The sequence below is a fragment of the Streptomyces sp. NPDC002896 genome, from assembly GCF_040295225.1.
Lineage (GTDB): Bacteria > Actinomycetota > Actinomycetes > Streptomycetales > Streptomycetaceae > Streptomyces.
Window position 1 is genome coordinate 1 of sequence record NZ_JBEOVA010000005.1, and the last position, 115,343, is coordinate 115,343.

At 68.9% G+C, this 115,343-nt stretch carries 102 protein-coding genes and 3 tRNA genes (1 of these 105 running past the window's edge); 64 read left to right on the top strand and 41 right to left on the bottom strand.

Features of this window, described 5'->3' with window-relative positions; all coding sequences use genetic code 11:
* From ABT009_RS09470 to ABT009_RS09480, 3 genes are all read left to right on the top strand, one after another.
* A partial coding sequence (locus ABT009_RS09470) for a substrate-binding domain-containing protein (protein ID WP_351291364.1) occupies positions 1–387 on the top strand: 387 nt, incomplete at its 5' end.
* Positions 388–628: 241 nt separating this feature from the next.
* Complete coding sequence (locus ABT009_RS09475) at positions 629–1,711, top strand: metallophosphoesterase (protein ID WP_351291366.1); 1,083 nt, start codon at positions 629–631, stop codon at positions 1,709–1,711.
* 181 nt (positions 1,712–1,892) lie between these two features.
* Positions 1,893–2,759: a hypothetical protein gene (locus ABT009_RS09480; RefSeq protein ID WP_351291368.1), complete on the top strand. Its 867-nt coding sequence runs from the start codon at positions 1,893–1,895 to the stop codon at positions 2,757–2,759.
* Positions 2,760–2,885: 126 nt separating this feature from the next.
* On the opposite strand, the gene thiC is transcribed toward ABT009_RS09480, so the two are convergent.
* Entirely contained in the window at positions 2,886–4,670 is a 1,785-nt protein-coding gene (gene thiC, locus ABT009_RS09485) for a phosphomethylpyrimidine synthase ThiC (RefSeq protein WP_351291370.1), read from the bottom strand.
* Between the two features lie 229 nt (positions 4,671–4,899).
* Here thiC and ABT009_RS09490 point away from each other — a divergent pair, with 229 nt between their 5' ends.
* Positions 4,900–6,531: a YibE/F family protein gene (locus ABT009_RS09490; protein WP_502989849.1), complete on the top strand. Its 1,632-nt coding sequence runs from the start codon at positions 4,900–4,902 to the stop codon at positions 6,529–6,531.
* A 78-nt stretch (positions 6,532–6,609) separates the two neighbouring features.
* On the opposite strand, the gene ABT009_RS09495 is transcribed toward ABT009_RS09490, so the two are convergent.
* The 4 genes from ABT009_RS09495 to ABT009_RS09510 all read right to left on the bottom strand — a co-directional run bounded on the left by ABT009_RS09495 (position 6,610) and on the right by ABT009_RS09510 (position 8,993).
* Positions 6,610–7,047, bottom strand: a complete 438-nt coding sequence (locus ABT009_RS09495; RefSeq protein ID WP_351291374.1) for an SsgA family sporulation/cell division regulator — start codon at positions 7,045–7,047, stop codon at positions 6,610–6,612.
* Positions 7,048–7,131: 84 nt separating this feature from the next.
* Positions 7,132–7,881, bottom strand: a complete 750-nt coding sequence (locus ABT009_RS09500; protein ID WP_351292149.1) for an IclR family transcriptional regulator — start codon at positions 7,879–7,881, stop codon at positions 7,132–7,134.
* Between the two features lie 402 nt (positions 7,882–8,283).
* Entirely contained in the window at positions 8,284–8,499 is a 216-nt protein-coding gene (locus tag ABT009_RS09505; protein WP_351292151.1) for a DUF5326 family protein, read from the bottom strand.
* A 176-nt stretch (positions 8,500–8,675) separates the two neighbouring features.
* Entirely contained in the window at positions 8,676–8,993 is a 318-nt protein-coding gene (locus ABT009_RS09510) for a cupin domain-containing protein (RefSeq protein WP_351291376.1), read from the bottom strand.
* A 58-nt stretch (positions 8,994–9,051) separates the two neighbouring features.
* Here ABT009_RS09510 and ABT009_RS09515 point away from each other — a divergent pair, with 58 nt between their 5' ends.
* The 5 genes from ABT009_RS09515 to ABT009_RS09535 all read left to right on the top strand — a co-directional run bounded on the left by ABT009_RS09515 (position 9,052) and on the right by ABT009_RS09535 (position 12,872).
* Positions 9,052–9,429: a phage holin family protein gene (locus ABT009_RS09515; RefSeq protein WP_351291378.1), complete on the top strand. Its 378-nt coding sequence runs from the start codon at positions 9,052–9,054 to the stop codon at positions 9,427–9,429.
* Positions 9,430–9,474: 45 nt separating this feature from the next.
* Positions 9,475–9,966 (top strand): low molecular weight protein-tyrosine-phosphatase, encoded by a 492-nt coding sequence (locus ABT009_RS09520; protein ID WP_351292153.1) that lies wholly within the window; start codon positions 9,475–9,477, stop codon positions 9,964–9,966.
* Positions 9,963–11,156: a cystathionine gamma-lyase gene (locus tag ABT009_RS09525; protein ID WP_351291380.1), complete on the top strand. Its 1,194-nt coding sequence runs from the start codon at positions 9,963–9,965 to the stop codon at positions 11,154–11,156. Before ABT009_RS09520 ends, ABT009_RS09525 begins: the two co-directional genes overlap by 4 nt.
* Positions 11,157–11,392: 236 nt before the next feature.
* Positions 11,393–12,298 (top strand): LysR family transcriptional regulator, encoded by a 906-nt coding sequence (locus tag ABT009_RS09530; RefSeq protein ID WP_351291382.1) that lies wholly within the window; start codon positions 11,393–11,395, stop codon positions 12,296–12,298.
* Positions 12,299–12,389: 91 nt separating this feature from the next.
* A complete protein-coding gene (locus ABT009_RS09535) occupies positions 12,390–12,872 on the top strand; it encodes an NUDIX domain-containing protein (protein WP_351291384.1) in 483 nt (160 codons plus the stop codon).
* 15 nt (positions 12,873–12,887) lie between these two features.
* Here the strand turns inward: ABT009_RS09535 and ABT009_RS09540 are convergent, their stop codons facing one another.
* A complete protein-coding gene (locus tag ABT009_RS09540; protein ID WP_351291386.1) occupies positions 12,888–14,558 on the bottom strand; it encodes a globin domain-containing protein in 1,671 nt (556 codons plus the stop codon).
* 633 nt (positions 14,559–15,191) lie between these two features.
* Here ABT009_RS09540 and ABT009_RS09545 point away from each other — a divergent pair.
* Positions 15,192–16,061, top strand: a complete 870-nt coding sequence (locus tag ABT009_RS09545; protein ID WP_351291388.1) for a GNAT family N-acetyltransferase — start codon at positions 15,192–15,194, stop codon at positions 16,059–16,061.
* Positions 16,062–16,154: 93 nt separating this feature from the next.
* On the opposite strand, the gene ABT009_RS09550 is transcribed toward ABT009_RS09545, so the two are convergent.
* A complete protein-coding gene (locus ABT009_RS09550) occupies positions 16,155–17,366 on the bottom strand; it encodes an MFS transporter (RefSeq protein WP_351291390.1) in 1,212 nt (403 codons plus the stop codon).
* A gap of 141 nt (positions 17,367–17,507) precedes the next feature.
* On the opposite strand from ABT009_RS09550, the gene ABT009_RS09555 reads away from it, so the two are divergent.
* Together ABT009_RS09555 and ABT009_RS09560 are read left to right on the top strand one after the other, a co-directional pair.
* A complete protein-coding gene (locus ABT009_RS09555; RefSeq protein ID WP_351291392.1) occupies positions 17,508–18,029 on the top strand; it encodes a MarR family winged helix-turn-helix transcriptional regulator in 522 nt (173 codons plus the stop codon).
* Positions 18,030–18,071: 42 nt separating this feature from the next.
* The gene (locus tag ABT009_RS09560; RefSeq protein ID WP_351291394.1) at positions 18,072–18,524 is read left to right on the top strand and encodes a GNAT family N-acetyltransferase; all 453 of its coding nucleotides are present in this window, start codon (positions 18,072–18,074) and stop codon (positions 18,522–18,524) included.
* 101 nt (positions 18,525–18,625) lie between these two features.
* On the opposite strand, the gene ABT009_RS09565 is transcribed toward ABT009_RS09560, so the two are convergent.
* Positions 18,626–20,014 (bottom strand): serine hydrolase domain-containing protein, encoded by a 1,389-nt coding sequence (locus ABT009_RS09565; RefSeq protein ID WP_351291396.1) that lies wholly within the window; start codon positions 20,012–20,014, stop codon positions 18,626–18,628.
* 87 nt (positions 20,015–20,101) lie between these two features.
* On the bottom strand, positions 20,102–21,580 hold the full coding sequence (gene dnaB, locus ABT009_RS09570) for a replicative DNA helicase (protein ID WP_351291398.1): 1,479 nt from the start codon (positions 21,578–21,580) through the stop codon (positions 20,102–20,104).
* A 459-nt stretch (positions 21,581–22,039) separates the two neighbouring features.
* Here dnaB and ABT009_RS09575 point away from each other — a divergent pair, with 459 nt between their 5' ends.
* The gene (locus ABT009_RS09575) at positions 22,040–23,377 is read left to right on the top strand and encodes an MATE family efflux transporter (protein WP_351291400.1); all 1,338 of its coding nucleotides are present in this window, start codon (positions 22,040–22,042) and stop codon (positions 23,375–23,377) included.
* Positions 23,378–23,534: 157 nt separating this feature from the next.
* Here the strand turns inward: ABT009_RS09575 and rplI are convergent, their stop codons facing one another.
* From rplI to rpsF, 4 genes are all read right to left on the bottom strand, one after another.
* Positions 23,535–23,981, bottom strand: a complete 447-nt coding sequence (gene rplI / locus ABT009_RS09580) for a 50S ribosomal protein L9 (RefSeq protein WP_351291402.1) — start codon at positions 23,979–23,981, stop codon at positions 23,535–23,537.
* An 18-nt stretch (positions 23,982–23,999) separates the two neighbouring features.
* A complete protein-coding gene (gene rpsR / locus ABT009_RS09585) occupies positions 24,000–24,236 on the bottom strand; it encodes a 30S ribosomal protein S18 (RefSeq protein ID WP_003949403.1) in 237 nt (78 codons plus the stop codon).
* A gap of 57 nt (positions 24,237–24,293) precedes the next feature.
* A complete protein-coding gene (locus tag ABT009_RS09590) occupies positions 24,294–24,872 on the bottom strand; it encodes a single-stranded DNA-binding protein (RefSeq protein ID WP_351291404.1) in 579 nt (192 codons plus the stop codon).
* Positions 24,873–24,944: 72 nt separating this feature from the next.
* Positions 24,945–25,235, bottom strand: coding sequence for a 30S ribosomal protein S6 (gene rpsF, locus ABT009_RS09595; protein WP_351221260.1), 291 nt, complete (start codon positions 25,233–25,235; stop codon positions 24,945–24,947).
* 309 nt (positions 25,236–25,544) lie between these two features.
* Between rpsF and ABT009_RS09600 the strand changes: the two genes are divergently transcribed.
* The 3 genes from ABT009_RS09600 to ABT009_RS09610 all read left to right on the top strand — a co-directional run bounded on the left by ABT009_RS09600 (position 25,545) and on the right by ABT009_RS09610 (position 28,394).
* Positions 25,545–25,859, top strand: a complete 315-nt coding sequence (locus ABT009_RS09600; protein ID WP_351291406.1) for a hypothetical protein — start codon at positions 25,545–25,547, stop codon at positions 25,857–25,859.
* A 293-nt stretch (positions 25,860–26,152) separates the two neighbouring features.
* On the top strand, positions 26,153–27,274 hold the full coding sequence (gene femX / locus ABT009_RS09605) for a peptidoglycan bridge formation glycyltransferase FemX (protein ID WP_351291408.1): 1,122 nt from the start codon (positions 26,153–26,155) through the stop codon (positions 27,272–27,274).
* An 88-nt stretch (positions 27,275–27,362) separates the two neighbouring features.
* Positions 27,363–28,394, top strand: a complete 1,032-nt coding sequence (locus ABT009_RS09610; RefSeq protein WP_351291410.1) for an alanine racemase — start codon at positions 27,363–27,365, stop codon at positions 28,392–28,394.
* 92 nt (positions 28,395–28,486) lie between these two features.
* Here ABT009_RS09610 and ABT009_RS09615 read toward each other — a convergent pair whose 3' ends face one another.
* Positions 28,487–29,998: a glycosyltransferase family 87 protein gene (locus tag ABT009_RS09615; RefSeq protein ID WP_351291411.1), complete on the bottom strand. Its 1,512-nt coding sequence runs from the start codon at positions 29,996–29,998 to the stop codon at positions 28,487–28,489.
* A gap of 108 nt (positions 29,999–30,106) precedes the next feature.
* Positions 30,107–32,758 (bottom strand): transglycosylase domain-containing protein, encoded by a 2,652-nt coding sequence (locus ABT009_RS09620; protein ID WP_351291413.1) that lies wholly within the window; start codon positions 32,756–32,758, stop codon positions 30,107–30,109.
* Between the two features lie 371 nt (positions 32,759–33,129).
* Here ABT009_RS09620 and ABT009_RS09625 point away from each other — a divergent pair, with 371 nt between their 5' ends.
* The 4 genes from ABT009_RS09625 (at position 33,130) to ABT009_RS09640 (ending at position 37,025) form a co-directional block, all read left to right on the top strand.
* Positions 33,130–33,825 (top strand): PadR family transcriptional regulator, encoded by a 696-nt coding sequence (locus ABT009_RS09625; RefSeq protein ID WP_351291415.1) that lies wholly within the window; start codon positions 33,130–33,132, stop codon positions 33,823–33,825.
* Positions 33,826–33,883: 58 nt separating this feature from the next.
* A complete protein-coding gene (locus ABT009_RS09630; protein WP_351291417.1) occupies positions 33,884–34,966 on the top strand; it encodes an inositol-3-phosphate synthase in 1,083 nt (360 codons plus the stop codon).
* A 116-nt stretch (positions 34,967–35,082) separates the two neighbouring features.
* Positions 35,083–36,381 (top strand): MFS transporter, encoded by a 1,299-nt coding sequence (locus ABT009_RS09635; protein WP_351291419.1) that lies wholly within the window; start codon positions 35,083–35,085, stop codon positions 36,379–36,381.
* A gap of 137 nt (positions 36,382–36,518) precedes the next feature.
* Positions 36,519–37,025, top strand: coding sequence for an LppU/SCO3897 family protein (locus ABT009_RS09640; RefSeq protein WP_351291421.1), 507 nt, complete (start codon positions 36,519–36,521; stop codon positions 37,023–37,025).
* Between the two features lie 142 nt (positions 37,026–37,167).
* Here ABT009_RS09640 and ABT009_RS09645 read toward each other — a convergent pair whose 3' ends face one another.
* On the bottom strand, positions 37,168–38,640 hold the full coding sequence (locus ABT009_RS09645) for a CCA tRNA nucleotidyltransferase (RefSeq protein WP_351291423.1): 1,473 nt from the start codon (positions 38,638–38,640) through the stop codon (positions 37,168–37,170).
* A gap of 224 nt (positions 38,641–38,864) precedes the next feature.
* Here ABT009_RS09645 and ABT009_RS09650 point away from each other — a divergent pair, with 224 nt between their 5' ends.
* The 7 genes from ABT009_RS09650 to trxA all read left to right on the top strand — a co-directional run bounded on the left by ABT009_RS09650 (position 38,865) and on the right by trxA (position 48,460).
* A complete protein-coding gene (locus ABT009_RS09650) occupies positions 38,865–41,201 on the top strand; it encodes a DUF6049 family protein (RefSeq protein ID WP_351292155.1) in 2,337 nt (778 codons plus the stop codon).
* Positions 41,202–41,248: 47 nt separating this feature from the next.
* Positions 41,249–43,480, top strand: a complete 2,232-nt coding sequence (gene murJ / locus ABT009_RS09655) for a murein biosynthesis integral membrane protein MurJ (protein ID WP_351291425.1) — start codon at positions 41,249–41,251, stop codon at positions 43,478–43,480.
* Between the two features lie 119 nt (positions 43,481–43,599).
* Complete coding sequence (locus ABT009_RS09660; RefSeq protein WP_351291427.1) at positions 43,600–45,330, top strand: protein kinase family protein; 1,731 nt, start codon at positions 43,600–43,602, stop codon at positions 45,328–45,330.
* Between the two features lie 24 nt (positions 45,331–45,354).
* On the top strand, positions 45,355–46,059 hold the full coding sequence (gene sigM, locus ABT009_RS09665; RefSeq protein ID WP_351291429.1) for an RNA polymerase sigma factor SigM: 705 nt from the start codon (positions 45,355–45,357) through the stop codon (positions 46,057–46,059).
* Entirely contained in the window at positions 46,056–46,964 is a 909-nt protein-coding gene (locus ABT009_RS09670; RefSeq protein WP_351291431.1) for an anti-sigma factor family protein, read from the top strand. Before sigM ends, ABT009_RS09670 begins: the two co-directional genes overlap by 4 nt.
* Positions 46,965–47,127: 163 nt before the next feature.
* A complete protein-coding gene (trxB, locus tag ABT009_RS09675; protein WP_351291433.1) occupies positions 47,128–48,087 on the top strand; it encodes a thioredoxin-disulfide reductase in 960 nt (319 codons plus the stop codon).
* A 40-nt stretch (positions 48,088–48,127) separates the two neighbouring features.
* A complete protein-coding gene (trxA, locus tag ABT009_RS09680) occupies positions 48,128–48,460 on the top strand; it encodes a thioredoxin (protein ID WP_067281759.1) in 333 nt (110 codons plus the stop codon).
* A 76-nt stretch (positions 48,461–48,536) separates the two neighbouring features.
* On the opposite strand, the gene ABT009_RS09685 is transcribed toward trxA, so the two are convergent.
* From ABT009_RS09685 to rpmH, 9 genes are all read right to left on the bottom strand, one after another.
* Entirely contained in the window at positions 48,537–49,154 is a 618-nt protein-coding gene (locus ABT009_RS09685; RefSeq protein ID WP_351291435.1) for a GNAT family N-acetyltransferase, read from the bottom strand.
* Positions 49,155–49,498: 344 nt separating this feature from the next.
* Positions 49,499–50,593, bottom strand: coding sequence for a ParB/RepB/Spo0J family partition protein (locus ABT009_RS09690; RefSeq protein WP_351291437.1), 1,095 nt, complete (start codon positions 50,591–50,593; stop codon positions 49,499–49,501).
* Positions 50,590–51,666 carry a ParA family protein gene (locus tag ABT009_RS09695; protein WP_351292157.1) on the bottom strand — a complete coding sequence of 359 codons (1,077 nt, stop codon included), beginning with the start codon at positions 51,664–51,666 and terminating at the stop codon, positions 50,590–50,592. The genes ABT009_RS09690 and ABT009_RS09695 overlap by 4 nt, the downstream gene beginning before the upstream one ends.
* A gap of 266 nt (positions 51,667–51,932) precedes the next feature.
* On the bottom strand, positions 51,933–52,649 hold the full coding sequence (gene rsmG / locus ABT009_RS09700; RefSeq protein ID WP_351291440.1) for a 16S rRNA (guanine(527)-N(7))-methyltransferase RsmG: 717 nt from the start codon (positions 52,647–52,649) through the stop codon (positions 51,933–51,935).
* A gap of 106 nt (positions 52,650–52,755) precedes the next feature.
* Positions 52,756–53,268 (bottom strand): Jag family protein, encoded by a 513-nt coding sequence (locus ABT009_RS09705; RefSeq protein ID WP_351291442.1) that lies wholly within the window; start codon positions 53,266–53,268, stop codon positions 52,756–52,758.
* Positions 53,269–53,280: 12 nt separating this feature from the next.
* On the bottom strand, positions 53,281–54,573 hold the full coding sequence (gene yidC / locus ABT009_RS09710) for a membrane protein insertase YidC (protein WP_351291444.1): 1,293 nt from the start codon (positions 54,571–54,573) through the stop codon (positions 53,281–53,283).
* Positions 54,574–54,576: 3 nt separating this feature from the next.
* A complete protein-coding gene (gene yidD / locus ABT009_RS09715) occupies positions 54,577–54,936 on the bottom strand; it encodes a membrane protein insertion efficiency factor YidD (protein ID WP_351291446.1) in 360 nt (119 codons plus the stop codon).
* Positions 54,933–55,304: a ribonuclease P protein component gene (rnpA, locus tag ABT009_RS09720; RefSeq protein ID WP_351291448.1), complete on the bottom strand. Its 372-nt coding sequence runs from the start codon at positions 55,302–55,304 to the stop codon at positions 54,933–54,935. Before rnpA ends, yidD begins: the two co-directional genes overlap by 4 nt.
* Positions 55,305–55,323: 19 nt before the next feature.
* Positions 55,324–55,461, bottom strand: coding sequence for a 50S ribosomal protein L34 (rpmH, locus tag ABT009_RS09725; protein ID WP_005482975.1), 138 nt, complete (start codon positions 55,459–55,461; stop codon positions 55,324–55,326).
* A 376-nt stretch (positions 55,462–55,837) separates the two neighbouring features.
* Between rpmH and dnaA the strand changes: the two genes are divergently transcribed.
* The 9 genes from dnaA to ABT009_RS09770 all read left to right on the top strand — a co-directional run bounded on the left by dnaA (position 55,838) and on the right by ABT009_RS09770 (position 68,671).
* Positions 55,838–57,835, top strand: a complete 1,998-nt coding sequence (gene dnaA / locus ABT009_RS09730; protein ID WP_351291450.1) for a chromosomal replication initiator protein DnaA — start codon at positions 55,838–55,840, stop codon at positions 57,833–57,835.
* Between the two features lie 1,002 nt (positions 57,836–58,837).
* The gene (gene dnaN / locus ABT009_RS09735; RefSeq protein WP_351291452.1) at positions 58,838–59,968 is read left to right on the top strand and encodes a DNA polymerase III subunit beta; all 1,131 of its coding nucleotides are present in this window, start codon (positions 58,838–58,840) and stop codon (positions 59,966–59,968) included.
* 137 nt (positions 59,969–60,105) lie between these two features.
* Positions 60,106–60,981, top strand: a complete 876-nt coding sequence (gene gnd / locus ABT009_RS09740; protein ID WP_351291454.1) for a phosphogluconate dehydrogenase (NAD(+)-dependent, decarboxylating) — start codon at positions 60,106–60,108, stop codon at positions 60,979–60,981.
* 50 nt (positions 60,982–61,031) lie between these two features.
* On the top strand, positions 61,032–62,153 hold the full coding sequence (gene recF / locus ABT009_RS09745) for a DNA replication/repair protein RecF (RefSeq protein ID WP_351291456.1): 1,122 nt from the start codon (positions 61,032–61,034) through the stop codon (positions 62,151–62,153).
* Positions 62,150–62,722, top strand: a complete 573-nt coding sequence (locus tag ABT009_RS09750) for a DciA family protein (protein ID WP_351291458.1) — start codon at positions 62,150–62,152, stop codon at positions 62,720–62,722. Before recF ends, ABT009_RS09750 begins: the two co-directional genes overlap by 4 nt.
* Positions 62,723–63,008: 286 nt before the next feature.
* Positions 63,009–65,108 carry a DNA topoisomerase (ATP-hydrolyzing) subunit B gene (gyrB, locus tag ABT009_RS09755; RefSeq protein WP_351291460.1) on the top strand — a complete coding sequence of 700 codons (2,100 nt, stop codon included), beginning with the start codon at positions 63,009–63,011 and terminating at the stop codon, positions 65,106–65,108.
* Positions 65,109–65,150: 42 nt separating this feature from the next.
* Entirely contained in the window at positions 65,151–67,742 is a 2,592-nt protein-coding gene (gene gyrA / locus ABT009_RS09760; RefSeq protein WP_351291462.1) for a DNA gyrase subunit A, read from the top strand.
* An 18-nt stretch (positions 67,743–67,760) separates the two neighbouring features.
* A complete protein-coding gene (locus ABT009_RS09765) occupies positions 67,761–68,522 on the top strand; it encodes a DUF3566 domain-containing protein (protein ID WP_351291464.1) in 762 nt (253 codons plus the stop codon).
* A 72-nt stretch (positions 68,523–68,594) separates the two neighbouring features.
* Positions 68,595–68,671, top strand: a tRNA-Ile gene (locus ABT009_RS09770).
* Positions 68,672–69,076: 405 nt separating this feature from the next.
* On the opposite strand, the gene ABT009_RS09775 is transcribed toward ABT009_RS09770, so the two are convergent.
* On the bottom strand, positions 69,077–69,415 hold the full coding sequence (locus tag ABT009_RS09775) for a DUF6344 domain-containing protein (RefSeq protein ID WP_351291466.1): 339 nt from the start codon (positions 69,413–69,415) through the stop codon (positions 69,077–69,079).
* A gap of 315 nt (positions 69,416–69,730) precedes the next feature.
* Here ABT009_RS09775 and ABT009_RS09780 point away from each other — a divergent pair, with 315 nt between their 5' ends.
* Together ABT009_RS09780 and ABT009_RS09785 are read left to right on the top strand one after the other, a co-directional pair.
* On the top strand, positions 69,731–69,859 hold the full coding sequence (locus tag ABT009_RS09780; RefSeq protein ID WP_003999697.1) for a DLW-39 family protein: 129 nt from the start codon (positions 69,731–69,733) through the stop codon (positions 69,857–69,859).
* Between the two features lie 134 nt (positions 69,860–69,993).
* Positions 69,994–71,331, top strand: a complete 1,338-nt coding sequence (locus ABT009_RS09785) for a hypothetical protein (protein WP_351292159.1) — start codon at positions 69,994–69,996, stop codon at positions 71,329–71,331.
* Positions 71,332–71,359: 28 nt separating this feature from the next.
* Here ABT009_RS09785 and ABT009_RS09790 read toward each other — a convergent pair whose 3' ends face one another.
* Together ABT009_RS09790 and ABT009_RS09795 are read right to left on the bottom strand one after the other, a co-directional pair.
* Positions 71,360–72,793: a serine/threonine-protein kinase gene (locus ABT009_RS09790; RefSeq protein ID WP_351291468.1), complete on the bottom strand. Its 1,434-nt coding sequence runs from the start codon at positions 72,791–72,793 to the stop codon at positions 71,360–71,362.
* A gap of 48 nt (positions 72,794–72,841) precedes the next feature.
* Positions 72,842–73,393, bottom strand: coding sequence for a DNA-binding protein (locus ABT009_RS09795; RefSeq protein ID WP_351291470.1), 552 nt, complete (start codon positions 73,391–73,393; stop codon positions 72,842–72,844).
* A gap of 184 nt (positions 73,394–73,577) precedes the next feature.
* On the opposite strand from ABT009_RS09795, the gene ABT009_RS09800 reads away from it, so the two are divergent.
* Positions 73,578–73,650, top strand: a tRNA-Ala gene (locus tag ABT009_RS09800).
* A gap of 314 nt (positions 73,651–73,964) precedes the next feature.
* Here ABT009_RS09800 and ABT009_RS09805 read toward each other — a convergent pair.
* Positions 73,965–74,669, bottom strand: coding sequence for a DUF5324 family protein (locus tag ABT009_RS09805; protein WP_351292161.1), 705 nt, complete (start codon positions 74,667–74,669; stop codon positions 73,965–73,967).
* Positions 74,670–75,022: 353 nt separating this feature from the next.
* Here ABT009_RS09805 and ABT009_RS09810 point away from each other — a divergent pair, with 353 nt between their 5' ends.
* Both ABT009_RS09810 and ABT009_RS09815 read left to right on the top strand, forming a co-directional pair.
* Positions 75,023–75,556, top strand: a complete 534-nt coding sequence (locus ABT009_RS09810; protein WP_351291472.1) for a peptidylprolyl isomerase — start codon at positions 75,023–75,025, stop codon at positions 75,554–75,556.
* A 114-nt stretch (positions 75,557–75,670) separates the two neighbouring features.
* Positions 75,671–76,567, top strand: coding sequence for a rhomboid family intramembrane serine protease (locus ABT009_RS09815; RefSeq protein ID WP_351291474.1), 897 nt, complete (start codon positions 75,671–75,673; stop codon positions 76,565–76,567).
* Positions 76,568–76,810: 243 nt separating this feature from the next.
* Here the strand turns inward: ABT009_RS09815 and crgA are convergent, their stop codons facing one another.
* Entirely contained in the window at positions 76,811–77,065 is a 255-nt protein-coding gene (gene crgA, locus ABT009_RS09820; RefSeq protein ID WP_351291476.1) for a cell division protein CrgA, read from the bottom strand.
* 141 nt (positions 77,066–77,206) lie between these two features.
* Between crgA and ABT009_RS09825 the strand changes: the two genes are divergently transcribed.
* The 5 genes from ABT009_RS09825 to ABT009_RS09845 all read left to right on the top strand — a co-directional run bounded on the left by ABT009_RS09825 (position 77,207) and on the right by ABT009_RS09845 (position 81,841).
* On the top strand, positions 77,207–77,986 hold the full coding sequence (locus tag ABT009_RS09825) for a DUF881 domain-containing protein (protein ID WP_351291478.1): 780 nt from the start codon (positions 77,207–77,209) through the stop codon (positions 77,984–77,986).
* A 23-nt stretch (positions 77,987–78,009) separates the two neighbouring features.
* Positions 78,010–78,762, top strand: a complete 753-nt coding sequence (locus ABT009_RS09830) for a class E sortase (RefSeq protein WP_351292163.1) — start codon at positions 78,010–78,012, stop codon at positions 78,760–78,762.
* Positions 78,763–78,973: 211 nt separating this feature from the next.
* Positions 78,974–79,612, top strand: coding sequence for an aminodeoxychorismate/anthranilate synthase component II (locus ABT009_RS09835; RefSeq protein ID WP_351291480.1), 639 nt, complete (start codon positions 78,974–78,976; stop codon positions 79,610–79,612).
* Positions 79,609–80,976 (top strand): class E sortase, encoded by a 1,368-nt coding sequence (locus ABT009_RS09840; protein ID WP_351291482.1) that lies wholly within the window; start codon positions 79,609–79,611, stop codon positions 80,974–80,976. Before ABT009_RS09835 ends, ABT009_RS09840 begins: the two co-directional genes overlap by 4 nt.
* Before the next feature lie 127 nt (positions 80,977–81,103).
* Complete coding sequence (locus tag ABT009_RS09845; RefSeq protein WP_351291484.1) at positions 81,104–81,841, top strand: class E sortase; 738 nt, start codon at positions 81,104–81,106, stop codon at positions 81,839–81,841.
* 53 nt (positions 81,842–81,894) lie between these two features.
* Here the strand turns inward: ABT009_RS09845 and pknB are convergent, their stop codons facing one another.
* The 6 genes from pknB to ABT009_RS09875 form a co-directional block, all read right to left on the bottom strand.
* Positions 81,895–83,892, bottom strand: coding sequence for a Stk1 family PASTA domain-containing Ser/Thr kinase (gene pknB, locus ABT009_RS09850; protein ID WP_351291486.1), 1,998 nt, complete (start codon positions 83,890–83,892; stop codon positions 81,895–81,897).
* Positions 83,893–84,062: 170 nt separating this feature from the next.
* Positions 84,063–85,511 (bottom strand): peptidoglycan D,D-transpeptidase FtsI family protein, encoded by a 1,449-nt coding sequence (locus ABT009_RS09855; protein WP_351291488.1) that lies wholly within the window; start codon positions 85,509–85,511, stop codon positions 84,063–84,065.
* Positions 85,508–86,923: an FtsW/RodA/SpoVE family cell cycle protein gene (locus tag ABT009_RS09860; RefSeq protein WP_351291490.1), complete on the bottom strand. Its 1,416-nt coding sequence runs from the start codon at positions 86,921–86,923 to the stop codon at positions 85,508–85,510. Before ABT009_RS09860 ends, ABT009_RS09855 begins: the two co-directional genes overlap by 4 nt.
* Before the next feature lie 26 nt (positions 86,924–86,949).
* Entirely contained in the window at positions 86,950–88,491 is a 1,542-nt protein-coding gene (locus ABT009_RS09865) for a Stp1/IreP family PP2C-type Ser/Thr phosphatase (protein ID WP_351291492.1), read from the bottom strand.
* A gap of 123 nt (positions 88,492–88,614) precedes the next feature.
* Positions 88,615–89,130, bottom strand: a complete 516-nt coding sequence (locus ABT009_RS09870; protein ID WP_351291494.1) for an FHA domain-containing protein FhaB/FipA — start codon at positions 89,128–89,130, stop codon at positions 88,615–88,617.
* 10 nt (positions 89,131–89,140) lie between these two features.
* Positions 89,141–90,010, bottom strand: a complete 870-nt coding sequence (locus ABT009_RS09875) for an FHA domain-containing protein (RefSeq protein WP_351291496.1) — start codon at positions 90,008–90,010, stop codon at positions 89,141–89,143.
* A gap of 924 nt (positions 90,011–90,934) precedes the next feature.
* Between ABT009_RS09875 and ABT009_RS09880 the strand changes: the two genes are divergently transcribed.
* The 4 genes from ABT009_RS09880 (at position 90,935) to ABT009_RS09895 (ending at position 94,311) form a co-directional block, all read left to right on the top strand.
* Positions 90,935–91,021, top strand: a tRNA-Leu gene (locus ABT009_RS09880).
* Positions 91,022–91,342: 321 nt separating this feature from the next.
* The gene (locus ABT009_RS09885; RefSeq protein ID WP_351291498.1) at positions 91,343–92,875 is read left to right on the top strand and encodes a DUF2252 domain-containing protein; all 1,533 of its coding nucleotides are present in this window, start codon (positions 91,343–91,345) and stop codon (positions 92,873–92,875) included.
* Positions 92,876–93,001: 126 nt separating this feature from the next.
* Positions 93,002–93,886, top strand: a complete 885-nt coding sequence (locus ABT009_RS09890) for a J domain-containing protein (RefSeq protein WP_351291499.1) — start codon at positions 93,002–93,004, stop codon at positions 93,884–93,886.
* A gap of 95 nt (positions 93,887–93,981) precedes the next feature.
* Positions 93,982–94,311, top strand: a complete 330-nt coding sequence (locus tag ABT009_RS09895) for a rhodanese-like domain-containing protein (protein WP_351292165.1) — start codon at positions 93,982–93,984, stop codon at positions 94,309–94,311.
* Between the two features lie 19 nt (positions 94,312–94,330).
* Here the strand turns inward: ABT009_RS09895 and ABT009_RS09900 are convergent, their stop codons facing one another.
* The gene (locus ABT009_RS09900) at positions 94,331–95,464 is read right to left on the bottom strand and encodes an acyl-CoA dehydrogenase family protein (protein ID WP_351291501.1); all 1,134 of its coding nucleotides are present in this window, start codon (positions 95,462–95,464) and stop codon (positions 94,331–94,333) included.
* Positions 95,465–95,802: 338 nt separating this feature from the next.
* On the opposite strand from ABT009_RS09900, the gene ABT009_RS09905 reads away from it, so the two are divergent.
* The 3 genes from ABT009_RS09905 to ABT009_RS09915 are packed head-to-tail and all read left to right on the top strand — an operon-like array spanning position 95,803 to position 98,746.
* Complete coding sequence (locus ABT009_RS09905; protein ID WP_351291503.1) at positions 95,803–96,609, top strand: DUF5819 family protein; 807 nt, start codon at positions 95,803–95,805, stop codon at positions 96,607–96,609.
* Entirely contained in the window at positions 96,606–97,976 is a 1,371-nt protein-coding gene (locus ABT009_RS09910) for an HTTM domain-containing protein (protein WP_351291505.1), read from the top strand. Before ABT009_RS09905 ends, ABT009_RS09910 begins: the two co-directional genes overlap by 4 nt.
* Complete coding sequence (locus ABT009_RS09915; protein WP_351291507.1) at positions 97,973–98,746, top strand: TrmH family RNA methyltransferase; 774 nt, start codon at positions 97,973–97,975, stop codon at positions 98,744–98,746. Before ABT009_RS09910 ends, ABT009_RS09915 begins: the two co-directional genes overlap by 4 nt.
* Before the next feature lie 91 nt (positions 98,747–98,837).
* Here ABT009_RS09915 and paaN read toward each other — a convergent pair whose 3' ends face one another.
* Positions 98,838–100,529, bottom strand: a complete 1,692-nt coding sequence (gene paaN / locus ABT009_RS09920; RefSeq protein WP_351291509.1) for a phenylacetic acid degradation protein PaaN — start codon at positions 100,527–100,529, stop codon at positions 98,838–98,840.
* Positions 100,530–100,736: 207 nt separating this feature from the next.
* Between paaN and ABT009_RS09925 the strand changes: the two genes are divergently transcribed.
* Together ABT009_RS09925 and ABT009_RS09930 are read left to right on the top strand one after the other, a co-directional pair.
* Positions 100,737–102,302, top strand: a complete 1,566-nt coding sequence (locus ABT009_RS09925) for a 3-hydroxyacyl-CoA dehydrogenase (protein WP_351291511.1) — start codon at positions 100,737–100,739, stop codon at positions 102,300–102,302.
* On the top strand, positions 102,299–102,889 hold the full coding sequence (locus tag ABT009_RS09930) for a TetR/AcrR family transcriptional regulator (RefSeq protein ID WP_351291513.1): 591 nt from the start codon (positions 102,299–102,301) through the stop codon (positions 102,887–102,889). Before ABT009_RS09925 ends, ABT009_RS09930 begins: the two co-directional genes overlap by 4 nt.
* Before the next feature lie 25 nt (positions 102,890–102,914).
* Here the strand turns inward: ABT009_RS09930 and ABT009_RS09935 are convergent, their stop codons facing one another.
* Positions 102,915–103,433 (bottom strand): Lrp/AsnC family transcriptional regulator, encoded by a 519-nt coding sequence (locus tag ABT009_RS09935; RefSeq protein WP_502989850.1) that lies wholly within the window; start codon positions 103,431–103,433, stop codon positions 102,915–102,917.
* 244 nt (positions 103,434–103,677) lie between these two features.
* On the opposite strand from ABT009_RS09935, the gene pdhA reads away from it, so the two are divergent.
* The 7 genes from pdhA (at position 103,678) to ABT009_RS09970 (ending at position 112,362) form a co-directional block, all read left to right on the top strand.
* On the top strand, positions 103,678–104,874 hold the full coding sequence (gene pdhA / locus ABT009_RS09940) for a pyruvate dehydrogenase (acetyl-transferring) E1 component subunit alpha (protein ID WP_351292167.1): 1,197 nt from the start codon (positions 103,678–103,680) through the stop codon (positions 104,872–104,874).
* On the top strand, positions 104,871–105,896 hold the full coding sequence (locus tag ABT009_RS09945) for an alpha-ketoacid dehydrogenase subunit beta (protein ID WP_351291518.1): 1,026 nt from the start codon (positions 104,871–104,873) through the stop codon (positions 105,894–105,896). Before pdhA ends, ABT009_RS09945 begins: the two co-directional genes overlap by 4 nt.
* Complete coding sequence (locus tag ABT009_RS09950) at positions 105,896–107,545, top strand: dihydrolipoamide acetyltransferase family protein (protein WP_351291520.1); 1,650 nt, start codon at positions 105,896–105,898, stop codon at positions 107,543–107,545. The genes ABT009_RS09945 and ABT009_RS09950 overlap by 1 nt, the downstream gene beginning before the upstream one ends.
* A gap of 90 nt (positions 107,546–107,635) precedes the next feature.
* Positions 107,636–108,541: an NTP transferase domain-containing protein gene (locus tag ABT009_RS09955; RefSeq protein ID WP_351291522.1), complete on the top strand. Its 906-nt coding sequence runs from the start codon at positions 107,636–107,638 to the stop codon at positions 108,539–108,541.
* Complete coding sequence (locus tag ABT009_RS09960; protein ID WP_351291524.1) at positions 108,538–110,127, top strand: molybdopterin molybdotransferase MoeA; 1,590 nt, start codon at positions 108,538–108,540, stop codon at positions 110,125–110,127. The genes ABT009_RS09955 and ABT009_RS09960 overlap by 4 nt, the downstream gene beginning before the upstream one ends.
* Positions 110,124–111,221, top strand: coding sequence for a potassium channel family protein (locus tag ABT009_RS09965; RefSeq protein ID WP_351291526.1), 1,098 nt, complete (start codon positions 110,124–110,126; stop codon positions 111,219–111,221). The genes ABT009_RS09960 and ABT009_RS09965 overlap by 4 nt, the downstream gene beginning before the upstream one ends.
* A gap of 163 nt (positions 111,222–111,384) precedes the next feature.
* Positions 111,385–112,362 carry an NAD(P)H-quinone oxidoreductase gene (locus ABT009_RS09970; RefSeq protein ID WP_351291528.1) on the top strand — a complete coding sequence of 326 codons (978 nt, stop codon included), beginning with the start codon at positions 111,385–111,387 and terminating at the stop codon, positions 112,360–112,362.
* Between the two features lie 274 nt (positions 112,363–112,636).
* Here the strand turns inward: ABT009_RS09970 and ABT009_RS09975 are convergent, their stop codons facing one another.
* Positions 112,637–112,855: a hypothetical protein gene (locus tag ABT009_RS09975; RefSeq protein WP_351291530.1), complete on the bottom strand. Its 219-nt coding sequence runs from the start codon at positions 112,853–112,855 to the stop codon at positions 112,637–112,639.
* An 82-nt stretch (positions 112,856–112,937) separates the two neighbouring features.
* Here ABT009_RS09975 and ABT009_RS09980 point away from each other — a divergent pair, with 82 nt between their 5' ends.
* Together ABT009_RS09980 and ABT009_RS09985 are read left to right on the top strand one after the other, a co-directional pair.
* Positions 112,938–113,123: a hypothetical protein gene (locus ABT009_RS09980; protein WP_351291532.1), complete on the top strand. Its 186-nt coding sequence runs from the start codon at positions 112,938–112,940 to the stop codon at positions 113,121–113,123.
* A 380-nt stretch (positions 113,124–113,503) separates the two neighbouring features.
* Positions 113,504–114,046, top strand: coding sequence for a bacterial proteasome activator family protein (locus tag ABT009_RS09985; protein WP_351291534.1), 543 nt, complete (start codon positions 113,504–113,506; stop codon positions 114,044–114,046).
* A gap of 159 nt (positions 114,047–114,205) precedes the next feature.
* On the opposite strand, the gene ABT009_RS09990 is transcribed toward ABT009_RS09985, so the two are convergent.
* Positions 114,206–115,343 carry the 3' portion of a protein kinase domain-containing protein gene (locus ABT009_RS09990; RefSeq protein ID WP_351291536.1) on the bottom strand. Its footprint extends 515 nt past the window's final position, so 1,138 of the gene's 1,653 nt are visible here — the last part of the coding sequence; its start codon lies off the right edge, out of view — the gene reads right to left on this strand; the stop codon is at positions 114,206–114,208.

The window sequence follows — 115,343 nt, forward strand, 5'->3', positions numbered from 1 at the left end:
CCCTGCGCCGGGGCAGTAGCCGCCGACCGACTGCTCGCCCGCCCCGACCGCCCAGACGCCGTCTACGGACTCTTCGACCCCAACGGCACCGACCTACTGGCGGCGGCACGCCGGTACGGACTTCGCGTACCCGACGACCTGCTGCTGGTGTGCTGCAGCGAGTCGACCGTCTACGCCAACACCGAACCCCCCATCACCACGCTCTCCCTCAAGCCCCGCCGCATCGGCACCGCAGTAGTGCAACTCCTCATCGACGCCATCGAAGGCCTCGATTCCGACCAACCGGTCGAGCAGGTGATACCGACAGAACTCATCATCCGGTCCTCCTCCCAGCGGCGGCAGCCGCGCCCCATGGTCAACCCACCCCGCTCCCCCGGCCCGGGATAGACCGAGCCGAGAAGGGCAGGGGCGGGAGAGCGGGAAACACCGAGCTGCCATGGCCTGCAGGGAAACCCCTGCCCAATTCGGGAGAAAACTTCGGTGAACCGGGGTACGAAGCCGATTCACCACCCCTGGGTCATCACACAGAACGAGCCGCATTCCTATGATGGGCGGACGACACCGCGGGCCGCTGCGACCAGGCAGTCCGATCCGGTGCAGATGCGGCGCAATGGTGGTGGAGGGGTCGATGACTCAGGGGGCCGGTCAGGGACCCGAGGTGCTGACGGCGGCGCTGCGCGACTTCCGCGTTCCGGCGTACGTCCACGAGACCGGTCCGTACGCGCACAGTGCCGCCCCCGCAGGGCAGAGCGTCGGCATGCCCGAGGGCATCGCGGAGCCCGAGGGCTACACACCGACCCAGCGCGATCTACCGGTCGTCAACCGCGGAGACACCCTCCAGGTGCCGCTCGCACCGGAGCCCGCGCCCGACCCCGCCACCCCCGAAGGCCTCGGCCCCCTCTACGTCGTGGGTGATGTCCACGGCTACCTCGACCAGCTGGTCGAGGCGCTCCAGGAAAAGGGCCTCATCGACGCCGAGGGCAACTGGTCGGCGGGCAACACGCGGCTGTGGTTCCTCGGCGACTTCACCGACCGCGGGCCCGACGGTGTCGGCGTCATCGACCTCGTGATGCGGCTGTCCGCCGAGGCAGCGGCCGCCGGCGGCTACTGCAAGGCCCTCATGGGCAACCACGAACTGCTGCTGCTCGGCGCCAAGCGCTTCGGCGACACGCCGGTCAACTCCGGTGCGGGGACTGCCACTTTCCAGGCCGCCTGGCTGCTCAACGGCGGCCAGAAGACCGACATGGAACGCCTCCAGGACCACCATCTGCAGTGGATGGCCCGCCTCGACGCGATGGAGGAGGCGGACGGCCATCTCCTGGTGCACTCCGACACCACCGCCTACCTCGAGTACGGCGACTCCATTGAAGCGGTCAACGACACGGTCCGCGAGACCCTCACCCGCAACGACGCCGACGAATGCTGGGACCTCTTCCGGAAGTTCACCAAGCGGTTCGCCTTCCGCGACGACCAGACGGGCCCCGGCGCCGTGCGTGAACTCCTCGACACCTACGGCGGCACCCGCATCGTGCACGGCCACAGCCCCATCCCGTACCTCCTCGGCGAGGTCGGCTCGGAGGACGGAGAGAGCGGCGCGGGCCCCGCGGTCGAGGGACCGCACATCTACGCCGGCGGTCTGGCCGTCGCCATGGACGGCGGTGTGACCATGGCCGGAAAACTGCTGGTCTGCCAACTCCCCCTGGATAAATGACGGTTCGCGGGGCAGGCGCCCGGCAACGACGGCAGCTCTGGCCAGGGGCCCAATTTCCGGAAACCCCCTGTCACCACCAGCCGTGACCGCTCTACCATCGGTTTATCCGTAGCAGGCTCCCCTCCGTTTCTGCCACGGCTCGCAAGCCTGCGAGCTCCCAAGCCCTACGGAGCATCGGGGGATGCACATGAACAGCGCTCCGCACCTGCTGAATGAGGACCGCCAGGAGTACGAGCGGGTCCTCGATGAGGCGCTGCGCTCCGCACCACACCATGCTGATCTGGCCGCGATAGGCCGGCAGCTCAACGCCGAGCAGCTGCGCACCATGGCGCTCAATGCCACGGCACTGATCACGGCAGCCGCCGCAACCGAGTACCAGCACTATGTGAAGGTCCGCGACGAACTCCGCGAACCCGCACAGCCCGGCAGGGCCGTACTGGACGGGGCGAGCCGCACGGATTCCGGCTCGGGCGCCGTGGGGCTCGCCACCGCCACGGGCGAGGTCACCGAGCCCGTCGGCGCCGGCGCGATCGCCGTTGTCGCGGTGCTCACCCCGGTCCTCGCCGGCACCGCAGCCGCGATCTTCCTGCTCGTCGGCTACGTCCTGAAGGCTCTCGACCCCCGGGAGGCGTTCGCGCACACCCTCCTGACAACCGGCTGGGTGTTCACCGCGATCACGGCCGCAGCCATCCTGGTCGCCGCGGTCGGCCTGCTGCTCACCGCCCTGCGCAACGGCTCCACGTCACTTCAGGCCGACGAGTACAACGAACACAGCGAGGCGGTGGACCAGGCCCGGGAGGCCTGGCACCAGGCGCTCCTGGAGCGCGGCATACTGCCGTTCCTCAGGGAGGCCCTGGCCGACCCCGACCTGGCACCGCCGAGCCGCCCCACGCCGGCCGCCCCGACCAGCCGTATCCCTCACCTCGGGTACAACAGGCCGGGCTTCAGCAGCCCGGAAGGCGGACCCGCAGCCGGCCCGCGCCCCAGCTACTCCAGCCCGGACTTCACGAGCCCGGACTTCGGAGGCCCGGAGCACAAGCCGGAGTGAGCCAGGATGTGCCGGGCCGGGCTCAGCCGGGCCTGCAGAGCCAGGCGGCCGCCGCCCCGCGACGGCCGAGCCGCATGGGCCTCTCGACGCACGCGAGGGAGACCCATGCGGCGACCGCTCAATCGGTCAGTCGGCGATCGGCAGATACACCCGGTTGCCCGCTGCCGCGAACTCCTTGGACTTCTGCTCCATGCCCGCCTCGATCTCGCCCTTCGTGCTGCCGTGTTCGCGGCGGATGTCCTGCGAGATCTTCATCGAGCAGAACTTCGGGCCGCACATCGAGCAGAAGTGCGCGGTCTTCGCCGGCTCGGCCGGGAGCGTCTCGTCGTGGAACTCACGTGCCGTGTCCGGGTCGAGGGCCAGGTTGAACTGGTCCTCCCAGCGGAACTCGAAACGGGCGTCCGACAGTGCGTCGTCCCATTCCTGGGCGCCCGGGTGCCCCTTCGCGAGGTCGGCTGCGTGGGCTGCGATCTTGTAGGTGATGACGCCGGTCTTGACGTCGTCACGGTTGGGCAGGCCCAAGTGCTCCTTGGGCGTGACATAGCAGAGCATCGCCGTGCCCCACCAGGCGATCATCGCGGCACCGATGCCGGAGGTGATGTGGTCGTACGCCGGCGCGACGTCCGTCGTCAGCGGGCCGAGCGTATAGAACGGAGCTTCATCGCAGATCTCCTGCTGAAGGTCGATGTTCTCCTTGATCTTGTGCATCGGGACGTGTCCCGGGCCCTCGATCATGGTCTGCACGTTGAAACGCTTCGCGATCCGGTTGAGTTCCCCGAGCGTGCGCAACTCCGCGAACTGCGCCTCGTCGTTGGCGTCCGCGATCGAGCCGGGCCGCAGGCCGTCGCCGAGGGAGTAGGTCACGTCGTAGGCCGCGAGGATCTCGCAGAGCTCCTCGAAGTTCTCGTAGAGGAAGCTCTCCTTGTGGTGCGCGAGGCACCAGGCGGCCATGATCGAGCCGCCGCGGGAGACGATGCCGGTCTTGCGGTTGGCGGTCAGCGGTACGAAGGGCAGGCGCACGCCCGCGTGGACGGTCATGTAGTCCACGCCCTGCTCGGCCTGCTCGATGACCGTGTCCTTGTAGGTCTCCCAGGTCAGCTCCTCGGCCTTGCCGTCGACCTTCTCGAGGGCCTGGTAGAGGGGCACGGTCCCGATAGGTACGGGAGAGTTGCGGAGCACCCACTCGCGAGTGGTGTGGATGTTGCGGCCGGTGGAGAGGTCCATGACCGTGTCCGCGCCCCAGCGGGTCGCCCAGGTCATCTTCTCCACCTCCTCCTCGATGGAGGACGTCACGGCGGAGTTGCCGATGTTGGCGTTGACCTTCACCAGGAAACGCTTGCCGATGATCATCGGCTCGATCTCCGGGTGGTTGACGTTCGCGGGCAGCACCGCGCGGCCGGCGGCGATCTCCTCGCGTACGACCTCGGGGTCGACGTTCTCGCGGATCGCCACGAACTCCATCTCGGGCGTGATCTCGCCACGTCGCGCGTACGCGAGTTGTGTCACCGCCTGACCGGTGCGGCTCCTGCGCGGCTGGCGCGGACGGCCGGGGAACACGGCGTCCAGGTTGCGCAGTCCACCGCGGGGCGAGGTGTGCTTGATTCCGTCGTCCTCGGGGCGGACGGGCCGGCCCGCGTACTCCTCGGTGTCGCCGCGGGCGGTGATCCAGTTCTCGCGGAGGGGCGGCAGGCCCCTGCGGACGTCGGTGGTGGTGGACGGGTCGGTGTACGGTCCGGACGTGTCGTACAGCGTGACGGACTGCCCGTTGGTGAGGTGCACCTGACGGACCGGCACGCGCAGGTCGGAGCGTGAACCCTCGACGTACGCCTTGTGCCAGCCGATGGACTTCCCGGCCTCCCCGTCGCTGGAGTTCTGCGTGGAGGCAGGCGTGCGTGCGTCCTTGATGGTCATGAGACCTTCTCCCTACGCCGGCATTACCCGGTAACAGGTTCGGCGGTCGACGCAGCGGTTTCCGTCTGCCGATGTTTCATGTGAAACATCGCGATGACGAAGGTCAGCGCCCTCTCAGCCCGGTGCTCCGAGCTCCCGCGATTGCAAAAGTGCCTCCACGCTAGCGTCATATCTGGCGAGCTGAACAGAGGACCCCTGTCGTTCTTGCGATGATCTGCCCGTGAGCCCCATGCAGCAGCCCCCGCAGCCGCCCGAACCGCCACACGGACAGGGCCCGCCCAGACCTCCGTACGAGGGCGGCCCGCCCGGCCCTCCGTACGGGGGCGGCCCGCCCGGCCCTCCGTACGGACAGGGACGCCCCGGATCCCCGTACGGCCCAGCACCGTCCGGAGACCACCCCACCGGCCCGGAGAACGGACACGGGCACGGTCAGGGGCATGGGCCCGGACACGGGCACGGCGGCGGACCCGGCAACGGCGGCGGCAACGGCAACGGCAACGGCGACAACCACGGTCCTGGACCCGGGCATGGCCACTCGCACGCCCACGGCCCGGCCGCGCCCGTCTCGAAGCATCTGCGCAAGGTCATCGCCGCCGTGCTGATCCCCTTCGCGGCCGCGGTCGTCGTGGGTCTCGCCGTGCTCTGGCCCGGCGGCGCGCCGCCGCACGAGCGCACCGGAGTCGGCTTCGACCGGCAGACCGAGCAGGCCGTGGTCACCAAGGTCGAGAAGGTGGACTGCAAGGACGTGAACGCATCGGGGGACACCCCCACGGGCGACACGTCGACCGCGGAGGGTCAGTCCGCCGAGCAGCAGGCGAACGGGATTTGCGGGAAGGCCACGGTCGAGGTCGCGACCGGCAAGAACAAGGGCCGCACGTTCACGGAGATCGTGCAGCCGGACGCACCGCGGCAGCTGCACGAGGGCCAGGAAGTGGTGGTCGCGTACGCGCCCGACGCGCCCAAGGAGCTGCAGTACTCGGTCACCGATGTGAACCGCAGGGTCCCCATGGCTGTGCTCGCCGGGATCTTCGCGCTGGCCGTGGTCGTGGTGGGGCGGATGCGCGGTCTGATGGCGCTGATCGCGCTCGCGATCAGTTTCATGGTGCTGACGCTGTTCATCCTGCCCGCGATTCTGCAGGGCTCGAATCCGCTGGCCGTCGCGGTGGTCGGGGCGAGCGCCATCATGCTGATCGCGCTCTATCTCTGCCATGGACTCACAGCCCGTACCTCGGTCGCGGTGCTGGGCACACTCATCTCGCTGCTGCTGATCGGTCTATTGGGCTCGGTGTTCATCGACTGGGCCGCGCTGACCGGGAACACGGACGACAACACCGGCCTGATTCACGGCCTTTACCCGCATATCGACATGAGCGGTCTGCTGCTTGCGGGCGTGCTCATCGGTTCGCTCGGTGTGCTCGACGATGTGACGGTGACGCAGACCTCGGCGGTGTGGGAGCTGCACCAGGCAGACCCGACGGTGGGCTGGCGGAAGTTGTACCGGGCGGGAATCAGGATCGGCCGCGACCACATCGCATCGGTCGTGAACACTCTCGTCTTGGCGTATGCGGGCGCGGCCCTGCCGCTGCTGTTGCTGTTCTCGATCGCCCAGAGCAGCGTGGGCGCGGTGGCCAACAGTGAGCTGGTGGCGGAGGAGATCGTGCGGACCCTGGTGGGCTCGATCGGCCTCGTGGCGTCGGTGCCGGTGACGACCGCCCTCGCCGCGCTGGTGGTCTCCGCCGACAGGCCGGGCCCGGCTCCGGGACAGGCCCCGGACGCGACGGGGGCGGCGGATGCCCGGTCGGCAACGGGCACCCGGCCGCCGGCGCCACGCGGCGGACGAGGACGGCGCCGCAAGCGCTGACGCCGTAACCGACGTGCCTGGTTGCCTCAGCAGACGAAGCGTTACGGCAACTGCAGGTGCACGCGCAGTTTCGTTCCGTCAGCCCGCGCTCTGTTCCTCGGCGAGGATCCGGTCCAGGGTCTCGTCGAGACTGGCGTCGAAGTCGGCGAGGGCACGTTCCTGCCCAAGCGGCACAAGCTTGTCGGTGCGGTCGAGGAAGGCCACGAGGGGTGCGACTCCCGCCCTGAACATCGCTTGGTCGGTGCTCACCTGAAGCGTGATGAGCACCTCGTCGAACACCTTGTCCCCGGTTGGAGCGATGCGCACATCGCCGTCGCCGCACGGCGCGACCACCCCATCGACCAGGAGCTCCCGTCCGAAGGCCCAGGTCACGGGAGCATCACCGGGCAGATGAAAGGTCAGCCGCACGGCATAGGGATCGCGGGTCTCATAACTCAGCTCCACCGGGATACGGAAGGAGAGCTCCTCGGAAACGAGGAAGCTCATCATGACCTCAGCCTGTACGGACTCGCGCATCGCCGCCCCGTCAAATTCGCCGTCGTCTGGCCAGGGATGAGCCCCTGGCACGCATGTGGAATCTTGCTCAACGTACACAACAGATCACAAGGAGTGATTTTTCAGATCCTGATAGAGCCCGAGAGTCCCTGACAGCCTGCCTATCTCGCTCTGCAACCGCCGAGTCACCGGAAGCAGCCGTTCCTCCTGATGGGCAGGGAGGGAGACGGCGATCGCGGCGGCCGTGGTGCCGAACGTGAGGGGAATCGCCGAGCACACGGTCCCGAGGGCGTACTCCTGCCGTTCGATGACGGGCCGCATGCGGCGCATCGCCTCGAGCCGACGCAGGAAGGTTCTTTCATCGCGGACCGAGTACGGGGTGATCGACTGCACCGGATAGCGGTCCAGATGGTCCCGGCGCGCTTCGTCATCCAGCTGGGACAGCAGGCACTGGCCGATCGCATGGGTGTGCCCGGTCTCGCGGAAGTCCGCCCATTCCGGCACGGCGGGGGCGGCCGGGCTTTCCGCCACGGCCAGGACGTCGATCTCACCGTTTCGGTACACCGCGTAGTACACAGGTACGCCAAGGGAGTCGCGCCAGTGTGCGAGTGCGTCGCCCATACTGCTGCGACGTTTCTGCTGAGCGCCTTTGCTGCTCAGCCGTTCGGTGGCGTCGCCGAGGACGAACCGGCCGTCCTCCCGGTCGAGATAGCCCTCGTGCGCCAGTGTGCGCAGCAGGTGGTACGCGGTGGGGAGCGCGAGCCCGGTCTCGCGGGCCAGCTGTTTGGCAGGCGCGCCGTGATCGTGTGCGGCGACGGCCTCCAGCAGGCGTATGGCCCGCTGGACCGATCCGATGAGGGTCGGCGCCTGGACCCGGGCATCGCTTGAGCGAGGACCGGGCTGGGCCGGGAGACAGTTGGGAGGTTTGTCAGCGGGTGTGGTGTCAACCTTGGCCAAGGGTCGCTCCCGAAGCGCGTAGGTCCCGCCCGTGCCGGGGGACACGGGGACGGGGCTGAGAGCCTGCTCGCGGGGGCCACCCCGCGTCGGATTACCGGACTCTAGCCCTTGGCCGCCGGCTGCCGGCGGCCTCGGCCGGAAACTTCCCCCTGCCGAGGGAACCGCGCCGGAATACGCGTACTGCCACGCCGATTTCGGGTCACCCTGGGACCTGTCAGTCGTTACTCCGCGATCTGTCGGTCGCTGGCGCGAGGGCCGTCGGCCGGTGTCGCACAATCCACCCGGCCCCCGCTGCACGGCCTACCAGTCGCTGTTGCGCGATGACGAGGTCGAGATGAACTTCCGTACGACGTAGATGAGTCCACCGACGAGCGCGACGAACAGCAACACCTTGAAGAGCAGGCCGATCAGGAAGCCGACAACGCTCGCAATCATCCCGCCGAACACCACCAGGGCGATGACCGGCACCGCGATCCACTTCACCCACCAGGGCATGCCCGCGAAGATCTCTCGCACTGCCATCGTCCTTACCTCTTTCCACACGCCTGAGTCCGTGTTCTCGATGCTAGGGGCGCAGTGGGGGGTCGTGGGGGCCTCGGGCCCCCTGTCCTTCCCTGATCGTCCCCCTAGGGAACCCCGAGACGGATTCCCCAGGCGGAGCGCCGGACCGGATCTCTGAGGGTCCGGGCGGCTCAGCCCTCCGGCGGGGAGAAGACCACGAGGACCCGCAGGCCCTCCGAGATGTGGTGGAACTTGTGTGCGACTCCGGCCGGGACATAGACGACGCTGCCCCGCGCCACCTGTGTGGTCTCCATGCCGACGGTGATCGCTGCGCGCCCGCTGACGACGAAGTACACCTCGTCCTGGTTGTGCGGCTTCTGCGGGTCGTGCTCGCCCGCGTTGAGCGCATACAGGCCGACCGACATGTTCCGCTCACGCAGAAACTGCAGATACGCACCGTCATTGGCGGCGCGCTCCGCCTCCAGTTCGTCCAGCCGGAATGCCTTCATCGCTTCTTTGCCCCTTGGCCGTACTCGTGATCCGATCGGGTCTGCCACGATCAGACACATGATGAATTTCCTAGTCAAGACACTCGCCAACGCCGGGGCTCTGGCCGTGGCCGTATGGCTGCTCGACAAGATCACCCTGACCGGTGACAACACCGGCAGCAAGGTGCTGACACTGATCATCGTGGCTCTGCTCTTCGGCCTGGTGAACTTCCTGGTCAAGCCGGTGGTGAAGGTGCTCACCTTCCCGCTGTTCATTCTGACGCTCGGGCTGATAACGCTCGTGGTCAACGCCCTGATGCTGCTGCTGACCTCGTGGCTGGCGGGCAAGCTCGACGTGAGCTTCCATGTCGAGGGGTTCTGGACCGCCGTGCTGGGCGGCCTGATCATTTCGATCGTGTCCTGGGCCCTGAACGTCGTGCTCCCGGACAAGGACTGAGCGCATTCGATGTCTTCTCTCTCTTCCCGGTCGTCGGCGCCTTCCGTGCCGTATCGCGTGTGCTTCGTCTGCACGGGCAACATCTGCCGCTCGCCCATGGCCCAGTCCGTCTTCAGGGAGCGTGTCCGTGAGGCCGGTCTCGACGATCTCATCGAGGTCGACAGCGCGGGCACGGGCGCATGGCACGAAGGGGACTGCGCCGACCCGCGCACCGTCTCCGTGCTCGAGGCGAACGGATACGCGAGCGAACATGTGGCGCGGGAGTTCCAGGCCTCCTGGTTCTCCCGGCTCGACCTGGTGATCGCCCTCGACTCCGGCCATCTGCAGGCCCTGCGCCGGCTGGCGCCGACCCCGGAGGAGGCGGAGAAGATCCGGCTGCTGCGTTCCTTCGACCCCTCCGCGTCCGGCGATCTGGACGTGCCCGATCCTTATTACGGGGGCCTGGCCGGGTTCGAGGAGTGCCTGGACATGGTGGAGGCGGCGAGCGAAGGACTGCTCGCCGCCGTACGTAAGGCAGTGGAAGGACAGGCGGCATGACGGACACCCCGGAGAAGGCGGACACCCCCGAGAAGGCGGAGAGTGCGGAGAAGGCGTCGGCTGAGGCGCGCGCGGCCGGAGACGGCACGCGCGCGGTGCGGGCCGGTCTGCCGGAGGCCGTGAAGTACGAGCCGAGCCTGCCGGGGCCGGTGTTCGCGGCGCACTTCCACCTGCCCGGCGATCCCACAGGCCCGTACACCTACGCCCGTGACGAGAACCCGACCTGGACGCATCTGGAGCGGGCCATCGGCGAGCTCGAGGCGCCGGGGCAGGACGTGGAGACGCTCGTCTTCGCGTCCGGCATGGCCGCGATCTCGGCCGTCCTGTTCTCGCAGCTGCGGGCCGGCGACGCGGTGGTCCTGCCGAGCGACGGCTATCAGGTCCTGCCGCTGGTGCGCGAGCAGCTGACCGCGTACGGCATCGAGGTGCGCACCGCGCCGACAGGCGGCGATGCCCAACTCGACGTCCTGGACGGGGCCCGGCTGCTGTGGATCGAGACGCCGTCGAACCCGGGGCTCGACGTGTGCGACGTGCGACGGCTCGTCGAGGCGGCACACGCGCGTGGCGCTCTGGTCGCCGTCGACAACACCCTCGCCACCCCGCTCGGCCAGCGCCCGCTGGAACTCGGCGCCGACTTCGCCGTGGCCAGCGGCACCAAGCAGCTCACCGGACACGGCGACATCCTGCTGGGGTACGTCGCGTGCCGGGACGCCGAGCTGGCGGCATCGGTGAGGCGCTGGCGCAAGATCGTCGGGGCCATCCTGGGCCCGATGGAGGCCTGGCTCGCCCATCGCGCCATCGCCACGCTCCAGCTGCGGGCCGACCGGCAGAACGCCAACGCGCTGGCCGTCGCCGAGGCGCTGCGCGACCGGGAGGAGGTGACCGGCCTGCGCTACCCGGGCCTGCCGGACGACCCCTCGCACAAGATCGCGTCCCAGCAGATGCGCCGTTTCGGGTGCGTGGTCTCGTTCACGCTGCCCACACGCGCGCGTGCCGATCGTTTTCTGGAGGCGCTGCGACTCGTGGACGATGCGACGAGCTTCGGCGGTGTGCGTTCTACGGCCGAGCGACGCGGCCGGTGGGGCGGTGACGCGGTTCCGGAAGGATTCATCCGCTTCTCGGCCGGAGCAGAGGACACCGACGATCTGGTGGCGGATGTGCTGCGCGCGCTCGACGAGTCCGCGGACTGACGGCTTCCGGAACGCCACGCCGCGGGTCCCATGTGCCCGCGGCTCACACGGCTGCGTACAGCGGACGGTCCGAGCCTCCCCCCTCGTGGCTCGGACCGTCCCGGTTCTGCGCGCGAAGAACCGCGAAAACAAGGCTAGTTGACTCTCTGTCAGTGTCCAATCACAGTAGCGACAGAGACCTATCGACTTATTTATAGTTGGGCGCGCTGGGGGCTTTGGGAGGGGAGGAGCTACCGATGGATCTGGCCCTGCTGCGCACTTTTGTGACCGTGCACCGGGCTGGTTCCTTCACCAGGGCCGCCGCACTGCTCGGTCTCTCGCAGCCTGCGGTGACCTCTCAGATCCGCACTCTGGAGCGGCAGCTGGGCCGCCCGCTCTTTCTGCGTCAGGCGCGTGGCGTGACTCCCACGACGATCGGCGACGAGCTGGCCCACAAGGCCGCCCCGCATCTCGACGCCCTGGTGGAGATCACCGAGGCCGGCCTCGACGAGGATTCCTCTTTACGCACTCTGCATCTCGCGGGTCCCCCGGAGTTCACCGCCGAGCGCGCTCTGCCGGCGCTTGCGGCGCTGACTCGCGAGAACGGCCAGTCGTTCGCGCTGCGTGCTTCGTTCGGCAATGCCGAGGAGACACTCGAAGGCCTGGCGGCCGGGCATCACGATCTGGCCATTACGACGACCCGTCCGCGGGGTGCTCTGCTCACGGCGACTCCGCTCTGCGACGAAGAGCACGTCCTCGTCACCGCTCCCCGCTGGGCCGCCCATGTCAGCTCCGGCAAGCTGCACCGCAATGACCCGCCGGCCCTGGAGAACCTGCCGGTAGTGGAGGTGCATGAGTCGCTGCCGCTCGTGGCCCGCTACTGGGCCGCCGTCTTCGACTGCCGTCCGGCGATCTCCGGCACGGTCATCGTTCCTGATCTACGCGCGGTGTTGGCCTGTGCAGTCGCGGGCGCCGGGCTGGCCGTGCTCCCTCGCTATCTGTGCGCTCCGGCCCTGGAACGCGGAGACATCGTCGCGCTCCTCGACCCCGCTGTGCCACCGCTGCGGACGTACTTCCTGGCGGTGCGCACCGGCACACTCGCCATGCCGCATATCGCGCGAGCACACGAGTGGCTACTGCGTGCTGCCGCCGACTGGGCATGATCGGGCACCAGAGAGTCCGCCAGGACGCGCGAGGACGTACCGGGGGCATTCGCGAGGTTTCACGTGGAACCGACCGGGCCACATTTCTCCCATGACCGTCCGACCCGTGGTCAAGCGCACCGCACGTGCCGTCCTGCTGGACGGCGAAGACCTGATCCTGATCAAGCGGACCAAGCCTGGCGTCGACCCCTACTGGGTCACCCCCGGTGGCGGGGTCGAGCCCGAGGACGCAACCGTCGTCGACGCGCTCCATCGCGAAGTGCACGAGGAACTCGGCGCCAAGATCATCGATGTGGTCCCATGCTTTGTGGACACCGTGGAGCACATCGGCGAAGACGGTGGCGCGACCGGTGTGAAAGTGCAGCACTTCTTCGTCTGCCGGCTGGAATCCATGGACGAGGCCCATCGGCACGGACCGGAGATGGAGGACCCGTGCGGCGAGTACGAGATCGTGCGTGTGCCCTTCACCCGTGTGGGCATCGCATCCGTGCATCTCGTCCCGCTGTCGCTGCGGCACTACCTCGACGGCAACATCGAGGGAGTACGGGCGATGCATGCGCCTGACCTCGGCTGACCGGAACCGAGCAGATCAGTCGCCGATCGTGACGAGCTCCTCTATGGCATCGTGGCGGATCCGGTCCGAAGGGATGCCGATGTCCCTCAGGGCGTCCACGCCACGGCGGATCATGCCGGGAGGACCCGACAGATAGGCGTCGTACTCGTTCCACGGGCCGTATGCGCGTATGGCGTCAGGCAGCTGGAGATGGGCCTGCTGATCGATGACCGGCCGCACCTCGAGCCAGGGGTGGGACTGCTGCAGGCGCAGCATCGTGTCGATGTCGTACAGGTCGTGATCGGTACGCGCGCCGTAGAAGACCTCGACCGGGCGCCGCTCACCGTGTTCGGCGACATCCTCTATGAGCGCCTTGATGGGCGCGATGCCGGTGCCTCCGCCGAGGCAGAGAAGGCCGGTGTCGGTGCCGTGGTCGACCGTCATCGAACCTGCCGGGGGCCCGAGCCGGATCACGTCGCCCGGGCGCGCACGGTGGACCAGAGCGTTGGAGACCCAGCCGGCCGGCACCGCCTTGACGTGAAAGGACAGCAGCCCGTCGGGCCGTGGCGCGGAGGCGAAGGAATAGTGCCGCCATACCCGCGGCCACCACGGCGTCTCCAGACTCGTGTACTGACCGGCAAGGAAGGGATACGGCTGGTCCGGGCGGACCGTGATGACAGCGATGTCGGGTGTCCTGAGATCGTGCGAGACGACCTCGGCGTACCACCACGCGGGGGCACGCAGCTCGTCCTCCGCCGCAGCATCGATCATGACCTGGGAGATCGTCGTGTACGTACGGACCCAGGCGGCCTCGGTCTCGTCGTCCCAGGTGCTCGTGGCGTACCTGGTGAGCGCCGCGATGAGGCACTCGCCGACAGCCGGATAGTGCTCGGGCCGGGTCCCGTACTTGCGGTGGCCGCGGCCGAGATTCTGCAGATAGGCGACGAGGACGGCGGTGTTGTCGATGTGCTCTGCGGCCGTCAGCAGCGCCTTGAGGAGACGGTCGCGCTGAGTGTCCATGGCCGCGGGGAACAGGGGCCGCAGTTCCGGGTGACGGACGAAGAGCAGCGCGTAGAAGTAGGAGGTCACCTTGTCGGCGACGGGGCCGACCTCGGCCATGGTGCGCCGGACGAGAACCGCGTCCGGCGATGCGCCGTCCGATACGTGATGGCGGGCAGGGGCGGGGTCGAGGGCTGGCCCTTGTGGAGACGCATCAGCGGGAGCGTGGGCTGCTGCGGGGGCAGTCGCTTCGGAAGCACGCGACTCGAAGTGCGCCGGGTGAGGGGTTGTTGGTCCGGCAGCAGGATCCGGTCGGGTCAGTAGCGTTCCGGCGAGTGCGGAGGCCGTCTGTGCGTCCGTTCCCGGGCTCGGCTGCGACGGGGCGGCCGTCTGGATGGCCGTTTCTGCTGGGCGCCCGGCTGTGGGCATCGAGGCCGACATCGGAGCCGGGGCCGGCGTCACATCTGGCGATGTCGGCGTCGGGCGTGGTGATGGTGCCGGCGCAGAGGATGGTTCCGATGGGGGAACGGGTCCCGACGCGGGCCTGCCGACAGGGCGTATGGGCGATATACGTCGGCCCTCGGCCCCCTCCGGCTCCTCGCCGGCGGGCCTGGCGGGCTGCTTGCGCGGCGTGAACCAGCCGCCACCGCCGCTGCTGTCGTCGCCGGAAGTGCCGTTGTCGGCCGACTTCGTGGTCGGAGCGTCCATGCTGTGCCTCGCCTCGAACATCTTTCGGTCGGTCTGCGCACTTCCCCTGTCGGAAGTTGCTTGATTCCCCCGCTGACACTTGCGCTTTTCTCTGCACTACCCGGCTGCAATGCGGTCCACATTGAACCGTGGACTCCCGCCCTCCAAGGACAAGTGGGGCGGGATTGTGACATTGGCCGCAGCCTTGTGACGGCAGCATCCCATGGTGCGCCATGAGGCCCGCCATGTAACGGAAAGTCCGAGTCTTCGATCTCTCCGTCCCATTAGGCTGCGATGGCTTACGCTCGGCCCCGCCGGTTACCCAGGCGTACAGGGGGCCGAACCGGACTCGACCATACCGGCAGATGCCCCACACACAAGTCCTTCCTTCCTTCACGAGGAATTCAGCGGACTCCACCGGGAATTGCGGCAATTAGCGGATGGCCCCACCAATTCGCAGGTCGCGTCAGGTTCTGCGAGCCTGGTACGCACGCGTGCCCCCCTGGTCAGACGCCGTCCACGCCCCTCACCCAGCACCCTGTTTCACGTGAAACCGAGTGGCCGGCATGCCAGGATCGCCGACCTGGCCGAAGTGCGTGTGGCGGCCGGCAAACCGGTGGACACCACGGCTCTGCATCAGCCAGCCTGACCTGCGTGTCGACCACCCCCTCCCTCGCCGCCCTGCCGATCCGTCAGCTCACCCCGCGAGATCTCAAGTCCTGCGCCGATCTGTCCCAGGACCGCGGCTGGCCTCGCGAAGAACACAAGTGGCGCCTTCTCCTGACGGCCGGTACCGGCTATGGCATCGACGATCCTGACGGCGGCCTTGTCAGCGCCTGTGTCGTGACCGAGTACGGTCCGCGGGAGCGCGCTGATCTGGCGGCGGTCGGCATGGTGCTGGTCGCGGAGCGGCACTCCCGCAAGGGCGTCGGCCGCCGGCTGATGCGGCATGTCATCGCCCGAGCCGGCGCGACGCCGCTCACACTGCACGCAACGTCTGCCGGCCGGCCTCTCTACGAGGAGCTGGGATTCAAGGCCGTGGGACAGGCGGAGATGGTTCGGGGCCACTTCCGTCCCGGCGGTCCCCCGCCCGCTGTCCCCACCCGCCCCGCCACGGCCGAGGATCTGCCCGCCATTCTCCGTCTGGACGGGGAGGTGTTCGGTCCCGACCGCACCCACATGATCACGCGACTGCCCGCGTTTGCCGACCAGTTGAGGGTGGCGGAGGAGAACGGCGAGATCGTCGGCTACGCGGCCGCCTGGCCCAACATGGCGACCCATGCCGTCGGCCCGCTGATCGCCCGCGACACGGAGACGGCCAAGGCACTCGTCACCTCGCTCGCCGCCGGCACGGACCGCCTTCTGCGCACAGACATCGACGTACGCCACGAAGAGCTGCTCGCCTGGATCAAGGAACGAGGAGTGGAGTCGCAGGGGCTCAACTCCGTGATGACGTATGGCATTCCGGATCTGCCGGGCGACTGGACGCGGCGCTTCGCGCCACTGACGGTCGCCGCAGGATGACACAGACGCCATGAGGCACACAGACGCCGTGAGGCCCGGTCCCCTTGGGACACGGGCCTCACGGCGGCTGTGGCGGAGCTGTGGAGCCGCTGGTCAGTGATGTACGGGGCTGGTGTGCTCGGCACCCGCCACGGCGCCCGCGACAACGCGGCTGGGCCGGTCGCTCCGGCGCTCGAGTGTGGCGGACAGGACGGCCAGGATGAGCGCTGCGGCCGCCAGTAGCGCGCCTACCCAGTTGGGTGCGGTATAGCCGAGGCCGGCGTCGATGACGAGACCACCGAGCCAAGCAGCCAGCGCGTTGCCGAGGTTGAAGGCGCCGATGTTCACCGCCGAGGCCAGGGTGGGCGCCCCATGCGCCTGGTCGAGGACGCGCTTCTGCAGCGGGGGCACGGTGGCGAAGCCCAGAGCGCCGACCAGAGCGATGGTGATGCCCGCAAGGACCTTGGTGTGGGCCGTGACGGTGAACAGGCCGAGGACGACCGCGAGCGCTCCCAGGGCCACGTACAGCATGGGCATCAGGGCGCGGTCGGCATACCGGCCGCCGACGAGGTTGCCGACGACCATGCCGAGACCGAACAGGACCAGCAACCAGGTGACGGAGCCGTCGGCGAAGCCGGCGACACGGGTCATCATCGGCGCGATGTAGGTGATGGCGGCGAAGACACCGCCGAAGCCGAGAACGGTCATCGCCATGGCGAGAAGCACCTGGACGTTGCGGAAGGCGGCCAGCTCGTCGCGTAGGTGGACGCCTTCGGGCTTCGGCATGTCCGGGACGAGCTTGGCGATGCCTGCCAGACCGATGACACCGAGGGCGGCGACGAGGGCGAAGGTGATCCGCCAGCCGAGGCTCTGGCCTATGAGGGTGCCGAGCGGGACACCGACGACATTGGCGACGGTGAGACCGGTGAACATCATGGCGATGGCGCCGGCCTTCCTCGCCGGGGCCACCAGTTCCGCGGCGACCACCGAGCCGATGCCGAAGAAAGCTCCGTGGGCAAGGGAGGCGACGACTCGGCCGGCGAGCATCACACCGAAGGCGGGAGCCAGGGCGGACAGCAGGTTCCCGGCGATGAAGAGGCCCATGAGCAGCATCAACATGCGCTTGCGGGCGATCCTGGTGCCCAGCACGGTCATGAGCGGGGCCCCGATCATGACGCCGAGGGCATAGCCGGTCACCAGAAAACCGGCCGTGGGGATGGACACTCCGAAGTCACCCGCAACCTCGGGCAGCAATCCCATGATCACGAATTCCGTGGTTCCGATGCCGAAGGCCCCGATGGCGAGGGCCACAAGCGCGAGAGGCATGGATGTACCTTCCCAGGTGATTGCAGGTGCGCTTAACGTGCGCCCACAATAGTTGCAGACGCGGGATATACGCAAACGCCGACTATTGCATCGGTGTCATATCCTTGGGTTCAGCCGCTCCGCGACGGAGGACCAAGAGCCATGACCGCTACCGACCCCGCACTCACTGCTCTCGCCCAGGGCTGGTGCGCACTGTCGCTGCTTCACGGAAAGATCGAGGCGCACATCGAACGCGCCCTTCAGGCCGAGCACGGCCTCAGCGTCAGGGAGTACTCACTGCTCAACACCCTCAGCCGTCAGCACGACGGCGAGGGCGGTCATCTGCAGATGAAGCAGGTCGCCGATGCTGTCGTGCTCAGCCAGAGCGCCACCACCCGACTGGTCACCCGGCTCGAGGACCGCGGCCTGCTCAAGCGCTACCTGTGCCCCACGGACCGACGCGGCATCTACACGGACGTCAGCGAAGCGGGAGCCCAGCTCCTCGTGGAAGCCCGTCCTACCAACGACGCCGCGCTCCGTGAAGCTCTCGATGAAGCCGCAAAGAACCCGGAACTGGCCCCGCTGGTCAGGGTCGTGGAGTCGGCGGGCATGTCCGGCAAACCCTCGGGTGGGACCGATGAACCATCGGATACCCCAGCCGAGCACGTGATCGTGCCGGTCTAGGGGCACGGACACTTCTAGACGGACACTTCTAGGCTGCCCTTTATGGAAGATCTCGAGATAAGGGCCGCCACCGTCTACGACATCCCGGCCATCGTGGCCATGCTGGCCGACGATCCCCTGGGTGCCCAGCGGGAGTCGCCGGATGATCTCCAGCCGTACGCGGCCGCGTTTGCGCGGCTGGCCGACGACCCGCACCAGCACCTGGTCGTCGCCGTGCGGAACGGCCGGGTGGTCGGAACTCTTCAGCTCACGATCATCCCGGGACTGTCCCGGCGAGGCTCCACCCGCTCGATCATCGAAGGCGTACGGATCCATGCCGAGGAACGCGGAAGCGGCCTCGGCAGCCGGCTCATCGAGTGGGCGATCGAGGAATCCAAGCGCCAGGACTGTCAGTTGGTGCAGCTGACCTCCGATGCCACCCGCACGGACGCCCACCGCTTCTATGAGCGGCTCGGCTTCACCGCCTCACACGTGGGCTTCAAACTTCAGCTCTGAAAGCGCAGGGACAGCCCGGACGCAGGAAAGCTGCCTGTTTCACGTGAAACAGGCAGCTTTCCGCGGTCTCCTCCCGCGGATCCGCTCACCGCGGACATCGGTTACTGAGGCAACGCGCGCCAGCCCTCCGGATCCACTCCGCCCGGCACCGCAGCCCCCTCCTCGTACGGCTCGCGCGTAAAGATGAACGACCCCAGGTCCAAGTGGCTCACGGATCCGTCCGGCCTCCGCGCGGCCTGCAGGACCTCTCCCGCGTAATAACCGTCCAGACCCGTCCAGGTCCCGTCCCCGTTCGCCCGGAACCGAGAACGTCGGCCCACCCCCGACAAGGGCCCGAGCTCAACATCCCCACCAGTTGTCAGTCGCAACACTGCGGCCTGTGTCCCCCAGTACCAGGGGCCGGCCAACTCCAGGACGGCAGTATCGACTTCGGCCAGCGGCCGCCACGGCTCGGGAATGCGCGGCTCGGCCTCCGCAACGATCCGTACGAGGTCACCGGCGACCGTCGTCACGAGCGGCCCTGATGTGGAGTTGGCCAGTACGACCGCCGCCAGGTCGTCGTCCACGCTGATGGAGAGGCCCGCAAGAAAGCCGGGCAGGGAGCCGGAGTGCCCCGCCAGCGTCCGTCCGTCCCTGTGCTGGATCTGCATGCCGAGGCCGTAGGCACGGCCGTCCGCCACCTCGGCGGCTTCGGGTGGAGCCGCGGGCGTACGCATCGCCAGAACGGAGTCCGCGCACAGTACCCGCTCATCGCCCTTGGCCAGAAAGACCGCGAAACGCGCCAGGTCCCCGGTGGTCGACCAGAGCTGCCCGGCCGGCGCCATGCGACCCAAGTCCTCCGCAGGCTCGGGCATCATCACATCAGCCCATGGATGCACCGCCCAGCCACCCGCATGTGGAGCCATGGGCTGACCGCTCGTCCGGCGCAGACCGAGCGGCTCGAGGACCTCTCGGCGCAGCACGTCCTCCCACGGTGCTCCCCGGACCTCCTCGACGAGTGAACCGAGCAGCGCATAGCCGGGGTTGGAGTAGTGATGGCGCCGGCCGGACGGGTGCCTGAAGGGCTGCTCGCCGAGTACATCCGAGAGCTCGGGCCTCAGGGAGCCAGGGGTGCGCTCCCACCAGGGGCCGGGCGTCTCGGCGGCCAACCCGCCTGTGTGCGCGAGCAGTTCGCGAACGGTTACATCCCCTGCGCCCGTGCCGGGCAGATGCTTCTCCAGGGGATCCCCGAGATCGAGCACACCCTCGTCACGCAACCGCATGACCAGCACGGCCGTGAACGTCTTGGTGATCGAACCGATGCGGTACTGGACGTTGTCGTCCGGGGCGTGCCCGTCCACGCAGGAGCGAGCCCCACTCCACACCATCCCGTCACCACGGACGACCGCTGCCACCAGCGAGGGCGTCCGCCCCTCAGCCTGAGCCGTGGCAATACGGTGCAGCAGCGCGCGACGCGTGGTCGGCAGAAGTTCTCCATGGAGTGTTGTCATGACCCCAAGTCCACCCCCACGGCCACGACACGTCGACCCATTTCCCGAGGAGCAACGCGGACATGCCGCTGGAGCGATCAGGGCTGATCAGGTCTGAGCCATATCCACGAACCGCGAATAGTGGCCCTGGAAGGCGACTGTGATCGTCGCCGTCGGGCCGTTACGGTGCTTCGCCACGATCAGATCGGCCTCGCCCGCCCGGGGCGACTCCTTCTCGTAGGCGTCCTCGCGGTGGAGCAGGATGACCATGTCGGCGTCCTGCTCGATGGAGCCGGACTCGCGCAGGTCCGAGACCATCGGCTTCTTGTCGGTGCGCTGTTCGGGACCGCGGTTCAGCTGGGAGAGCGCGATGACCGGGATCTCGAGCTCCTTGGCCAGCAGCTTGAGGTTTCGGGACATGTCCGAGACCTCCTGCTGGCGGCTCTCCGCTCGCTTCGAGCCCCCGGACTGCATCAGCTGCAGATAGTCGATGACGACGAGCTTCAGATCATTGCGCTGCTTGAGCCGGCGGCACTTGGCGCGGATCTCCATCATCGACAGGTTCGGCGAGTCGTCGATGTAGAGCGGCGCCGCCGACACATCCGGCATCCGGCGCGCCAGCCGCGTCCAGTCCTCGTCCGTCATCGTGCCCGACCGCATGTGGTGCAGTGCCACCCGCGCCTCCGCGGACAGCAGACGCATCGCGATCTCGTTCCGCCCCATTTCCAGGGAGAAGATCACGCTGGGCAGGTTGTGCTTGATGGAGGCGGCGCGGGCGAAGTCCAGAGCGAGCGTCGACTTTCCCATGGCGGGACGGGCGGCGATGACGATCATCTGACCCGGGTGCAGGCCGTTCGTCAGGGAGTCGAAGTCGGTGAAGCCCGTCGGCACACCGGTCATCTCGCCGCTGCGCGACCCGATCGCCTCGATCTCGTCGAGCGCGCCCTCCATGATGTCGCCGAGCGGCAGGTAGTCCTCACTGGTGCGCTGCTCGGTGACGGCATAGATCTCGGCCTGGGCGCTGTTGACGATCTCGTCGACGTCGCCGTCGGCCGCGTATCCCATCTGGGTGATGCGCGTGCCCGCCTCCACGAGGCGGCGCAGGACCGCCCGCTCGTGGACGATCTCCGCGTAGTACTCGGCGTTCGCAGCGGTCGGGACGGTCTGGACGAGGGAGTGGAGATACGGGGCGCCGCCGACCCGGGTGATCTCACCGCGCTTGGTGAGCTCCGCAGCCACCGTGATGGGGTCGGCCGGCTCGCCCTTCGCATACAGGTCGAGGATCGCCTGATAGATCGTCTCGTGCGCGGGCCGGTAGAAGTCGTGGCCCTTGAGCACCTCGATGACATCGGCGATGGCGTCCTTCGACAGCAACATGCCGCCGAGGACCGACTGTTCGGCGTCGAGATCCTGCGGCGGTACGCGTTCGAACGAGGAACCGCCGCCGTCCCAGGAGCCGCCCTCGCGGCCGCGGTCGTGCTGCTCGTCGCGGCTTCGGCCGGCCTCGCGGCGCGGGCGCGAGACAGGCAGACGGTCCCCTGGCCCGCTGTCGGCCCAGGGTTCGTCCAAGGGCTCGGAAATACTCACCGGGCCACCTCCTGCCGTGCTCCGCGCGGACATGCCGCGCCCCTCTTTCTACGGCACGGCACTGACAAAACGAGAGGCCCTCATCCGCTTCTGACGGGTCGGTGTCTGCGACGTTGACGAGGCCGCGGAACGGGTCGGGCGCCGGACCACCGTAGGCCCCTCGGCACCGTCAGCCAATCTGGTTATCCACAGGCGCTGTGGACGACGGCGCCGATGCTGTGGAGAACCTCGCCAAACCTGTGCACGACCCGGTGGACAGGACTGTGAACAAGCCCTCAACGCTACGAGAAAACAGCTCGTGACCTGCAACTTTCCCGTCCACCGGCTGTGCAGAAGAAAAACTTCCCCCATCGGCCCAAGAACTCTGCGGCCGGTGCATGACCGAGCGTCAAGCAGACCCCTAAGTAAGGGACACAATACCTTTGCGTCTCTTACCTGTGGACGATTACATTGGTGCCCATGACACAGGCTTCCGCGGCGACCAGGGTCGCCCGACGCCGGCACGACCGAGAGATCATCGCGCTGGCTGTCCCGGCCTTCGGTGCACTCGTCGCCGAGCCCCTCTTCGTGATGGCCGACAGCGCGATCGTCGGCCATCTCGGCACCGCCCAGCTGGCCGGTCTCGGCGTCGCATCGGCCCTCCTGATGACGGCCGTGAGCGTCTTCGTATTCCTCGCCTACGCCACCACGGCCGCCGTCGCCCGCAGGGTCGGCGCCGGAGATCTGCAGGCAGCCATCCGCCAAGGCATGGACGGCATCTGGCTGGCCCTGCTGCTCGGCGCCGCTGTCATCACCGTCGTCCTGCCCACGGCCCCGGCCCTCGTGGAAGTCTTCGGCGCCTCGGATACCGCGGCTCCCCACGCGACCACCTATCTGCGGATCTCGGCGCTCGGCATCCCGGCCATGCTCGTCGTGCTCGCCGCCACCGGCGTGCTGCGCGGACTGCAGGACACGCGGACACCGCTCTACGTGGCGATCGCGGGGTTCGTCGCCAACGCCGGCCTCAACGCGGGTCTCGTCTACGGTGCCGGGCTCGGCATTGCCGGTTCCGCATGGGGCACGGTCATCGCCCAGTGCGGGATGGCCGCTGCGTATCTCTTCGTCGTCGTCCGTGGCGCCAGGCGGCACGGTGCCTCTCTGAGGCCGGACGCCGCCGGTATACGAGCCTGTGCACAGGCCGGTGCGCCGCTGCTGGTCCGCACGCTCTCGCTGCGGGCCATTCTCATGATCGCCACCGCGGTGGCTGCCCGCCTCGGAGATGCCGACGTGGCCGCCCACCAGATCATTCTGTCGTTGTGGAGTCTGCTGGCCTTCGCGCTCGACGCGATCGCCATCGCGGGTCAGGCCATCATCGGACGCTACCTCGGGGCCGGAGACGCCCAGGGAGCACGTGAGGCCTGCCGCAGGATGGTGCAGTGGGGCATCGCCGCCGGGATCGTGCTCGGCTTCCTGGTGATCGTCGCCAGGCCGCTGTTCATCCCGCTCTTCACCGGTGACTCGGTCGTCCAGAACACGGCACTGCCCGCCCTCATCGTGGTGGCCGTGTCCCAGCCGATCTCGGGCATCGTCTTCATCCTCGACGGAGTGCTGATGGGCGCCGGGGACGGACCGTATCTGGCATGGGCCATGCTGGCCACCCTCGCGGTCTTCACTCCCGTGGCGCTGCTCGTACCCGTCTTCGGAGGGGGACTCACCGCGCTGTGGGGAGCCATGACGCTGATGATGACCGTGCGGATGCTGACCTTGTGGCTGCGCTCCCGCTCGGGGCGTTGGATCGTCACGGGCGCCACGCGCTGACACGGCGCGCCGCACACCGCGACCCGAGCCGAACGCGCCGTTTCACGTGAAACGCACGGAAACCGCAAGCTGCGGGCCCGCGCGAGAACGTGACGCAATAAGAAGGGCCGCACCCCTCGGGGTGCGGCCCTTCTCTCAGCTCTGCCGAGCGCACCGCTTACGCGGCGACAACCTCGATGTTGACCTTGGCGGCAACCTCGGGGTGCAGACGCACGGACGTCGCGTGGGCGCCCAGGGTCTTGATCGGCGCGCCCAGCTCGATGCGGCGCTTGTCGACCTCGGGGCCACCGGCGGCCTTGATCGCCGAGGCGATGTCGGCCGGGGTGACGGAGCCGAAGAGACGACCGGCGTCGCCGGAGCGGACGGCCAGGCGGACCTTCACGCCCTCGAGCCGGGCCTTGATCTCGTTGGCCTGCTCGATGGTCGCGATCTCGTGGATCTTGCGAGCACGACGGATCTGCTCGACGTCCTTCTCGCCGCCCTTGGTCCAGCGGATCGCGAAGTTCCGCGGGATCAGGTAGTTGCGAGCGTAACCGTCCTTGACGTCGACGACGTCGCCCGCGGCACCGAGGCCGGAGACCTCGTGGGTGAGGATGATCTTCATGTGTCGGTCACCCTTCCCTTATCGCGCGGTGGAGGTGTAGGGCAGCAGCGCCATCTCACGGCTGTTCTTCACGGCCGTGGCGACGTCACGCTGGTGCTGCGTGCAGTTGCCGGTCACGCGGCGGGCACGGATCTTGCCGCGGTCGGAAATGAACTTCCGCAGCATGTTCGTGTCCTTGTAGTCCACGTACGTGACCTTGTCCTTGCAAAAAGCGCAGACCTTCTTCTTCGGCTTGCGCACAGGCGGCTTCGCCATGGTGTTTCTCCTGTGTGATCAAGAAGTTTGGGTACGGCCCGCCCCCGGCCCGAAGGCCTAGAAGGGGGGCTCGTCCGAGTAGCCGCCGCCGGAGCCTCCGCCCCAGCTACCGCCGCCCTGCTGGCCGCCGCCGGCCGGCGCACCGGTCGCCCAGGGATCGTCGGCGGGAGCGCCGCCACCCTGCTGCTGACCGCCGCCGGGGCCACCGCCCCAGCCGCCGCCCTGCTGGCCGCCACCGCCGTAGCCACCCTGGCCGCCCTGGCCGCCTCGACCGGAGGTCTTGGTGACCTTGGCCGTGGCGTTGCGCAGGCTCGCGCCGACCTCGTCGACGTCGAGTTCGTAGACCGTGCGCTTGACGCCCTCACGGTCCTCGTAGGACCGCTGCTTCAGCCGGCCCTGCACGATGACGCGCATGCCTCGCTGGAGCGACTCGGCGACGTTCTCCGCCGCCTGACGCCAGACCGAGCAGGTCAGGAAGAGGCTCTCGCCGTCCTTCCACTCGTTCGTCTGGCGGTCGAAGGTGCGGGGAGTGGACGCGACACGGAACTTCGCGACGGCCGCACCGGAAGGGGTGAAGCGCAGCTCGGGGTCATCGACAAGATTGCCGATGACCGTGATGACGGTCTCGCCTGCCATGGGGGAACCTCTCGGCGGGTTTGCTGGCTGCTTACTGCTACTCGAATCCCGGTTACCGCTGAGCTAGGAAGCTCAGTGGGTCTCGGGACGGAGGACCTTGGTCCGGAGGACCGACTCGTTCAGGTTCATCTGGCGGTCGAGCTCCTTGACGACCACAGGCTCGGCCTGCAGGTCGATGACCGAGTAGATGCCCTCGGGCTTCTTCTTGATCTCGTACGCGAGACGACGACGGCCCCAGGTGTCGACCTTCTCGACCTTTCCGCCGCCGTCACGGACGACAGAGAGGAAGTTCTCGATCAGCGGGGAGACAGCGCGCTCCTCGAGATCGGGGTCGAGGATGACCATCACCTCGTAGTGACGCATGTGGAACCCACCTCCTTTGGACTCAGCGGCCACGGTCGTTCCGTGGCAGGAGGGTTGTGATGCGTACGCAACGGTATCGGCCACCACTGACAACGCCCCCGACAGATCACCGACAGATCACTGCCGCGCGGGCGCCGCTCGTGGAGTTCCCGGCCATGATTTGGGCAGGGCTGGGCAGACACCGGTGCAGAGGGTACAGACTACCCGCACACCGGCTTCCGGTTGAAATCCGGCGGTGGAGCCCGGCAATCTGTACACATCGGGTGTGTATGGCGCTACGATGCGCCGCCTTCCGCAGGAGGTGCCCCTATGGCACAGGCAGTACGACCCAACTCCGCGACCTCCCTCTTCGCCACGGACGGCAAGCCTCATCCTCGCCAGGACGCCCTGGCCGCCGTGACGCTGGTCCTCGGCGCGATCGCCTTCATCACGGCGATGTTCCACAGCCTCCATCTGATCAGCTCGTGGGCCGGGCTGGTGGGGATCATCACGGGCGCCTACGGCCAGTTCATCTCGGAGACGACGCGCGAGCGCTTCGGTCTCATCCTGGGCCTGGGTGCCTCGGGGATCGGGTTCTTCCTGGGCATGGCCCACGGAGGCCTGTTCGGTGGCGTTTTCGGCTGAGTGCGGCCTCTCGGCTGCGGCCGGTCAAAACTGAATCCAATCGGCAGCCGATCTCGATCGGTGCCCGACTGAGACCGATCGGTTTCTCTCCTGATCTCGAACGGTCTCCGGCTGAGCCCGATCGAGTTCTCGGGCTGAGAGCCGATTGACGGTCCGACACACCCCGGTCGAGTGCCTGGCCGGGGCCAAGTCCCGTACGCCCAGACAGGGCGCTCGAACGGCGCAGTAGGCTTCGGCGCGAGAGCCGGAGCCCCTGTACCCATGGGGACACACCAGCCCGAGGAGCGCCCCGAATGAGCCTGACCCTGAGGACCATCAGCCGAGAGCAGCATCTGGCGTACATCCAGAGCCTGCCCGCGGCGAGCCACATGCAGGTCCCGGCGTGGGCCGATGTCAAGGCGGAGTGGCGGTCCGAGAACCTGGGCTGGTTCGACGAGCGTACGGGTGAGCTCGTGGGCGCCGGCCTCGTCCTGTACCGGCAGCTGCCCAAGATCAAGCGCTATCTGGCGTATCTGCCCGAGGGCCCGGTCATCAACTGGTTCGCGCCGAACCTCGACGACTGGCTGCAGCCGATGCTGGCGCACCTCAAGCAGCAGGGCGCGTTCTCGGTGAAGATGGGCCCGCCGGTGATCATCCGGCGCTGGGAGGCCACGTCCATCAAGAAGGGCATCCAGGACCCGGACGTGAAGCGCCTGCGCGACATCGAGGCGGACCACATCGAGCCGCGTGCCTTCGAGGTCGCGGACCGGCTGCGCCGTATGGGCTGGCAGCAGGGCGAGGACGGCGGCGCGGGCTTCGGCGACGTGCAGCCCCGCTATGTCTTCCAGGTGCCGCTGGCGGGCCGTTCCCTCGAGGACGTCCACAAGGGCTTCAACCAGCTGTGGCGCCGCAATATCAAGAAGGCCGAGAAGGCCGGCGTTGAGGTGGTCCAGGGCGGTTACCAGGACCTCGCCGAATGGCAGCGCCTGTACGAGATCACGGCCGTGCGCGACCACTTCCGGCCGCGTCCGCTGTCGTACTTCCAGCGCATGTGGACGGCCCTCAACACCGAGGACCCCAACCGCATGCGGCTGTACTTCGCCCGGCACAACGGCGTGAACCTGTCCGCGGCGACGATGCTGGTCGTCGGCGGCCACGTCTGGTACTCCTACGGCGCCTCGGACAACATCGGCCGAGAGTTCCGGCCCTCGAACGCGATGCAGTGGCGGATGCTGCGCGATGCCTACGCTCTGGGCGCCACCGTCTACGACCTGCGCGGTATCAGCGACTCGCTGGACGAGTCCGACCACCTCTTCGGCCTGATCCAGTTCAAGGTGGGCACGGGCGGGCAGGCCGCCGAATACCTCGGCGAGTGGGACTTCCCGCTCAACAAGCTGCTCCACAAGGCGCTCGACCTCTATATGTCGCGCCGCTGACCTCTCACGGTTTCCCCCTCGTTCTCCTGACTCACCCCAGCTCATACCCTGATACACCGCAATCACGAGAAAGGTCCGGGGACCGGCCATGGCGCTCACGCTCTACGTCGACACCGCGCGCTGGCGGGCGCACCACAAGCACGTGCACGAGCAGTTCCCGGGGCTGGTCCCCGTCTGCAAGGGCAACGGCTACGGCTTCGGTCATGAACGGCTGGCCGAGGAGGCCACGCGCTTCGGCTCCGACATGCTCGCCGTCGGCACCACCTACGAAGCCGCGCGGATCAAGGACTGGTTCAGCGGTGACCTGCTGGTACTGACGCCGTTCCGCCGGGGCGAGGAGCCCGTACCGCTGCCCGACCGTGTCGTCCGCTCGGTCTCCTCGATCGACGGGGTGCACGGTCTGGTCGGCGCCCGCGTCGTCATAGAGGTCATGTCCTCGATGAAGCGGCACGGCGTGAGCGAGCAGGACCTGCCCCAGCTGCATGCTGCCATCGAGGACGTACGCCTCGAAGGGTTCGCGATCCATCTGCCGCTGGACCGCACCGACGGCTCGGACGCCGTCGAGGAGGTCATAGGCTGGATGGACCGCCTGCGCGCGGCCCGGCTGCCGCTGCACACGATGTTCGTCAGCCATCTCAAGGCCGATGAACTCGCGCGTCTGCAGCAGCAGTTCCCGCAGACCCGGTTCCGCGCACGCATCGGCACCCGGCTGTGGCTGGGCGACCACGAGGCAACCGAGTACCGCGGCGCCGTCCTCGACGTCACGCGCGTCGCCAAGGGCGACCGTTTCGGGTACCGGCAGCAGAAGGCCGCCTCCGACGGCTATCTGGTCGTGGTGGCGGGTGGTACGTCGCACGGTGTGGGCCTTGAGGCCCCGAAGGCGCTGCACGGCGTCATGCCGCGCGCCAAGGGCGTGGCCCGCGCGGGTCTCGCCACCGTCAACCGCAATCTTTCGCCCTTCGTGTGGGCGGGCAAGCAGCGCTGGTTCGCGGAGCCGCCGCACATGCAGGTGTCGATCCTGTTCGTGCCGTCGGATGCGCCGGAACCCAAGGTGGGCGAGGAGCTGGTGGCTCATCTGCGGCATACGACGACGCAGTTCGACCGGCTCGTCGACCGGTAGGGACCGCCCCGTACACAGGGCCTCACGCAGCACCTCACTGAGCCGGAAGGGCCTGTCCCTTCCGGCTCAGTTGTGCGCTCGTCCGAAGCCGTTCACTCGTGGGTGACGATCGGCGGGATCCCGTCCGCCTCCCTGCCCCACTGGACGTAGTGACCTTCGGAATGCGCGGCATGTCGTGGCGGATGAGCCGCATAGCCGAGCACGAAGACGTCCTTGGCCCCGTCCAGAACACCGCCCGAGGGATCGTCGTCGCCGGACCGCCGCACCACGTCGCGCTCGGGCATGAGGATGTCGCGGACGATGACGGCACACAGATACAGCGTCCCCAGCAGGTGGGCGGCGATGGCCAGGTGATAGCCGTCCTGCGGCAGTCCCTTGTGGGCGTCGCCACTGGTCGTGTAGGCGAGGTACATCCAGATGCCCAGGTAGTACGCGACCTCGCAGGCCTGCCAGATGAGGAAGTCCCGCCAGCGCGGGCGGGCCAGGGCGGCGAGCGGGATGAGCCACAGCACGTACTGCGGTGAGTAGACCTTGTTGGTGAGGATGAAGGCGGCCACCACCAGGAAGGCGAGCTGGGCGAAGCGCGGGCGGCGCGGCGCGGTCAGTGTGAGGGCACCGATGCCCGCACAGGCCAGGATCATGAGCACCATGGCGAGCGTGTTGACCGAGTCGGTGCTCAGCGGGCTGTCCGACCGCTGGGAGAGGATCAGCCAGAAGGACCCGAAGTCGACGCCTCGCTCCTGGCTGAACGTGTAGAACTTCGACCAGCCTTCCGTGGCGAGGATCATCACCGGAAGATTCACGACGAGCCAGGCGCCCGCCGCACCGAGCACGGCGGTCCCGTACTCACGCCACTTGCCGGCGCGCCAGCACAGGACGAGCAGCGGGCCCAGCAGCAGAACGGGGTAGAGCTTGGCGGCCGTGGCCAGTCCGAGCAGCACGCCGAAGGCCAGCGCTCGGCCCCGCGACCACATGAGCATCGCGGCGGCAGTGAGCGCCACAGCGAGCAGATCCCAGTTGATGGTGGCCGTCAGGGCGAGGGCGGGTGCCAGCGCGACGAGGAGGCCATCCCAGGGGCGGCGCCGGTGGGTGCGAGCCGCGCATACGGCGATGACCGCGGCGCACACCATCAGCATCCCGGCGTTGACGAACCAGTAGATCTGCTCCTGGCGCTGGATGGTTCCGCTGCCGGGGGTCAGCCAGGCCGCGACCTCCATGAAGACGCCGGTCAGCACGGGGTACTCGAGGTACTCCATGTCGCCGGAGAGCTTGTCGAAGTACGGCACGAGGCCGTCTGCGAAGCCGCGTCCCTGGTAGAGGTGCGGAATGTCGGAGTAGCAGGCGTGCGTGTACTGCGAGCCGGCTCCGTAGAACCAGGCGCCGTCGTAGCACGGCAGTTTCTGCACCATGCCGAGCGCGAACATGCCGATCATGACGAGCGCGATGACGCGCACGGGAGTCCACCAGCTGGTCCCGGTCAACGCCCGTCGTCCGAGGGGGCCGCCGATCAGCTCACTGCCGGCCGCGGCGACCTCGTCTTCCCTGGTCGGCCGCACCGGTTCCGGCTCGTGCACGCTCGAGCGCGCCGTGTCTGCACTGGGCATGCCGCACATACTGCCGTACGCGCCTGAGAATGCGGCGAGGGCCGCCACACCGGTCAGGTGCGGCGGCCCTCGTTTCACGTGAAACACGCACGGTCAGGGCGAGGCGCGCTACCCCGCCGGGCCTCCGAAGAAGCCTCCATTGCCGTTGCCATTGCCGTTGCCATTGCCGCCGCTGTCCGAACTGGTTGTTGGCGACGGTGACGCACTTCCGGTGCTTCCACCGGTCGTCCCACCGTCCGTTGTTCCGCCGTTGTTGGTGCACGACAGATCCCACGGGCTGCAGGTATTGCCGTTGCCGTTCGTCTTCGACGGGCTTGCAGTGGGTGCGGACATCGAGGGGGTCGGCGTCGCGCTCGCGCTGGGGTCCGTGGTGGGAGAGGCGCTGGCGGTCGGGGAGGGGCTGGCGCCAATGATCTCGCCGATCTTCTCGGCCTCCGGGAAGGGCTCGTGTGGGGAGTTCTTGAGGGCCTCCGCCATGTAGTCCTTCCAGACCTGGGCCGGGATGTCACCACCGTGGATGGACGCCACACCGCCGGTGCCGTTCATGGACAGCAGCTTGCCCTTGTCCGGCTCGGTCCTGAACAGGGTGACGGACGTGGACAGCTCCCTGGTGTATCCGACAAACCACGCCGACTTGTTCTTGTCGGTTGTACCCGTCTTGCCGGCCACCGGGAACCCTATGTCCGCGACCTTCTTACCGGTGCCGTTCTGGACCACGTTCTCCAGGACGTTGGTCACGTTGTCGGCGACGTCGGCGTCCAGGGCCTGCTTCTGCTTCGGGGGCTCGAACCCTTCCTTCGGCTCACCGTTCTTGATCACCTTGGTTACCGAGTACGGCTCGTAGTGCTTGCCCGAGGCCGCGAAGGTCGCATACGCGTCCGCCATGCGGATGGCGCTGGGGGTCGACGTACCGAGCGAGAAGGACACGTTGCGGAGGTTCGCTTTGTCGAAAGACTCCGGCAGGATGCCGATGTCCTTTGCGACCTCCCGCGTCTTGGAAAGGCCCACGTCGACACCCAGCTGGGCGAAGGGTGAGTTGATCGACTGCTCCATGGCCTTCTTGAGGGTCACCATGCCCCAGTTCGTGGTGCCCTCGTTCTTCTGACGGAACGGCTTGCCGTTGGATCCCATGATCGGATCACCGTTCTGATCCTTGATCACGAGGAGATCGTTGCCGTTGTACCGGGCCATCGGCGAGAGAGGCTTCCCGTCGGTCTGGTAAGTCCCGTCCTTCATCGCGGCGGCCAGCACGATCGGCTTCCAGGTCGAGCCGACCGGCACACCCGTCGTGTTGGCGTTGTTGGAGTAGTGGCCCTTGTCGTAGCCCTCTCCGCCGTACAGCGCGACGATTGCGCCGCTCGTCGGATCGACCGATGCCGCACCGAACTGGACGTACTTGTCCTTGGCTCGATTGGGCTTGAGGAAGCTCTTCCGCGTCTTCTTGACGGCTGCCTCGAGCTCCTCGACCCTCTTCTTGTCGAAGGTGGTGTAGATGCGGTAGCCGCCCCGGTCCAGTTCCTCGGTCGACAGTCCGAGCTTCTTCGCGACGTACTCCTTGGCGATGTCGACGAGATAGCCGGTCTGTCCGGACAGTGACGAGGTCCGCTTCTTGAGCTCGGGGAAGCTGCCGACGGAGTCGCGCTCGGACTTCGTCATGTTCCCCAACTCGACCTCACGGTCCAGGATCCAGTTCCACCGCTCCTCGGCACGCTGTTTGTTGGCCTCGGGCGTGGCGTTCGCCCCGACACCCCCGTCGGGGTTGTACAGGTTCGGCCCCTTGAGCACGGCCGCGAGGAAGACGCACTGCTCGGTGTTGAGGTCCTTGGCGTCCTTGCCGAAGTAGGCCTGGGCCGCCGCCTGGATCCCATAGGAGTCACGGCCGTAGTAGGCAGTGTTCAGGTAGCCCGCAAGGATCTCGTCCTTGGTCATCTTGGAGCCCACCTTGATGGAGATGAAGAGCTCCTTGAACTTCCGCGTGACGGTCTGGTCCTGGCTTAGGTAGGTGTTCTTCACGAACTGCTGCGTGATGGTCGAACCACCCTGCGTGTCCCCGCCCTTGGCCATGTTGAACAGGGCACGGGCGATACCCATCGGATCGACGCCCTTGTCCTTGCGGAAGGAGGCGTTCTCGGCGGAGATCACCGCTTCCTGCATGTCCTTGGGAATGTCCTCGATCTCCACGTTCTGCCGGTTCGTGTCACCGGTGGCGGCCATCTGGGTCTTGTCGGACCAGTAGAAGACGTTGTTCTCGGCCGTGGCCGCCGCGTTCTCCTCGCTCGGGATCCCCACCATGGCGTACCCGATCCCGGCCGCGACCAGCAGACCGCCGAAGAAAGAGACGAACAGCCCCGTCACCAGCCGCCACGACGGCACCCAGCGCGCCGCGCCGTACTTCCCCGCGCGCGGATAGTCGATGAACCGCTTCTTCGCCGGTACGGCGCGGCCCCTGCCGCGCCCGGGAGGCCCGCCCGGTCCGCCGGGACCGCCTCGTCGGCCTCCACCACCGCGGCCCGCCCCGTCGGGGGCCGCTCTGCGGCGGCCACCGCCGGCGGCCCGCTGTGCCGCACGGCGGGCTTCGGCGCGGCCTCCGTACGGACGTTCCTCGCCTCCGGTATCCCCGGAGCCGTATCCATCGGAGGGAGATCCGGTGGCGCCTCGCGGTGCTGCGCGGCGGCCGGATGACGGGCCGGGCTGGCCGCGTCGGGCCGCGGCACGTCCGCCGCCCTGTGGCTGCGGCGGTTTGCGACGGTGCTCGCTCATCGAACGACTACTCCTCGGGCAGGCGCTCTCGCGCCTGGAAACGGCGGCTGGTTTCCGGTTCCCCCCGACATACGGACGAGGCCATGACAGCACTCACCCGCACTACACCAAGGACTGAGGACGTCTACTGGCGTCACTTGGTTCCCGGTGGACTGCATGGCGCACAGACTACGCACCGCCAAAACCCACCTAGGCCGAAGTTCATCCCAAATCAGGCAACTTGCTTCCCGCGAATCGGTGATGTGACGCCGCTCACCATGACCCCACTTGTCGCAGCCGGAGGGCCGTTCTATCGTCGTGATGTATCGAGTCGATACATCAGCTCGGCATAAAGACCCGTGCCCGCGCACCGATGCAGTCAGGAGGCGACGATGAGCCGGCGTTCCGGCATCCTCGAGTTCGCCGTACTCGGCCTGCTTCGCGAGTCGCCCATGCACGGCTATGAGCTGCGCAAACGGCTCAACACGTCGCTGGGGGTGTTCCGCGCCTTCAGCTACGGGTCGCTCTATCCCTGCCTTAAGACTCTGGTTGCCAACGGATGGTTGATCGAGGAGCCGGGCAGTACCCCCGAGGACGTCCTCGCCGCTCCCCTGGCAGGGCGCCGCGCCAAGATCGTCTACCGGTTGACGGCGAAAGGTAAGGAGCACTTCGAGGAACTGCTCTCGCAGACGGGCCCCGATGCGTACGAGGACGAGCACTTCGCTGCCCGCTTCGCGTTCTTCGGGCAGACGTCGCGGGACGTGCGCATGCGCGTACTCGAAGGCCGCCGAAGCCGGCTGGAAGAGCGTCTGGAGAAGATGCGCGCCTCCCTGGCCCGCACCAGGGAGCGCCTGGACGACTACACGCTTGAGCTCCAGCGCCACGGGATGGAGTCCGTGGAGCGCGAAGTGCGCTGGCTGAACGAGCTCATCGAGAGCGAGCGAGCGGGGCGGGACCAGCGACGGTCCACCGACGCCTCCTCCCCCTCGGGGGACGCGGCTCGACACGACACATCAGGGACGTCGGGCGGCCTGCCCCGGCACCGGGACACCACCGGGCCGGATCCGTCCGACGGCACCGCCACATGAGGCCGGCATCTCCGCAGGCCTCATCCGGAACACCGAGAACACACAGGGAGCAACCGGAATGGGTTCGGTTCGCGTAGCCGTCGTCGGCGTGGGCAACTGCGCCGCGTCGCTGGTACAGGGCGTTGAGTACTACAAGGACGCCGACCCGGACAGCAAGGTCCCGGGTCTGATGCACGTCCAGTTCGGCGATTACCACGTGCGGGACATCGAGTTCGTCGCCGCCTTCGACGTGGACGCCAAGAAGGTGGGTCTGGACCTCGCCGACGCCATCGGCGCCAGCGAGAACAACACCATCAAGATCTGCGACGTGCCGAACTCCGGCGTGACCGTCCAGCGCGGCCACACCCTGGACGGCCTCGGCAAGTACTACCGCGAGACCATCGAGGAGTCCTCCGAGGCCCCGGTCGACGTCGTCCAGATCCTCAAGGACAAGCAGGTCGACGTCCTCGTCTGCTACCTGCCGGTCGGTTCCGAGGACGCGGCGAAGTTCTACGCCCAGTGCGCCATCGACGCCAAGGTCGCCTTCGTCAACGCCCTTCCGGTCTTCATCGCCGGTACCAAGGAGTGGGCGGACAAGTTCACCGAGGCGGGCGTGCCGATCGTCGGTGACGACATCAAGTCGCAGGTCGGCGCCACCATCACGCACCGCGTCATGGCGAAGCTGTTCGAGGACCGGGGCGTCGTCCTGGACCGCACGATGCAGCTGAACGTCGGCGGCAACATGGACTTCAAGAACATGCTCGAGCGCGACCGCCTCGAGTCGAAGAAGATCTCCAAGACGCAGGCCGTCACCTCGCAGATCCCCGACCGGGACCTCGGCGAGAAGAACGTCCACATCGGCCCGTCGGACTACGTGGCCTGGCTCGACGACCGCAAGTGGGCGTACGTCCGCCTCGAGGGCCGTGCCTTCGGCGACGTCCCGCTGAACCTCGAGTACAAGCTCGAGGTGTGGGACTCCCCGAACTCCGCGGGTGTCATCATCGACGCCCTGCGCGCCGCGAAGATCGCCAAGGACCGCGGCATCGGCGGCCCCATCCTCTCCGCGTCCTCGTACTTCATGAAGTCCCCGCCGGTCCAGTACTTCGACGACCAGGCCCGCGAGAACGTCGAGAAGTTCATCAAGGGCGAGGTCGAGCGCTAAGCACGACCAAGCACTGGCGAGACCGGCGCTGCGCGTCGAGGCTCGTCCGTCGTACGACCATCGAGGGTCCCCGGGCAATTGGCCCAGGGACCCTCGACGTATGTGAGGCTGTGCCCATGGCTGTGGTGCGTGACCTGCGCGTACTCCTGCGCTTCAGGAACTTCCGGCGACTGCTCGCCGTTCGGCTGCTGTCACAGGGTGCCGACGGCGTGTACCAGGTCGCGCTCGCCACATATGTCGTCTTCTCGCCGGAGAAGCAGACATCCCCGGCGGCGATCGCCTCAGCCATGGCGGTGCTGCTCCTGCCGTACTCGCTCGTCGGCCCCTTCGCCGGCGTGCTGCTGGACCGCTGGCAGCGTCGCCAGGTCTTCCTCTACGGAAATCTGCTGCGGGCGTTCCTGGCCGCTGTGACGGCCGTGCTGATGGTGAGCAGCGTTCCGGAGTGGCTCTTCTACGCTTCCGCCCTGTGCGTCACCGCCGTCAACCGCTTTGTCCTGGCGGGGCTTTCGGCCGCGCTGCCGCGCGTCGTCGACGCCGACCGCCTGGTGATGGCCAACTCCCTCTCGCCCACGGCCGGGACGCTCGCCGCGACCGCGGGCGGTGGCCTCGCCTTCGGTGTGCGTCTGGCGGTCTCGGACTCCGACGCGGCGGTCGTGCTGTCCGGGGCGGCGCTCTACATGTGCGCTGCGCTTGCATCCCTGCGGATCGCGCGTGAATTGCTCGGCCCGGATCTGGAGTTGGTGCAGCCGCGACTGTGGCCGGCGGTGGCAGGCACAGCACGGGGGCTGGCGGCTGGGGTACGGCATCTGGTCAAACGGCCGGTGGCTGCACGCGCCCTGGCGGCGATGACGCTGATGCGGTTCTGCTACGGCGCGCTGACCGTCATGGTGCTGATGCTGTGCCGGTATGCGTGGTCGTCTGGTGGGGCCAATGAGGCTGATGGGGCTGGCGGCGGTTCCGGCGGGGCGCAAGACGGGCTGGCGCTGCTGGGTCTCGCTGTCTTGATCTCGGGGGTCGGGTTCTTCGCGGCGGCCGTGGTGACGCCTTATGCGGCCGGGCGGTTGGGCCCGGGCGGCTGGATCACCGCGTGCGCGGGTGCCGCTGCGGTGCTGGAGCCCGCGCTCGCGCTGCCGTTCGCTCCCGCTCCCATGATGGTCGCGGCGTTCGTGCTGGGTCTGACGACCCAGGGCGCGAAGATCGCCACGGACACGCTTGTGCAGTCCTCGGTCGACGACGGCTTCCGAGGCCGCATCTTCTCCTTGTACGACGTGCTGTTCAACGTCGCGTTCGTCGGAGCGGCAGGAGTAGCCGCTCTGATGCTGCCTCCTGACGGACGGTCTGTTCCGCTCGTGGTGACCGTGGCCGTGATCTACGCGGCAATTGCTGCTGTTATGGCCCGCTTTGAGCGCCAGTAAGTGTCACATCAATGCCACAGTGCCTCTCTGGACTTCAGAGTTGTCAGTGGGGCCCGGTAGCTTACGTGCGTCTTATCGACGCCCGCACGGGCGTCTTTTACGCGCCAGTGTGCGCCTAGTTCGAGGGGGACCCCCAAGTGACCACTCCGCCGCCCCAGGGCCAGAACCCGTTCGCTCAGGGTCAGCAGCAGCCCTATGGCCAGCCCCAGGGCGGGAACCCTTACGCCCAGCAGGCCGCGCCGGGCCAGCCGGGGGTTCCGCAGCAGCCCAGCCCGTACATCGGCGCACCCGCTCCGGCGCCGCAGCCGCCGCGTCGCAGCATCAAGCAGTACTTCCGGATCGCCGGCTTCGTCGTCGCCGCCCTCGTGGTCGCCGGCGGCTGGTGGGCCAGCCGGGACGACGCGCAGGCGGCCGCCGTGGGCGACTGCATGCACCGCGGCAGCACCAACGACAACAACCCGGACCTCGAGGTCGTCGAGTGCAGCGACGCCAAGGCCCAGTACAAGGTGCTGGCCAAGATCGACGGCTCTTTCACCAGCCTGACGGCAGACAAGAAGTGCTCGGATGAGGCCCCCGACTTCCAGTACGCGTACACGGAGACCGGCGACGGCAACAACTTCCTGCTCTGCCTGAAGGACAAGTAGGGCTCGTTCCGCGTATAGACCTGCTATCGCGCGAGGGGCGGTGTTTCACGTGAAACACCGCCCCCCCGCGCGTCGCTGGGACCGGGACGCTCGGGGTCATGTTTCACGTGAAACATGACCCCGAGCGCATGCCCGCTTCCCCTCAGCCCTGCGGCTGCGTCGCCCACCACTCCTTGAGTGCCGACACCGCCGCGTCGTACTCCATCGGCCCGTTCTCCAGCCGCAGCTCCAGCAGGAACTTGTACGCCTGGCCGACCACCGGGCCGGGGCCGACGCCCAGGATCTCCATGATCTGGTTGCCGTCGAGGTCCGGCCTGATCGCGTCCAGCTCCTCCTGCTCCTGCAGCTGGGCGATGCGCTCCTCCAAGCCGTCGTAGGCACGCGACAGGGCGCCCGCCTTGCGCTTGTTGCGCGTCGTGCAGTCGGAGCGGGTCAACTTGTGCAGCCGGTCCAGCATGGGACCGGCGTCGCGTACGTAACGCCGTACCGCGGAGTCCGTCCATTCACCGGTGCCGTATCCGTGGAAGCGCAGGTGCAGCTCGACCAGACGCGAGACGTCCTTCACGAGCTCGTTGGAGTACTTGAGCGCGGCCATGCGCTTCTTGGTCATCTTGGCGCCCACCACCTCGTGGTGGTGGAAGGAGACCCGGCCGTCCTTCTCGAAGCGACGGGTCCTGGGCTTGCCGATGTCGTGCAGCAGGGCGGCGAGCCTGAGCGTCAGGTCGGGACCGCTCTCCTCCAGCGCCATCGCCTGCTCCAGCACGATGAGCGTGTGCTCGTACACATCCTTGTGCCGGTGGTGCTCGTCACGCTCCAGTCGCAGCGCCGGGAGTTCGGGCAGCACGTGATCAGCCAGACCCGTGTCCACGAGGAGTGCCAGCCCCTTGCGGGGATACGCGGAGAGGATCAGCTTGTTGAGTTCGTCCCTTACCCGCTCGGCCGAGACGATCTCGATGCGCTCAGCCATCGCCTTCATCGCGGCGACCACCTCGGGCGCGACCTCGAAGTCGAGCTGCGCGGCAAATCGCACCGCGCGCATGATCCGCAGCGGGTCGTCGGAGAAGGACTCCTCCGGTGTGCTCGGGGTGCGCAGCACACGCTCGGCGAGATCCTGCAGACCCCCGTGCGGGTCGATGAAGTCCTTCTGCGGCAGTGCCACGGCCATCGCGTTGACGGTGAAGTCGCGCCGGACGAGATCGTCCTCGATGGAGTCTCCGTAGGAGACCTCGGGCTTGCGTGAGGTCCGGTCGTAGGCCTCCGAGCGGTAGGTCGTCACCTCGATCTGGAAGTTCTGATCGGTGTCTCCGACGTGGGCGCTCTTCTGGCAGCCCACCGTGCCGAAGGCGATCCCGACGTCCCATACGGCGTCCGCCCACGGCCGTACGATCTTCAGTACGTCCTCGGGACGGGCGTCCGTCGTGAAGTCCAGGTCATTGCCGAGCCGGCCCAGCAGTGCATCCCTGACCGAGCCCCCGACCAGGGCGAGAGTGAACCCGGCCTCCTGGAACCGACGGGCAAGATCGTCTGCGACAGGTGACACCCGCAACAGTTCGCTGACCGCGCGGCGCTGCACCTGACTCAGGGCACTGGAGTTGTCTTCGTTGGCGTTCGGCACAACAGAAAAGGGTACGTGCCCCGGACGGCCGCAGGCGCACTCCTTTTTGCCTCCACTGACATGAGGTACCCGGCCTGCGGCTCTCGGTGAGCACCGGTAGTCTGCCCGGTCCCGGTCGTCCGATCTTGCGGAGCGCTCCGCGGCACTTCACCGGAGCGCACATCGTTACCATGCGGGGACGCACATTCCGACGACCACTGACGATGACGAGGACGGACGAGCGCGTGGCCGAGGTGGCAGACTTCCCGGGGACAAGTCCCTCACCTGCCCGCCGCTGGCTGCGGCGTGCAGGGGCCATGCTCGTCGCGGTGCCGCTCCTGGCGGGTCTCGTCCAGCTGCCCCAGGCGCCTGCTTCTCACGCCGCCACGAAGGCCTCCGTGGCCGAGGCCACCGGTTCGCGCACCGTCGATGTCTCCGTGAACTCGCTCACTCCCACCGCCCCGGGCGAGGACGACACGCTCACCGTCTCGGGCACGGTCACCAACAGCAGTAAGCAGACGGTGACCGCCGCCGAGGTCGCCCTGCGGGTGGGACCTCTCCTGAACAGCCGTAGCGCGATCGACAACGCCGAACAGCGCACCGGCTACCTCCCGGGAGCGGACGGCAACCAGATCAGCGACAAGTACGCCACGGAGTTCGCCAAGCTGGCGCCCGGCATCCCGCAGAACTTCAGCATCTCGGTCCCCGTCAAGGACCTGGACCTCGGTGCCGACGGTGTCTACCAGCTCTCCGTCGCGCTGACGGGACAGACCGCGGCTCAGCCCTGGCAGCAGGTGCTCGGCGTGCAGCGGACCTTCCTGCCGTGGCAGCCCGGCGAGACGGACACCAAGACGAAGACGACCTATCTGTGGCCGTTGATCTCGTCCACGCACGTCACCGCGGAGACCGGCTCGGACGAGCAGCAGACGCCGGTCTTCGAGGACGACAGCCTGGCAGAGGAGATCTCCCCGGGCGGCCGCCTGGAGCGGATGGTCGCTCTCGGCGCCGACCTGGACATCACCTGGGTCATCGACCCGGATCTGCTGGCCTCCGTCGACGCCATGACCAGGAGCTACCGGATCCGGACAGCCGACGGCACCACCGCCGGCAAGAACCAGGCGGTCGCCAAGCAGTGGCTCGACGATCTCGAGAAGGCGGTGGCGGACAAGAAGGTCGTCGCGCTGCCCTTCGCCGACCCCGACCTGGCCTCGCTCGCGCACAACGGCAAGAACGTCTCGGGCTCCCTGAGCCACCTCCAGGACGCCACAGACGTGGCCGCCAGCACCGTGGAGACGGTGCTCCACGTGGAACCGAGCACGGACTTCGCCTGGCCCGTGGAGGGAGCGGTCGACCCGTCCATCGTCGAGGTGGCCACCTCAGCGGGCGCCGACATGGTGATCGCCCGCAGCGACAGCCTGCAGGAGACCGGCGGGCTGACGTACACGCCCAGCGCGGCGCGGCCGATCGGCGGCGGCACCACGGCCGTGGTCGCCGACGCCCGCCTGTCCACCGCCTTCGAGGGCGACATGACGAACGCGGAGAAGTCCACGCTCGCCGTGCAGGAGTTCCTCGCGCAGAACCTGATGATCACGCTGCAGGACCCGCAGAAGCAGCGCAGCATCGTCGTCGCCCCGCAGCGCATGCCGTCCGCGAGCCAGGCGCAGACCATGGCCACGGCACTGACCGCCCTCGGTGAGAGTCGCTGGTCCGAGGCCCAGGATCTGTCCGAGGCCGTGAAGGCGAAGCCCGACCCGAACGCCACGACCCGCGTCCCCTCCGCCAAGCAGTACCCGTCGGCGCTGCGCAAGCAGGAACTGCCGCAGTCCGCCTTCGAGGAGATCCGGAAGACGCAGGACGCGCTCGACAGCTTCACGGTGATCCTCACCGACTCGTCCCGCGTGGTCACCCCCTTCGGCCGCGCCATCGACCGGCAGATGTCGACGTCCTGGAGAGGGCGCGCGGCCGAGGCTCAGCAGTTCCGGGACGGCGTGCAGTCGTATCTCGAGGGCCTCACCCAGCGGGTGAAGCTGATCGACAAGTCCCCGGCGAAGCTCTCGGGCCGTAGTGCGACGATCCCGGTGACGGTGCAGAACAACCTCGTGCAGGGCGTCGACCGTCTGTGGCTGCGCCTCACCTCGACGAAGCCCAAGCGCCTCCAGATCGGCGACGGCAACTATGAGGAGCAGCCGGTCAAGGTAGCGGGCGGGCACATCCAGACGGTGAAGTTCACCACAACGACCAACGCCAATGGCCCCGTCCCGGTGATCGCCCAGCTGTATACGGAGGACGGGCAGCCGTACGGCCCCGAGGTGCGCTTCGATCTGGAGGTCACCGAGGTCCCGCCCTCCGTGATGCTGGTCATCGCCGGCGGTCTGCTGCTGCTCGTGCTCGCGGGCTTCCGGATGTACACGCAGCGCAAGCGCGCGGCCGCCCTGCGGGCGGACACTCCGGAGGCCGGCTCCGAGCAGGAGTCCGGCACGGAGAGCGGGTCCGGGGATCCCGGGCAGCCGAGTGACCCGACACCGGACACCGCACCGGAAAGCACCGACCCGTCCGGCACGGGTGAGAGAGTGGACCGTTGAGCGATGTCGTGGCCCGTGGGCCCGGGGACGATGAGGTGGGGTAGACCATGAACGCGCCGTACGACGGTGACCGTGGCCAAGGCGCGGGCGGTTCCGCATCGTCCGAGGGCATGCCACCCGGCCCTCCCGAGGGGGGCCAGGTGCCGCCGGGGCCTGCCGCCGACATGTACCTCCAGGACGCCTACGACCAGGATCCGTACCGCGATCAGGACCTCACCGCCCAGGACCCGGTGACGGAGGCGCTGTACGACCGCTCCGCGCACCCTCCGCCGCCTCCCGGCACCTACCAGGAGACACAGGCGCTCTACGCACAGCCGCCCGCCCCGCAGTACGCCCCCGACCCGCGTATCTGGGCGCAGACGCCGCCGCCCGAGCCCGAGGGCCCGAGCCGGCAGCTGCCGTACGGCGACGATGCCCGTACGACCCAGTTCGTCGGCGTCGACGACCTTGTCACCGGGGCCGCCGAAGAGAGCCACGAGCCGGACGCCTTCGCGCATCTCTTCCGGGACCAGAGCGGCCCGGGCGGGCGTCCCGCTGGTGGGCCCACGGCCGTCTCGGCACCGGCCGCTGGGCCGTCCTCTGAGCCCACCACGCCCACCGTGCCCGCGCCCGCCCCGGCTCCTGCTCCCGTCTCGTCAGCAAAGAAGACCGGCCGGGCGGCCGGCCTCCTGAAGTCGAGCGCCGTGATGGCGGCGGGCACGATGGTGTCCCGGCTCACCGGTTTCATCCGCTCCGCAATGATCGTCGCGGCCCTGGGCCTCGGCCTCCTCGGCGACTCGTTCCAGGTCGCATACCAGCTGCCGACGATGATCTACATTCTGACCGTCGGCGGCGGCCTCAATTCGGTCTTCGTGCCGCAGCTCGTGCGGGCCATGAAGGACGACGAGGACGGCGGCGAGGCCTACGCCAACCGCCTGCTGACCCTCGTCATGGTGGCGCTCGGCGCCCTCACCGTGCTCGCGATGTTCGCCGCGCCGCTCCTGGTCCGCATGCTGTCGGTGCCGGTCGCGAGTGATCCTGCGGCAAACGAGGTCGCCGTCACCTTCACCCGTTACTTCTTGCCCTCGATCTTCTTCATGGGCGTCCACGTGGTGATGGGGCAGATCCTCAACGCCCGCGGCAAGTTCGGCGCGATGATGTGGACCCCGGTCCTCAACAACATCGTCATCATCGTGACGCTCGGCATGTTCCTCTGGGTCTACGGCACAGCCGCGAACTCCCACATGGCAGTCGAGACCATCCCGCCGGAGGGCCAGCGGCTGCTCGGCGTCGGTGTCCTCCTCGGCCTCGTCGTCCAGGCCCTCGCGATGATCCCGTATCTGCGCGAGACCGGGTTCCGGCTGCGGCTGCGCTTCGACTGGAAGGGCCACGGCCTCGGCAAGGCCGCGATGCTCGCCAAGTGGACGGTGCTCTTCGTCCTCGCCAACCAGGCGGGCGCAATCGTCGTCACGCAGCTGTCCACCGCCGCGGGCAAGGACTCCCCTGTCAAGGGCACCGGCTTCGCCGCCTACGCCAACGCTCAGCTCATCTGGGGCCTGCCGCAGGCGATCATCACCGTCTCGCTCATGGCCGCGCTGCTGCCGAGGCTCTCGCGATCGGCCCATGACAACGACACCGGCGCGGTACACGACGACATCTCCCAGGGCCTGCGCACCACCGCCGTCGCCATCGTGCCCATCGCCTTCGGCTTCATCGCGCTCGGCATCCCGATGTGCACGCTGATCTTCGGCTCCTCGGGCAGCGCCGCAGCCACGAACATGGGCTACATGCTGATGGCCTTCGGCCTCGGCCTGATCCCATACTCCGTGCAGTACGTCGTGCTGCGCGCCTTCTACGCGTACGAGGACACCCGGACCCCCTTCTACAACACCGTCATCGTGGCCGTCGTCAACGCCGGGGCATCGTGGCTCTGCTTCGTGCTGCTTCCGTCCCGCTGGGCCGTGGTCGGCATGGCCGCCTCGTACGGCCTCGCGTACGCGATCGGTGTGGGCGTCGCCTGGCGTCGGCTGCGCAAGCGCCTGGGCGGCGATCTGGACGGCTCCCATGTCATCCGTACCTATGCCCGTCTCGCCATGGCTTCGCTGCCCGCCGCGCTGCTCGCCGGCGCGGTCTGCTACGGAATCACCCAGGGGCTGGGACAGGGCGTCGCAGGTTCGCTGGCCGCCCTCCTCGGCGGCGGCATCGCGCTCCTTGGAGTCTTCTACGTCGCCGCAAGGCGGATGCGGATCGCCGAGCTCAACTCGATGGTCGGTATGGTGCGCGGACGCCTGGGGCGCTGAACCCCGGGTACGCGCACAACCATCGCCGACCACCGTGTGTCGTGCATAGCGGCGGACTGTGGGCACAATTGGCTTTGGCGTCTGAACAGAGCGCAATGGATGGGGAGGCAGGAACGACGGTGGCGGAACGGAGCACGGCTGCCGTCGACGTGGCAGACAACAGCGGTGACGAGCCGCTGGCCGCCAAGGCGGACGAGGCCACGGCCGACGGGGTGGCCGAGACTGGGGAGCGGAACACAGCGGGCGATGAAGCGGACGAGGCGCGCGGGGACACCACCCCGAAGGCCGCCCCGGTCCAGGCCTCGCCACCGGAACTACACAGCGGCCACAAGCTCGCCAGACGCTACCGGCTCGAGGAGTGCGTCACCCGTCTGGACGGGTTCAGCAGCTGGCGTGCAGTGGATGAGAAGCTGCGCCGTGCCGTCGGCGTGCATCTGCTGCCTGCCGATCATCCGCGGGCCCGCTCGGTGTTGGCCGCCGCCCGTTCGTCCGCGCTGCTGGGCGATCCGCGCTTCGTCCAGGTCCTGGACGCGGTCGAGGAGAACGACCTCGTCTATGTCGTGCACGAGTGGCTGCCGGACGCCACGGAGCTGACGACGCTCCTGGCCGCCGGCCCGCTTGAGGTGCACGACGCGTACCAGCTCGTCAACCAGGTCTCCCAGGCCATGGCCGCCGCGCACCGCGAAGGCCTGGCCCATCTGCGTCTGACGCCGAGCGCCGTACTGCGCACCTCGTCCGGCCAGTGGCGCATCCGCGGCCTCGCCGTGAACGCCGCGCTGCGCGGCATCAGCTCCGACACCCCCCAGCGCACCGACACCGAGGCCATCGGCGCACTGCTGTACGCGGCCCTGACTCAGCGCTGGCCGTACGAGGACGACGCGTTCGGGCTCTCCGGGCTGCCGAAGGACGTCGGGCTGATCGCCCCCGACCAGGTGCGGGCAGGCGTACACCGAGGTCTCTCGGAGCTTGCGATGCGCGCCCTGGTCAACGACGGCGCGACGGCTTCGCGCCAGGAGCCTCCGTGCACCACACCGGAGGAGCTGGTGAAGGCGATCGGCGAGATGCCTCGCATCCGCCCGCCGGAGCCGGCGTTCACCGCCCCGCCCGAGTACCAGCGCACGACGTACCAGCAGGGCACGTACGCCCGGGCCCAGGCCGTTCCCGGGGCCACCGCGCCGGTGCCGACACCCCCGCCCCCGCTGCAGAGCCGTACCGGCAAGGCCCTCAAGTGGGCCGTGTCCGCCTTGCTCATCGCCGCGCTCGGTCTCGGCAGCTGGCAGCTCGCGGACGCCCTGATGGACCAGGGGAAGTCCAAGGAGCCCCCGCCATCCCAGACGACCGGCGACAGCGACGGCGACAAGGGCTCGCAGAAGACGGCGCTGAAGACGATCACCATTCAGGGTGCGCAGGAGTACGTGGCCGAGGGCTCTGCCCAGGCGCCCGAGGACGTGGCCAAGACGTATGACGGTGACAGCTCCACGTACTGGCGCACCAAGCGCTACGACGACGGGCCGGAGCTGGCGCCGTACAAACCGGGTGTCGGCATCGCCTACGACCTGGGCTCGGCCCAGGAGGTGTCGGCTGCATCCATAGGGCTCCGGTACAGCGGCGACCACACAACGGTCCACCTGTACGCCACGGACGCCCTGTCTCCTTCGACACTGGTCAGCGGGATGAAGGAGATCGGGTCCATTACGACGAACGGCACCACTGCGTCGGTGAAAGCCAAGAAGCCGGTGAAGACTCGGTACGTGCTGCTGTGGCTCACGGACGTGCCCATGGCGCCCGCCGACGGATACAGCAGCGCGGGATACAAGCAGGCCATCACGGACGTGAAGTTCAAGGGCTGACGGACGCCTGGGGGGAGGCCGACCGTGAACGACGCCGCATATGGCGCCTTGAGCGACCAGGACCTCCTGGCCCGCCACGTAGCGGGGGACAAGGACGCTTTCGGCGAGCTCGTACGGCGCCACCGCGACCGCCTGTGGGCGGTCGCGCTGCGCACGCTCGGGGACCGTGAGGAGGCCGCCGACGCGGTCCAGGACGCGCTGGTCTCCGCCTACCGGTCCGCTCACACCTTCCGCGGACAGTCCGCCGTCACCACGTGGCTGCACCGGATCACGGTGAATGCCTGCCTGGACCGCGTACGCAAGGCCGCCTCCCGCAAGACGTCTCCCGTCAACGAAACCGAACGGCTGGAGCAGCTCCTCGAGCCACACGAGTCAGCGGCCGCGCCCGTCGAGCGCAACGACCTCCATCGCCAGCTTCTGGAGGCGCTGCACACCCTGCCCGCAGATCAGCGTGCAGCTCTGGTCCTCGTAGATATGCAGGGCTATCCCGTCGCCGAGGCCGCCCGAATTCTCGACGTCCCCACCGGAACGGTGAAGAGCCGCTGCGCACGCGGCAGAGCCAGACTGCTCCCGCTGCTCACGCATCTGCGGGCAGAGAGCAGCGGTGGGAGCGGGAGTCAGAGCAAGAAGCCGGGTGCGGAAAGGAACCGGACGCAGGAGACATCCGTCCCACCAGCAGCAGAGCCGAAAGACCCAGATGCAGTGAAGGGCGGAGGTGGACACGCGTGAGTTCCACGACCGGCACGGCCGGGCATCCGGACGTCACCGAGATCTCCGACCTGGCCGAGGGTCTCCTCTCTCCGGCCCGCACTGGCGATGTACGGCGGCATCTGGAGGGCTGCGCGCTCTGCGCCGAGGTGTACGACTCCCTTGAGGAGATCCGGGGCCTGCTCGGCACCCTGCCCGGCCCGGCGCGGATGCCCGCCGATGTCGCCGGACGTATCGACGCCGCGCTGGCCGCGGAAGCGCTGCTCGACGCCACGGCGCCCGCGACGACAGAGACCGTCGTCCATGTTTCACGTGAAACATCGCGTGCGGACGAACCTGACAGTCCGGCGGACCGGCCGGCGGGACGTCCCCGTGGGGCCACCGGCCCTGGGCGACAGAACCAGGTGCGTCCTCGCCGTCGCAGGACTCTGGTGCTCGGTGCCGTCCTCACGGCAGCCGCAATGGGACTGGGCACCCTGCTGGTGCAGTCGCTCAACGGCACCCCGTCGGACGAGCCCCCGCAGGCGACGAAGGAACGCGCTGCCAGCGAGCAGACCTTCTCCACAGCGACGCTGGAGGAGCAGGTGGCGGACCTCCTCGGCAAGGGCTCGGCCCCGGAATCACCCTCTGGCAGCTCCGAGCCCTCGTTCAATGCTGAGACCGGTCCAGAGACCTCGAAGCCAAACGAGCCCATGCTGAAGTCCTCGGTCCCGGTGCCCGGCTGCGTCCGGGCAGGGATCGGCCGCAGCGACGAGGCCCTCGGTGTCGAGGAGGGCACCTACGAGGGCAAGGACTCCTATCTCGTCGTGCTGCCGCATGAGTCCGATCCCACAAAGGTCTCTGCCTACGTGGTCGACGCTTCCTGCGAGAAGTCGCCGGACTCGGAGGGCAAGGTCCTGCTCACCCGCTCGTACGCCCACCCCTGACCGCCTACCGCGGAACGCCGGATCCGTCGCGCCACAGCACATCCCCGTGTGCTCGGACACGTAGGGAATGCGCGCCCCGTAGGATCCGTTGGGTGGGGTGAGAGCCCGGAAACGGGCTCCACCGGCAGTAGCGAAGCAGTCCCCAGAGACGAGGAATCAAGCCGTGAGCGACGTCCGTAACGTGATCATCATCGGCTCCGGGCCCGCCGGCTACACGGCGGCGCTCTACACCGCGCGCGCGTCGCTGAAGCCGCTGGTGTTCGAGGGCGCCGTCACCGCGGGTGGCGCACTGATGAACACTACCGAGGTGGAGAACTTCCCCGGCTTCCAGGACGGCATCATGGGCCCCGAGCTCATGGACAACATGCGCGCCCAGGCCGAGCGCTTCGGCGCCGAGCTGGTTCCGGACGATGTCGTCACCGTGGACCTCAGTGGTGACATCAAGACCGTCACGGACACGTCGGGCACCGTGCACCAGGCCAAGGCTGTGATCGTCACCACCGGCTCCCAGCACCGCAAGCTCGGCCTACCGAACGAGGACGCGCTCTCGGGACGTGGTGTCTCCTGGTGCGCCACGTGTGACGGCTTCTTCTTCAAGGACCAGGACATCGCCGTGATCGGCGGCGGCGACACCGCCATGGAGGAGGCGACCTTCCTCTCTCGCTTCGCCAAGTCGGTGACGATCGTCCACCGCCGCGACAGCCTCCGGGCCTCGAAGGCGATGCAGGAGCGCGCCTTCGCCGACCCGAAGATCAAGTTCGTGTGGGACAGCGAGGTGGCCGAGATCCACGGCGACCAGAAGCTCTCGAGCCTGACGCTGCGCAACGTCAAAACCGGCGAGATCTCCGAGCTGCCCGTGACGGGTCTGTTCATCGCGATCGGCCACGACCCGCGCACCGAGCTCTTCAAGGGCCAGCTCGACCTCGACGACGAGGGATATCTGAAGGTCGACGCGCCCTCGACCCGGACGAACATCACCGGCGTCTTCGCCGGCGGCGACGTCGTCGACCACACCTACCGACAGGCGATCACCGCCGCCGGCACCGGGTGCTCCGCGGCCCTCGACGCCGAGCGCTACCTCGCTGCCCTCTCGGACAGCGAGACCGCTGCTGCCACCGTCTGACCCTCACCCGCCCCACCGCACAACGATTAAGGAGCCCGCCGTGGCCGGCACTCTGAAGAATGTGACCGACGATTCCTTCGAGCAGGACGTGCTCAAGAGCGACAAGCCCGTTCTGGTGGACTTCTGGGCCGCCTGGTGCGGTCCGTGCCGCCAGATCGCGCCGTCCCTCGAGGCGATTGCGGCTGAGTACGGCGACAAGATCGAGGTCGTGAAGCTCAACATCGACGAGAACCCCAACACCGCCGCGAAGTACGGCGTGATGTCCATCCCGACCCTGAACGTCTACCAGGGCGGCGAGGTGGCGAAGACCATCGTCGGTGCAAAGCCGAAGGCCGCGATCGTGCGCGACCTCGAGGACTTCATCGCCGAGTAAGCGGCGGCGCTGTTTCACGTGAAACACGGATGGGCCAGCCCTGTGGGGCTGGCCCATCCGTGTTTCTCTGGTGGCTTCACAGGGGCCGCAGCGCGGGCTCCTTCTGGACGGCTCCGAGCAGCCGGTCCAGGGCCATCTCGACGTCTTCCTTCCACGACAGCGTCGTACGCAGCTCAAGCCTCATCCTTGGATACGTGGGATGCGGCCGGACCGTCTTGAAGCCCACCGCGAGCAGATGGTCCGCCGGCAGCACACAGGCGGGCTCCTTCCACTGGGCGTGCCCGAATGCCTCGATCGCCTTGAATCCCCGACGCAACAGATCCTTGGCCACTGTCTGGACCATGACGCGGCCCAGACCCTGGTCCTGATAACCAGGGATGATGAAAGCGGTCATCAACTGGACGGCGTCCGGTGAGACGGGGCTTGTCGGGAAGGCCATGGCTCGGGGCACATAGGCCGGGGGCGCGTACAGGACGAAGCCCACAGGAACGTCATCGACGTAAACGACTCGTCCGCAGGAGCCCCACTCCAGGAGGACGGCGGAGATCCAGGCTTCCTTCTCCAGCTCCTGCGTCCCCGCTTTCAGCGCTGCTTGCCCACTGACCGGATCCAGCTCCCAGAAGACACACGAGCGACAACGCTTGGGGAGATCCGGAAGGTTGTCCAGCGTGAGCGGTACGAGCCGACGCCCCATGAAGGCAGTTCCTCACTTCCTTCGCCCGCCGCATCACGGGCGGCTGTCAGAGCGCTCCGTTCCCTGAGCAGACTGCCGACGAACCCGCCGACGGCCCCCAGCCCGAGGCCTGTCGTCACCAGCCCGGTGCGGCTCACCGATCGCATGGCCCCCGCCTCCCCAATAAGGTGCCGCCAGATGGATGCGCCAAACCCGTTCGCATCGTATCCGCGCAGCGATTGCATCGATACCGTCTGAAAGCAAAGAGCAGGCCGTGTTCCGGTACAGACCGGACAGGGCCCGCTCTTTCTGCTCGGCAGATCGTCTGCGGTGCTCGACAGCCCCTCAGCCTTCGTGGAAAGCGCTCAGCCTTCCGTGTCCTCGGAGGCGTCCTCCGTGAGGCCGTGCTGCAGAACCGGTCCCTCACCCGGGGCGAGCGTTCCAAGAATGCGCTCCAGGTCGTCCATCGACGCGAACTCGACGACGATCTTGCCCTTCTTCTGGCCCAGGTCCACCTTCACCCTCGTCTCGAAGCGGTCCGAGAGACGGGTGGCGAGGTCGCTCAGCGCGGGGGAGACACGGCTTCCGGCGCGCGGCCCTTTGGACCTCGCCGTGCTCTTCGGTCCCATCAGGGTCACGATCTCCTCGACTGCCCGCACCGAGAGCCCCTCGGCCACGATCCGGTGCGCCAGCCTGTCCTGCTCCTCCGAGTCCTCCACGGACAGGAGTGCACGCGCATGTCCCGCGGAGAGCACCCCGGCGGCGACCCTGCGCTGTACGGCCGGCGAGAGCTTCAGCAGCCGGAGCGTGTTGGAGACCTGCGGACGTGACCGGCCGATCCGGTCCGCCAGCTGATCATGCGTGCAGTTGAAGTCCTTGAGCAGCTGGTCGTAGGCGGCAGCCTCTTCCAACGGGTTCAGCTGAGCGCGGTGCAGGTTCTCCAGCAGCGCATCCAGGAGGAGCTTCTCGTCCTCCGTCGCCCGCACAATCGCCGGGATGGCGTCCAGCCCGGCCTCACGGCAGGCGCGCCAGCGCCGCTCGCCCATGATGAGCTCGTAGCGGGAGGGCGCCAGCTGTCGTACGACGACAGGCTGGAGAAGCCCGACCTCCTTGATCGAGGTGACGAGCTCAGCCAGGGCGTCCTCGTCAAAGACCTCGCGCGGCTGCCGCGGGTTGGGCGTGATCGCGTCGAGGGGCAGTTCGGCGAAGTGAGCTCCGGCCGGGCTCTGCGGGGGTTCCACCGGAGCATTCGACGGCTCCGTTGTTTCATGTGAAACAGAGCCCTGGGACAGGGTGGCCATCTTCGCGGCCGCCACTCCCCGTTCCGCGGTCAGGACAGGAACGGTGGAGGATGCAGCCGGTGCTCCGTTCGCTGCCGGGGGCAGCGGCTTCTCGCCTGTCGGGGCCGCTGGGATCAGGGCGCCGAGGCCACGCCCCAGACCCCTTCGTCGCTCACTCACTGGATCCCCTCCGCCATATTCTGCTGATCATTCTGAGCGCCCAGGTGGGCATGCTGTGCGTCGTAGTGAATGCCCACCCCGCGCAGCGCGATCTCCCGCGCCGCCTCCAGGTACGAGAGAGCACCGCTCGACCCTGGATCGTATGTCAGCACTGTCTGCCCATAGCTCGGCGCCTCGGAGATACGCACGGAGCGCGGGATGCTCGTGCGAAGAACCTCGTCACCGAAGTGATTGCGCACCTCTTCCGCCACCTGAGAAGCCAGTCGGGTCCGGCCGTCGTACATGGTGAGGAGGATCGTCGAAACATGCAGGGCAGGGTTGAGGTGTCCGCGCACCAGGTCGACATTGCGCAGAAGCTGGCCAAGCCCCTCCAGCGCGTAGTACTCGCACTGGATCGGGATCAGCACCTCGGCACCGGCCACGAGGGCATTGACCGTCAGCAGACCCAGAGACGGCGGGCAGTCGATGAGGATGTAGTCCAGCGGCTGCTCATACGCCTGGATCGCCCTCTGCAGGCGGCTCTCCCGTGCCACCAGCGACACCAACTCGATCTCCGCACCGGCGAGATCGATCGTGGCGGGCGCACAGAAGAGGCCCTCGACATCGGGCACCGGCTGGACGACTTCGGAGAGCGGCTTGCTCTCGACCAACACGTCATAGATGGACGGGACTTCGGCGTGATGGTCGATGCCGAGAGCAGTCGATGCGTTGCCCTGGGGGTCCAGGTCGATCACCAGGACGCGTCCGCCATGCAGGGCAAGCGAGGCGGCAAGGTTCACCGTCGTCGTGGTCTTGCCCACACCACCCTTCTGGTTGGCGACCACCATGACCCGGGTTTCCGCGGGCCGCGGCAGGCCCTCGCCGGCGCGGCCCAGGGCCTCCACCGCTAGTTGGGCAGCACGACCGATCGGGGTGTCGTCCATCGGGGGCGGTGTTTCACGTGAAACATCCTCCCCCGTGGACTCGGTACGGGGACCGGGGACCGGGTCGGTCATCGGCCCTGCGATGTTGGCGTCGGACCGCAACGATTCACTCTCCTCGACTACAGGCTCGCAATGAACAGAGCCTCCCATGCTTTCGGGGTCGTGAACCAGCGAGGCCCGGTCTTCTGTGGAGGATTCCACCTCTGTGGAAAACTCCGCGCCACTTCCGAGGGACCCGAGAGGCCGACGGTCGCGCGGTTCGGCAGCAGCGCGGCCGCGACTGATGATGCCATGCAAAAGTGAGCGACGTTTCACGTGAAACACGATGCCTAGCGACCCGGGCATGGCTTGCACGACACTCCGACTTACGCCGGTTTGGCAGCTTGTGTGGAGTACCGGCCAGTCGTCAGGACGGATCAGCGACGGCGCCGAGACCGCCCGGTCCGCGCAGCCTTGGCCCGCTTGGCGGCGAACCGTACGCCACCCGGGCTCTCCCCGACCTCGACGCGCACCACCGTGGAGGGCGGATCCACCACTCCGTCCCCTACGTGCAGGACCGAGACATCGACCGCACCGAGTTTGCTCAGGGCCGCCCCTGCGCTCTTGACCTCTTCCTCGGCGGTGTCGCCCTTGAGGGCGAGCATCTCTCCGTACGGACGCAGCAGCGGAACACCCCAAGCCGCCAGCCGGTCCAGCGGGGCAACGGCCCGTGCCGTGACCACATGGACGGGCGGCAGCTTACCGAGGACCTCCTCGGCGCGGCCGCGCACGACCGTCACATGGTCGAGGCCGAGCAGCTCGACCACTTCGGTGAGGAAGTTCGTGCGCCGCAGCAGCGGCTCGAGAAGCGTGATCTTCAGGTCCGGCCGGACGAGGGCCAGCGGGATACCGGGAAGCCCTGCGCCGGAACCCACGTCGCAGACCGTCACCCCCTCGGGCACGACCTCGGACAGCACGGCGCAGTTCAGCAGGTGCCGTTCCCACAGCCGCGGGACCTCGCGAGGGCCGATGAGACCGCGCTGCACTCCCGTATCGGCCAGCAACTCCGCGTATCGCACAGCGTCCGCGAAGCGATCGCCGAATACCGCCCGGGCCTGCTCCGGCGCCGGGGGGAGCTCCGCTGCCTCCGTCACGGGGACCGTCCTTCCGTACCGCACTGCCGCAATGGGTGCTGACTATCAGGCTGACAAAGACCGGCCCCGCCTGCGAACAGACGGGGCCGGGACAACAGGGTGCCGATCAGGCAGGGAGTACGACGACGAAGCGCTGAGGCTCCTCGCCCTCGGACTCGCTGCGCAGGCCGGCGGCCTTGACCGCATCGTGCACGACCTTGCGCTCGAAGGGGGTCATCGGCCGGAGCTTCACCGCTTCGCCGTTGCTCTTGACCTCGGCCGCGGCCTTGGCGCCCAGCTCGGAGAGCTCCTCGCGCTTCTTCGCGCGGTAGCCGGCGATGTCCAGCATCAGCCGGCTGCGGTCGCCGGTCTCGCGGTGCACCGCGAGGCGGGTCAGCTCCTGCAGAGCCTCGAGCACCTCGCCGTCGCGGCCGACCAGCTTCTGCAGGTCACGGCTGCCCGTGTCGCTGACGATCGAGACAGCGGCACGGTCGGCCTCGACGTCCATGTCGATGTCACCGTCGAGGTCGGCGATGTCCAGCAGACCCTCGAGGTAGTCCGCCGCGATCTCACCCTCCTGCTCAAGGCGGGTCAGGGTGTCGCCACCCTCAGGAGCGGCGGAGGTGGTGCCTTCCGTCACGGGATGGACTCCTTACTTCTTGGACGGGTGCTTGGGGCGCTGCTGGCCCCTGCGCTGTCCGGACTTGGCTTGGCGTGCGGTACCGGCGCCGGACTGGCTGCCCGCCGGCTTGTCCTGGGGAGCGGCGTCCTGAGGCTCGTCCTTCTTCTCCAGCGACGCCTTGGGGGCGGCCTCATCCGCCGTCTTGGGGGCCGCCTGGGACGCGGCGGCCTGGCGCTGCGCCTTGGACTGGCGCTTGGGCTGCTGACGCTTGGGAGCGGCGCCGGCAGCACCGGCAGAAGGAGCCCCGTCGCCCGACTCGGCGGCCACCGTGGTCTCGCTCACCATCACGGTGCCGTCGGCCTGGGCGGCAAGGCCTGCCTTGTTCAGGCCGTTGATGAACTTCCGCTCGTACTCGTTGCGGTCGCGGCCCTTGGCGACGATCGCCTTGACGATGGTCCTCTCGCTGCGCCGGCGGACCTTGCCGTGGTTCGTGACGTGCTTGGTCAGGCGCTCCAGGTAGGCGGCCTGGGCCTTGGAACCCGGGGTCGGGTTGTTGTGAATGACGTACATCTGCTGGCCCATGGTCCACACGTTCGTGGTCAGCCAGTAGACGAGGACACCGACCGGGAAGTTGATACCGAAGACGGCGAACATGATGGGGAAGACGTACATCAACATCTTCTGCTGCTGCATGAACGGCGTCTTCACCGTCGTGTCGACGTTCTTCGTCATCAGCTGGCGCTGCGTGTAGAACTGCGACGCCGACATCAGGACGATCATGATCGCGGTGACGACCCGGACGTCGGTCAGCGAGGCGCCGAGCTGGGCGACCTTGTCAGCGTTGTCCGTGAACTTCGCAGCGAGCGGGGCACCGAAAATGTGCGCCTGACGGGCACTGGCCAGCAGCTGATCGTCGATGACACCGATCGTCTTGCCCGTCGCGATGCCGTTGAGCACGTGGTACAGGGCGAAGAAGAACGGGGACTGCGCCAGGATGGGAAGGCACGAGGAGAGCGGGTTGGTACCCGTCTCCTTGTACAGCTTCATCATCTCTTCGGACTGGCGCTGCTTGTCGTTCTTGTAGCGCTCCTGGATCTTCTTCATCTCGGGCTGCAGCGTCTGCATGGCCCGAGTCGCCTTGATCTGCTTCACGAAGAGCGGGATCAGGCAGATACGGATCAGGATCACGAGGGACACGATGGACAGGCCCCAGGCCCAGCCCGTGTCGGGACCGAAGAGCTTCCCGTACACCGAGTGGAACTGGACGATGACCCACGAAACGGGTGTCGTGATAAAGCTGAACAGACTGGCAATCGTGTCCACTAATCAGGCTCCTTGAGCATGGGACGGGGTCTCGGCGGCCGAGCTCGAGGGGTCAGGACGGTGCCCTATGGAAGGCACGCCCTCGGCGGAGGTCCCGCCCTTGCGTTCGCGCCATGCGTTGCGCAGCATTTCGTGCCACCGCGGACGCTTGCGCGGAGGAACATGGTCGACACCGCCGAGCGACCACGGATTGCACCGCAGAATGCGCCAGGCAGTGAGTGCCGTTCCCTTGATCGCACCGTGCAGGTCGATGGCCTGGTAGCCGTAGTGGGAACACGACGGGTAGTACTTGCACACCGGCCCCAGCAGCGGACTGATCGTCCACTGATAGAGCTTGATGAGAGCCAGCAGCGGGTACTTCATCGCGCGCCCCCTCCCAGCAGTCGTTGAAGGGCGGCATCCAGGTCACGGGCCAGCTGTGCATGGTCGGCGTCACCCGCACCGGGCAGCGCTCGTACGACTACCAGGCTACCGGGGGGCAGCTGGGGCAACCGATCACGCATCAGATGGCGAAGTCTGCGCTTCACCGTGTTGCGGACGACCGCACCACCCACTGCCTTGCTCACGACGAAACCCGCACGCGACGGGGAGACGCTCTCCCCAGGCGCGTGCGGGTCCGTTGCACCGCTACGTAGGTGGACGACGAGAAGCGGGCGTCCGGCCCGGCGTCCTCGGCGTACCGCGGTCGCGAAGTCCTCGCGCCGCCTCAGCCGATGCTCGGAAGGCAGCACGACGTCATGACCTGTGTGATCAGGCGGACAGGCTGGCGCGACCCTTGCTGCGGCGGTTCGCGAGAATCGCGCGGCCGGCACGGGTGCGCATCCGCAGGCGGAAGCCGTGGGTCTTCGCGCGACGACGGTTGTTCGGCTGGAAGGTGCGCTTGCTCACTCGGGGGCTCCAGAAATGATTGGGTGGCTGGCGGGGTGTCGCGTGGCTGTCACCGTGCGCCCACGAGTAGCTCGCAATACGCCCGAGTGCACCGCTTCCCGATCACTGATCGTGATCTATGCCCATCGGAGGCAGGCGGCAGCAGCCATCGACAACTCGACCTGGTTACGGTACGCGGGGCTGCGCCGTCCGGTCAAACCAGCGACGCCTGGGGGACACTATCCACAGGCTGGGGACAACAACTTGAACCGTACCGGCCACCCTGACTACCGTGGCTGGACTCCGATTCGTTCCCCCCTGCCCCCGCCCTTCCCGATTCAGACCCTGACCGTCCCGAGAACCACACGTTCGTGGGACCTGTGAGAGAGCGTGCCCTGTGGCTGACGTACCTGCCGATCTTGCCGCAGTGTGGCCACGAGTACTGGAACAGCTCCTCGGGGAGGGCCGCGGTCAGGGCGTCGAGGCGAAGGACGAGCACTGGATCAGGCGGTGTCAGCCGCTGGCACTCGTCGCCGACACCGCGCTGCTCGCCGTTCCGAACGAATTCGCCAAGGGTGTTCTCGAAGGCCGGCTCGCGCACGTCGTCAGCGAGACGCTGAGCCGCGAGTGCGGCCGCCCGATCCGTATCGCGATCACGGTCGACGACTCCGTGGGCGAGCCCCCGGTACCCCCGGCGCCGGCTTCCGCCCCGCGTGACGCAGCCCGGGCGGTGGGCTCGTCACCGCAGCGCTACGAGGAGCCCGAGCTCCCCTCCGAGTCCGGCCAGGGCCGAGACACGTACGAGGGGTACGGCCAGCCTCCCACCGACGATCACACGGGGCACCGCGATCAGCTGCCGACGGTCCGCCCCGCCTACCCGGGCGACTACCAGCGTCCCGAGCCCGGCGCCTGGCCGCGCCCGGCCCAGGACGAGTACAGCTGGCAGCAGCCGCGGCTCGGTTTCCCGGACCGCGACCCGTACGCGACGCCGTCGTCGGCACCTCAGCGCGACTACCGGTCGCAGCCGGGGGACCGTTCTCCGTACGAGCCGGGGTCCCCGTACGAATCGGACCGTTCACCGTACGAATCGGACCGGCAGCGCTACGAGACGGAGCGCGCGCACTACGACTCGGAACGCCCTCAGTACGAGCAGCAGCGCTCCGAGTACGAACAGCGCGCCCGCCACGATCTTCCGGACAGGTCGTCAGGACCGGCCGGACACGGTGGCCGCCCCGGGCCCGGGGCGCACGGCGGCCACGGCATGCACGGCGGCGGGCCCGTCGGCTCCGCGCTACCCGCCTCGAGCGGCGCACCCGGCCCGCTGGCCGCGCAACCGGCCCCCGCGACGGGTCCCGGCGAGCCCACGGCGCGCCTGAATCCCAAGTACCTGTTCGACACGTTCGTCATCGGCGCCTCGAACCGCTTCGCGCACGCCGCGGCCGTCGCCGTCGCCGAGGCACCCGCGAAGGCGTACAACCCCCTCTTCATCTACGGGGATTCGGGGCTCGGCAAAACGCATCTGCTGCATGCGATCGGGCACTACGCGCGCAGCCTCTACCCGGGCACGCGCGTGCGCTACGTGAGCTCCGAGGAGTTCACCAACGAGTTCATCAACTCCATCCGCGACGGCAAGGGCGACAGCTTCCGCAAGCGGTATCGCGAGATGGACATCCTGCTCGTCGACGACATCCAGTTCCTCGCGGAGAAGGAGTCGACGCAGGAGGAGTTCTTCCACACGTTCAATACGCTCCACAACGCGAACAAGCAGATCGTGCTGTCCTCGGACCGGCCGCCCAAGCAGCTGGTGACGCTGGAGGACCGGCTGCGCAACCGCTTCGAGTGGGGTCTGATCACCGACGTCCAGCCGCCCGAGCTGGAGACGCGTATCGCGATCCTCCGCAAGAAGGCGGTGCAGGAGCAGCTCAACGCGCCTCCGGAGGTGCTGGAGTTCATCGCCTCCCGGATCTCGCGCAACATCCGCGAGCTCGAGGGCGCACTGATCCGGGTGACGGCGTTCGCATCCCTCAACCGTCAGCCCGTGGACCTCGGCCTGACGGAGATCGTCCTCAAGGACCTGATTCCGGGGGGCGAGGACTCGGCGCCGGAGATCACGGCGACCGCCATCATGGCTGCGACCGCCGACTACTTCGGGCTGACGGTGGATGACCTCTGCGGATCCTCGCGGAGCCGCGTGCTGGTGACGGCCCGCCAGATCGCCATGTACCTCTGCCGCGAGCTCACCGATCTGTCGCTGCCGAAGATCGGCGCGCAGTTCGGCGGCCGGGACCATACGACGGTGATGCACGCGGACCGCAAGATCCGCGCGCTGATGGCGGAGCGCCGCTCCATCTACAACCAGGTCACCGAGCTCACAAACCGCATCAAGAACGGCTGACGGCGCGCTCACGAGCGGCTGACCGCACTCTCAGGGACGGCTGACGGCGCGCTCAGGGAGCGGCTGACCACATTCTGAGGAACGGCTGAGGCACACTCACGACAAGCTGATGGCGGCGCGCACGCGCGCGTGCAGGGCGTCCAGGGACGAGTTCCCGGGGCGCCCTTCGTCGTTCCACGGCTGCGGCGTGGCCTCCCGGGCGGATGCCGGAGGTCAGTGACGTGTTCGATTCCCAGGTCCGCCCGGCCTCTTCTCCACAGAAACGGGGGTTTTCCTTCCTCCACACCCTGGGGACTGCCGAGTTGTCCAGATCGTGTCCACAGGGGACGCTGACGCGAGACCATCTACCCAGGCCAGGGACCTGTGGATTCGTGGATGAGCGATCTCCACAGGCTGTGGACAGAAAATTGGTCCACAAGAGGCCCGAGACGTTGTCCACCGGCGGCCCACAGGCAGAGGGGCGTTGTCCCCAGCTTTCCCCAGCTTCTCCACACACCTGTCCACTGTTCGGCAACGCAACGCACGCTCTCACTGGCACGAGTGAAAGGCGTCACATCAAGTTGCCCGATTGGGCTGTGGGGAACGTGGGTAAAGCTGGGGACGGCGCTGGGGAGAAGTGGCCCCGTCCTGTGCATCGGGTGTGCAGAACTTTTCCCTGTCCACAGAAGCCCCCTGTTGTCCACCGCTCCCGCCCACAGGCCCGGTGGATAGAAAACCGCCTCTGACCTGCGCATTCGCGGTTATCCACGGTTTCCACAGGCCCTACTACTACCCCTGACTAGATAGACCAGGGAATTCGCCTGGAAGGGGGGCCTGTGCACAACTCGCGGTCCGGTGCTCCAGTGCCGCCCGGTACGACTTGACCCCGAGGGGCACCAGCTGTCAGTGCCGTGCGTCAGACTGGTCTCCCGGTGTCCTTCCCTCCCGAGGGCCGAGCGACACCGAGCCAGACGACGAAGCGAGCAGGCGAGAGCAGCCAGCAACAGCAGGAGGCGGCTTACGGTGAAGATCCGGGTGGAACGCGACGTACTCGCGGAGGCGGTGGCCTGGGCGGCGCGCAGCCTTCCGGCCCGTCCGCCTGCGCCCGTCCTCGCGGGCCTTCTGCTGAAGGCCGAGGACGGCGCGCTGAGCCTGTCCAGCTTCGACTACGAGGTGTCGGCGCGCGTCTCGGTCGAGGCCGAGGTCGAGGAGGAGGGCACCGTGCTCGTCTCCGGCCGGCTCCTCGCCGACATCTCCCGCGCCCTCCCCAACCGCCCGGTGGAGATTTCCACAGACGGTGTACGGGCGACCGTGGTCTGCGGCTCGTCCCGGTTCACACTCCACACCCTGCCTGTGGAGGAGTACCCGGCGCTGCCGCAGATGCCGAACGCCACGGGCACGGTCCCCGGCGAGGTCTTCGCCTCCGCGGCCGCCCAGGTGGCCATCGCCGCCGGCCGAGACGACACGCTCCCTGTCCTCACCGGCGTGCGCATCGAGATCGAGGGCGACACGGTCACGCTGGCCTCCACCGACCGCTACCGCTTCGCGGTCCGCGAGTTCCTGTGGAAGCCGGAGAACCCGGACGCCTCCGCGGTCGCCCTGGTCCCCGCCAAGACGCTCCTGGACACCGCCAAGGCGCTCACCAGCGGCGACAGCGTCACCCTGGCGCTGTCCGGCTCGGGCGCAGGCGAGGGCCTCATCGGTTTCGAGGGCGCCGGGCGTCGTACGACGACCCGCCTGCTGGAGGGCGACCTCCCGAAGTACCGCACGCTGTTCCCGACGGAGTTCAACTCGGTCGCGGTCATCGAGACCGGCCCGTTCGTCGAGGCCGTCAAGCGTGTGGCTCTTGTGGCCGAGCGGAACACGCCGGTGCGGCTCAGCTTCGAGCAGGGTGTGCTCACCCTGGAGGCCGGTTCCAGCGACGATGCACAGGCTGTGGAGAGGGTGGACGCCCAGCTGGAGGGCGACGACATCTCGATCGCCTTCAACCCGACGTTCCTGCTGGACGGCCTGAGCGCCATCGACTCCCCGGTGGCGCAGCTCTCCTTCACGACGTCCACCAAGCCGGCCCTGCTCAGCGGCAAGCCGGCCGTGGACGCCGAGGCGGACGAGGCGTACAAGTACCTGATCATGCCGGTCCGGCTCTCGGGCTGAGAGTCGGGGGCGGGCATCACCGCAGGTGGGATCGCCTGAGCGGCTGAGCCCACAGGTGTGCACGCCGGTCCGGGCGTAGGCTCGGACGCGGGTACGAAAGTGCCGGAAAGCCACCTCGCTAAGTGAAGGAACCACTGATGGAGCTCGGTCTCGTCGGCCTCGGCAAGATGGGCGGCAACATGCGCGAGCGGATCCGCCGCGCAGGTCACACCGTCATCGGATACGACCGCAACCCGGAACTCGCCGATGTCCACAGCCTCGAGGAGCTTGTGGGCAAGCTCAAGGGCCCGCGGGTGGTGTGGGTGATGGTCCCGGCCGGTGCCGCGACCCAGTCCACCATCGACGAGCTGGCCGCCCTGCTGGAGCCGGGCGACGTCGTCGTGGACGGCGGCAACTCCCGCTGGACGGACGACGAGAAGCACGCCGTCGAGCTGGGCATCAAGGGCATCGGCTTCGTCGACTGCGGTGTCTCCGGCGGCGTATGGGGCCTGGAGAACGGCTATGCGCTGATGTACGGCGGCGACAAGGAGAACGTCGCCAAGGTGCAGCCGATCTTCGACGCCCTGAAGCCGGAGGGCGAGTTCGGCTCGGTGCACGCGGGCAAGGTGGGCGCCGGCCACTTCGCGAAGATGGTCCACAACGGCATCGAGTACGCGATGATGCAGGCCTACGCCGAGGGCTGGGAGCTGCTGGAAGCTGTGGACTCGGTCACCGACGTCCGCGAGGTCTTCCGGTCCTGGCAGGAGGGCACGGTCATCCGCTCCTGGCTGCTGGACCTCGCGGTCAATGCCCTCGACGAGGACGAGCACCTGGAGCAGCTGAAGGGCTACGCGCAGGACTCCGGCGAGGGCCGGTGGACGGTGGAGGCCGCCATCGACAACGCGGTCCCGCTGCCGGCGATCACCGCGTCGCTGTTCGCCCGCTTCGCCTCGCGCCAGGACGACTCCCCGCAGATGAAGATGATCGCGGCCCTGCGCAACCAGTTCGGCGGCCACGCGGTCGAGAAGAACTAAGCAGTACCGAGCAACACCCGAAACACCCTGGGGGAGGTCGGCGAACGACCATGCACGTCACGCATCTGTCGCTGGCCGACTTCCGCTCGTACGCCCGGGTCGAGGTCCCGCTCGACCCGGGCGTCACCGCTTTCGTCGGCCCGAACGGGCAGGGCAAGACGAACCTCGTCGAAGCCGTCGGCTATCTGGCGACTCTTGGCAGCCACCGCGTCTCATCGGACGCCCCGCTCGTCCGCATGGGAGCCGAGCGCGCGATCATCCGGGCCGCCGTACGGCAGGGAGAGCGCCAGCAGCTCGTCGAACTGGAGCTCAACCCGGGCAAGGCCAACCGCGCCCGGATCAACAGATCGTCGCAGGTCAGACCGCGTGACGTGCTGGGCATCGTACGGACCGTGCTGTTCGCGCCCGAGGACCTTGCGCTCGTCAAGGGCGATCCCGGAGAGCGCCGGCGCTTCCTCGACGAGCTGATCACCGCGCGCGCCCCGCGCATGGCCGGGGTGCGCTCCGACTACGACCGCGTCCTGAAGCAGCGCAACACCCTCCTCAAGACGGCCGCGCTCGCCCGCAGGCACGGCGGCCGCTCCATGGACCTGTCCACACTCGACGTATGGGACCAGCACCTCGCGCGCGCGGGCGCCGAGCTGCTCGCCCAGCGGCTGGACCTCATAGCGGCGCTGCAGCCGCTGGCCGACAAGGCGTACGAGCAGCTGGCGCCCGGCGGCGGCCCGGTCGCGCTGGAGTACAAGCCGTCCGCGCCCGGTGAGGGCCACACGCGCGAAGAGCTGTACGAACAGCTGATGGCCGCGCTCGCCGAGGTGCGCAAACAGGAGATCGAGCGGGGCGTGACTTTGGTCGGCCCTCACCGCGACGATCTGCTGCTCAAACTCGGCCAGCTTCCCGCGAAGGGATACGCGAGTCACGGCGAGTCGTGGTCGTTCGCGCTGGCTCTGCGCCTGGCGTCATACGACCTGCTGCGGGCCGAAGGAGCTGAGCCGGTGCTCGTTCTCGACGATGTGTTCGCCGAGCTCGACGCCCGGCGCCGCGAACGGCTCGCGGAGCTCGTCGCCCCCGGCGAGCAGGTGCTGGTCACGGCCGCCGTAGACGACGACGTACCGGCCGTACTGACGGGCGCACGGTTCGTGGTGTCCGAGGGCACCGTGGAGCGGGTATGAGCGATATCACATCCGGCGGTACGGGCGGGGCCTCTGACGAGCGGCCCGCGGAGCCCGGCCCCAAGGTGCCCGAACCCAGCGGTGTGGACCTCGCCCGCGTCGCCCTCCGCGCGGCCAAGGAGCAGGCACGCGCGCGTGGCGCCGCCGCACAGCAGAAGAAACAGGCCAGAAGGGGCGGCCTGCGCTCCGGCGCGCGCGCCGACGGCCGCGACCCCATGGCGCTGGGCGCCGCCATCAACCGGCTGATCACCGAGCGCGGCTGGGAGACCCCGGCCGCCGTCGGCGGTGTCATGGGCCGCTGGCCGCAGATCGTCGGCCCCGACCTGGCCAGGCACTGCGTACCGCAGCGGTACGACGAGGACGAGCGCGTCCTGACGGTGGTCTGCGACTCCACGGCCTGGGCGACGCAGCTGCGGCTGCTGGCTCCGCAGCTGGTCGCGCGCCTGAACGAGGACCTCGGCCACGGCACCGTCAAGCTCATCAAGGTCCAGGGCCCCGGCGGTCCCGCCCGCCGCTTCGGCCCCCTGCGCGCCCCCGGAAGCACAGGCCCCGGCGACACATACGGCTGACCCCCGTCGAACGGTAGCGGGGGGTTGACACCTCGAAGCGCTGAGTGCCGCTGTGAGCCTCTTGGAGCCCCGCTCCGCATATGGGGAGTCGGCCGAGACCGGTTCAGGGCGGCACATGCGGACTCAGGTACCGGCAAACCCCCATCACTGTCGGCGCTACCGGTAGACTGGGTGACAATCCCGCCCCGCTTGCGGGGACCGAACGGGCAAAGCTGAGCAAGAGCTGAACAAGGCTTACCACCGCATCACGCCGCAGCCGCTCCGGCCGCCACCGGGAGCTTGGCTTGTGCTGTGCCAGAAAGGGCGCTTCGTGGCCGATTCCGGCAACCCCAACGAGAACATTCCGTCCACTGCCGCCGGCGCGTCCGGTGAGATGCCCGCGGGGGCGCCCAACGGGGCCCCCAGCGAGGCAGCCTCGTCGTACGACGCCAGCGCCATCACAGTCCTCGAGGGTCTGGACGCGGTCCGCAAGCGCCCCGGCATGTACATCGGCTCGACCGGTGAGCGCGGACTCCACCACCTCGTGTACGAGGTCGTCGACAACTCGGTCGACGAGGCCCTGGCCGGGCACGCGGACACGATCGACGTGACGATCCTCGCCGACGGTGGTGTGCGCGTCGTCGACAACGGCCGTGGCATCCCCGTGGGCATCGTCCCCTCCGAGGGCAAGCCGGCCCTCGAGGTCGTGCTGACCGTGCTGCACGCGGGCGGCAAGTTCGGCGGCGGCGGCTACGCGGTCTCCGGTGGTCTGCACGGTGTCGGCGTCTCCGTCGTGAACGCCCTGTCGAGCAAGGTCTCCGTCGAGGTCAAGACCGACGGCTACCGCTGGACGCAGGAATACAAGATGGGCGTCCCGACGGCCCCGCTCGACAAGCACGAGGCGACGGACGAGACTGGCACGTCGGTGACCTTCTGGGCCGACCCGGACATCTTCGAGACCACCGAGTACTCCTTCGAGACGCTCTCGCGGCGCTTCCAGGAGATGGCGTTCCTCAACAAGGGTTTGACGATCAAACTCACCGACGAGCGTGAGTCGGCGAAGGCCACATCCGGGGCGGACGAAGCGGGCGCGGACGAGACCGCCGAGGTCAAGACCGTCACGTACCACTACGACGGCGGCATCGTCGACTTCGTGAAGTACCTCAACTCCCGCAAGGGCGACGCGGTGCACCCCTCAGTCATCGACCTCGAGGCCGAGGACAAGGACAAGAGCCTGTCCCTCGAAGTCGCGATGCAGTGGAACAGCGGTTACAGCGAGGGCGTGTACTCCTTCGCCAACATCATCCACACGCACGAGGGCGGTACGCACGAAGAGGGCTTCCGCGCAGCGCTCACCAACCTGATCAACAAGTACGCGCGCGACAAGAAGCTGCTGCGCGAGAAGGACGACAACCTCACCGGTGACGACATCCGTGAGGGTCTGACCGCGATCATCTCGGTGAAGCTCAGCGAGCCGCAGTTCGAGGGCCAGACCAAGACCAAGCTGGGCAACACCGAGGCGAAGACCTTCGTCCAGAAGGCCGTCTACGAGCACCTCAACGACTGGCTTGACCGCAACCCCAACGAGGCAGCGGACATCATCCGCAAGGGCATCCAGGCGGCCACCGCGCGCGTGGCGGCCCGCAAGGCCCGCGACCTGACCCGTCGCAAGGGCCTGCTGGAGTCGGCGTCCCTGCCGGGCAAGCTCAGCGACTGCCAGTCGAACGACCCCACCAAGTGCGAGATCTTCATCGTCGAGGGTGACTCCGCCGGCGGCTCGGCCAAGTCCGGCCGGAACCCCGAGGTTCAGGCCATCCTGCCCATCCGAGGCAAGATCCTGAACGTCGAGAAGGCGCGGATCGACAAGATCCTGCAGAACCAGGAGATCCAGGCGCTGATCTCGGCCTTCGGCACCGGAGTCCACGAGGACTTCGATATCGAGAAGCTCCGCTATCACAAGATCATCCTGATGGCGGACGCCGACGTCGACGGCCAGCACATCAACACGCTGCTGCTGACCTTCCTGTTCCGCTTCATGCGCCCGCTGGTCGAGGCCGGTCACGTCTTCCTGTCGCGCCCCCCGCTGTACAAGATCAAGTGGGGCCGGGACGACTTCGAGTACGCGTACTCGGACCGCGAGCGCGACGCGCTGATCGAACTCGGCCGCCAGAACGGCAAGCGCATCAGGGACGACTCGGTCCAGCGCTTCAAGGGCCTCGGCGAGATGAACGCGGAGGAGCTGCGCATCACCACGATGGACCAGGAGCACCGCGTCCTCGGCCAGGTCACGCTCGACGACGCCGCCCAGGCCGACGACCTGTTCTCGGTCCTCATGGGTGAGGACGTCGAGGCGCGCCGCCAGTTCATCCAGCGCAACGCCAAGGACGTCCGCTTCCTCGACATCTGAGTCGGTCACGGCTGACCGCACCAGGAAGGATCTTCACCCGCAATGGCCGACGAGAACATTCCGAACATCCCCGAGGACGAGGGTCAGACGCTCCGCGTCGAGCCCGTCGGGCTCGAGACCGAGATGCAGCGCTCGTATCTCGACTACGCGATGTCCGTCATCGTGTCGCGCGCGCTGCCCGACGTACGGGACGGCCTGAAGCCCGTCCACCGCCGCGTGCTGTACGCCATGTACGACGGTGGGTACCGGCCCGAGCGGGGCTTCTACAAGTGCGCCCGCGTCGTCGGCGACGTCATGGGCAACTACCACCCGCACGGCGACTCCTCGATCTACGACGCGCTGGTCCGCCTCGCGCAGCCGTGGTCGATGCGGATGCCGCTGGTGGACTCCAACGGCAACTTCGGCTCCCCGGGCAACGACCCCGCGGCCGCCATGCGCTACACCGAGTGCAAGATGGCGCCGCTGTCCATGGAGATGGTCCGCGACATCGACGAGGAGACCGTCGACTTCACGGACAACTACGACGGCCGCTCCCAGGAGCCCACCGTCCTGCCGTCCCGCTTCCCGAACCTGCTGATCAACGGCTCCGCCGGTATCGCGGTCGGCATGGCGACCAACATCCCGCCGCACAACCTGCGCGAGGTCGCGGCCGGCGCCCAGTGGTACCTGGAGAACCCGGAGGCCTCGCACGAGGAGCTCCTGGACGCGCTGATCGAGCGGATCAAGGGCCCGGACTTCCCGACCGGCGCCCTCGTCGTCGGCCGCAAGGGCATCGAGGAGGCGTACCGCACCGGTCGCGGCTCCATCACGATGCGCGCGGTCGTCGAGGTCGAGGAGATCCAGAACCGCCAGTGCCTGGTGGTCACGGAACTGCCGTACCAGGTCAACCCGGACAACCTGGCGCAGAAGATCGCCGATCTCGTCAAGGACGGCAGGATCGGCGGTATCGCCGACGTCCGCGACGAGACGAGCTCCCGCACCGGCCAGCGCCTGGTGATCGTGCTGAAGCGCGACGCGGTCGCCAAGGTCGTCCTGAACAACCTCTACAAGCACACCGACCTGCAGACGAACTTCGGCGCCAACATGCTGGCGCTCGTCGACGGCGTGCCGCGCACCCTCTCGCTGGACGCGTTCATCCGCCACTGGGTGACGCACCAGATCGAGGTCATCGTCCGGCGCACCCGGTTCCGGCTGCGCAAGGCCGAGGAGCGCGCCCACATCCTGCGCGGTCTGCTCAAGGCGCTCGACGCGATCGACGAGGTCATCGCCCTCATCCGGGCCAGCGACACCGTCGAGACCGCGCGCACGGGCCTGATGGGCCTGCTGGAGATCGACGAGATCCAGGCCAACGCCATCCTCGAGATGCAGCTTCGCCGGCTGGCCGCCCTGGAGCGCCAGAAGCTCCTGCAGGAGCACGACGAGCTCCAGGCGAAGATCAACGAGTACAACGCGATCCTCGCGTCGCCGGTCCGCCAGCGCGGCATCGTCAGCGAGGAACTCGCCGCGATCGTCGAGAAGTACGGCGACGACCGCCGCTCCAAGCTGATCCCCTTCGACGGCGACATGTCCATCGAGGACCTGATCGCCGAGGAGGACATCGTCGTCACGGTCACTCGCGGCGGCTACGTCAAGCGCACCAAGACCGACGACTACCGCGCGCAGAAGCGCGGTGGCAAGGGCGTCCGCGGCGCGAAGCTCAAGGAAGACGACATCGTCGACCACTTCTTCGTGTCGACCACGCACCACTGGCTGCTGTTCTTCACCAACAAGGGCCGCGTCTACCGCGCCAAGGCGTACGAACTGCCGGACGCCGGACGGGACGCGCGCGGCCAGCACGTCGCGAACCTGCTGGCCTTCCAGCCGGACGAGGCGATCGCGCAGATCCTCGCCATCCGGGACTACGAGGCGACGCCGTACCTGGTCCTCGCCACCAAGGGCGGCCTGGTCAAGAAGACCGCCCTCAAGGACTACGACTCCCCGCGCTCGGGCGGCGTCATCGCCATCAACCTCCGTGAGAAGGAGGACGGCTCGGACGACGAGCTCATCGGCGCCGAACTGGTGTCGGCGGATGACGATCTGCTGCTCATCAGCAAGAAGGCCCAGTCCATCAGGTTCACCGCAACGGACGACACGCTGCGCCCGATGGGCCGCGCCACGTCGGGCGTGAAGGGCATGAGCTTCCGCGGGGGCGACGAACTGCTCTCGATGAATGTTGTCCGTCCCGGTACGTTCGTGTTCACTGCCACTGATGGCGGGTACGCGAAGCGGACCGCCGTCGACGATTACCGCGTCCAGGGCCGCGGCGGCCTCGGTATCAAGGCCGCCAAGATCGTGGAGGACCGCGGTTCGCTCGTCGGAGCGCTGGTGGTCGAGGACAGCGACGAGATCCTCGCCATCACGCTGGGCGGCGGCGTGATTCGTACGCGAGTCAATGAGGTCAGGGAGACGGGCCGTGACACCATGGGCGTCCAACTGATCAACCTGGGCAAGCGCGATGCCGTGGTCGGCATCGCACGTAACGCCGAGGCCGGTCGTGAGGCCGAGGAGGTCGACGGCGTGGAGGTCGTCGGCGAATCGGCCGGTGACGCGACCGCCGCCGGCACGGACGAGGGCACGGAGTCCACGGCCGAGTAGCACGAGGAGTGAGCCAGCGTGAGCGGAGCCACGGGCGCCGGAACGAACGGAACCGGAGCGGACGGCGTTCGTGGCCCCGCCACCGACTCGGCGGACTCCCATGACTCTCATGGATCCCAGGGGGGAACTGTGACGGATACCCGAGGACCGGGGACTCAGCAGTACGACGGATACGCTCCCGGCCCGGACGGGGCGGCAGGCCAGGCCCAGGCCCAGGCCGGCGGCACGGCGGGTCCGCTACCCGGGGAGCAGGGACCCCATCAGTCTCCTCAGTCCCACCAGCCCAGCCAGCAGCCTGCTCAGCCGTACCATCCGCCGCAGGCGTATCAGGGGCCCGCGCCTGCCCCGTCTCCCACGCCTGCCCCCGAGGCCGTCCGCAGGGCGCGCACGGGGGCGCGGACGATGCCGCGTACGCGCAAGGCACGGCTGCGGGTGGCCAAGGCCGACCCGTGGTCCGTCATGAAGGTGAGCTTCATGCTCTCCATCGCGCTGGGCGTCTGCACAATCGTTGCTGCGGCGGTGCTGTGGATGGTCATGGACGCCATGGGCGTCTTCTCCACGGTGGGCGGGACGATCGCCGAGGCGACGGGCTCCAACGAGTCCAACGGCTTCGACCTGCAGTCGTTCCTGTCGCTGCCGAACGTCCTGATGTTCACGTCGATCATCGCGGTGATCGACGTCGTCCTCGCCACGGCGCTGGCGACGCTCGGCGCCTTCATCTACAACCTCTCCGCGGGCTTCGTGGGCGGTGTCGAGCTGACCCTCGCCGAGGACGAGTAAGGCCTCCCGATTACCGATTTTGGGACTGGCCGCGTCGTGCGCTAATCTTCAGAGGTCAGCGCGCAGCGCGACGGGGCTATAGCTCAGACGGTTAGAGCGCTTCCCTGATAAGGAAGAGGCCACAGGTTCAAGTCCTGTTAGCCCCACCACCGATAAGACCCTCAGTCGATCCCGACTGGGGGTCTTTGACGTTCGTCGTCCTCTTGTCGTCTGCGTCCTCTTGTCGTCTGCCGTGCGGCTTTGCTTCGGGCCTCTGCCCCTGCCTCGGACCGCGGGACGATGCTTCTGCTTGTCGCGTTCTACGGGGCGTGGGCGAAAGGCGGGGAACCGGCGGAGATCGAGCGTCACGCCGGGGCTCTGTTGCTGGAGCGCTTCAGGTCTTGGGGACTGCTGTGCTGCGTGAGCAGCTCGTGGAGACTGCCCTGTGGAGTGAGCTGCGTTGATACGTGATGCATGAGCTGCGCTGATACGTGATGCATGAGCTTCTGTGATGCGGGACTGCGGTGGTGCGGGAACTTCTGTTTCCTGCGATCCGGCTGTGTCTGCGCGGGGCTTCAGAGGGCGGGGACTTCCGCCACATCGGCTTTGCCTGTCATGGCGGCGGTTGCGGTGGCGTCGGCGGCCGGCAGGCGGCGGCAGGTGGGGGATGAGCCGTGGGCCTCGGCGTGGATGCGCTGCTTCATCGTGGGCGGCAGGGACCCGACGTACGGAGGCCTCCAGTGGACCGCGCGGGGCGCCGGTACCGTCGCGTCCGCCGTGCCGTTGCAGGATTCCGCCGGCTGCTGTACGGCGGCGGCCGCGGTGGCCGTCGTGGCGAAACCGAGAGCGGCGAGCACCGCGAGGACGGCGGAAAGCAGGACGGTCCACAGCTTGATGACCTTGTTGGCGGCCATGATCTCTCCCATTCGGGTCGGGCGATTTGCGTACTTTCCTCATGATGTGTATGACGGGCGGAGAGTGGTGGACCGACGCCCATGGCGCATCGATCTTCGGATGAACACCACCCGGATGGGCGCAGATGGGCAGAAAAGCCCTCAAGTGCGGCGAAAGTCTCGGCATGCACGGGGTGGCCGGCGGGATTCCGTCCGGTTCGACTGCTGGATCCGGGGCGGCAGTTGAGGGCCGACGCAGGTCACCGATCGATATCGATCGGTGTGTATAGTCGGGCGCCAGAGGTCCCCTACGTCAAGGAAAGACGAGGTCGCGCGGTGAAGAAGCTTCTCCTGGTCGCACTGGCCGCCATCGGCGGACTCCTCGTGTACCGCCAGATCCAGGCGGATCGCGCCGAGCAGGATCTGTGGACGGAGGCGACTGACTCCGTGCCCACGGGTTCGTGAGTATCCCTGGCAGTCTCTTCACGGGCCCCGGTCGCATGGTGACCGGGGCTTTGTGCTGCCGGGTTCGGCCGATTCTCTTCACTTGAGTAAATTTTTTGCTTGCTGATGCAAAGTGTGACGAGGGGTGGCGCGTGATGATCGCGAGCCGGTACTACCGCAGGTCGTGGGCCGCTGTGGGAGCTGCGCTGGCTGTCCTGGGCTCGCTCTGCGTATCCGCCGTACTCTCTGGGGCGCCGGCCTCGGCGGCTACCGGCACACCGCGCTCGTATGCCTTCGACGATGACGCGGCACGGGTCGAAGGCGCCACCAGCAACACAGATGCCGAAAAGCTGAAGGCAGGCTCCACGTACAGGAGCCCCCTTCCGCGCGACGACGTCAAGTTGTACTACCGCCTCCAACTCGACGCCACGTCCAACGCATACGTCTCCGTCACCGTCGTGCCGAAGCCGGCAGAGCAGGTCATGTACGCGGACGGCATCAAGGTCACCGTGCAGGACGGCGACGGCCGCACGTGCTCGTACAGCGAGGAGCACTTCGGCGCGGCCGAGAGTGCGCGGCCCATCGCCGCCTGGGCCTCGCGGACCATCGGACCCACCGAGTCGTACTGCCAGGAGGCCGGTACGTACTACGTGGTCGTCGAGCGAACCGGCACCTCCCAGTCGACCCCGGAGGACTGGGACCTCGAGCTCCAGTACGTGTCCGAGCCGGCCCTGAAGCAGAGCGGTTCGACGGTGCCGCCCGAGGCCTGGGACTCCGCGTCGCCGGGGCCGCTCGACGGCGAGCCGAAGCAGCGCAAGGGGGGAGCCGGCTTCAGTGAGGCGCGCGGGCTGACGCAGGGCGTGTGGAAGGACGACATCGAGGCAGGGGAGACGCTCTTCTACCGCGTGCCCGTGGACTGGGGGCAGCAGCTCTTCGTCACCGCCGAGCTGGGCAGCGCGCGCGAGGGCAACGGATACGTGGGCAACGCCCTGGTCACGGCCCTGTACAACCCGGTGCGCGGCTTTGTCGTCGACACCAGCACCGGATACGACGGCGAGCAGAAGTCGGAAGCCCTGGACCCGCTGCCCCCGGTCGCCTACAAGAACCGCTATGACAGCGACGACAGGGCGAGCGGGATGCGGTTCGCCGGCTGGTACTACCTCGCGGTCCACCTCAACCCCGCGATCGCAGACGAGTTCGGTGAGGGGCCCTACGGGCTGACGCTGCGCGTGACGGTACGAGGGGCGGCGCAGGCCGGACCCGAGTACGACGGGTCCCCACAGCCCGCCGACGCCTTCAGCGTCACGGACGGGGACAAGGACGCGGCGGCGAGCGGGGAGACGGAGGCCGAGGTCGCACGCGGCGACACCATGAAGCTGGTCGCTGCCTGCAGTTTCGGCACGGGAGCCGCGCTGGTGCTGTTCCTCGGCGCCTGGACGGTGGTGGCGCGACGACGGGCGGCCGGGGTCTCCCGGGAGTACGGGACGCCCTGAGGATCCGGCGGCTCGAGCTGGTTCCGGGTCAGATCTGCGTCAGCGCCCAGATGCCCACGGCAAAGCAGACCAGCGCGACCGCCAGCACCGGGATCGTCACCTTGGCGGGCGGGCCCGGCCGCCGGTCGGGGTTCCGGGGCGGCGCGTACGGCAGCTGAGCGGCTCCCGGAGCGATCACCGGGGCTGTTCCGGGGGTGGTCCCAGAGGCGGTTCCGGGGGCGGTCCCCGGGACGTGCAGGTCCGCAGGGCCCGGCTGGAGCGGCTGTGGGGGCTGGTACCCGTGAACTGGGGCCTGTGGCACCTGAGCCGTGTACGGACGCGTGGGCGCGGTATCCGGCTGGACCGCGGCTGTCGCGGCCTGCGAGAGATCGACGGAAGCCGTCGGCGGTGCTGACAGGCCTGGCAGAGGGCTCGACGGCGGCACCGGGCTCCCCTCCGGTGGTGGAGCGAGGTGGAAGCTGCCCGTCCCCGACATCGAGGGATGGCGCGGTGTCGAAGCATGCTGCGGCATCGAGGGATCAGCGCCAGCCGGAGCTTCGGCGGGGGCGAAAGCCTCGGTCTGCTCCGACCGGGGCGACGTCGTGACGGGCCCGTCGGCGCCGAATCCCCCGGGGAGCGGCCCGAGTTGGTCGAAGACCTCGACCAGCTCGTCGTCCGGCCCCGGCTCGGGCAGCATCTCGGCGGCAGAGGCCAGCGCCTTGCGCGCCCCCGTCGCCGTACGGAACCGCGCCTGCGGATCCGGCTGCAGCAACGTCGCGACGACCTGCCAGAGAGGCTCGGGGATGCCCTGCGGCGCGCCTGGCGTGCCCTGAGCCGTGAAGCGCTCGACGAGCGCCTTCGCGTCCGGCTTGACGCCCTGCAGCAGATACAGGGCCACCAGGCCCACGGCATACAGATCGGCGGCGAAGTCCGGTTCCGCGCCCAGCATCTGCTCGGGCGCGAAGTAACCCGGCGTCCCCACCACGAAGTCCGTCTCGGTGAGCCGCGGCTCGCGCTTGCGCATCGAGATGCCGAAGTCCGACAGCCGCAGATGCGGCCGCTTGGTGCCGGTCGCCTCGAGCAGGATGTTGGCGGGCTTGATGTCGCGGTGCACGACCCCCTCGGCGTGCACCGCGACGAGACCCGACAGCAACTGGTCGAGCAGAGTGCAGACATAGCCCGGCGGCAGCGGGCCGTAGTCGCCGATCAGATGCGCCAGCGAGCCGCCGCCGACGAGGTCCATGGTGAACAGGACCTTGTCGTCGTCGGCGGCCCAGCTGAGGGGAGCGAGCACGTGGGGATGGTCGATCCGCAGCGCCTGCTCGCGTACGAAGCGCAGCAGCGTGTGCGCATCACTCTGCTGCAGGACCTTGGCGGCCACATAACGGCGCCGCCGATGGTCCCAGGCGCGCCAGACCGCCCCGACTCCCCCGCGTCCGATCGGGTCGGCCAGTTCGTACCGCCCGGCGAAGATCTCACCCATCGTCGTGCCCAGCTCCCGGTTCGGCGGTCCGGCGGCCCGGCCGCCGGCTCAGCTCTGATGCGCCTGGTAGTGGGCGACGGCGTCCGCCGTGCGGCCGGCGCCGTACACCCGCAGGAACTCTGCCAGCTCAGGATGGTCCTGGGCGAGCGTGTCGGCTGCCTCGATGATGTCGCCGGCGGCGGCGACCGACCGCAGCAGGGACTGGATCTCGCGGACGACACGCTTGACCGTGGGCGCGCCCGAACTCGACGTCGTCTGCGAAGTGTTGGCGCTCAGCACGGAGCCTCCCTGCGACTTTTTGATCTCGTCCATGCGCTCGGTCGCCTCGGCGGCGCTCACGCTGCCGTCCGCGACCTGGCCGGCCAGCTCCTGCAGCAGCTGGACGCGCTGGACCACCGCCGGATTGCCGATCTTGGCGCGCTGGCCGCTCATCAGCTGGGACAGCATGGGTGCGGAAAGACCGAGCACCCCGGCGAGCCGCGCCTGGTTGAGGCCCAAGTCGTCGATCAGCTTACGGAAGAGCGCCCCCAACGGCTCTCCGTACCAGTTCCGCTGCAGCTCCCGTGCTCTCGTGGTCGCTTCCTGCTGTGCGGCATCCATTGCGTCTCCCCATCGCTTCCCCAAGTACCGCGCGGTTCGCTGCTGCGAACCACGTCGAGCATCTTACGAAGAGGGATCGTGGACCGGGAGCCCCAATCCTTTTGCGAGATCCCCGGGGTTACCCGGTACTCTGGTCCCCGGTGCTTGCCGGGAGGTGGTTTCTGCCGGCGGACGCATCGTTTTCGGGGCCTTAGCTCAGTTGGTAGAGCGCTGTCTTTGCATGGCAGATGTCAGGGGTTCGACTCCCCTAGGCTCCACACGGACAACAGGCGACGCCGCCCGCGGACAGCGCGGGCGGCGTCGCCTTTGGTGTTCTGCATGCTTCTTCCGTGCCGGCCTCTGCCAGTGACTCTCGCGTGCTCTGCCGCGGCTTTTGTACGGAATCGACGACCGTTCCTTGATCGTCCTTTGCGCAAACCGCAGGCAAAGCGCCGGCCGAGCGCCATGTGAGCTGAGCGCCATGTGAGAGATGGCACAGGTCGAGCACGTGGAGGATCCGCGTGGCGGTTTCACGTGAAACGCCGTCGGGCGGGAGACCGGCTGGTCTCCCGCCCGACGGCGTTGGTGGCGCTCAGTCTCGCTCGTTGCGCTCGGCCGCCTCTGCCGCGGCCTGCTTCGCCTGGACGTCCGGATCGAGCTGGCTGCCGTCCACCGAGCTCAGCGCACCGCTGTCGGACACTTCGGTGGCAGCCGGCGGCTCGACCAGCCAGTCGGGGTTGGCCTGCTTGTCCCACCACTTCCAGGCGGCGAAGGCGCCCCCGGCGAGGGTGGCGAGCACGGCAAGCCCCTTGGCGAACCGCCCGGCCTTCGCTCGGCGCTCGTGCTTGCGGACCAGCTTCTGGATCTCCTTGGGGGAAACCTGGCCGCGCAGCGCGGCCAGCGCCGCCACACTGCGGGCGGTTGCCTCCTCGCGGACCGGGCCGGCCGCGGCGACGGCCTGCTCGATACGCGGCCTCGAATAGTCGGCGGCCTGGCGGGCTGCCCTGCGGGTCCGGACCGCGGCCTCATGAGCCGCGTAGTCGACCTTGGGTGGCACATGGGTGCGTGCCTGCTCCAGGCGCGGCGCAACATATGAGCCGTACTGGGCACGGGCCTGTTCCGCCGCTTGCTGTGCGGCGTGCGACACCTTCGGTGCGAGGCGTACACGTGCCTCGTGTGCGTAGTGCGCGGCCCGGTCCTTGGCCGTGTCGGCGTAGGGCGCCACCACTTCCGCGGCGTGCAACACGCTGTCCTTCGCCGAGCCGGTCGCGGCGCGCACGCTGTCGATGCGGGTCACGGGATCCTCCTCCTCGGTGGCGTACAGGTATTTCACCTTTCCACCCTTATCGGGATCATGCCTGTCGGAAAGCTCCGCGGCATGCGAGGGCGGGCATCCGGGTCATCAGCGTCATCAGCCATGACTCAGGGAAACTGCGAGCAATACGGGTGCAAGGGGAGCTTGTCGACGACAATGCCACGGATCCCGGCGCGACGCGCCCCTTTGGCTGCTGTGCGGCTGTTTTTCCCCGGTAAAGAGGTGCGGTCCGGCAGGCTGAAAGTGCCCGGCGAGGCACGGACCATCCGTGCGAAGACGGCAGAGACCATCCGTGCGAGGATCGGAGGGTCACAGAGGACAACGGAAGGCAGATCGTGGCTGAGCAGCTTTACGCCACCCTGAAGACCAACCACGGCGACATCGAGGTGCGGCTGCTGCCGAACCACGCGCCGAAGACGGTCAAGAACTTCGTCGAGCTCGCCCAGGGCGAGCGGGAGTGGGTCCACCCGCAGACCGGCAAGAAGTCCACCGACAGGCTCTACGACGGTACGGTCTTCCACCGGGTGATCAGCGGCTTCATGATCCAGGGCGGTGACCCGCTGGGCAACGGCACCGGCGGTCCTGGCTACCAGTTCGAGGACGAGTTCCACCCGGACCTCGCCTTCGACAAGCCCTACCTGCTGGCCATGGCCAACGCCGGTCCGGGCACCAACGGCTCGCAGTTCTTCGTTACCGTCGCGCCGACCGCCTGGCTGACCCGCAAGCACACCATCTTCGGCGAGGTCACCGACACGGCCAGCCAGAAGGTCGTGGACGCCATCGCCAACATCCAGACGAACCCGCGCACCGACCGCCCCGTCAACGACGTCGTCATCGAGTCGGTCGTCGTGGAGACCCGCCAGGGCTGAGCCCACGGGATCCCGCGGGCACGCCCGCATGGGACCTGCAGGGAACCAAACGCCCCGCCCGTCCGTAAGGATGGGCGGGGCGGTGCGTTGTGTACGGAGACGAGGGGAACCCCCATGGACCAGGCGCCAGGCAACCCGCAGGGCCCGCAGGACGCCCAGAGCCTGCCCGGCTGCTACCGGCACCCGGACCGGGAGACGGGCATTCGCTGCACCCGCTGCGAGCGCCCCATCTGCCCTGAGTGCATGCTCAATGCCTCGGTCGGATTCCAGTGCCCCGACTGCGTGCGTGAGGGCTCCGGCACGGGTCATGCCCCGGCCGCCAACCAGCCCCGCACCATCGCCGGCGGCACGATGGCCTCGGACCCGCGCCTGGTCACCAAGATCCTCGTCGGGATCAACCTCGCCGTCTTCGTGGTGCAGCTCTCGATCGGCGACCGGTTCACGGACAGCTTCGATCTGATCGGGCGCGCCTACGTCCCACTACTCGGATCACTCGAGGGCGTCGCGGACGGGCAGTGGTACCGGCTGGTGACAGCGATGTTCCTGCACGGCGGCGTCGTTCACATCGCCTTCAACATGCTCAGCCTCTGGTGGATCGGCGCGCCGCTTGAGGCCGCGCTGGGCCGCGCCCGCTATATCGCCCTGTATGTGGTCTCGGGGCTGGCGGGCAGCGCTCTGACCTATCTCCTCGCCGCCCCGAACCAGCCGTCGCTCGGCGCCTCCGGGGCCATCTTCGGGCTGTTCGGCGCGACCGCCGTTCTGATGCGGCGGCTCAACTACGACATGCGGCCGGTCATCGCGCTGCTGGTGATCAACCTGGTCTTCACGTTCACCTGGGCCAACATCGCCTGGGAGGCCCATGTGGGCGGACTCGTCGGCGGTGTCGTGGTCGGATACGCCATGGTGCACGCGCCCCGGGAGCGCCGAACGCTGATCCAGAGCGCGACCTGTGCGGTGGTGCTCGCCGTGTCGCTCGTGATGGTGCTGATGAGGACGGCGCAGCTCACTTGAGCCCCCGTTGTCCACAGCGTGTGGCTGATCCTGTGCATGCCGTGGGGAACGAGTGTGCCCCTTGTCGCTGACCTGGGTTTTCGCAGGAAGGACAAGGGGCCGAACAGGGATCCGAACAGTGGTGGGTCAGTCACACCGGCAGCAAAACCGGTGGGTTATCCACAGATCTTCTGACCTTTTCCCCACTGTGGACAGAGCTGTGGATAACTCAGTGGATAGCTGGGGGCAGAGCCTGGAGGTGAGCTATTTCCACTGGGTGGAGACGCCGAACCCCGCGGCGATGAAGCCGAAGCCGACGACAATGTTCCAGTTGCCCAGGGAGTCGATCGGCAGCGAGCCGTCGGTCACATAGAAGACGACGATCCAGGCGAGGCCGAGCACAAACAGCGCCAGCATCACCGGAGCCACCCAGCCGCGGCTGGTCAGCTTGATGTTCGCCGCCTGCTTCGACGGCGGCGGCGTGTAGTCGGCCTTCTTGCGGATACGTGACTTCGGCACGAGGGTCTCTCCTGTCGATGCGCTGCGTGGCCGCGCAGGGAACTGGGCTGGCCCTGGGGCAGCGTACAAGGGGAATCTGAGGGCTCCCCCGGGCGTCGGTTAGCGTAGTGCTTCCGTGGCGCCGTAAGGAGTAAGGGTACGTTGAGCAATTCTGCCGACTCCCCGGGGATCCAATCCAGTCCCGATCGTAAATCGCGGTGGCGACCTGTGCGGTTGCTCACGATTGCCGTCTTTGCTCTCGCCGGGCTGATCTTCTTCACGAGCTTCAACACGGCCAAGGGCACCAATATCCGTACCGACGCGTCGTTGCTGAGGCTCTCCGATCTCATCCAGGAGCGGAGCCACAGGAACGGCGAGCTCGACGAGTCGAACAGCGCGCTGCGTGAGGACGTCGAGTCGCTCGCCGAACGGGACGACGGCAGCACGAAGGCCGAGGACGCCAAGCTGGCGGCACTGGAGGAGAACGCCGGCACCAAAAAGCTCCGCGGCCAGGCCGTCTCCGTCACCCTCAACGACGCCTCGCCGAACGCCACCGCCAAGCTCCCCGGCTACCCGGAACCGCAGCCCAACGACCTCGTCATCCACCAGCAGGATCTGCAGGCCGTCGTCAACGCCCTGTGGCAGGGCGGCGCCAAGGGCATCAAGGTCATGGACCAGCGGCTGATCTCCACCAGCGCGGTGCGCTGCGTCGGCAACACCCTGATCCTCCAAGGCCGCGTCTACTCCCCGCCGTACAAGGTGACCGCGGTCGGCGACCCGGAGAAGCTGCAGGCGGCCCTCGCGGCCTCCCCCGAGATCCAGAACTACATGCTGTACGTCAATGCGTACGGGCTCGGGTGGAAAGTCGAGGAGGACGGGTCGGTGACTCTTCCCGGCTATTCGGGCACAGTGGATCTCCATTACGCGAAGCCTGTGGAGTAACGCCCGGGAGGCCGGCGGTGTCGCTGCGAGTGATCGTCAGGACGTTCAGCGAACTGTGCATCACCGTCGGCGCCCTGATCGTGCTCTTCGTCTGCTACACGCTGTTCTGGACCGGTGTGCAGGCCGACGGTGCCATGGACGACCAGATCGACCAGCTGCAGGACCGGTGGGCCCAGGGTTCACTCCCCTCCGCCGGGGGAAGCGGGACCGGCGAGGACAAGGGCACCGGCGCCACCCCGGAGAAGAACGGGGGTGAGTCCGCGCCCGCCGAGACGAAGAAGCCCGCGAAGAAGCCCGCTTCCTACAAGGACGGCAGACCCTTCGCCGTGATGTACATCCCCCGCCTTGGTTTCACGTGGAACAAGCCCGTGCTCGAAGGCACCAAGACCGACACCCTGAAAAAGGGCCTCGGCCACTACACCGGCACCGCTCAGCTCGGCCGGAAGGGCAACTTCGCCGTCGCCGGCCACCGCCGCACCTACGGCGACCCCTTCAAGGATTTCCCGAGGCTGCGCCCCGGCGATGCGGTGGTCCTGACCGACGGCAGGACGTGGTTCACGTACCGCATCGACACCAGGCCGTACAAGACGGTGCCCAGCGATATCGCCGTGATCGACCCCGTGCCGCGGAAGTCCGGATACGACCGTCCGGGGCGCTATCTCACGCTGACGACGTGTGAGCCGGAGTGGGGCCATAGCCACCGATTGATCGTCTGGGCCCATCTCGACGCCACTCAGCCTGTGGAGGCCGGGAAACCGAAGGCGTTGCGCCGTTAGGCTGGTGCCCGTACGGCGTGAGTCTGGTGCCGTGGTGCGACGGAAGGGACGGCATGTACGGCTGGATCTGGCGGCATCTGCCAGGAAACGCATGGGTGAGGGCACTGATTTCGCTGGTGCTGATCCTCGCTGTGGTCTACGTCCTCTTCCAGTACATCTTCCCCTGGGCCGAGCCTCTGCTCCCCTTCAACGATGTGACGGTGAACGGCCAGTGAGCGCGCGCATTCTCGTCGTCGACAACTATGACAGCTTCGTCTTCAACCTGGTCCAGTACCTGTACCAGCTGGGCGCCGAGTGCGAGGTCCGCCGCAACGACGAGGTCGCCACGTCCCATGCGCAGGACGGCTTCGACGGCGTGCTGCTCTCACCCGGCCCCGGGGCGCCCGAGCAGGCGGGCGTGTGCATCGACATGGTGCGCCACTGCGCCGTGACCGGTGTGCCCGTCTTCGGCGTCTGCCTCGGGCTGCAGTCGATGGCGGTGGCGTACGGCGGCGTCGTGGACCGCGCTCCGGAGCTGCTGCACGGCAAGACGTCCCTCGTCGAGCACGAGGGCAAGGGCGTCTTCGCCGGCCTGCCCTCGCCCTTCACCGCGACCCGCTACCACTCACTGGCCGCCGAGCCGTCCACGATCCCGGACGAGTTGGAGGTCACGGCCCGTACGCAGGACGGCATCATCATGGGCCTGCGCCACCGTGAACACCGGGTGGAGGGCGTGCAGTTCCATCCCGAGTCCGTGCTGACGGAGCATGGCCACCGGATGCTCGCCAACTGGCTGGTCGAGTGCGGAGACCCGGGTGCGATCGAGAGATCGGCCGGGCTCGCCCCGGTGGTGGGCAGGGCTACGGCGTGACCGCGCTGCGCCCCGAGCGCGAGGGTGCCCCGTACGGCGAGTACGACGAGTACGCGTACGGGGGCGCCGACGCGTTCCAGGGCGCCGAGGCCTTCGAGGCGGACGCGTTCGAGGCGGCCGTGGATCAGCTGGCCGACCCGCTGAGCGACCCGCTGCCGGGGCAGCACCCCCACTGGTACGGGACGCATGCTCCCTCTCAGCCTTCGTACGAGGAACAGCCGTCGTACGACGGACAAGCGGCCGCATACGGGCAGGAGCCGTACGCTGCCCAGCCCCATGCGCAGCCACACGAGCATCTCGCCCCGACTCCGCACGCGGAGGCCGCGCCTGCCTCTGCCGCCGGACCGGCCTTACCGCCGGCGGACGGCGTGCTTGCGGGCGCGGACGGCGCGACGGTGGGCCTGCGTATCCCGCACCCCCGTCCGATCCTCGACGACGAGACGGTGGGGCTGCGGACGGAGGACACGCGCAGGGCCGCGTCCTCGGCAGGAAGCGGCCCTGAACCGCGTTCCACAGCCCCCGTGGCTCCCGCAGAGGGCCGGGCAGCCCGCCGCCGCGCCGCCAGACGCGGCGGTGGAAGGCATTCGGCGGCTCCCCGGGCCGTCTCCCCGGAGGCGCCGGAGGAAGCGGCAGAGGCCGCGTCCAAGCCCCTCACCCGGCTCGAGGCGCGTCGCGCCGAGCGCGCCCGGAAGCCGAGTCCCGCCGTGCTGGCCAGCCGGGCGATAGGCGAGGTATTCATCACCACGGGTGTGCTGATGCTGCTCTTCGTCACGTACCAGCTGTGGTGGACGAACGTCCGCGCCCATCAGCAGACCGATGCGGCGGCTCACACGCTGCAGGACGACTGGGCGCAGGGGAAGCGGAACCCCGGAGCGTTCGAGCCGGGGCAGGGCTTCGCCATCATGCACATCCCCCAGCTGGACGTCGTCGTGCCGATCGCGGAGGGCATCGACAAGCAGAAGGTCCTCGACCACGGCATGGTCGGCCACTACGGCAAGGACAGCATCCAGACGGCGATGCCGGACGCCAAGACGGGCAACTTCGGTGTCGCGGGGCACCGCAACACGCACGGCGAGCCGTTCCGGTACATCAACCGCCTCAAGCCCGGCGACCCGATCGTGGTCGAGACCCAGGACGCGTACTACGTCTACAAGATGACGAGCATCCTCCCGCAGACCTCACCGAAGAACACGAGCGTCCTCGACCCGATCCCCAAGGGATCCGGTTTCACCAAGCCGGGCCGCTACATCACCCTCACCACCTGCACCCCGGAATTCACCAGTACCTACCGGATGATCGTCTGGGGCAAGATGGTCGAGGTACGGCCGCGCAGCAAGGGCAAGCCCGATGCGCTCGTCGAGTAGCCGAGGGGGCCGTGGCCGACGTACCACCAGCGACGCATGCGCAGCCGACCCATGTGCGGGCGAGGCATGTGCCGCAGCACACACACGAGTTGCCTTCACCAGCACCTGAGACAGACGGGGCAGATCAGTGGTAGCCACGACCGACCGCGACGAGCGCACCGGGGCGCCCGCGCCCGCACCACGACGCCGGGGCCTGGGCCGCATCGCCACAGCGGTCAGCGTCTTCGGTGAGCTCCTCATCACCGCGGGCCTCGTCCTCGGCCTCTTCGTCGTCTACTCGCTGTGGTGGACGAACGTCGTCGCGGACCGTGCGGCGGACAAACAGAGCAACAAGGTGCGCGACACCTGGTCGAAGGACACCGGTCCTGGCGCCCTGGACACCAAGGACGGCATCGGCTTCCTGCACGTACCGGCCATGAAGAACGGCGAGGTGCTCGTCAAGAAGGGCACGTCCACGAACGTGCTGAACGACGGCGTCGCCGGCTACTACACGGACCCCGTCAAGGCCGTGCTGCCGGGGACCGGCGACGACGGCAACTTCTCTCTGGCCGCCCACCGCGACGGCCACGGCGCCAAGTTCCACAACATCGACAAGATCAGGAAGGGCGACGCGATCGTCTTCGAGACCAGGGACAAGTGGTACGTGTACAAGGCCTACGCGATCCTGCCCCAGACCTCGAAGTACAACGTGAAGGTCCTGAACCAGATCCCCAAGGAGTCGGGCGTGAAGAAGCCCGGCCACTACATCACGCTGACGACGTGCACGCCCGTGTACACGTCCACGTACCGCTACATCGTGTGGGGCAAGCTGGTGCGCGTCGACAAGGTCGACAGCAAGCGAACGCCGCCGGCTGAACTGCGCTAGCCGACGGCGTCCGTACGCGCCCTGTGCGGGCGCCCAGGCGGTGCTGAGGAGGGTCAGTACTCCTCGTCGCGGGTGGTGGCTGTGCCTGTGGGGCCTCCGAAGACGCCTCCGTTGTCGTTGCCTCCGTTGCCCTGGTCTGCGGCGAACATGTTGACCGGGGTGTTCTGGGCGACCGAGCTGTTGGGGGCCGGGTCCTGGGTGAACACGGTGGCGTTCTGGTCCTGGGAGCCGCTGATCGAGCCGACCTGCAGACCGGCGTCCTGGAGGATCTTCGTGGCGTCCTTGACGCTCTTGCCCCGCACGTCGGGCACAGTCACGTTCTGCGTAGCGGGCGCCTTGGCGATCTGGATCGTCACCGCCGAGCCGGGGTCGGCCGGGGTGCCCGCCGAAGGAACCGTCTGGATGACCTTGCCCGCCTCGACGGTGGCGCTCTCGACCTCGGTGCAGTTGCCGGTGAGGTCGCTGTCCTTCATCTGCTGCTTGGCCGCGTCGCAGGTCTGGCCGGTCACGTCGGGAACGGTGGTCTGTTCCTTCTTCTTGGCGACCTCGAGGGTGACGGTGCTGCCCTTCTCCAGCTCGGTGCCCGGGTCGGGATCCTGGCTCAGGACGGTGCCGGGGTCCTCCGACGATTCGGTCTTCTTGGTCTCGACCTCGAAGCCCTTCCGCTCAAGCTGCTCCGTGGCCGCGTCGACGTCCTTGTCGATCACGTTCGGCACAGCCACCTTCGGCGCACCCTTGGACACGACCAGCGAGATGGTGTCGTTCTTGTTGACCGTGGTGCCGGCCTTCGGGTCCTGGCTGCAGACGTTGCCCTTCGGCTGGTCCTCGCATGTCTTCTGCGTGATGTCCAGCTTCAGATCGACGTTCGTCGCCATCTTCTTGGCGTCGCTCTGCGTCTCACCGACGAAGTTGGGCGCCTTGAACGGTTCGTTGCTGGCTTCGTTGCTGCTGAACGCCCACTTCCCGATCAGGATCGCCCCGACCAGGACCAGCAGACCCGCCACGACCAGCAGGATCGTGGAGGTGTTGTTGTTCTTCTTCTGGCGGCGGCGGTCCGGGCGCTCGTCGTAGCCGTAGCCGTCGTCGGGGTTCACGGGCGGCATCATCGACGTCTGGCCGACGCCGGGCTGCGGGCGCAGCATCGCCGTCTGCTGGTCGTCCGGGTGGCCGCCGTAGCCGACGGCGCCCAGGGCCGCTGTGGCCGCGACGGGCTGGCCGTCGAGGCAGGCCTCGATGTCGGCGCGCATCTCGTCCGCGGACTGGTAGCGGTAGTCGGGGTCCTTGACCAGCGCCCGCAGGACGATGGCGTCCATCTCGGGCGTGATCTCGGGGTCGAAGACGCTCGGCGGCTGCGCCTCCTCCCGTACGTGCTGATAGGCGACCGCGACCGGCGAGTCGCCCACGAACGGGGGCCGCACCGTCAGCAGCTCGTACAGCAGGCAGCCCGTCGAGTACAGGTCGGAGCGGGCGTCGACCTGCTCGCCCTTGGCCTGCTCCGGGGAGAGGTACTGGGCGGTGCCGATGACGGCGGCGGTCTGCGTCATCGTCATTCCGGAATCACCCATCGCACGGGCGATACCGAAGTCCATCACCTTGACCTGGCCGGTGCGCGTCAGCATGACGTTGGCCGGCTTGATGTCGCGGTGGACGATCCCGTTGCGGTGCGAGTACTCGAGGGCCTGGAGGATGCCGATGGTCATCTCCATGGCACGCTCGGGCAGCAGCTTGCGCCCGGAGTGCAGGAGTTCCCTCAGCGTCGACCCGTCGACGTACTCCATGACGATGTACGGGATCGAGACCCCGTCGACGTAGTCCTCGCCCGTGTCGTACACCGCGACGATCGCCGGGTGGTTGAGCGAGGCGGCCGACTGGGCCTCCCGGCGGAAGCGGGCCTGGAAGGACGGGTCGCGCGCGAGGTCCACGCGCAGCGTCTTCACCGCCACGGTGCGGCCGAGCCGGGTGTCGTGCGCGAGGTACACCTCGGCCATGCCACCACGGCCGAGCACCTGGCCCAGCTCGTACCGGCCGCCGAGGCGACGCGGCTCTTCCATAGCTACCTACCAGCCCTCTCCGTCGGTCCCGACCGTACCCACGTGTGGTCCGGCGGTGTGCTGTCCGGGCATACCGTACCTGGCTCGCCGCCCATGACCTGGCCGAGAACGTCACCCGATACAGGACCGGTATCGCAACGTGCACCGTTGTGAAGGTGACGTGACCGGCTTCACTCCTTGCTGTCGATCACTGCCTTCATCACAGCCTTGGCGATGGGGGCGGCCAGACCGCCACCCGTGATGTCGCCACGGTTGGCGCTGCCGTCCTCGACGACGACGGCCACGGCCACCGGGGAGCCCTCGCTGGTCTTCGCGTACGAGATGAACCAGGCGTAGGGCTTCTCGCTGTTGTTCAGGCCGTGCTGCGCCGTACCGGTCTTGCCGCCGACGGTGACGCCGGGGATCTGCGCGTTGGTTCCCGTGCCCTCGCTGACGACGGTCTCCATCATCGACTGCAGCTTCTGCGCGTTCTCCTTCGACATCGGCTCGCTGAGCTTCTTCGGATCGGTCTTCTCGATCACGTCGAGGTTCGGCGCGGTGAGCTGGTCGACCATGTACGGCTGCATCAGGACGCCGTCGTTGGCGACGGCCGCGGCGACCATGGCCATCTGGAGCGGCGTGGCGCGGTTGGAGGCCTGGCCGATGCCGGCCATGGCGTTCTGCGGCCTGTTGTCCTCGGGGTAGACGCTCTCGACGGCGCGGACCGGGACGAACTGCTCCTCGTTGAAGCCGAACTTCTCGGCCTCCTCGATCATCTTCTCGTTGCCGACCTCGTCGGAGAGCTTGCCGAAGACCGTGTTGCACGAGTCCCGCAGGGCCACGCGCAGCGTCGCGTTCTCGCAGGCGCCGTGCTCGTTGGTGAGGTTGTTCGTGGACAGCGGCAGCGGCCAGGGGTCCGGGGAGTCGGTCTTGGCGTCGATGTCGCTGACCTTGCCGTTCTCCAGCGCCGCGGCGGCCGTGACGACCTTGAAGGTGGAGCCGGGGGGGTAGGTCTCGCGCAGGGCGCGGTTGAGCAGCGGCTTGTCCTTGTCCTTGTCCAGCGCCTCGAACTTGTCGCCGTCGTTGAGGCCCGCGAAGACCGAGGGGTCGTACGAGGGCGTGGAGGCGAGCGCCAGGATCGCGCCGGTGGACGGGTCGATGGCGGCGACGGCACCCTTCTTGGAGCCCAGGCCCTCGAAGGCCGCCTTCTGAGCGGCGGCGTTGAGGGTGGTGACGACGTTGCCGCCCTCCTTCGCCTTGCCCGTGATCATGTCGAGGGTGTTGCGGAAGAACAGCCGGTCGTCGTTGCCGGTGAGGATGCCGTCCTCGATGCCCTCGAGCTGGCTGGTGCCGACGAGCTGCGAGGCGTAGCCGGTGACGGGGGACCACATCTCCCCGTTCTTGTACGTCCGCTTGTACTTGAAGTCCGTGCCGGTCGTCGCGACGGAGTCGGTGATGGACTTGCCGTCGACGATGATGTCGCCGCGCGGAGCGGCGTAGCGCTCGATGGAGACTCGGCGATTGTTCTTGTTCGACTGCAGTGAGTCCGCCTGGACGTACTGCAGCCAGTTGTCCCGGATGAGCAGGGCGAGGACGAGCAGTCCGCAGAAGATCGCGATCCGGCGCAGGGGCTTGTTCACGGGCGGACCACCTGGGTCATCTCGGCGTCGGGGTTGGAGGCGGGGGACGGGGCCGGGCGCCGCGCGGTGTCGCTGATACGGATCAGGATGCCGATCAGGGCCCAGTTGGCGATGACGGACGAGCCACCGGCGGCGAGGAACGGCATGGTCATACCGGTCAGCGGGATGAGGCCCATGACACCGCCGGCGACCACGAAGATCTGCAGGGCGAAGGCGCCGGACAGGCCGACCGCGAACAGCTTGCCGAAGGGGTCGCGCGCGGCCAGCGCGGTCCGTACGCCCCGCTCGATGATCAGGGCGTACAGCAGCAGGAACGCCATGACGCCGGCCAGGCCGAGCTCCTCGCCGACGGTGGCGAAGATGAAGTCGGAGTTGGCGGCGAAGCCGATGAGGTCGGAGTTGCCCTGGCCGAGGCCGGTACCGAGGACACCGCCGGAGCCGAAGGACATGATCGACTGCCCGATCTGCTGGCAGGCGTTGGAGGTCTCGTAGCAGGCGAAGGGGTCGAGCCAGGCGTCGACACGGGCCTGCACGTGGCTGGCGAACGAGGCCACGCCCACGGCGCCCGCGGCGGACATCAGTAGACCGATGACGATCCAGCTGGTCCGCTCGGTGGCGACATACAGCATGATCACGAACATGCCGAAGAACAGCAGCGACGTACCGAGGTCGTTCTCGAAGATCAGGATGAGCAGGCTGACGGCCCAGATCGTGATGATCGGGCCGAGGTCGCGGCCGCGCGGCAGGTACAGGCCCATGAAGCGGCGGCTGGCGAGTGCCAGCGCGTCCCGCTTCACCATCAGGTAGCCGGAGAAGAAGACCGCGATGATGATCTTCGCGAACTCGCCGGGCTGGATGGAGAAGCCGCCGACGCTGATCCAGATCTTTGCGCCGAACACGTCGGCGCCCAGGCCCGGCACGACCGGCAGGAGTAGCAGCACCAGCGCTGCGACCATCGAGATGTACGTGTAGCGCTGCAGGATGCGGTGGTCCTTGAGGGCGAACAGCACGACGACGAACAACGCGATGCCCGCCGCAGAGTACATCAGCTGGTTCGGGGCGGAGGGGCTGAAGGTGGCGACCTGCTGCAGCCGCTCCGACTGGTCCAGACGCCAGATGAACACGAGCCCGAGCCCGTTCAGCAGCGTCGCCAGCGGCAGCAGCAGCGGATCGGCGTAGGGCGCGAGCTTGCGGACGACAAGATGCCCGACCCCCGCCAGCAGCCCAAGTCCGATGCCGTAGCCCATCAGACCGGTCGGCACCTCGCCGTTGATGGCCAGGCCGACGTTGGCGTAGGCGAACACCGGGATGGCGACGGCGAACACCAGCAGTGCGAGCTCGGTGTTGCGCCGGCTGGGCGCGCCGATGGCGCCGATCGTTGACGTGTGGTGCGTCGACGTGTTCGTGCTCATGGTGTGACAGGGCCCCTCACGGCTGCTTACTGCTTACCGCACAGCGAGACCAGCTTCTGCTCTTCGTCGGAGAGGCTGGGGCCGGGTGTCGGAGTGGGTGCGGTCGTGGACTTGTCGGTCGAGGATGCCGACGGGTTCGGCGTGGGTGAGGCCTTCGTCACCACCGAGGTCTTCGTGGCGGTGGTGGTTCCCGTGGTGCCGCCCGCTTCGCCCTCGCCGGTCTTGGCGTTCTCGCTGTCGGCCTTGCGGCGCTCGGCGTCCTTCTTGCACGCGGACGCCTGCACGGCCAGCTCATCGATCTTGTCGCGGGCGTCGCCGAGGCTGCCCTCGGCGATGGTCGCCTCGACCTGCTTGCGCTGGTAGGGCGGCAGGTACTTGAGTTCGATGTCGGGGTGGTCCTTCGCCACCTTCGACAGCGAGACCCAGGCCAGGTCCTGGCTGATGCCGCGGTACAGCGCGACGTGCTCTTCGTTGGCCCCGACGTAGTACTGCGTCTGCGTCCAGCGGTAGCCGCCGTACAGCCCGCCGCCGATCACCGCGAGCGCCAGCACGGTGTAGAAGGATCTCTTGAACCACCTGCGGCCTTTGCGCGGCTTGACGAAGTCGTCGTCCGAGTAGCCGTCGAAACCGACCTGGGGAACGTACCCGGTGATGTCGCCGCTGCCCGGCGGGCCGAACTCGCCGCCGCCCTGTCCGGGCGCCTGACGGCCGAGGCCCGACGCGCGGCCCGCGGGCGTCTGCATGGCGCTGTTGTCGTGCAGATGGTGCTGGTTGTGCTGGTTCTCGGCGACCGCGCCGACCACGACCGGGGTGTCGGAGAGCTGCCCGGCCAGGGTGTCGCCGCCGTCGATGTCGAGGACGTCCGCGACGATCACCGTGATGTTGTCCGGGCCGCCGCCGCGCAGCGCGAGCTGGATGAGCTCCTGGACGGTCTCCTGCGGGCCCTGGTAGCTGGCGAGGGTGTCCTCCATCGTCTGATGGCTGACCACCCCGGAGAGGCCGTCGGAGCAGATCAAGTACCGGTCGCCGGCGCGGACTTCGCGGATCGAAAGGTCCGGCTCGACGTGGTCGCCGCTGCCCAGCGCGCGCATCAGCAGGGAGCGCTGCGGGTGGGTGGTGGCTTCCTCTTCGGTGATGCGGCCCTCGTCGACGAGCCGCTGCACCCAGGTGTGGTCCTGCGTGATCTGCGTGAGCACACCGTCACGCAGCAGATACGCGCGCGAGTCGCCGACGTGGACGAGACCGAGCCGCTGACCGGTCCACAGCAGGGCGGTCAGGGTGGTGCCCATGCCCTCGAGCTGGGGGTCCTCCTCGACCATCATCCGCAGCTGGTCGTTGGCCCGCTGCACGGCCGTGCCCAGCGACGTCAGGATGTCGGAACCCGGGACGTCGTCGTCGAGCGTGACGAGGGTGGAGATCACCTCGGAGCTGGCGACCTCGCCGGCGGCCTGGCCTCCCATGCCGTCGGCGATCGCGAGCAGGCGGGGACCGGCGTAGCCCGAGTCCTCGTTGCCTTCGCGGATCATGCCTTTGTGCGATCCGGCGGCAAAGCGCAGTGACAGACTCATGCGCACCTCGCCCGTCGGCTCCGGGTACATCCGCACGGTGCCCACCCTCCGGTCGGGAGCACGCCGGCGTCCTGTGGCAGGACCACCGCGTCCGCTCGCTCGCTCCGCTCGCTCATTGTCGTACTACTTCCGCAGCTCGATGACGGTCTTGCCGATGCGGATCGGCGCGCCCAGCGGAATCGGTGTCGGTGTGGTCAGCCGGGTCCGGTCGAGATACGTGCCGTTGGTGGACCCGAGATCCTCGACGATCCACTGGCCGTCACGGTCGGGGTAGATCCTGGCATGCCTGCTGGACGCGTAGTCGTCGTCCAGCACGATCGTCGAGTCGTGCGCGCGGCCCAGGGTGATCGTCTGTGCCTGCAGCGCGACGGTGGTGCCGGTGAGGGTGCCCTCGGAGACGACCAGCTTGGTGGGGGCGTTGCGGCGCTGGCGGCCGCCGCCGCCCTGCTGGCGCTGCTGCGGCGGCGCGGCGGCCTGGCGGGCGGCCTGCTGCGGCCGCCCGCTGTCACGGCGCGACCCGCGCTGGGTGACGCGCGTACCGAACAGGTCGCTGCGGATGACCTGCACGGCCACGATCACGAACAGCCACAGAACGGCCAGGAAACCCAGCCGCATGACCGTCAGGGTCAGCTCTGACATTGCCCCCGCTTCACCCTTCGGCTTGCCGGTAAATGATGGTGGTGCTGCCCACGACGATCCGCGAGCCGTCGCGGAGCGTAGCGCGGGTGGTGTGCTGCCCGTCCACCACGATTCCGTTGGTGGACCCGAGATCCTGGATCGTCGAGGGCGTTCCGGTCCGGATCTCACAGTGCCGGCGCGAGACGCCGGGGTCGTCGATCCGCACATCGGCGTCGGTGCTGCGGCCCAGCACCATCGTCGGGCGGGAGATCTGATGGCGCGTGCCGTTGATCTCGATCCAGCGCCGAACCTGGGCGCCCGGCAGCGGACCCGCGCCGGGCCGCTGGCCCATGGACGCAGGGGCCGGCCGACCGCCGGGCGGCGGCGTGGACGGCATGGGAGGAGCACCGGCCGGCTGCTGCGGGTGACCACCCGCGGGCCCCGGGTAGCCGTAGCCGCCTCCTGCCGGTGCGCCGCGGCCGCCGGGGGCCGGCGCCGCGGGGGCGCGGCCGGGAGTCTGGGAGCTGCTGGAGGCGAGCGTGCGGCTGCGTACCCGGTACAGACCGGTGTCTAGATCGTCGGCCTTCTCCAGGTGGACCTTGATCGGTCCCATGAAGGTGTAGCGCTGCTGCTTCGCGTAGTCGCGGACCATGCCGGCCAGCTCGTCGCCGAGCTGCCCCGCGTAGGGGCTCAGGCGCTCGTAGTCGGGCGTGCTCAGCTCCACGATGAAGTCGTTGGGGACGACCGTCCGCTCGCGGTTCCAGATCGTCGCGTTGTTGTCGCACTCGCGCTGCAGCGCGCCGGCGATCTCGACGGGTTGGACCTCGGACTTGAACACCTTGGCGAAGGTGCCGTTGACCAGACCCTCGAGACGCTGCTCGAACTTCTTCAGGACTCCCATGGGGCACCTCCTCCTTCGTTGTCGTCCTGGTACTGCTTACAGATCGTATCCACGCGCCGGGAAATCGGCTGGTTCCCCTTGTCTGCCCGGACCATGAGTGTCGACCCTCACAAGACATGCCCTGGCGGAGCTGCCGGGATCCTTTCCGGGCCTCGTCGAAGGCCGTTTCCGGACACCGGCCGGACGTCGTCCGGGCACCTGCGCGGCCTCCTCCTGGAACTCCTGCCGGGGCTCCCGTTCTCCTCGGGGCTCCCCCTTGAACTCCGCTCTGACTCCTAGCTCGGCGAACCCTCCGGACTCCTTGCCGGACCGCGCCACCGGGGCTCGGTGAAGTTCTCCGTTGAACCTTCCCGACAAGGGATCGTAGAGGGGGCCTGAGAACAGTGTCCCGCACCCGGCTGTGGACCTCGGCCACTGCCGGGGGTCCGGACCGTGACCGGTACGAGGTTGGTACGCGGACGATGCGGATCCGCTGCAGATCCGGCGCCGCCGGGGTGCCGGGCCGTGCAGCGGCGGTGCCGAGGCGGTGCAGAACCGGTGCCGCGCCGGTGCTGATCCGGTGCCGAGGCGGGTGTCGGGACGACGGCCGGTCGCCGGGGAAGAAATGGAGTGGCCGGGGGTGCCGGGCGGCGCGGTGGTTGACGTGCGCCGGAGACGGCGCGAGTCCGCCTGTGCCGGGACGTGTGGGCAGGCGAGGAGGGGTGTGTGCCGGAGAGCCGGTGTGTGGGGTGTGTGCGCGGACCGCCTGGTCAGGTACCGCGGTCCGGTGCCGTACGCGCCGTACGCCGCCTCGCGGCGCGCCTGGGTCCGTCCCGTCGGCTGCTCGCCGATACGGATGTGAATCCACCCTCGGCAGCGTGCTAATCTTCTGGATGTCGGAAGGCGCTCGCACCGAAAGCGCGGGACCGGAAGACAACACCCAATGCGCGGGTGGCGGAATAGGCAGACGCGCTGGATTCAGGTTCCAGTGCCCGCAAGGGCGTGGGGGTTCAACTCCCCCCTCGCGCACCACCACGAAGCGGGTCCCCGCCAGTGACGAAAGTCCTGGCGGGGACCCGCTTCTTGTGTTGTATGCCACATGTGCTGCTGCATGTCGCTCGGTACATGTCCATGTGGATGTCGCATGTGCATCTCGCTACGGCGGGGTGGCTCACTGGTGTGCGGGGAGAGCCGAGCGGTGACGTAATTCACCGGTGGGACCGTTGTTGTCATGTACGCCAGCTCGGACGTGGAGTTTTCCACAGCTGTGGAGTTGTCCACAGGCTCTGACGCCTTCCTGTCACCGGCGGTACGGTCATGGCCGGTTGATGTTCGTCTGCGAGGCGGCGAGACATGGGGGAGGCGGTCGCCGTGACCGAGATCAGCAGGGAAACCACGGGTGTTCCCGGCCAGCGCGACGGCGAGACGGAGCGCGACCAAGCGGAGCGCGACGAATCGGAAGCGCCCGAGCTGGGCGCCGGACCCCAGGCGGCACGGCTGCCGCGCGTACGGGGATTCGCGGAATGGCCCGCCGAAGGAACGCCCAGGCAGGCGCCCAAGCAGGAGGGCAAGGCGCTGCGCGCGCGTGTGCCCCGGTCCTCGCACGCGGAATTCTCCGCCGACAGCGGCCGCCCGGACGCCCCGACCGCCGTCCAGGAGTCCAACCGCGGCAGGCTCCCCGAGCTCACCCCCATACGCGTGGGACGCATGGCCGCAACTCCCTTCGCGTTCCTGCGCGGTTCGGCCGGACTCATGGCGTACGACCTGGCTCGCACGCCCCTCACGGGCGTCGGCGCACAGATATGCGGCGACGCACACGCAGCCAACTTCGGGCTCTACGCGGACGCGCGCGGCGGACTGGTCATCGACCTCAACGACTTCGACGAAACCGTGCACGGACCCTGGGAATGGGACGTCAAACGGCTCGCCGCATCGCTCGTCCTCGCCGGCCGTGAGGCGGGAGCGGACGAAGACGCCTGCCGCAAAGCGGCCTTCGACGCCGCGGGCGCCTACCGGCGCACGATGCGGCTGCTGGCGAAGCTTCCGGTACTGGACGCGTGGAACGCCATCGCCGACGAGGAACTGGTCTCCCACACGGACGCGCACGACCTGCTCGGAACGCTGGAGCGCGTCTCAGAGAAGGCGCGGAACAACACCAGCGGGCGGTTCGCCGCCAAATCCACCGAGCCGACGGCTGACGGCGGACGACGGTTCGTCGACGCCCCGCCCGTGCTGCGCCGCATACCCGACGCAGAGGCGGCCGCCGTGGCGGCCTCCCTCGCGGACTACCTGAGCACCCTGTCCGTCGACCGCCTGCCGCTGCTCGCGCGGTACGCGATCCAGGATGTGGCGTTCCGGGTGGTCGGGACCGGCAGCGTCGGAACCCGCTCGTACGTGGTGCTGCTCCTCGACCACCGGGGCGAGCCCCTCGTACTGCAGGTGAAGGAAGCCCGCCCCTCCGCCTTGCTGCCGCACCTGCCGGCCGCCGGCTTCAAGGTGCCGGAGGAGAACCACGAGGGACGCCGCGTGGTGCTCGGCCAGAAGCGGATGCAGGTGGTCAGCGACATCCTCCTGGGATGGACATCGGTCGACGGACGGCCTTTCCAGGTACGGCAGTTCCGTAACCGAAAGGGCAGCGTGGACCCCTCGGCGCTGGCCGTCGACCAGCTGGACGACTACGGCCGCATGACCGGCGCCCTGCTGGCGCGCGCCCACGCTCACAGCGCCGACCCACGACTGATAGCCGGATACGGCGGCAAGACCGAGGAACTGGACGAGGCGATCGCACACTTCGCGGTGGCCTACGCGGACCGCACGGAAGCGGACCACGCGGAGCTGGTGGCTGCCGTCAGGGCGGGGAGGGTGGCGGCGGAGTTCGGGGTTTGAGGGGCAGGGCGGGGCGGGAGGGGCGGGGCCCCTCCCCAGGTTGTATGGCCAGCCGGTCCCGGCCCCTCCCTGCCTTTCCTCCGGAGCCCCGGCCTCCGTCTCGCCCCCGTGGCCTAGGCTGGCCCGGTGACCACCCCGGAAGCCGAGACGCCCCAGACCGAGCCGCCTGCGCAGGAGCCGCAGGAGCGAGCTGCCGCAAATGAGCGGTCAGGTTCTGAGGGGCGGCGGCCCGAGGAACGGCCCGAGGAACGGCTCGAGCAGGCCGTGCGTAACGCCGAGCAGGCGCTGATCGAGTACGAGATCGCTGTCGAGACGTTCCGGGTCGAGGTGGAGAACTTCTCCCGGCTGCACCATCAGAAGCTTGGCCCGATGTACGCGCGGCTGGACGAGCTCGATGCGCAGATCGCCGAGGCCAGAGCGGCCCGTACCGGGGATCCCGAGGATCTGCGCCGGGCGCACGAGGCGCGGGCACGGGTGATGCCGATGCCGGCGGTCGAGGAGCTGTTCCACGACTGGATGGACTCGGAGGGGCTGCGTCCGGAGGCCGCCGCGATGCTCACCGATCAGTCGGTCAGGCCGCCGCAGCGGGTGCGCCCGAGCGACGAGGCCCGCAAGCTCTACCGCGAGCTGGCTCGCAAGGCGCATCCGGATCTGGCGGACGACGAGACGGAGCGGAACCGGCGTGACGAGTTCATCTCGCGGGTCAACGCCGCGTACGCACGTGGTGACGAAGCGTTGCTGAGGGAGCTGGGCGAGGAGTGGGCCGCAGGGCCGGTGCCCGCGGAACGGCAGCCCAGCCCCACCGAGGAGCTGTACGCGCGACTCGAGTGGCTCGCGCAGCGCAAGGAGCTGCTCACCGTGGTCGCCCGCGAGCTGGAGGAAGGCGCGATCGGATCGATGCTGCGGCTGGCGCCCGACGACCCGGACCGGCTGCTGGACGAGATCGCCGAGCAACTGCTGGCCGAGGTCGCGGAGCGCGAGGCGGAGCTGGCGCGGCTGCTGGGCGGTTAGGCCTCTCCGGAGCAGTACGGGGGCGGTCCGCTGTGCAGCCGTGAAGCGGCGAGGCGTGGTCGGGTAGCGTCGGGGTTATGCAATTCGGATCTGGTGTGCCCACGGTCGAGGTCGGCGAGGTGTCGGCCGAGGACTTCCTGCTGGATGTCCGCGAGGACGATGAATGGGAGGCCGGCCACGTCGAGGGGGCGCTGCACATCCCCATCAGTGACTTCGTGGCCCGGTACGGCGAGCTGACCCAGGCGGCGCCGCAGGACGGCAGGGTTCATGTCATCTGCCGGTCGGGTGGGCGATCGGCGCAGGTCACGATGTACCTCGTGCAGCAGGGCATCGACGCGGTGAACGTCGACGGCGGTATGCAGATCTGGGCTGCTTCCGGCCGTCCGGTCGTGGACGCCAAGGGGCAGCCGGGCTTCGTGCTCTAAGGGCCGTAGCACTCGCAGGTCAGCTCAGAGCATGGGCGGCGAGCAGGTCGCCCAGTGCTTCCTCGTACGCCGCGGCCGGTCCGAGTGACAGCTCGAGGTGTTTGGCCCAGGCGTGGTAGCGGTGCAGCGGGTAGTCGGTGTCGGCGCCGAAGCCGCCGTGGAGATGCTGGGCCGTCTGTACGACCCGTCGTACGCCGTCGGATGCCCAGATCTTGGCGACCGCCACATCGCCCGACGCCGGCAGCGCGCCACCCGCGGCCGTGCTGATGCGCCAGGCGGCCTGCCAGAGGGTGGCCTCCATCGCGCGCAGGTCGATGTACCGGTCGGCGGCCTGCACGGCGACGGCCTGGAAGGTGGCGATCGGGAACCCGAACTGCTCGCGTTTGCCGGTGTACTCGCTGGTCATGGCGAGCACGCCCTCGCCGAGGCCCAGCGCCAGCGCGCAGGTGCCGGTGGCGAGGAGGTTCCGCAGCCACTCCCAGGCCCCCTCGGCTTCGACGACGTCGCGGGCGCGGACGCGTACGGAGTCCAGGCGGAGTTCGCCGAGGCGTTCGCCGCTCGTGGAGACCTGCTCGGCGAGCTCCGTGCCCTCGTGGCCGCGGGGAACGAGCGCCAGAACGGTGCGCCCATCGCCGGTGTGCGCGGGGATCAGGACCAGATCGGCGTTCTGCGCCCAGGGCACGGCTGTCTGGACGCCTTCCAGCACCCATGCGTCGCCGTCCCGCTCCGCGGTGACGGCGAGTTCGGCCGGGTCGTGGCCGGTACGGCCGCCTGCGGCCACGGTCAGGACGAGCTCACCGCGTGCGGCACGCGGGAGTATGTCGCGCTTCAGTTCGTCGCCGCCGTGGGTCTGTACGGCGTCTGCCGCGGCGCTGCTCTCCAGCAGCGGGACGCGGGCGAGCACTTTCGCGGATTCCCGCAGTACGAGGCAGAGGGCGATGGCGTCCAGGCCGGCGCCGCCGTACTCGGGTCCCAGCAGCAGACTCAGCAGATCGGTGTCGGCGAGCCTGGCCCACAGCGCCCGGTCGAAGTCCTCGGCGACGGCGCCCGGGGTGAGGGCGGGGCTGGGTACGCCGTCCGGTGTGTCCCCGGCGAACACTGCTTTCGCCGCCTCTGCGGCCGCCTGCTGTTCCTCGGTGAAGGTGAAGTCCACGGCCTGTCCTCCCGCGATACGGCGACCGATATGGGCACGGGCACTGGCAGTCGATCGATCCGGCGGTCCGGGCCATCGATCTGACGGTGCGTCAAGATAGAACAGGTTCTATGAGAAGGGAACGGCGCGAGCAGATTCCGGAGCCGAACCGCTCTCCACCTGCACCCTCCGGCCGTCGGGCGGCCTGTTGCTTCGGGTTCCGGACGGGACGCGAGCGCGGACCGGCGCCGTAAGGTGTCAACCCTGTGGACAACGTCACGGACCGCTGTGCCGGGCGGGCAGACCTGGGTACCGTCCGGTGCGAAAGTCGGCAATCGGGGATCGGGGATCGGGGCGGAATGGACGCGTACGACAAGGGCTCGAGCGCCTGGGCCGCCCGACCCGCCACGTCCTCCGCCGCCGCTGCGCAGCCCGCCCCTGCTCAGGCCCAGCCGCCGCCACCTTTCCAGGATCAGCCCCCGCCGCCCCCTCCCCGGACCGGCATAGCAGCGCTCTCCTTCCGCTACCAGATCGTCGCCGCGCTCGCGCTCGGGACGATCGCGCTTGCTGCGTGTGCGCACCTCGCGATGGTGTTTCTGCACGTCGCTCCGTCGAACACCGTGACCAAGCAGCACGGGCAGGCGATCAACGACTGGATATATCCCGAGTTCGAGCAGAACTGGAAGCTCTTCGCCCCCAACCCCCTGCAGCAGAACATCTCGGTGCAGGCGCGGGCCGAGGTCCGTACCGCGGACGGAGCCGTCCGGACGACCGGCTGGTACGACCTCTCCGCGCAGGACGGAGCCGCCATCGACGGCAACCTCCTGCCGAGCCACACCCAGCAGAACGAACTGCGCCGGGCGTGGGACTTCTACCTCTCCTCGCACGATGCCGAGAACCGCCCGGCCGGTCTGCGCGGTGACCTCTCGGAGCGCTACATACGCCGCATCGTCGTGCTGCGTATCGAGCGCGAGAACCCCGGCGGACGTGGCGCCGTCATCGAGCGCGTCCAGGTCCGTTCGAGGACGGCCAATGTGGCGCCGCCCGAGTGGAGCGACGAGAAGATCGACACCCGGCCCGTGTTCCGTGAGCTCCCCTGGTGGCCGGTGACGCCGGACGACGCGCCTCTGGCTCGCAACACGAAGGCGGAGGTGAGCGGCCGGTGAACCGTCTCGACCGTCCCGAGCGGCCGGTCGCGTTGCTCGCGCGCGGCATCGCGAGCGTCACCGCGACCGCACTCGGCCCGTACCAGACCGCGGTGATCCGTATCGGCTTCTCCGCGACCTGGCTGCTGTTCCTCCTGCGCGAGCTGCCGAACCGGCATGAGCTGTACGGGCCCGAAGGCCCGTGGAACTGGGACATGGCCCAGCAGCTCATCGCGAGCAACCACGCCTTCACGGCGCTGATGTGGTCCGACAGCGGGCTGTGGTTCGAGACGGTCTACGCGCTGGCGATGGTCTCCAGCGCCCTGCTGATGGTCGGCTGGCGCACCCGCACGATGTCCGTGCTCTTCATGGTCGGGGTGCTGTCGCTGCAGAACCGCAGCGTCTTCATGGGCGATGGCGGCGACAACGTCATTCACCTGATGTCGGTCTATCTGGTGCTCACGCGCTGCGGGCAGGTCTGGTCTCTGGACGCACGGCGGCTGCGGCGCGCGCAGGCGGCACGCGCGCGTGAGGCCTCACACACGCGTGAGGAGGCACGCGCGCGTGGCGAGGCCGAGCGTTCCGGGGTGGACGAGAGCGGACAGCCCTGGAACGAGGGTGGACAGCCCGGCAACGAGAGCGTGCATCTCCAGGACGAGAGCCGGGACAGGGTCGGTCCGGTCCTGTGGTGGGTGCTCGGGCTCGCGCTCTCCGCCGTGACGTTCATGGGCGAACTGCGCTGGGGCTGGCTGCTGGTCTTCTGGGGCCTGTGGGCTGTACACGGCCTGTGGTGGGTCGTCGGGCGACGCGCACCGGGCGGGGAGCCGCGTGTGCTCCTCGACATCGTCGCCAATCTCGTCCACAACGCCGCACTCTTCGTGATCATGGCCGAGGCCTGTCTGATCTACGCCACCGCGGGCTGGTACAAGGTCCAGGGCAGCCGTTGGCAGGACGGCACCGCGGTCTACTACCCGCTCCAGCTCGACTCTTTCTCGCCCTGGCCCGCCCTCTCCGACGCGCTCGCCGCCCACGGCACCCTCGTGATGCTGATGACGTACGGGACGGTCGCGGTCCAGGTCGCCTTTCCGTTCACCCTCTTCAACAGGCGCGTCAAGAACGTCCTGCTGGCTGCGATGATCTGCGAGCACGCCGTCATCGCCGTCGTGCTCGGCCTGCCGTTCTTCTCGCTCGCGATGATCAGCGCTGATGCGGTCTTCCTGCCGACGTCGTTCCTCAGGCGCGTGGGCGGATGGGCGGCACGCGCGCGTGGCGGGCTGTTTTCGCGCGGGCGCGGGTCCCGGCGGGAACGCAAGGTGCCGGGACAGCGCCGGGGCAAGGAGCCGGACCCGGAAAGCGCGGAGCACGCGCGCGTAGGCTTCACGGCATGAACGAGCCCTCTGCCCCAGCCGCCGCTGCCGCGCCCACGGACGCGGTACGCACCTGGCGAGGGCTCGCCGACACCGCCGTACTGCTCGACGGATTCCACGCCCTCAAACACGCCATGCGCTTCGGCGCGCAGATCCCTGTCGCCCTGACCAGCGACCGGGCGGCTGTGCTCGGCCTGGCCGAGGACCTCGCCCCCGACCTGCGGGATCCGCTCGGTGCGCTGCTGGTCGAGGTCACGGACGAGACGCTGCGGGCCCTCGTCCCCCGAATCCACCCCACCGGTGTGGCCGCCCTGGCCGTACGTCCCTCGCGCACCGCCAATCTGGAGGTGCTGGCGCGTATGCCCCGCTCGGCGCCGGTGGTGGTGCTCGACAACCCGCGCAACCTGGGCAACGCCGGAGCGGTCATCCGTCTCGCGGCCGGTTTCGGGGTGACGGGCGTGGTGACCACGGGCACCCTCGACCCCTGGCATCCGACGGTCGTCCGCGGCGGTGCGGGGCTGCACTTCGGCACGGCGGTGGAGCGCCTGGACGTCGCCGGTCTGCCGCAGGGGCCGCTGTTCGCGCTCGACGCGGAGGGCGAGGACATCCGGGGCTTGAAGATCCCGGACGACGCGGTCCTCGCCTTCGGCTCCGAGCGCAGCGGGCTGTCCGGCGAGGTCCGCGGGCGGGCGGACCACTTGGTGTCACTGCCGATGCGGCCCCAGGTCTCCAGCTACAACCTGGCTACCAGCGTGGCCATGGCCCTCTACCACTGGTCCGCCTTCCACTGACCGCCGGCGGCACGGAAGTCACCGGCACGGAAGTCACCGGCACGGAAGGGAAAGTGTGACCTCGTGCGACTGGCCCGCTTCCCCGCTGCCCTTACGCCTCGCGTCGCACCTCCACCACCCGGAACCGGTTCGCCACGAACGCACCGTCGCACAGGGCCGAGTTCGCCGCCGGGTTGCCGCCCGAGCCGTGGAAGTCGGAGAACGCGGCAGTCTGGTTGACGTACACGCCGCCCGTGAGGTTCAGGGACAGCTGGGCGCACTCCTCAAGGCACGCCTCCTCGATCGACTGGGAGACCTCGTCCGACGTCGTGTACGCACCGACGGTCATCGCCCCCTTGTCGCGCACCGTGCTCCGCAGCAGCTCCACGGCGTCCGCCGCCGAGTCGACCGCGACGGCGAATGAGACCGGGCCGAAGCACTCGCTCCGATACGCCGCCTCGTCGTCCGGCTTGGCGCCGTCGAGCTTCACGATCAGCGGCGTACGTACCACGGCGTCGGGGAACTCCGGGTTGTTGATCTCCCGCGAGGGCAGGGCGACCTCGCCCAGGCCGGATGCGGCCTCCAGGCGGGCCTTCACATCCGGGTTGACCAGGGCGCCCAGGAGCGCGTTGGCGCGCGCGTCGTCGCCCAGCAGTCCGCTCACCGCGGCGGCAAGGTCGGCCACGAGCTCGTCGTAGGTCTTGTGGCCCGCGTCCGTGGTGACGCCCTCACGCGGGATCAGCAGATTCTGCGGGGTGGTGCACATCTGGCCGCTGTAGAGGGACAGAGAGAAGGCGAGGTTGGCCAGCATGCCCTGGTAGTCGTCGGTCGACTCGACGACGACCGTGTTGACGCCGGCCTTCTCCGTGTACACCTGCGCCTGGCGGGCGTTGGCCTCCAGCCACTCGCCGAACGCCGTCGAGCCCGTGTAGTCGATGATCTTGATTTCGGGGCGTACGGCGAGGGTCTTGGCGATGCCCTCGCCCGGGCGCTCGGCGGCCAGGGCCACCAGGTTCGGGTCGAAGCCCGCCTCGGCGAGCACCTCGCGGGCCACCTGCACGGTGAGGGCGAGCGGCAGCACCGCGCGGGGGTGCGGCTTGACCAGCACGGCGTTTCCGGTGGCCAGGGAGGCGAAGAGGCCCGAGTAGCCGTTCCAGGTCGGGAAGGTGTTGCAGCCGATCACCAGGGCGATGCCGCGCGGCACGGCCGTGAACTGCTTGCTCAGCGCCAGCGGGTCCCGCTTGCCCTGCGGCTTCGTCCACTCCGCGGTGTCCGGGGTCCGGGCCTGCTCCACGTACGCGTACGCCACCGCTTCGAGGCCGCGATCCTGGGCGTGCGGGCCGCCCGCCTGGAACGCCATCATGAAGGCCTGTCCGCTGGTGTGCATGACCGCGTGTGCGAACTCGTGCGTGCGGGCGCTGATCCGGGCCAGGATCTCCAGACACGTCACCGCACGCAGCTCCGCGCCCGCGTCCCGCCACGCGCGCATGCCCGCGCGCATCGCGGGCAGCAGGGCGTCGATGTCCGCATGCGGATAGGTGATGCCCAGCGCCGGTCCGTACGGCGAGACCTCGCCGCCGACCCAGTCGTCCGTGCCCGGCTGGCCGAGATCCATGCGGCTGCCCAGGAGAGCGTCGAAGGCGGCCTTGCCGTCGGCCGCACTCAGGCTGCCGTCCTCGCCGTAGGCCTTGGGGTGCTCGGGGTGCGGGGACCAGTACGCGCGCGTGCGGATCGTTTCCAGCGCCTGGTCGAGAGTGGGCCGGTGCTTGTCGATCAGCTGGTGCGCGGTGAGTTCGGCGGTCATCGGGGACCAACTCCTCCTCGGACCGGCTCGTCGTCGAGCCGGCGGGCTGGGCGGTGGGCGACTGGGCTTGCTGAGCAGAGTGAGCGGCTGGGAAAAGTGAGCGGCTGGGCAGGAACGGACTGACAGAGCTAGAGTAACCGAACGATCGGTCGGGACAAGGGGGGTCCGCCGAGCCTGTGGAAAACCCGGTGCGGGAGGATCGCGAGCATGACAGGACTTGACCCGGGCCGCTCCGGCCCCAGCCGCGCTGGTCACGACGCTGACAGTCCCGGTCGGGGCACCCCGGTCGGCGTGGTGGGCACCGGCACCATGGGCCAGGGCATAGCCCAGGTGGCGCTGCTCGCCGGCCATCCGGTGCGGCTGTACGACGCCGCGCCGGGCCGTGCGAAAGCGGCTGCCGAGGCGATCGACGCCCGGCTCGGCCGGCTCGTCGAGAAGGGCCGGCTGACCGGTGCGGAACGTGACGCGGCGATTGCCCGTCTGCAGCCGGCCGAAAGCACCGCCGACCTCGCCGGATCCGGCCTGATCGTCGAGGCGGTCGTCGAGCGGCTCGACGTCAAGCAGCAGCTGTTCCGCGAGCTCGAGGACGTCGTCGGCGACGACTGCCTGCTGGCCACCAACACCTCGTCGCTGTCCGTTACAGCGATCGCCGGCGCGCTGCGCAACCCGGGCAGGTTCGTCGGGCTGCACTTCTTCAACCCGGCACCGCTGATGCCGCTCGTGGAGGTCGTCTCCGGCTTCGCGACGGACGTGGCATCGGCCACGCGCGCGTACGAGACGGCCCGCTCCTGGGGGAAGACCCCCGTGGCCTGCGCCGACACCCCCGGCTTCATCGTGAACCGCATCGCGCGACCCTTCTACGCCGAGGCGTTCACGGTGTACGAGCACCAGGGCGCAGACCCCGCCACGATCGACGCGGTGCTCCGCGAGTCGGGCGGTTTCCGGATGGGCGCGTTCGAGCTGACCGACCTCATCGGGCAGGACGTCAACGAAGCCGTCACGCGCTCCGTGTGGGAGTCCTTCTTCCAGGACGCGCGCTTCGCTCCATCGCTCGTCCAGCGCCGCCTGGTCGAGGCCGGGATGCTGGGCCACAAGTCGGGCCGTGGCTGGTACGCGTACGGGGACGGCGCCGAGCAGCCCGAACCGCACACCGCCGACCCGGCCGAGCCCCCGGCGTACGTCGTCGCCGAGGGCGATCTCGGTCCCGCCCGCGACCTCCTCGCGCTGATCCGCGAGGCGGGCATCACGGTGCGCGAGGAGGACGAGGACCAGGGCACGCGGCTGGCGCTGCCCGGCGGCGGACAGCTGGCGCTCGCGGACGGCCAGACGTCCGTCGAGTTCCGCGACGTGGTCTATTTCGACCTGGCGCTCGACTACCGCGCGGCGACCCGGATCGCTCTGTCGGCCTCGCAGGACACCTCCGCGCGGACGGTCGCCGAGGCCACCGGGCTCTTCCAGGCGCTCGGCAAGGACGTCAGTGTCATCGGCGACGTCCCCGGCATGATCGTCGCCCGTACCGTCGCCCGGCTCATCGACCTGGCCTTCGACGCCGTCGCCAAGGGCGTGGCCACGGAGGAGGACATCGACACGGCGATGCGGCTGGGCGTCAACTACCCGCTGGGGCCCGTCGAATGGAGCCGGAAGCTCGGCAGGAACTGGGCGTACGCCCTGCTGGACGATCTGCACATGCGTGATCCGTCCGGCCGCTGCGCGCCGTCACTGGCCCTCTACCGGCACGCGTACGCCTCCGAGAAGCGGGAGTCCGCCTCATGACCGCCGCCAAGCGCGACACCTACACGCCCGAGACGCTGCTCTCCGTCGCCGTCGAGGTCTTCATCGAGCGCGGCTACGACGGCACGTCCATGGAGCACCTCTCCAAGGCGGCGGGCATCTCGAAGTCGTCGATCTACCACCATGTCGCGGGCAAGGAGGAGCTGCTGCGGCGGGCCGTCAGCCGGGCGCTCGACGGGCTGTTCGGGATCCTCGACGAGGAGCACGCGCGCGTGGGGCGCGCCGTGGAGCGTCTCGAGTACGTCACGCGCCGCATGGTCGAGGTCCTCATCGCCGAACTGCCGTACGTGACGCTGCTGCTGCGCGTGCGCGGCAACACCGGCACCGAACGCTGGGCCCTGGAGCGCCGCCGCGACTTCGACCACCGCGTGGCCGACCTGCTGAAGGCCGCGGCCGCCGACGGCGACGTACGCGGGGACGTCGAGGTCCGGCTGGCGACCCGGCTGGTCTTCGGCATGATCAACTCGATCGTGGAGTGGTACCGGCCCGACGGCCGGGGGGCCGGAGTGCAGGAAATCGCCGACGCCGTAGTGCAGTTGGTCTTCTCCGGACTCCGCAAGGAGGACTGAGGCGCCGCTTCGCGGCCGCGGTCGGTCAGGTCTCCGCGTCCAGGTCGTCCTCCTCGAAGACCAGCAACGTGCGCGTGCTGAGCACTTCGGGGATGGCCTGCAGCTTGGTGAGCACGACATCGCGCAGCGCCCTGGTGTCCGGCGTGTGCACCAGCAGCAGAACGTCGAAGTCACCGCTCACCAGGGCGATGTGCGCGGCCTCGGGCAGGGCCCGCAGCTGTTCGCGCACCGTGCGCCAGGAGTTCTGCACGATCTTGAGGGTGATGTAGGCGGAGGCGCCCTGCCCGGCCCGCTCGTGGTCGATGCGGGCGCTGAACCCGCGGATCACGCCGTCCTCGATGAGCCGGTTGATGCGGGCGTACGCATTGGCCCGGGACACATGGACGCGATCCGCCACGGACCGTATCGACGCCCGGCCGTCCGCCTGGAGCAACTGCAGGATGTCGCGGTCTATGGCGTCCAGGGGGCGGAGCCCGCTCCCCGGACGGTCGGCCGGCGGACGGGACTGGCTCTCCGGACGGCCGGACTCCACCCCTTCGGCCATTCGTTCAGATGCCATGTCCCCCCGCCTCTCTACCATGGACGTACTGCCTCCATCCCAGGTTGTGGAGAACCGATTGTCCACAGCCTGGAGCCGCCTGTAGCCAAAATGTGCCGACGACCGAACAATCGGTAGGTGAGGCGCATCACACGCCGCGCCTCTCGGACGCTCCCACGAGGAGACCTCCCCCGGCCCTTCGGAGTCGGGGGCACAGCACGAGGAGGTGCACGCGGTGAAGAGTCGCAGCCTGTCGGTCATGGATCAGCGGGGCGCTTACCGGCCCGCTCCGCCCCCGGCCTGGCAGCCCCGTACGGACCCCGCGCCGCTGCTGCCGGACGCCGAGCCGTACCGCGTCCTGGGCACCGAGGCCGCCCGCAAGGCCGACCCCGGGCTGCTGCGCCGCCTGTACGGAGAGCTGGTGCGCGGCCGCAGGTACAACGCGCAGGCGACGGCCCTCACCAAGCAGGGCAGGCTCGCCGTCTATCCGTCGAGCAGCGGGCAGGAGGCCTGCCAGGTCGCGGCCGCCCTCGCCCTCGAGGACCGGGACTGGCTCTTCCCCAGCTACCGCGACACGCTCGCCGCCATAGCCCGCGGCCTCGACCCCGTCCAGGCACTGACCCTGCTGCGCGGCGACTGGCACACCGGCTACGACCCGCGCGAACACCGCATCGCGCCCCTCTGCACGCCCCTGGCGACGCAGCTGCCGCACGCCGTGGGCCTCGCCCATGCGGCCCGCCTCAAGGGCGACGACGTCGTCGCGCTGGCCATGGTGGGCGACGGCGGCACCAGCGAGGGCGACTTCCACGAGGCGCTGAACTTCGCGGCGGTGTGGCAGGCGCCTGTCGTCTTCCTCGTCCAGAACAACGGCTTCGCGATCTCCGTGCCGCTCGCCAAGCAGACCGCGGCCCCGTCGCTCGCCCACAAGGCCGTGGGCTACGGCATGCCCGGGCGGCTCGTCGACGGCAACGACGCGGTCGCGGTGCACGAGGTGCTCACCGACGCCGTGCGGCACGCGCGCGCGGGCGGCGGCCCGACCCTCGTCGAGGCGGTGACCTACCGCATCGACGCCCATACGAACGCCGACGACGCCACGCGCTACCGCGGCGACGAAGAGGTCGAGGCCTGGCGCCGGCACGACCCGATCGCGCTGCTGGAGCGCGAGCTCACCGACCGCGGGCTGCTCGACGAGGATGCCGTCCGCGAGGCGCGCGAGGACGCCGAGGAGATGGCCGCGGACCTGCGCGCCCGCATGAACCAGGACCCGCAGCTCGACCCCATGGACCTCTTCGCCCACGTGTACGCAGAGCCGACCCCGCAACTGCGCGAGCAGGCCGCCCAGTTGCGGGCCGAACTCGCCGCGGAGGCCTTGGACAGCACGGAGGCCCCGGACGCCGCGGACACCTCCGATATCGCGGACACGACGCTGGAAGGGACCGGACGATGACCACCGTCGCGGCCAAACCGGCCGCCGTCGCCGCCAAGCCGGCCACCATGGCGCAGGCACTCGGGCGGGCACTGCGCGACGCGATGGCCGAGGACCCGGCCGTCCATGTGATGGGCGAGGACGTCGGGACGCTCGGCGGGGTCTTCCGGGTCACCGACGGGCTCGCCAGGGAGTTCGGCGACGACCGCTGCACGGACACCCCGCTCGCGGAGGCAGGCATCCTGGGGACCGCCGTCGGCATGGCGATGTACGGGCTGCGGCCCGTGGTGGAGATGCAGTTCGACGCCTTCGCCTACCCCGCGTTCGAGCAGCTCGTCTCGCATGTGGCCCGGATGCGGAACCGCACCAAGGGCAGGATGCCGCTGCCCCTCACGGTGCGCGTGCCCTACGGCGGCGGCATCGGCGGCGTGGAGCACCACAGCGACTCCTCCGAGGCGTACTACATGGCGACGCCCGGAGTTCACGTCGTCACGCCCGCCACGGTCGCCGACGCCTACGGGCTGCTGCGGGACGCCATCGCCTCCGACGACCCGGTCGTCTTCCTGGAACCGAAGCGCCTGTACTGGTCCAAGGCCGACTGGAACCCCGAGCATCCGCTGACCGTTGAACCCATAGGCCGCGCGGTGGTGCGGCGCCCGGGCCGGAGCGCCACGCTCATCACGTACGGCCCGTCGTTGCCCGTCTGCCTGGAGGCGGCCGAGGCGGCGCGGGCGGAGGGCTGGGACCTCGAAGTCGTCGATCTGCGCTCCCTGGTGCCGTTCGACGATGAGACGGTGTGCGCGTCGGTGCGGCGGACCGGGCGCGCGGTCGTCGTGCACGAGTCGGGCGGGTTCGGTGGTCCGGGAGGGGAGATCGCGGCACGGGTCACCGAGCGCTGCTTCCACCACCTCGAGGCGCCGGTGCTGCGCGTGACGGGGTTCGACATCCCGTATCCGCCGCCTATGCTCGAGCGGCACCACCTGCCTGGCGTCGACCGGATCCTGGACGCCGTGGCACGGCTGCAGTGGGAGGCGGAGAGCTGATGGCGCAGGCTTCTGAGATGCACAGTCTTGAATTCAGACTGCCTGACCTGGGCGAAGGGCTCACCGAGGCGGAGATCGTCCGCTGGCTGGTGGAGGTCGGCGATCTCGTCGCCGTCGACCAGCCGGTCGTCGAGGTGGAGACGGCCAAGGCGATGATCGAGGTCCCGTGCCCGTATGGGGGCGTGGTGACCGCGCGCTTCGGTGAGGAGGGCACGGAACTGCCCGTGGGAGCCCCCCTGCTGACGGTGGCGGTGGGGGCGCCTGCCGCCGGTTCGGCCGGGGATGGAGCAGCCGGGGGCGGTCCAGCCGGGAACGGTTCAGCTGTGGGCGGGCCGGGAGAAATCGTCCGGGGAGAAGCGGGCTCAGGAGGAACGGCGCCGGTCGGCGCGCGGACGTCCCCCAGCCCGTCGCCGTCCCCGAGCCAGAGGCCGTCCCCGAGCTCGAGGCCGTCCGGCTCGTCCGGAGGGGACTCATCCGGCGGGTCCTCGGGCAATGTCCTCGTCGGCTACGGCACGGGCGCCGCACCCGCGCGACGCCGCAGGGTCCGCCCGGCGGCTCCCGCACCGGCGGCCGAGGCGCAGGCGACCTCCGAAGCACCCGTGCGCGATGAGGGCCCGGTGCCGGTCATGTCCCCTCTCGTACGGAAGCTGGCCCGGGAACACGGCCTGGACCTGCACGAGTTGGCCGGTTCCGGACCCGAGGGGCTGATCACGCGTGCCGACGTCGAGGACGCCGTACGGGCCGCGGGGCGAGCAGGTGCGCCGACCCGGGCAGGGCTAGGCGTCCCCGCACCGGCCGAGACTGGCGCAGCGCGGGCGGGGCAGGGCCTCGCGCCGGAGCCCGCGGACCTCCTGCGGACCGGACACGCCCCTGCTGCGGAGCCCGTGGCCGCGAGGGCCGGCGCACCCGCCCCCGGGATCACCGATGCCCCTGGTGTCCGCGTTCCGCTGCGCGGCGTCCGTGGCGCGGTCGCCGACAAGCTCTCGCGCAGCCGCCGCGAGATACCCGACGCGACCTGCTGGGTGGACGCGGACGCCACGGAACTGATGCAGGCACTGGCGGCCATGCAGAGTCATCCCGGCGGATACGCCCGGACTCCCGAGGCGGGCGGTCAGAAGATCTCGCTACTCGCCCTGCTCGCCCGCATCTGCACCGCTGCCCTCGCCCGCTACCCGGAGCTCAACTCCAGGGTGGACATGGAGGCCCGCGAGATCGTGCAGCTCGACCGGGTGCACCTGGGGTTCGCCGCGCAGACCGAGCGTGGGCTCGTCGTGCCCGTCGTGCGGGACGCGCACACGCGGAACGTGGAGTCCCTGAGCGCGGAGATCGCCCGGCTGACCGAGTCGGCCCGGGCCGGGACGCTGACCCCGGGCGAGCTCACCGGCTCCACCTTCACGCTGAACAACTACGGGGTGTTCGGGGTCGACGGCTCCACGCCGATCATCAACCACCCGGAGGCCGCCATGCTGGGTGTGGGCCGGATCGCCCCCAAGCCCTGGGTGTACCAAGGGGAGTTGGCGGTGCGGAAGGTCGTACAGCTCTCACTGACCTTCGACCACCGGGTCTGCGACGGCGGCACGGCGGGAGGCTTCCTGCGCTACGTGGCGGACTGCGTAGAGCAGCCGGCGGTGCTGCTGCGCACGCTCTGAGCCCCGGCCCTCGAAGACGCGACCTGCTACGGCTTCTTACGATGCGGTCGCGGGGGTGGCAATGATCCTTCGGACGCCCATACTCGGGGCATGAGCGCGTACGAGGCCGAGCCCCAGGCCGACCCCGAGCCCCAGGCCGTCCCCGTGGCCGCCTACGACGCAGTGATCCTCGCCGGGGGCGCCGCGCGGCGGCTCGGCGGCGCGGACAAACCGGCGCTGCGCGTGGGCGGCAGGGCCCTGCTCGACCGGGTGCTCGCGGCCTGTGCCGGTGCCTCCACCACGGTCGTCGTGGCCGGGCGCAGGCCCATCGTGCGGCCCGTGGTGTGGGCGCGCGAGGAACCGCCGGGAGCCGGCCCCCTTGCCGCACTCGACGCGGGACTGCGCCGCACGACGGCGGAGAGCGTGGTCGTCCTCTCCGCGGACCTGCCGTTCCTGCACGAGGAAACGGTGCGTCGCCTGCTGAGCACCCTCCGGGAACGCGGCGCCGAAGGCGCGGTGCTGACCGACCCCGACGGCCGGGACCAGCCGCTCGTCGCGGCCTACCGGAGCGAACCCCTGCGCCGCGAACTGGCGCTGCTGGCCGCCGAACACGGCAGCCTGACCGGTCTGCCGCTGCGGCTGCTCACCGCGGAGCTCGAACTCACGCGTATTTCCGACCCCGTCGCGTCGTTCGACTGCGACACCTGGGAGGACGTCGCTGCCGCCCGGGCACGTATCAGGGAGCATGGGCACGTGTTGGATGAATGGATTACCGCAGTCAAGGACGAGCTGGGCATCGACCTGGACGTCGACGTCCGCCTGCTGCTCGATCTGGCCCGGGACGCGGCGCACGGCGTCGACCGGCCCGCGGCGCCGCTGACGACGTTTCTCGTCGGCTACGCGGCAGCCCAGGGCAAGGGCGGCCCGGAAGCCGTGGCCGAGGCGGCCCGCAGGGCCGCGGCTCTCGCGGACCGTTGGGCGAACGAGGACCGGCCCGACGCACCGGACGCCGGATGACCGGGCAGAAGGCCGATCCGAGCCGGGCAGCCGGGAGGGACCAAGCTGCCCAGCGCGCGCAGGGCAGCCACGACACCTGGGATACCGGTGCCGGTGCCGGTGCCGGTGCCGCTGTCCCTGCCGACGATCTCGACGACCTCGACATGGACGAGGCCATCGCCCTGGCCAGAGAGGGCCTGGCCTCCGGAACAGACGACCGCGCGCCCCGATCCCCCCGCGCCACCGCACATTCCGGCCAAGCCGAGCACGCCCACCAGGCTCACCAGGCTCACGACGCCCGCCAAGCCCCGCACGCCGATCACCCAGGCGGGTCTGCCCGCCAGGCCGGTCAACCCCCCTCCGATCCGCCGCCGGGCCACAAGGCCAAGCAGCGGCACGACCGGCACTCCGCCACGCCCTGGCCCGAGGCGCGCGCCATTGCCACTCGCGCGGCCCGCTCGGTGCCGCCGCCCGCCCCGGTCCCCGTACCGCTCGATGCCGCGCTCGGACTCGTTCTCGCCGCGCCCCTCACGGCGCTCACCGACCTGCCGTCCTTCGACTCCTCGGCCATGGACGGCTGGGCGGTGGCCGGGCCCGGCCCCTGGGACGTACGCGCGGACGGCATTCTCGCGGGTCACGAGGTACCGGAGCAGCTCGCCGACGGAGAGGCGGTCCGTATCGCCACCGGCGCCCGGGTGCCGCAGGACGCGACCGCCGTCGTCCGCAGCGAGCACGGCCGTATCGACGACAAGGGCCGTCTGCATGCCCAGCGCGAGGTCGTCCCGGGCCAGGACATCCGCCCCCGTGGACAGGAATGCCGCACCGGCGACCAACTGCTGCCGCCCGGCACGCTGGTCACTCCGGCGGTGCTGGGGCTCGCCGCGGCCGCGGGGTACGACGAGCTGTCCGCCGTCCCGAGGCCCCGCGTCGAAGTCCTCGTCCTGGGCGATGAGTTGCTGACCGAGGGCAGGCCACGCGACGGACTGATCCGGGATGCGCTCGGCCCGATGCTTCCGCCGTGGCTGCGCGCACTCGGCGCGGACGTCGTTTCCACCCGCCGGCTAGGCGACGACGCCGAGGCGCTGCACACGGCGATCTCCACGTCCGACGCCGACCTGATCCTCACGACCGGTGGAACGGCCGCTGGTCCCGTCGACCATGTCCACCCCACGCTGAGCCGCCTCGGTGCCGAGCTCCTCGTGAACGGCGTCAAGGTCCGCCCGGGTCACCCGATGCTGCTGGCCCGCACCAAGGAGAACCAGCACCTCGTAGGCCTGCCCGGCAATCCCCTGGCCGCCGTCTCCGGACTGCTGACGCTCGCCGAGCCCCTGCTGCGGGTCCTCGCCGGCCAGGCGCCCCCGGAGCCGTACACGGTGCCGGTGCGCGACGCCGTGCACGGGCACCCACAAGACACGCGGCTGGTGCCCGTGGTGATCCGGGCCGACCGGGCGGTGCCGTTGCACTACTACGGCCCGGCGATGCTGCGCGGAATCGCGGGGGCCGACGGTCTTGCCGTCGTACCGCCGGGCGGTGCGCAGCCGGGGCAGAACCTCGAAATCCTTGATCTTCCGTGGGCGCTGTCCGGAATCGGGGTGTGTTTCACGTGAAACTTCCGGGCCAGGACGCGATCGCCCGCCAGGCTGACGAACACCTCGTCACCCACCAGGTGAGTCTTCCCCGCCGGGTCGTCGAACGCCCCCTGCGCCAGGTCGCCAAGCGGCTCGCGATGGCCTTGGCGGTGCTGGTCGGCACCGCCTTCATCGTGTACGCCGACAGCGGCGGTTACAACGACAACTCCGACGGCCGAGTCGACCTGCTCGACGCCTTCTACTACGCGACCGTCACCCTCTCCACCACCGGATACGGCGACATCACACCGGTAAGCGACGGCGCCCGACTCACCAACATTTTCGTCATCACGCCCCTGCGCGTGCTGTTCCTGATCATTCTGGTCGGCACGACTCTCGAGGTCCTCACCGAACGGACCCGGGAGGAGTGGCGGCTGAACCGCTGGAGGTCCATCTTGCGCGACCACACCGTCGTCATCGGCTTCGGGACCAAAGGCCGGTCTGCGATCCAGACCGTGTGCGCGACGGGGTTGAAGAAGGAACAGGTCGTGGTCGTCGACCCCAGTGAGAAAGCCATCGAATCCGCGACGGCCAACGGATACGCGGGCATCGTCGGCGACGCGACCCGCAGCGATGTGCTGGTGCGCGCCGAGGTGCAGAAGGCACGCCAGATCATCATTGCCACCCAGCGCGACGACACCGCCGTCCTGGTCACCCTCACCGCCCGGCAGCTCAACCGCGCAGCGAAGATCGTGGCCGCGGTCCGTGAAGAGGAGAACGCGCCGCTGCTGCGCCAGTCGGGGGCCGACGTGGTGATCACCAGCGCCAGTGCCGCCGGCCGGCTGCTCGGCCTGTCCGTCCTGAGCCCGAGTGCGGGCATGGTCCTCGAGGACCTCATTCAGCAGGGCAGCGGCCTCGACATCGTCGAGCGGCCGGTCATAAAGGCCGAGGTGGGACGCGGGCCACGGGAGGTGGAGGACCTGGTGGTGAGCGTGGTGCGCGGCCATCGCGTGCTCGGCTACGACGATCCGTCCGTCGGGGAGCTGAAGTTGACGGACCGCCTGATCACCATCGTCCGTGCCACCCCGGGCACTCGGATCACGCCGGACATGCGCCCGCTGCCGCAGGACTGAGCGCGGCGAACCAGGACGAGGCGGCGAACCAGGACGAGAAGGACGGGAACTACGGAAAGGACGGGAACGGGAAGCACGGGGCGGAGGGGAATGGGAAGGGCGGGAAGGGCGGAGCAAGGCCGGGCCGGAGGCCGGAGACGCAGGCAGGAGTAGCCTCGCCGCCATGCATGCGATCACGATCCCTGAACCCGGCGGTCCCGAAGCGCTCGTCTGGGCCGAGGTCCCCGATCCCGTGCCCGGCGAGGGCGAGGTTCTGGTCGAGGTGGCGGCCAGCGCGGTCAACCGCGCAGACCTGCTGCAGCGGCAGGGCTTCTACGACCCGCCGCCCGGCGCGTCCCCCTACCCCGGGCTCGAGTGCTCGGGCCGTATCGCCGCGCTGGGCCCCGGAGTCTCGGACTGGGCGGTCGGCGACGAGGTCTGCGCGCTGCTCGCGGGCGGCGGCTACGCCGAGAAGGTGGCCGTGCCCGTGGGGCAGCTGCTGCCCGTACCCGAAGGCGTCGACCTCGTCACGGCGGCTGCCCTGCCCGAGGTGACGTGCACCGTCTGGTCGAACGTCTTCATGATCGCCCACCTGCGCCCCGGCGAGACGCTGCTCGTGCATGGCGGATCGAGCGGTATCGGCACCATGGCGATCCAGCTCGCGAAGGCGGTCGGCGCCAAGGTCGCGGTCACCGCGGGCGGCAAGGAGAAGCTGCAGCGCTGCGCTGAGCTCGGCGCGGACATCCTCATCGACTACCGCGAGCAGGACTTCGTCGAGGAGGTGCGCGCCGCCACGGACGGTGCGGGAGCCGACGTCATCCTCGACATCATCGGCGCCAAGTACCTGGACCGGAATGTGAAGGCCCTGGCCGTCAACGGCCGGCTGGCGATCATCGGGATGCAGGGCGGCATCAAGGCCGAGCTGAACATCGCGACCCTGCTGAACAAGCGCGGCGCCATCACCGCGACCTCGCTGCGCGGGCGGCCGGCGGACGAGAAGGGCGCGATCGTCGCGGCGGTGCGTGAGCATGTGTGGCCGCTCATCAGCGGCGGACATGTGCGGCCGGTCGTCGACCGTACCGTGCCGATGAGCGAGGCCGCCGCCGCCCATCGCGTACTGGAGGAGAGCACGCACACGGGGAAGGTGGTTCTCACCCGCTAGTCACCCGCCCGCAGCAGCGGTTCCACCCTCCCGGGTGCACGGGGCGGCCAAATGGATCAGGCCCAGTGCCTGCATTGTCGTGAGATGTGACGATTGCTCCGTATCGCGACTCATGGCAGTCGTGTCTCACGGCACCACCGATTGTGCCTTCCTGGCACCGGGAGGGGGTCACCGATGTGACTCCACGGCTCCGAACGCATTGCCCCGCCGGGCTCCTGCTGCTCGCCGGGCTGCTTCTCTCCCCTGGCTGGGCCCTGCTCACCCCCGCATGGCATCAGCTGCCGTCTCCTGGCCCGCCCTCTGCCGTTCGTGCGTACGCATACGCGCCGGCCGCCGAGCCGAGTCCCGGGCGTACGGTTCCCGCCGCCGAGGAGTCGCGGGCCGGGAGCCGCCCCGGCGAAGGGCGGCCCAGACCGGGACGTGCGGACCCGCCGCCGTCGGACGACAGTGCCGAGCCGACGGGTACGGCCTCCGGGCCTGCGTCGAGCGGCACCGGTGCCCCGTCCTCCGACTCTCCTTCGTCCAGCTCCTCGGCGTCCTCCGGTTCCTCTGTGCCGTGGCCGCCGGATCCCCCCGTGCATCGCGACGAGGCCGTAGGGCCGACCTCGACGCCCACCGCGTCGGCCGACGCCACGCCTGACCCACGTGGGCAGGCCGCCGGCCCCACCGGGCCTGTCCTGGGGGTTCTGCCGCTCGGCACCGGACTGGTCCTCGTAGGGCTCGGGCTCGCCTTCCTGGCCCTGCGGCTGCGGCGCGGCTGACGGTTTTTTGCGCCCGCCCCGCCCCTTCCCGCTGCACCTGATATGCGGCTCCGCCGCGCGGCGGGGGCCAGCCCCTGGACCCCGTTGGGGGGCTTCGCCCCCACACCCCCATCGCCCTGACGGGCTCGTCCTCAAGCGCCGGACGGGCTGAATTTGCTCGTCCTCAAGCGCCGGACGGGCAGAAATTCGCTCCCGTGAACCACCCGCGCCGCGCCGTCGACCGCCTCTCCCGCGACATTTCTCACGACGGACACGCGCAGCCCGCATCCAGCCCCTGACCGGCCCGGACTCGACAGAACGCAGCCGCGCGTACACGGTGGATCACGGGCACGCGGGGGCACCACCGAGAAGAGACGTACGTGTGCGAGAGAATGGGCGGCATGGAGATGCCGAGGAACGAAAGGTCGCCGGAGAGCCCCCAGGTCCTGGTCGTGGGCCAGGACGGAATGGCGCTCGGCGGCGTAGGAGACGACGACTCCCGCGAGGTCCCGGTGACGGAGATGGTGGAGCAGCCCGCCAAGGTCATGCGGATCGGCAGCATGATCAAGCAGCTGCTGGAGGAGGTCAGGGCGGCGCCTCTGGACGAGGCGAGCAGGCAGCGGCTCAAGGAGATCCACTCGAGTTCCGTGAAGGAGCTCGAGGACGGACTTGCGCCCGAACTTGTCGAGGAGCTGGAGCGGCTCTCCCTCCCCTTCACGGACGAAGCGATTCCCTCGGATGCCGAACTGCGTATCGCGCAAGCCCAGTTGGTGGGCTGGCTCGAGGGCCTCTTCCACGGGATCCAGACGACCCTGTTCGCCCAGCAGATGGCAGCGCGGGCCCAACTGGAGCAGATGCGCCGCGCGTTGCCCCCGGGAGTCGGCGGCATGGAGGACGGCCAGGACCCGCGCGCGGGCGGCCGCGCCGGAGGCCCATACCTGTAGGTGAACCTCGGCGCTCCACAGGGGCCCGTACCCGTAGACCGGCCTCGTGGCACCGAGCCGCACCGCACCACACGGACGAAGTACACCGACCAAGAAGGGCCCGGCAGGCGCATCACGCGCCTGCCGGGCCCTTTCGTGTCGTGTGGTGCTCGCCTGCTGCTACGCCGGGTCGCCCGTCGAGATGCTGAGCTGGAAGTCCGGCATGTCCTTGGGGTCTTCGTCCGTGTCCGCCTCGGGGAACTGCTGCATGATCGTGCCCTCGCCGTACGTGTTCTCGTCGACGTACTTGATCTTGTAACCCCAGCCGGCCGCCTGCAGGCACTCCTTCACCGAGTCGATGTTCTTGAAGACGAAGTTGGGGACCTTGATCTTGTTCTCGTCGTTGTACGACTCGCCGGGCTCGGTGCACTCCGCTTTGTCGATCTTCTTCGTCGTGTCCGGCCCCTTGTGCCCCGCGACCTCCGACGCCGACGCCGACGGCGAACCGTTCGCCTCCGAGCCGTCGCTGCCCCCGTCGTCCCCGTTCAGCGTGATGGCCGTGATCAGGCCGCCTATGGCGATCAGCGCGACGACGATCGAGCCGACGATCACCGGCATGCTGCTCTTCCGGCCGCCGCCCGGGGCACCCGAACCGCCCGCCGGCTGGGTCGAGATGACGTACGGAGGCGGGGTCTGCAGGCCGCCCTGGTGTGCGTACGCCGCCGGGGCAGGGGTCGCTGCCGGGTGCTGGTAGCCGCTCTGCTGCGGATAGCCGTACCCCGGAGTGGGGGCGGGTGACGGGGTGGGGGCGCCGTAGGGGCCCGGCTGGTACGGCGTCTGCACGTTCCCCGTCGGGGCCGGCGTCGACTGGTCCACCGGCGGGAAGACGGCGGAGCCGACGCCCGCGCCGCTCGGCGTCTGCGTACCCGGCACGATGCTGGGCGCAGCCGGATGCAGCGACTGGGCCACGCGCAGGCACTCGTCGCGCATCGCCTCGGCGCTCGGGAAGCGTTCGTTGGGGTTCTTCTTCAGCGCGCGGGCGACCAGCGCGTCCACCGCCGGGGGCAGCGCCCGGTTGACCGAGGAGGGGGCGACCGGCACCTCCTGGACGTGCGCGTACGCGATGGCCAGCGGCGAGTCGGCGTCGAACGGCAGCCGTCCGGTGACCAGTTGGAACAGCATGATGCCGACGGAGTACAGGTCGGAGCGCGCGTCGACGCCCCTGCCGAGCGCCTGCTCCGGCGAGAGGTACTGCGGGGTGCCGACGACCATGCCGGTCTGCGTCATGGACGTGACACCCGACTGCATGGCGCGCGCG

Excerpts from the sequence above, each read along its gene's own strand:
- ABT009_RS09795 (WP_351291470.1), bottom strand. The coding sequence starts at position 73,393 with ATGGATGCCGCACAGCAGGAAGCGACCACGAGAGCACGGGAGCTGCAG.
- ABT009_RS09905 (WP_351291503.1), top strand. The coding sequence starts at position 95,803 with ATGGACGCGTACGACAAGGGCTCGAGCGCCTGGGCCGCCCGACCCGCC.
- ABT009_RS09970 (WP_351291528.1), top strand. The coding sequence starts at position 111,385 with ATGCATGCGATCACGATCCCTGAACCCGGCGGTCCCGAAGCGCTCGTC.
- ABT009_RS09985 (WP_351291534.1), top strand. The coding sequence starts at position 113,504 with ATGGAGATGCCGAGGAACGAAAGGTCGCCGGAGAGCCCCCAGGTCCTG.
- ABT009_RS09510 (WP_351291376.1), bottom strand. The coding sequence starts at position 8,993 with ATGAAGGCATTCCGGCTGGACGAACTGGAGGCGGAGCGCGCCGCCAAT.
- ABT009_RS09685 (WP_351291435.1), bottom strand. The coding sequence starts at position 49,154 with ATGGGGCGTCGGCTCGTACCGCTCACGCTGGACAACCTTCCGGATCTC.
- gnd (WP_351291454.1), top strand. The coding sequence starts at position 60,106 with ATGGAGCTCGGTCTCGTCGGCCTCGGCAAGATGGGCGGCAACATGCGC.
- ABT009_RS09865 (WP_351291492.1), bottom strand. The coding sequence starts at position 88,491 with ATGAGTCTGTCACTGCGCTTTGCCGCCGGATCGCACAAAGGCATGATC.
- ABT009_RS09875 (WP_351291496.1), bottom strand. The coding sequence starts at position 90,010 with ATGGGAGTCCTGAAGAAGTTCGAGCAGCGTCTCGAGGGTCTGGTCAAC.
- ABT009_RS09565 (WP_351291396.1), bottom strand. The coding sequence starts at position 20,014 with ATGACAACACTCCATGGAGAACTTCTGCCGACCACGCGTCGCGCGCTG.
- ABT009_RS09495 (WP_351291374.1), bottom strand. The coding sequence starts at position 7,047 with ATGCGCGAGTCCGTACAGGCTGAGGTCATGATGAGCTTCCTCGTTTCC.
- ABT009_RS09925 (WP_351291511.1), top strand. The coding sequence starts at position 100,737 with ATGACAGGACTTGACCCGGGCCGCTCCGGCCCCAGCCGCGCTGGTCAC.
- gyrA (WP_351291462.1), top strand. The coding sequence starts at position 65,151 with ATGGCCGACGAGAACATTCCGAACATCCCCGAGGACGAGGGTCAGACG.
- ABT009_RS09695 (WP_351292157.1), bottom strand. The coding sequence starts at position 51,666 with ATGGGAGGCTCTGTTCATTGCGAGCCTGTAGTCGAGGAGAGTGAATCG.
- ABT009_RS09955 (WP_351291522.1), top strand. The coding sequence starts at position 107,636 with ATGAGCGCGTACGAGGCCGAGCCCCAGGCCGACCCCGAGCCCCAGGCC.
- ABT009_RS09930 (WP_351291513.1), top strand. The coding sequence starts at position 102,299 with ATGACCGCCGCCAAGCGCGACACCTACACGCCCGAGACGCTGCTCTCC.
- ABT009_RS09535 (WP_351291384.1), top strand. The coding sequence starts at position 12,390 with ATGACCGTCCGACCCGTGGTCAAGCGCACCGCACGTGCCGTCCTGCTG.
- ABT009_RS09785 (WP_351292159.1), top strand. The coding sequence starts at position 69,994 with ATGATCGCGAGCCGGTACTACCGCAGGTCGTGGGCCGCTGTGGGAGCT.
- ABT009_RS09615 (WP_351291411.1), bottom strand. The coding sequence starts at position 29,998 with ATGCCCAGTGCAGACACGGCGCGCTCGAGCGTGCACGAGCCGGAACCG.
- ABT009_RS09960 (WP_351291524.1), top strand. The coding sequence starts at position 108,538 with ATGACCGGGCAGAAGGCCGATCCGAGCCGGGCAGCCGGGAGGGACCAA.
- ABT009_RS09935 (WP_502989850.1), bottom strand. The coding sequence starts at position 103,433 with ATGGCCGAAGGGGTGGAGTCCGGCCGTCCGGAGAGCCAGTCCCGTCCG.
- ABT009_RS09610 (WP_351291410.1), top strand. The coding sequence starts at position 27,363 with ATGGCGCTCACGCTCTACGTCGACACCGCGCGCTGGCGGGCGCACCAC.
- ABT009_RS09575 (WP_351291400.1), top strand. The coding sequence starts at position 22,040 with ATGACACAGGCTTCCGCGGCGACCAGGGTCGCCCGACGCCGGCACGAC.
- ABT009_RS09790 (WP_351291468.1), bottom strand. The coding sequence starts at position 72,793 with ATGGGTGAGATCTTCGCCGGGCGGTACGAACTGGCCGACCCGATCGGA.
- ABT009_RS09550 (WP_351291390.1), bottom strand. The coding sequence starts at position 17,366 with ATGCCTCTCGCGCTTGTGGCCCTCGCCATCGGGGCCTTCGGCATCGGA.
- ABT009_RS09525 (WP_351291380.1), top strand. The coding sequence starts at position 9,963 with ATGACGGACACCCCGGAGAAGGCGGACACCCCCGAGAAGGCGGAGAGT.
- yidD (WP_351291446.1), bottom strand. The coding sequence starts at position 54,936 with ATGAAGTACCCGCTGCTGGCTCTCATCAAGCTCTATCAGTGGACGATC.
- ABT009_RS09815 (WP_351291474.1), top strand. The coding sequence starts at position 75,671 with ATGGACCAGGCGCCAGGCAACCCGCAGGGCCCGCAGGACGCCCAGAGC.
- rpsR (WP_003949403.1), bottom strand. The coding sequence starts at position 24,236 with ATGGCGAAGCCGCCTGTGCGCAAGCCGAAGAAGAAGGTCTGCGCTTTT.
- ABT009_RS09560 (WP_351291394.1), top strand. The coding sequence starts at position 18,072 with ATGGAAGATCTCGAGATAAGGGCCGCCACCGTCTACGACATCCCGGCC.
- recF (WP_351291456.1), top strand. The coding sequence starts at position 61,032 with ATGCACGTCACGCATCTGTCGCTGGCCGACTTCCGCTCGTACGCCCGG.
- femX (WP_351291408.1), top strand. The coding sequence starts at position 26,153 with ATGAGCCTGACCCTGAGGACCATCAGCCGAGAGCAGCATCTGGCGTAC.
- ABT009_RS09480 (WP_351291368.1), top strand. The coding sequence starts at position 1,893 with ATGCACATGAACAGCGCTCCGCACCTGCTGAATGAGGACCGCCAGGAG.
- ABT009_RS09515 (WP_351291378.1), top strand. The coding sequence starts at position 9,052 with ATGATGAATTTCCTAGTCAAGACACTCGCCAACGCCGGGGCTCTGGCC.
- ABT009_RS09885 (WP_351291498.1), top strand. The coding sequence starts at position 91,343 with ATGGGGGAGGCGGTCGCCGTGACCGAGATCAGCAGGGAAACCACGGGT.
- pknB (WP_351291486.1), bottom strand. The coding sequence starts at position 83,892 with ATGGAAGAGCCGCGTCGCCTCGGCGGCCGGTACGAGCTGGGCCAGGTG.
- ABT009_RS09530 (WP_351291382.1), top strand. The coding sequence starts at position 11,393 with ATGGATCTGGCCCTGCTGCGCACTTTTGTGACCGTGCACCGGGCTGGT.
- rpsF (WP_351221260.1), bottom strand. The coding sequence starts at position 25,235 with ATGCGTCACTACGAGGTGATGGTCATCCTCGACCCCGATCTCGAGGAG.
- ABT009_RS09625 (WP_351291415.1), top strand. The coding sequence starts at position 33,130 with ATGAGCCGGCGTTCCGGCATCCTCGAGTTCGCCGTACTCGGCCTGCTT.
- ABT009_RS09870 (WP_351291494.1), bottom strand. The coding sequence starts at position 89,130 with ATGTCAGAGCTGACCCTGACGGTCATGCGGCTGGGTTTCCTGGCCGTT.
- ABT009_RS09945 (WP_351291518.1), top strand. The coding sequence starts at position 104,871 with ATGACCACCGTCGCGGCCAAACCGGCCGCCGTCGCCGCCAAGCCGGCC.
- ABT009_RS09630 (WP_351291417.1), top strand. The coding sequence starts at position 33,884 with ATGGGTTCGGTTCGCGTAGCCGTCGTCGGCGTGGGCAACTGCGCCGCG.
- ABT009_RS09950 (WP_351291520.1), top strand. The coding sequence starts at position 105,896 with ATGGCGCAGGCTTCTGAGATGCACAGTCTTGAATTCAGACTGCCTGAC.
- ABT009_RS09775 (WP_351291466.1), bottom strand. The coding sequence starts at position 69,415 with ATGGCCGCCAACAAGGTCATCAAGCTGTGGACCGTCCTGCTTTCCGCC.
- rplI (WP_351291402.1), bottom strand. The coding sequence starts at position 23,981 with ATGAAGATCATCCTCACCCACGAGGTCTCCGGCCTCGGTGCCGCGGGC.
- ABT009_RS09750 (WP_351291458.1), top strand. The coding sequence starts at position 62,150 with ATGAGCGATATCACATCCGGCGGTACGGGCGGGGCCTCTGACGAGCGG.
- ABT009_RS09600 (WP_351291406.1), top strand. The coding sequence starts at position 25,545 with ATGGCACAGGCAGTACGACCCAACTCCGCGACCTCCCTCTTCGCCACG.
- ABT009_RS09490 (WP_502989849.1), top strand. The coding sequence starts at position 4,900 with ATGCAGCAGCCCCCGCAGCCGCCCGAACCGCCACACGGACAGGGCCCG.
- ABT009_RS09540 (WP_351291386.1), bottom strand. The coding sequence starts at position 14,558 with ATGGACGCTCCGACCACGAAGTCGGCCGACAACGGCACTTCCGGCGAC.
- ABT009_RS09590 (WP_351291404.1), bottom strand. The coding sequence starts at position 24,872 with ATGGCAGGCGAGACCGTCATCACGGTCATCGGCAATCTTGTCGATGAC.
- ABT009_RS09620 (WP_351291413.1), bottom strand. The coding sequence starts at position 32,758 with ATGAGCGAGCACCGTCGCAAACCGCCGCAGCCACAGGGCGGCGGACGT.
- murJ (WP_351291425.1), top strand. The coding sequence starts at position 41,249 with ATGAACGCGCCGTACGACGGTGACCGTGGCCAAGGCGCGGGCGGTTCC.
- ABT009_RS09860 (WP_351291490.1), bottom strand. The coding sequence starts at position 86,923 with ATGAGCACGAACACGTCGACGCACCACACGTCAACGATCGGCGCCATC.
- paaN (WP_351291509.1), bottom strand. The coding sequence starts at position 100,529 with ATGACCGCCGAACTCACCGCGCACCAGCTGATCGACAAGCACCGGCCC.
- ABT009_RS09915 (WP_351291507.1), top strand. The coding sequence starts at position 97,973 with ATGAACGAGCCCTCTGCCCCAGCCGCCGCTGCCGCGCCCACGGACGCG.
- ABT009_RS09475 (WP_351291366.1), top strand. The coding sequence starts at position 629 with ATGACTCAGGGGGCCGGTCAGGGACCCGAGGTGCTGACGGCGGCGCTG.
- ABT009_RS09635 (WP_351291419.1), top strand. The coding sequence starts at position 35,083 with ATGGCTGTGGTGCGTGACCTGCGCGTACTCCTGCGCTTCAGGAACTTC.
- thiC (WP_351291370.1), bottom strand. The coding sequence starts at position 4,670 with ATGACCATCAAGGACGCACGCACGCCTGCCTCCACGCAGAACTCCAGC.
- ABT009_RS09555 (WP_351291392.1), top strand. The coding sequence starts at position 17,508 with ATGACCGCTACCGACCCCGCACTCACTGCTCTCGCCCAGGGCTGGTGC.